This is a genomic window from Bartonella sp. AP258QHHD, assembly GCF_042196145.1.
Lineage (GTDB): Bacteria > Pseudomonadota > Alphaproteobacteria > Rhizobiales > Rhizobiaceae > Bartonella.
Map to the genome: position 1 here is coordinate 1 of NZ_JBHIPR010000043.1, position 105,242 is coordinate 105,242.

Consider the following 105,242-nt stretch of genomic DNA (forward strand, 5'->3'; position numbering starts at 1 on the left):
AAGAGAGTTATGTATATTCATTTTCTTATATTACTTATAGGCTTTGAAGGTTTCTCAAACCCTCAAAATACCTTCAAAAATATATCGTGGGTTGTGTTTATAGGTTGTATCTTGATATAGGTTGTTTATTAAAAAAATATATAAAGGGGGTCAAAAGGAATACTCAAAAACCTCAAAACTCATAACCACAATAGTCTTGATAACATTTCTTATGATTATAATCCCTTTCTTTTGAAAGGCTTTAAAGGATCATATGCTTTTTATAAAGCACGTCTTAATCATTCTCTAAATCATAAGTTTATCTATTCAAATGAACTGATAAAATTCATAAAAGGGATTTTAATAACGTAATCAGTTTTTACTTTCATACGCTTTTCATAAGACACGCGTTAATTACTCACTAAAATAATCTATTTTGTCAGTTCAATTTACTGACACATAACTGATAAGTTTTATTCAACTCACATCATTGGTTATCTTTAAAGATTGTACTCTTGATATGAGTTATGTTTTTAAAATACTAACCTATTGAAATATAAAGTTTTTAATTTTTACTCATTTAAAAAAATAATATAGGCTCTAAAAAGAACTGACAACACTGACACGGTCTATTAAAAGGGATTTTGCTAATCTTTATAATGATCAATCTCTTTTTAGATGTTTTCATAACAAGCAATAAATCGCAATTATCCTATTTATCAACTAGTTGTATAACATCATCTAAGGTATAAGTTTTCATGAATCTTCCCCTGCATACTCTTTAATTCTTTTGCAGAGAAATTCATAAAAATTACTCGCGTAATATTCGGAATCTTCAGATGTATACTTAAGATAGAGTGGGCATTCACCATCCCGAAACTGCGTATAATCAAAATAAAAGGTTTCACCAAAATCAGTTGTGCAGATAACAAGTTGTTTGGGAGCCGTAAAGCCATCTCTTCTATCGAGCAAATTTCGGTAAACAATATCACCAGCAGGAATACCTGCGAAGATTTCATAAATACTGAATATTTCTTCACCTCCAATTTCTCCTCCTCCATAATTTTTTAAAAAATTCTTATAGGAAGAGGTAAATTGTAAACCAAGAGTGTTCTCAGCTGTTTTAATCCGCACCTCATCAGGTGCATTATCTTGAGTACCAAAATTAATAACATGACTATGCATATCAACATATTGTGCAACATCTGATAAAGTATAACTTTTCATAAATTTTTCTCCATAAGTCACAGCGTGTTTTTACTCATAATGAGTGTTTCTAATGATCAATCTTTTTCTACTCTAGCCAATGGAATTGAGATGAGATTGATAAAATCATAAGAGATATGTTCTTGACGGAGCTCTTTTCTCATCTGTCTCTGTACAATCATCTCGCATTTACAATATATGATGGAATTAAAGGAGGTGATCATTAAAGTTTAGAGAGCACCTTTTAGGGATATTATTTCAATATTTGCAATAATTACTCTTTCTTTTTTCCTACTTAGGAATTTTTTTTGAAATCCAACAAATAACTTTTCTGATAAAATTTGTCTTTGGATTCATAGGAGCAACCAAACTCCTGCCTTGATAAAATGAGTAGAGAACCTCAACGAGAGGACTATCTTGTTGTTGTGTCATAGGATGTAACATAATAGGTCTAAAATCGACTCCAATAGGAGCTCTTCCTGATGCCATTCTTTCCAGATTTGTACCTGTTACTATCTGTCCTTTTTCTTTCCAAGAAGAAACTGTTTCAGGCTCAAACAGTTCATCTTCCTGATAAACTTTTTGACCTTTAAATTCCACAGGCTCAGCTGCCCCCATACTTTTTTTCTTTATCCATTTCATGATTCATAATCCCCTCGATTTTTTCAAAATAATCAATGTATTCTGTGTTCTAAATAGACTTAAATAAACTCTCCTTCCAAGAGCGAGGTTATTCCTCGCTAGAAAGCTCTGAGTGATTATCAAAATCTTTTGCTACCCGTTCAATCAAAGCGTAACTCACTTGCTTCACCTTTGCTACTTCTTTGGCTAAAGCTAATGCACGTTCAAGGTGGGTTTTGTTGATGCTCTCGTCAAAGCCTAGGTGATCACCTGCCGTAAAGCTTTGCTGATAAGATTGTAAGGTCTCAACATCGCCCAATAAAGCAAGAGCGCCAAGATGAAGTAAAGCATAATCCGTATCATTTGCTTTAGACGTAGTGCTTTTTTTCCAAGGAGCAGTGCCATAATCAGAGCGAAGTCTTTTAGAAAGGTCAATGTCTGTTACCGCCCATTCTAAAGCATCATCAAGCGCCTGTGTTAAACGATCCGTAGTGACTTCTGGTTCAAAGATTTCTAATCCCTTGGCTTCAAAATTAAGCTGTATATCTGGAATATCTTCCGTGTGGGTAGGATCAATGAATTTACAAGCAGCGGAAAGAATACCGGTACTAATCATAAAGGCGCTATCAAATTGCGGACAATCTTTGGCAACTTCGTCGTTATAAAGAATATCTACTTCACGATCAGCCAATTGATAGCTTGCCATATGGTCATTCTCATTGATTTTCTCGGTTAACCAGCCTAAGCTTTTTAAAAGTGCATGAGCACTTTCCATGGTAAGATGATCATCAGTGTCATCCGCTTCCTCTGTCGCCTCAACAGCAATAGTTTTGGAAGCAACAGATGCTGTTTGCGGATCCAAGCTTAAAATCGGAGCATTTTTAGGAAAACCTGCTCGATAACACCGTGCAAGCGTAAGAGCATTGTCGATTATGTACTTCGTGACACCCTTCACAAAACCTAAAGAATTTCCCTTTCTAAAATTCTCCTTGTAAGATTTGAGCTTTTCAACATCCCCAATAAGAATAAGCGCAATAAAATGGTGCATTATAAGATCATATTCACTGTTTGTTGGCAAAGCTGCATAATCATAAATGATTTGATTAATATTTTGCCGATCAGCCCACTTAAGAATATCCACACAGATTTGCTTTAGTTTGCCTTCTTCAACTTCAACACTAGAAACTGTATAAACTTCTTCTGCCTCTTTGAGAGCTATATATTGAGGATTCTCGGGAAAAACACCCCTATGAGCAGTGGAAAAGGCAAGTGTTGAAAGTGAAGCCTTGAATATAACGATCGGTGTTTTTCCTTTTGTATCAAGGCTGTACATTATATTAATGATACGGTCTTTGCTTATAAAATAGGCATTACGATTATAATTTTTGTCGCGATAGACTGTCCAGTTCATCATTTTTAATGTTTCAGAAACTGTATTAAGGAGAGCTAAAGATTGTACATCAATACGTGCATCCGCCGCCTTTCGCTCCTTTAAAACGCTCAGATGTTCTTCAGCAAATTGAACAGCGTGATTAACATATTTTTCCACATCATCGTCATCCAAATGTTCAGAAATCGTACCTGCTTTTACGGCATTTTGATAGGATTTCAAGACATCAATTTGACCTGTTAATGCTAAACAAGCCAAATGCCATGGGATATCGGGACAAGAGCTATATTTTTGAACAAGCGCTTTGCTTTCTATCGCTGCCTCTAAATCCTGAGCACGCGCCCATTGTATCACCCGCTCAGAAATTTTGATAAGCTCCTGCTCATTTAATGTCTCTAAACGAATATCAATTCCTTTATCAACACCACTAAAAACCCCTCCCTCAATCGTATTAAAAGACTGATAAATATTTGTAGCTGATATCTGCCTACATTTTCTACTATCGTGAATATAATGGCAAGCTACAGAAATATCTTCGTTGGAGATCCCTGCTTCAAGATGAACATTGTAATCATCATTTGGAAGACGTATAAAACCAAAATCAAATTGAATGAAGCGGTCGGGCAAAATCAGCCACATTTTTCCAGGTTCCATAACAAACCACCCTTGGGTTTTAAGAATGCGCGTTGCTGCTGTAAGACTCATCAAACGCTGTTTCGGTTTTTTGCGTGCTAAAATGTCATCCAATTCGTTATTTTTATACGCCTCAGCAAAAAAGATGACGCGCTCAACCTGTGTCATCTTTTCATAATCAGAAAACTCTGGTGTATATAATTGAGGTGTAGGTTTGTAATTCCTTAAAGCTTCGGTATCGCCGAGTAGAGCCTTTGCAACGAGAGAATGATTAGCAGCTTTTTCACGTAATTTTTTCTTAATATCTTGTGCTTGCGCCCAAGCTAACACTTTGTCTAAAGCTACCTTAACGTGGTTTTCAAAAAACTCCAGTGCTGTAACTCCAAAATTCTCTTCTGAAGAAATCAGCATAGCCTCATATTGAGGTTGAGATTCTTTACCGTTAGCATATTCACAGCCAAGACAATAAGCAGCAGTAGTAAGACTGACAGAAACCCACAATCTTCCGCTATCCCGTCCATAATCTATGACACCATAATGAATACGCACTATGCGATCGGGGAGGTGATAATAAGCAAACATATCACCCATTTCATCGCGATGGGGCTCCCAACCAACTTTTTTTAAAATCTCTGTTGCGTCTTTGGCTTGCATCGTCATTACCCCCCCCCAGCATGTTCCATAATTCTTTTACAGAGAAATTCATAGAAGTTACTTGCGTAATGCTCTGAATCTCCAGATGCAATTTCAACATAGAGTGGGCATTCACCATCCCAAAACTGAGAATAATCAAAATAAAATGTTTCACCAAAATCGGTTCTATTCACGGCAAGCTGATTTGGTTTTGCGAAACCATTTTTTATATCCGTCAAATGATAGAAAACAATATCACCAGCAGGACACTTATCAAAACTTGCGTTATAAATGCTAAAAATTTCATAACCTCCAATTTCTCCTCCTCCATAATTTTTTAAAAAACTTTTGTAGGACGAGGTGAATTGTAAACCAAGAGTTCTCTCAGCCTTTTCAATCAATATATCATCAGGTGCATCCTCTGCAGTGCCAAAGTCGATAACATCCGGATACTTATTAATTAATTGTGCAACATCAGCTAAGGTATAGGTTTTCATAAGTCCTTCCCCCCTAAAAGGGATTAACAATTCTTGCATTTTTTGAAAACAAAAAAGAATGACGGCTTTAACAGTGTATTTCAAAAGGAAACCGCCCGACAAAAAGCGTCATTCCAAATTAGCTATAATCCTTTTACAGAGAAATTCATAAAAATTACTTGCGTAATACTGGGGATCGCTAGGTGGAAACTTAAGATAGAGCGGACATTCACCATCCTGAAACTGAGAGTAATCAAAATAAAATGTCTCACCAAAATCAGTTCTACTCACAACAAGCTGCTGTGGTTTTGCTAAACCATTTTCTACATCCGTTATATGATAATAAACAATATCATCACTACGAGCAATTTCAAAATTTGTATTATAAACACTTAATATTTCCTCACCACAGATCTCCGCTCTTCCATAGTTTTTTAAAAAACTTTTGTAGGAGGTTGTGAATTGCAATTTAAGAATCCCCTCTGCTTTTTCAATTAGTACATCATCAACGGCTTCATCTGTAGAGCCAAAATCAACACTATCACTATATTTATCAACCAGTATGACAACATCATCTAAAGTATAAGTTTTCATAATTTGTTCTCCATAAATTGTTATTTTTTAGCTTCTATATTTTTCTTTTCATACCCTTTAGCACGTTCTTTCCAGTATTGCGTCCTCCATTTATCGAATAGGTCTCTGTCAATAGCTGATCCCATTGTATTCGGATTAATGTGAATAGCAGAATTATGTTTATTATGAAACGCATTTGTAACTTCTGCTATGGGACCATCATGAGTTTGCAGCATGTGGTGTAATTCAATAGGCTTATTATCGAAACCTATAGGTGCTCTTCCTGCTTTCATCCTTTCAATATTTGTACCTGTCACTTTTTTCTTGTTAACTGTCCACTCAGAAATTCTATTAGGATCAAACAAGTCATCTCTCTGATAGACTTTATTTATCTGAGTAATTTTTTCTTCTTTGTGATTTATTTCAAACCCAACCTCAATAGGTTTTGACCAGAACTTTCTCTCTTGCCCCAAATATTGAGTTGCAATAGCTTCATCGCTCATTTTTTCTAGCGATTGTGCGATTTCTTTTCCCACATGAGCAGTATTTACTTCAGAACTAGTTGCTCCTGTTATAGCCGCTTCTTCAGCTTTAGATGCAAATTTGATGATATCTTTTTCTACAAGCTTGTTCGCAAGCTTTACGCCTCCCTTGGCTGCTGAAACAGCACCGTCAGTAAGCACTGTAGAACCCACTATATAAGCCACATCTCCTAATGGTTTACCTAGCATTTCGCCAGATTCAGCACCAGCACTGAATGCTCCATCCCCCCCTTTCTCCATTGTTTCATGTATGTGATCTATATGCCCCCCAAAGGAATCCTTTATGTGATCTATACGCCCTCTAAAGGAATCCTTAACACCTCCCCAGAATTGACCAACTCCTTCCCAGAGTTGACCAGCACCTTCCCAGACATCATCAAATATATGCCCACTCGTGGCCCAAGCTTTTGCTGTTCCAACGCCTTGAAGGGCATTTTGATAGATCTCATCAACTGAACTGTTTCCTATTGCCGATCCTAATTCTTTAACGTCATGAGCTGTCTCAGATATTCCGTTTCCTATTGCTTTTACGGCACCAACAATCGTACCCTTCGCAAGACCTATCTCAAAAATCCTATCTTGCTCTTCATCAATCTCGAACCATTTTTCGTTAACATCTCTTCGACACTGATCATCAGGGCACTCTTCTAACTCTTTCTTCATCTGAGCGCGTTGTGCACTACCCAAAAAGTTATTTGCAGCGGCATTACCTGCGGCATCGGCGCCGGCATCAACATCGCCACCGGCAAGGGCAGCAGCAACGCCCCCAGCAGCCCGTGCGACATCAATGGTGTGGTCTCTAAAGTCAGCAAACTGCGCATCAATCTTTGCGTTTATACGCGCTTCCTCTTCCGGAGTTGGGGTGCGACCGTTTAGGTCCCCCATTTCCTCTTTCACAATGCCTTGCACCCACAATTGAAACTGGAGCATAGCAGTGGCTTCGCCCACAGCACCCCCCACAGCACCGGCTGTGCAAGCACCGCTCGCAACCGCGCCTTTTAAACAGCCAAGACCGGCATGGGCAACGATCTGTGTGACCGTGTCTATTTTGCCTTCTGCCTTGGCGGTACCGATTTCTTCTGCCAACGATTTGCCAACCGTATCAGACAGGGCGATGCGCAGATTGTTAAAAAAGTTCTTGTCAAGAGAGCCACCCTCAAGAGCCGTTTGCACGCCTGTGCCAATGGCGGCTTTGATCAGGTTCTTTTCCGCTTCACTGGCGATACGATCGACAAAAGGAGCGGTTTTAGGCAAAGATTGTCCAACACCTGCCATTTCCGTTATTTGGCTGGTTAAGCCTGCTGTCAACATCGACGAAACAATGCTGAGAACATTCTTTGAAGAGCCAAGCTCATGCAAAGCGCCGGCAATGTTGCCGCGATTATTGACAAGAGCCACAGCGCTTTTATTAATCAGCGCTTGGACACCTGCCTGTATCACCGCATTCATGGCGGTGCTCGAGCCAAGCCCCAATGCACCGGTAATGGCACTGGCAGCACCCAAGGCTGCTCCGCCCGTAACCGCGCCCCCGTGACAGCCAATGCCACGATAGCCGCACCGGCTTCTTTCAGCCCTTGGGCTTTATAATCCCAGTCTTTAAACTCAGCCTTAACTGCTAGCCAATCAACTTTCCTTACAAATCTTAATCAACCCAAAGTAATAGCCTGAAATAGCCGTGTGTCGTATGGAAAATTAAAAACAAAAACCGAATGAAGAAAATGCACTTGAGACTTGCATATGGCTTCACAGGTTTATTGCTGTAAAAGCTTCAAATGATGATATCTCTAATACTTTTCGCTTGTTCTCTTGTGGTAGCTTCCACATGCGAAAATATATGGACTATAATACCTCTTCTCAAGCTTATCAAACTGAACTCAAAGATATTTCCTTATTGATTTTGAAAGAGTCCTTAAAACGCATTTTGCAGAGCAACGTAGAAAGCATGTCTAAAAAAATCATTCCAAGAGCAACAGATTTTTCTAAGTATTGTGAAGAGATTGAAAAAGACCTTCTTTCACGCACCAAAACTCTTCATGAACTAATGATAGGAGAGTTTAAAATAGATTTCTAAAAAGTAGCAAAATAGTGAAAAGTGCTGATCATTTTTGGATTGGATATGCATTTAAAGAGTGATTAAAAAGTTTTTTTAATGTACAATATATTTCTAGAAGCTAAAATAGCTCTATAGTATCAAATTTATAAAGTAAATAAATCCATTAATACAAATTAAGGATTTTAGGATACGCGAATTTCAAAATATTTGTTTTTTAAAACATGAGTAGCCAGCATCAGCGCAACAAATGTTGCGGCAATTATGATTCCCTTTCGTGTACTTTTGAAATAACAGAGCTTTTCTTTAATCTGTATGAAAGGGTTGCCAGCGCGATGGGCTTTGTTGAAAGGTGGATTTGGGTATCAAAATGCAAGCAAGAGTTTGGGATTATGGAGCTCTGTGTTTAAAGCTATCATCAACTATAGATAAATCATAGACGAGGTTAACTAAAATATTAAAAGCAACTGGATGCAATAGAAGACATTGCTATTAAAAGAAAAGCAAATGCTAAAAAGACTAAAAGGTAGTTTGTGTTTTTATATCAGAAAATAATTTAAGAAATTGAGATCATAATTTTTTCACAGGAAATAAATATGTTTACAGATAAGAAGAGAAAAGCCTTGTTTGGCGTTATAATTTTTATATTTGTATGTTTTTTAGGAATAAGAAAAAATCTTGACTTTATTCAGGGTATTTTGACATTCGCGTCTATTTCTTTGGTGATCGTAACAACTGTTTTTGCAATTTTATGCAATTCTAATATCCCTTCTGAGTTGCAAAACAACCCACAATATAAATGCGGCAATACAACAGGTTGGAAGACATTAACATGTGAGTTACATCAGTATATGCACAGTCTCCTAAAGTTAATAATTTTAGCGCTTGTCGTTTTAATTTTCCCAAGTAGTTATAAAGAAACTGTTTCTTTGCCTGTCATTTCTAAGTACGTGGAGCACAAGTTTTCTTTTTCATTGGATACCGTACTTTGGTACTTAGATATTGCTCTTGGATATTCAAATATTATAATTTGGTACTTTTTTTAGTCTGTGTATTCTTCCTTATGTTGCGTACACGCAGTTTAATAAATATATCTATTTACACGCTACAGTGCTCTATTAAAGAGATACAGTAAAACTTACGATTTCATGCTTTAATTTTTCTTTTATATGACCTTCATTATACATACCATTATCATTTTTACTTGTTTTAATAGCAAATTTATGTTGAAAAGTTTCAGTATTAAAGATTATATCAAAATTATTATGTGTCTTTCCAACAAAACTTATGTTTTTAAATGCTGGATTTAATTTATATTTTTTAAAAAGATTCAAAAAATAATTCTTTAAATTATTTTTTTCTTTAAATTTGATACCCAAGTCAAGTTCCATTTCAGAATAATCATCCGTGGGAAATTCACCTAACAAAAGTTTAGCCATCTTTAGCAAGTTGTCTTCTGATTGCATTGCAAAAAAATCTAATTGTTTTGGTTGTGTATATTTCAGTTTTATTTCTTTAATTAAAAGCAATTTTTTTTCGAACTCTTCCTTACCAACAATATCAGGTGAGATATCAATCGTTTTCGGGGGAAAAGATTTTTTGTAGTGTAGCTGCAAGAATTTGTTTAACTCTTTATTTGAAGAAAAAAGAGTAAACTCTATAGGAATCAAAATTCCAAAATATTGCTTATTCTGTTCAACATATTTTCTAGGACGTGGGTTAGGAATATTCTGAAAGTCGTTTTCAGAATCAATCACTTCTGGGTTATAAGGACTATTTTCTCCCGTTAAAACATAAATCCAATAGCAGATCTTCGAGTTCACAGAAAACTTTTCAATTATTAAGGTAACACATTGATTATCACGGTTAAAACGGTATGTTCCTTCCTCTAAAAATTTATCAACACCATTTATATTGACTAATTCTGAGGCTGGATCTATTTTATATTTATAAGAAAGGAAGTTAAGGGTATTCATAAAGTTAACATAATTACAATGTCTATAGTCTTATCGGGTGGTAGATGTTGCCCAAGTTATCTTAGTGATTATGGGAAGATAGTGTATCCAAAATATATTCCGTCGTTTAGAATCGTTTAGCTGAAAATTAAAGCTATAAAATTTTAATTGCAAAAGCAATACGAGTTTTAGAGAACTCTGCAGTGAAAGCTGCTTAGATTTTTAGAATATGGGCCCCCCTTCTCGGCTTTTAAGTGGAGGAGAAATCAGTGCATTGAACGAAGCATGGCATCACGTAAAATGGCGTTAATCCGCTTTTGATATCCTTTCCCTTGACTTTTAAAGTCACGCGCTAGCACGTCTGAATCCACACGCACTGTTGTGACAGTTTTGGGTGGTTTATAGAATGGATTGCGAACGGCATTTTTCCAGAACACATCATTGAGTGACGGAATATCACTATGATCAATTGCACTGTCCGGCATTGCAGCCAGTTTATCAACTTCAACTCTCTGTTTATCTGTCAAAGGTGATAAGTTACCTACATCAATTTTATAACGAACTTTCTTCTTTATAACGTTTCTTTTCTTTCGAGTTGGCTCGTCGTGCTGAAATAATACGGATTACCTCTATGCCATCTTTATCGTCATGGACAGTATGCGCTACGAATATTAATAAAAAACCATCCATGAGCCATAAAGCTTGCTCACCATACTCTCGTTTTCAATACGGTCTTGTTTAACCATAGTGAATGGGGCTGCAAAAACACTTGCAGCTATTTCAAAACTTTACACGGTGCTTTCTAAGATTACTTTTTGTTTTAGCTTCATTCCATTCAAATCTCATTTTTATACCTTATATTAATACATTTACTTATATTAACACATTTATAAGGGTATTATATACATCAAGAGTTTTAGATGAACACTTAATTATCCATGTTTTTGTACAATTAATATAATAATAATTTAAAAATTAGTGATTAATTAACTAAAAATATTAAAAAAATAATAAATTATTCTAAGGCTTTATGCATATAATATGCAAATCGAATAAAACTTACAAGCATGTTGAATAAAATGATATTAATTGGCTATTTGGGAGCTGCTCCTGAAAGCAAAAATGAATTTTGGTGCCGAAACATTCAATTTTCGTATGGCTATCTCTGAGAGCTATGCAGATAAAAATACCAATAAAAAGTAGACAAAACAAAATGGTATTCCGTGGTGCTTTTTAAGCTACATACATTTGGCAAAATTTGTTCTTCAGTACAGAACTGCCCCTTTTTCCGAATGAATGAGAGGAACGGTTTTTTTAATGGTCAACGCTACAAAGGATGCAATCAGCACTTTCAAGAAACCACTAACCAAAAAACCTAATGAACTTATTAAAACTGTCAGCAAAGGGACCTGTGTCATATAAGCCACCCATGGTATTCCAAAAGAATAGACTATCCCAATGCCACCCACAGTATTTATCACAAATAATATTATAAAATTTAACCGGTGCCAAAATAATTCTACCATAAAGCCAATAAAAAATGCAGCAAATGGAAAACTAATCAGATAACCACTCGTAACTCCTGAAAAAACACTAATTCCACCACGACCACTAGGCAATAGAGGTAACCCAATCGCAATAAGAACAAGGAAAAGAAGTGATGCTAAAGCTCCCCTTTTCGCTCCAAGTATAGAGCCTGCTAACATCGGAGCCATAGACTGAGCTGTAATAGGGACGCCCAGCAAAAAAGGAAGATAAATAGGAGGAAAAAGACTCAAAACAGCGTAAATAGCGGCAAATAAAGCAATATAAACTAAATCTTTTGTATTCACTGAATTATTCCTTCACTAGGGAAAAGCTTTCGTTATTGTTGTACAATTAATAAAAAGTATCAGATTTATAAAAGTACACTTTAAATGCCTTAGATATAGAGAAAAATACTATAATAATTTATTTTAATAACATCACTTATATGAATCATATTAGATTCTACAGTGTTTAATTACATCATAAATTACTATAGTTAAATTCAATAATAGTGATATATGAATATTATATAATAACAATATAACAAAATAATACATTTATTTTAGTTATTATGCTTTGAATGAATGAGAGGAACAGATCTTTTAATCGCGAGTGCAATAAAGGATGCAATCAATACTTTTAAACAATCGCCTATCAAAAAAACTGATGAAGCCATTAAAACCTTCAGTAAAGAAACTTTGGTCATATAAGCTGTCCATGGAACACCAAAAGAATAAACTATCCCAATGCCACCAAAAGTATTTATTATAAATAATGTTATAAAATTTAACCGCTGCCAAAAAAACTCTACCATTAAACCAATAAAAAATGCGGCAAATGGAAAACCTATTAAATAACCACTTGCAATTCCTGAAAAGACACTGATTCCACCACGACCACCAGGCAACAGAGGCAATCCAATCGCAACAAGAACAAGAAAAAGGAGTGACGCTAAAGCACCCCTTTTTGCCCCAAGTATAGACCCTGCTAGCATCGGTCCCATCGATTGAGCCGTAATAGGTACCCCTAGAAGAAAAGGAAGATAAATAGAAGGGAAAAGGCCCAAAATAGCATAAATAGCGGCAAATAAAGCAATATAAACTAAATCTTTTGTATTCATTTGATTCTTCTTTTACTATAAAAACTTTTATTATTATGAGATGCTATATCAATAGTATCAGCATCATAAGAACGCGCGTCCAATGCTTCAGCCACTTCTGAAGCCATTCTTATGGTTCGTATAATTAAAGGTATCGCAAGAGCAACAATGTTAGTATTAAGTCCTCGTGCTTGCTGTGCTTCATGTACCTCATTAAACTTTTCACCCAAAAGAGGAATAAACCTGATCGCCATAGAGATAACCATACTCACTTTTGATGGATTTATACCAAAACAACGAAAGGGCTGGAGGCCTGCTTCAATTGCATCCACCATATCTGACACTTTTGTTGTGAATGAAATAACTGATGATAAAGAAAAGAGGATAACAAGACGTAATATGACCTCAACCCCCGTAAGCCAACCGCTAAAAATAGTTTGAAATACAAATAGAAGAACTAAAAGCAATCCCATCGATTTAAATTGCTTTATCACAGTTTTGAAAGGGATTTTGGCGACTCTATAGAATAAGATGACCAACAATAAAAATAAACCAAGAAGCGCTATGGAAGAAACCATTATTATAAAAGTTCCACAGGCCGTAAGAAATAATAACTTAACTCCAGGACTTAACCTATGAATAAATGTATCCCTCGGAATATATAAACCGATCATGACATTCTTCTTATATACTCCTTTATAGCAACAAAAGGTACATCATCAATTGCTATCTCCCCCTTATCAAAAACCAGCACTCTATCAAACTTTTTCAAAAACTCTAAATCATGCGATACAACTATTGCCGTTTGCGGTAATTCTTCTATCACTTGCGTAACGCGATGCTTATTTCGCAAATCAAGTAATGTCGTCGGCTCATCAAAAATAATGTAGTCTGGTTTCATTGCAACTACACTAGAAATAGCAACAAGTTGTTTTTGCCCACCACTTAATAAATGGACAGCGTGATTTCTGAAATCTTGAAGTTCATAGCGCTGTAAAATTTCATCTACACGCTCCTTAATTTCATCTTTATTAAGCTTTAAATTTTTGAGACCAAAGGATAAATCCTCTTCAACTAATGGTAAAACAATCTGATTATCGGGATTCTGAAAAACAAATCCAACTTTACGTTTTACTGCTTTTGCATCGCGTTTTGTATCAAGCCCATCAACGCTTACAAAACCATGAGATGGTAATTGGAGCCCATTAATAAGGCGAACAAATGTACTTTTTCCAGAACCATTCGCACCTATAATAGCAACTCGTCTTTCGGTAAGCTGTACAGTAATATTTCTTAAAACACACAAATCACCAAAAACTTGTGTTACCTTATCAAATTTTATAATCCCCAAGGTTTATTCCAATCAATCCCTTTTATTAGCTCTTCTTTCTCTATCGCTTCAGTTTATAACCTAAAAGTAATAACAAGCACCATAGAGGAATAATAATGACTGCCAAACTCATATCAGGCATCTGTACAGGAATATATGCTTCAAGAAAAGGCAAGCTTATTCCTATCATATCAAAAAGTCGAGTCATCAATCCATTTTTCCCAAAACCACTGACAAACATAATGCAAAATAATAAAACAAGAAAGCAGAGGCAAAGATAGTTAGCGTAAGGATATAAACCAAACGCATAAATAAAATCGCCCTTTCTGTTCTTATGGGCATTGCGAAATTTCAAATGAACAATAACAATAATAGCCCAAGTAATCACTGCTGCTGCAGTTGCAAGAGCCATGATCCGCATGAAACTATTATCAGGAACAAGAGCATTAACAACGACAATCAACGCCGTACATAATGAAGAAAAAAGGATAGCAATATAAGGAACACGAGCAGCACTCAGTTTACTAAAAATATGTGGTGCATTTTTTTGTACAGCTAAACTATAAAGCATACGGCCATTAGAATAAATGCCACTATTGTAAACAGAAATAGCAGCCATAATCACCACAAAATTCAAAATATGACCAGCAGCAGGAATTCCTATAGTCTCGAAAATTGTGACAAAAGGACTACCATTTTTTCCAATCATATTCCAAGGGCTGATTATCATAATAATGCTGATAGATCCAATATAAAAAATTATAATCCTCCACATAACTTGACGGATAGCCGCTGGAATTGTTTTTTGTGGATTAGATGCCTCTCCAGCAGCAATACCAATAAGCTCCGTTCCTCCAAAAGAAAACATTACTACAGAAGTTGCTAAAACAACCCCTACTGCTCCATAAGGGAAAAAACCACCATGGTCCCAAAGATAATGAATATTCGCTTGATTTTCCCCTAGTCCAGTGACAATGAGAAAAATTCCAAAAATAATCATACCAATAACAGCAGCCACTTTGATCAAAGCGCAAACAAATTCAAATTCTCCATAAAAACGAACATTAAACAAATTAACAAATGTAACAAATAAAAGAACAATGAAAGATGTCTTCCAATGATCAATCAAAATCCAATGATCAAGGTAAAACCCTATCACTGTAAGTTCAGCCATGCTCACAAGAATATAAAGAAACCAATAATTCCAACCTGTTATGAAACCAGCTAATCTCCCCCAATATTTATAAGCAAACAAACTAAATGCTCCTGAAGACGGTTCTTCTACTGACATTTCACCAAGCATTCGCATAATGAAATACATAATAAGCCCGCCGACAAGATAAGATAAAATAACTGAGGGACCAGCTAATTGAATTGCCTCGGTTGACCCATAAAAAAGTCCCGTCCCAATAACGCCACCCAAAGCAATCATTTGAATATGGCGATTTTGAAGGCTACGCTTCAATTCCTCGTGCTTTTTTTCAGACATCATGCCTCACTACTTTTGTTGAACTTAACCTCAACTTTTATTGAAAAATTAGGCACCTCTTTCAAAAAACACAAAACAAACGTAAACTTATTTTCTTATCATAATGCAACTCCTTATTTTTTTGTGCATTATACGTATGTCCCGTTGAAGTTTTAAGAAAAAATATGCTCCACCCTTTATTTAAATTAATGTCCTTCATTTTCGTTACACTAACCATTATAGCATTGGTCATTGATAACGCACACTCTGTAATCACATCACATTGGACAACAACCCCCTTTAATAAAATTTTAACAAACCTTCTGCAAACAGATATCTATCACCTTAATCAATCTCTATGCAAGGTAATGCCTGATTTTCTGTCCTCAATTTGCATTACTCTCACTTATTTACCCGCATGGTCTATCTTTGGTGCTTTAGCAATAGTATTTTGTATCTTAAATTACGAAAAACAAAAGCCTTTTCACAAAATATCATATACATATAACGAAGAGTACATTTGATCTTGAAAAAAACTTCTAGAGCTCTCTGTACTATAACATAATCGATGTCGCTTAAAACCCCTCACTCTATTAAAACAACTGAAGATCACTTGATCATCAGAAAAAATTAAAACGCTTCATTATAAATATAGGCGCTCACTTATGATTTCTATAGATAACAATAACATCACTTTATTTGTATCAATTAAAAAAAATTAGCGAATAAATCTACCTCCCACCTATAAGAAAACTCTGTACAGAAAAAACTTAAAATATTGCAGTTCATATATTTTTCTATGGCTGTTTCTTTAATACTCTACAAAAACTTTTCTTAATTTTCGTACTAGAAACCCCATATAAAAAACGTCTTCTAATATCAGCTCTCCTTATAAGATTGGAACTTATTAAAATTAATGAAGAAGCTTATAAAAATTATTCTACAAGTCTAACAAAATGCGTGAAATAAAAACTCCTCTGTAAATAATTGCAATTGTGATAAAAAATATTTCGCACCTTCTCCCTATTGAGAAAATGGTAAGATAACAGCTTCAGTAACACTCTAGTTCTTTTAAATCTGAAAATCGTCTCGCTAAAATATCAACTTTTTTAGATATCTCATCCAAACTTTTCCATTGATTAGTTACCTCTCGAGAAAGTTCCTCAATGAATTTTTCTTGGTAAGCTAGCTTCATTTCTAGTTCTATCAGCCGATCTTCATCCGACATGATTTTTACTCCCTCTTAAATAAAAAACGTGATTAATTTTATTAATCCTCCTCCCTTTTTCTTCCCATAAAAATGAGAAGTAACTTCTCAACTAATTCTACTCATCTATTTGCACATTATAAAAGGTTTAGGATGATCTTTATTTTCCCAATCACTCTATGCAACAAATTTCTTTCTTAAGAATCAGAAAATGTTTTTATCTTTACTAAGTTATCTTGACACCATTTTTCATCCTAAAGATCTACATTCCCAGCTTCTTAATTTAAGTGCTATCGTAAATTGAAAAGCATTTTATAGCATTAAGGTCAAAGAATACTTTCCTCTGACTTTTACATAATTCTCCTTCAAATTATTATCATATGTATAAATTATTGAAAAAATGCATTCTTGCTTTTATACGTACTTTTAGCTATTACCCTCAAATTAGTTTTGTCTCATTGACTTACAAACCTATGCCGCATTAGCTCAGTTGGTAGAGCACATCATTCGTAATGATGGGGTCGCTGGTTCGAATCCGGCATGCGGCACCATTTTATTTCTTAAACATATTGAAATATATATTTTTTTTTAATTAATTATCTGTTTGAAGACCACCTTCTAGGGTTTATACAATTTTATCTAATCTGTTGTTATTTGCTCCGTATTTTTCTCTGGAGTAAATGCTAAAATCTCTTTCTTTCTCCACCTCACTGCTCTCCCTAGCTTATATGGCTCCGGCCCCCCTCTGAAGCACCCAATTGCGAATCGTTGTTGTGGATATACTAAAAAGCTGTGCACACTCACGTATTGTTACATATCTATTGCCATCATCAAATATCATCTCATTGCCTTTTTATTTTTTATGTTATGTGAATGGGCTGGGATGCTAGGAGGAGAGAGCTTCCTATATTGTCAAGCAGCTTTTTGTCAAAATCTTTTGTGTCTCTTGTGCTATTGCCTCTAAAAAGATTTCAATAGCTTGATTGATTTGTTTAAGAGGCTGCTGGAAACGTAGCCAATACAACACCAGACAAAGATGATACCATTGGACCCGAACGCCCTACCAAATGCTTCATATGAAAAAGAAAATATATGAAACCGAACTAATTGTTCAAATTTATTACAGTACAATATTCTTAAAAAAACTATCAAATATCATTGGTCTATATATTGAATATGCTCCACTAATATATTGTTTCAGTTGGAAACAGACTGTAAGAGAGGAGAAATATCCATTATGTTTTTTATGTAACAGTTTATTTAAAATCCTTCATAAAGTTATTTTTTAATGAAATTAAGCAATTAGGGGAAAAAACAAAGAATGATTAAATTAACTATAGATTTTTTTATTAAATATGTATAACACGTTATGTATATGTTTCATTGATTCTAAGATAATTTTTAGATATATAATGTTAAATTATAATGTTTTTTTGTTTTTATAAAAAAATTCTGTGGTGCAATTTATGACTTTTGAAATTACTTAAAAATCAACACCTAATTATTTCATTAATTATTATGTCTCTTATTTTTTGTTAAAAATGCTTTTTGTCATTGGAATTATTGAAGTTTTTTCAAGTAAAGTTCTTCTAAATCATTCTGGATCAACTGTAAGAATTTGTGAGTGAAATCTATCTGATTATAAATGGAATTATTATAAAGTTATTGTCTTTAGATGGAGATCAATTGCTGCAAAATGAATAGTATTTAGCATAATCTTTATTCAAAAAAATGATATAGATCTTAAAATAATCCACTATGGATGTTTTGAATTTATTATGCCCTTTCGCTGTTCTGTTCTTAAAAATGAGTAGATGTAAGTTTTTAATTCATATCCTGCTTTGTGTAGTTTTTTATAGGTAAAAATAATGCGAAAAATATCAAAAGAAGGGCTTGTATTGATTAAGCAATTGGAAGGCTTGCGTTTATCAGCTTATGAAGATTCTGGTGGTGTCTGGACAATTGGTTATGGACATACAAGTGCTGCTGGTGCCCCAAGCGTTCACAAAGATATGCAAATTACGGAAAAAGAAGCTGAAAAAATCCTTTGTCAGGACTTGAGGGAGTATGAAGCTGTTGTTGAAAAAGCCGTTACCGTTCCTTTAAACGATGAACAATTCGCGGCATTAGTATCATTTTGCTATAATGTAGGAATCACAGCATTTCGTAGTTCTACACTTTTAAAAAAGCTTAATAAAGGTGAATATGAAGCGATACCAACCGAATTGCAAAAATGGACAAGAGTGGGAGGAAAACGTATCCAAGGTCTTGTCAATCGCCGAGCAACCGAAGCAGGATTGTGGGCAAAAGGAGCTCATGTTGCCCCCAATTATCATGTAGTAGAACCAGAAGGCGTAACAGGTATTTGCAAAGTAGAAGCTCTTGCACCAATCATAGGTTCTTTTTCAGGGCTTGGAGGTCTTTTTGCAGGAAATGGTCCTGTTCAATGGGTTCTAGCAGGCATTATGGTTTTAGCCGCTTGTACGGCTATGATATACATTGCTAAACGTTTTCAGGAACACCGTCTATGATTTTATGGATAAAAAAATATCTGACAATGACGTCAGCGCTCATAGCAGCTTTTCTTATAGCTTTAGTCAAAGCCTTTTTTCTTGGGAAAAAAGTTGAGAAGCAAAAGCAAACAAAAGAAGATTTCAAGATAGCGACAACACGGCTTGAGGTAGAAAATGAAATTAATAAGAAAAGTGATGCTGATGTGCGCACTAAGCTTTCTAGCTGGTTGCGCGACGAATGAACGAACTTCTTGTATTGGATGGCTGCCAATTTATTTGAATCGACAAGATATCAATGTCATTAGTCCAAATTTGGCGAGAGATATTTTAAAACATAACGAACAAGGTGAACGTTTATGTGGTTGGAGAGATAAACGGAAAATAAAGTGATAAAAATATAATTCCTCTGAAACATCAATCAATGAAAAGATTTGAAAGAGGTGGATACATTCAGATTAAAAGTAAAAGCACTTAAAGGATTAAAACACTCTGGTGGTCAATTAGATTTAATTAGAGTGACTGAGGTGTCTGAATTGAAACTAAAGGATTCAACAGATTATGTTTGTGTAAAATGATTGAGTCTATTGATGTATTCTAAGGGCATCTTTGTTATCCTATCAAAAGAAGATGAGAAAAGATTTTATGGATTGCACTACTATCGTCGTTCAAAGAACTGATCATACACAAAGGCTCTGTTTTCAACAAAAATAACATCTAGGGGCTGGCATGCTTGAAGAAAAGAAATCTACGGAGCTATATAATGAATAATGGTAAGGCTTTTATGTGATTTGTAAATGACGTTGCTTCAACTTCCTAATTATAATAATGGTGTTGACGATAAGGCAAATACTTTCGCACTGTATCTGCTTTTTCATGCTAAAGTGGCGGGAAAACATTGTGAATGATCTTGGCTTTTAATTTTTCTATAGGTAAATTCCCTATGTGGGAAATGACATGCAACTCCAGTCGAGAAAACCAACAACCATTTTTGCTTTTATTTTTTAACTTAGCTTTTTTACTTTCAAAAGTCGCCTAGCAATTTCTTGAAAAATATTGCTTTACTATTTTAAGATAATTTTTTTCTGAAATAAAATCCTTCTTTTAAAATATTACGGTAATATCTTGCAAACTCATGTACTGCTTTTAGAGAAAGTTTGTAATAAGACCGTGCCTTTCACGGCTTTTATTGTGATGTGTATAACGGAAAAATTAAGAGTGCGTATTATCTTTTCGAACATTCAACTACAATCTTATTTCATCACAATATTTATCTTGAGAAGATACTTTTAGAAAGATACTGATAATCTATAAATCGCTCTCCCCTAATTCACCTTCTCGCTCATCCTTCCATGCATTGCCTGTCCACCTTTTAAACCACCTTAAATTTTTGATATAAAATTTTTTCTTTAATTTTTATTTTTTATTGAATCATAAAAATGATATGTCTCAATCTCACCTCTATGCATCTTTATACGCTCTGATTCTTGTTTCTAAAGCCCAGATTGCCTACATATCGTACTGTTTTTATATTTAATGTATATTTTTAGATTTATTCCTAACTTGTTAGAAAAGTTGCTATATTTTGATAGAAATATCTTCTATCAGTTCACTTTTTTCAAAAGATTCTGAAAGGATTCTCAAAAAGTCTGTAAAGTTAAAGACTATTTAATACGTATTGTTTCTTTTTTAGAAATCAAAATTGGTGATGCCCCATTCCTTACCAGCAATTGTGTTATTTGCAGAGCAGTCTGTATAAGATGGTGTATAAAGTTAACTAAAGTTTTTTGAATTTCTAGCATATTGTTTAAAGACAAAAAACTCCCTCTTATTATGCAAGCAGCTTAGACATCGGCTGATAATCCTCCCGCTTATAAAAATCCTTTCTTTAATAACCTTCAAAACCACAATTAAAGTGGTGAAAGATAAAACAAGATTTTTAGGCGATCATAACGCACAATAAAATCAGACCAGTCTAAATGTTCAATGCTAACACCTGCTAAACAGTGGAAATAAGTTTTAGCACGCATTCAAATTGGAAGGGCTTAAGCCCCCCGCGCGCTACGATGGTTTTCTACTCTCATCGTACGATTTACATTCCCTCTAAAACTTAATCGCTGTAAATATAAAAATCTTGAAGCCCGTTCTAAATCCGTGAGAGTTTCTGGATCTTGCTGTATTAAACGTTGAAATTCCTCACAACTGCTCATCTGAAATGCTAACATTTTCATAAAAGGACGATAGTGGCGTTGTAACATCCCTAAAAAGTTTACGACATAACCTGAGAGATTATTGCTGATTTCAGGAGATAGAATCAATTTCTGCTCAAAGAAAATCTCACCCATACCAACAAAAAGGTTTAATGCTACATGCTATGAGGAATGTTCTCAAATAATTTTGATATTTTTTGATCAAATTTCTTTTGCCACCAATATCGGCAGCAACTGGTGTAGAATTAACAAAATTATAATTTTTTATCTTAAAATGTATCCATCATTTTTTACATTCTTTCATCTATCTTAGCCTTCTTTTCACAGCTTCAAATGATAAAAAGTAACTGCAATGTTAAGTCGTTTTGCATCGAACAAATTTCTCGCAAACTATCCCTATTGGCTAGATGACAATCCATCCTCTATTTAAAGAGAGAAAAACTTTTCTTTTTTATTCAGCGATAAAGTAAATATTATCCAATTACTTATGAGTAGTAATTCGATCAAATGGAAACTGTAATTCTTTCTACTCTAAGTAATCTTGTACCCATTTATATAGGTTTAGGAAAGCGTGTTGTTATAAATATTCATAAAAATGCTTCAAAAATTGATATCAGCAAAACTTCTGTTTAAAAAAGGAAAAGATGTTCTCTTACCTACTACTGAAGAAACTATTCAGATTTGTCTTGATGTTGCTGAAGAGCTTCAAAAAACATGAAGTTATCCCAACGCTTACAAGTGTGCCAACAATTCAACTTTGAGATAATAGATCAGTGAGTTATGCCAATCTCACCAATCTGTTGTTGTCTGTGAAGAGCATAGTATCAAAGGAGAAGCTTGGAGATGCAATTGTTAAATCGCTTATGGAACAAAACATTCTATGCCAATTTGTATCATTGCCCCCCCCCCATCCCCATCTGCAATAAAAACGAACTGGATATTTTAACAAGTTATAAAATCAATCGAGAACGCATAAATAGTGTTAGAAATGACATACTATACAAAAAATATTCAACTGCTTCCTAATATGCTCGTCAGTTCAAAAACATCATAAATCATTGAGAATACAAGAAAATAAGAAAGAAAAGCACATTAATTCACGCAGTTTTGCTCTCAGTAAACGAGCTTTTTTAAAGATAGTACGGATATTTTTTTCATTGCTTAAAAATGTACTCCATAAAAACAATATCATATCCATATAATATATTATCCAATGATAATTAATATAAATAATATATAGATTATAGAAATATTATCTATTAGATACATTTTTTATTATAATTATAGATTAAAATAAATACATATTGACATTTTTAATAATTTTATTTATATACTATAATTAATATTATTTATATTAAAATAAAACTAAATGGATTTTATAAATTTACGTTTTATGCCAATATGGAAAAGAAGTAATTAACATATTATATTTTAATGTTTTTTATATACAGGAGGGAAAAATGCTCACAGCATTATTTATAGCTATTTTTTCTATATCAACAGTTGTTTTACCTTTAATATCAGCGCTTGTTCCTTTTTATCCGTAGAATGAGCTTTTAATAAAGTAAATAAAATATGTATGCAATGTTATTATTGTTTTTTTTCGTGTTTATTATTATTAATACTTAATATTATTGTAGTTACTGAGTATTTTCTGTGATTTTATAGAGGAGCTTATTGATCTTTTCTATTTAACTTTAACTGTCAACATATTTTTTAAAATATATAATTATGCTCCTCTATAAAAAGACTTTCTTTTTCTGAAAGAAGTATAACATATTGCTTTCATTGCTTAAAAACATCTATATTTACTAAACTCTTGCGTGTAATATCTTTGATTGTCTGAGTACCAGTCAGTGTCATAGCTACCCGCATTTCATTGGCAAAAAGATCAAGGAGATGCATAACACCTTTCTTACCTGCTGCTGCAAGCGCATAAACAAAAGCACGGCCAATCATAACAGCATCCGCACCTTGTGCTATCATGCGTACAACATCAAGACCAGAACGAACACCTGAGTCCACTAAAATAGTCAAATAATCCTTTACAGCATCCGCAATTGCAGGCAACGCTCGTGTTGTTGATAATACACCATCAAGCTGACGTCCGCCGTGATTAGAAACAACAATACCATCCGCACCAAATTTTACTGCTTCTCGTGCATCTTCTGGATCAAGAATACCTTTCAAAATCATTTTTCCTTTCCAAAAATCGCGAATCCATTGTAAATCATGCCAACCAATTGATGGATCAAAATTTGCACCAAGCCAACCAACGTAATCATCCAATGCAATTTTCTTTTTGAGATAAGCAGAGACATTTCCAAGATCATGAGGGCGCCCCATAACACCAACGTTCCAAGCCCAATATGGATGAGTCAAAGCTTGTAAAAAACGACGTAAACCAGCATAAGGACCAGACATTCCCGAATGCGCATCACGATAACGTGCACCAGGAATTGGCATATCAACTGTAAAAACCAACGTGCGTACACCAGCCAACCAAGCCCGTTCTAGTGCATCACGCATGAAACCGCGATCTTTGAGAACATAAAGTTGAAACCAAAATGCACCTCCAACCGCTTCTTGCACTTCCGCAATAGGACAAACTGAAACAGAGGATAGAGTAAAAGGAATCCCTTTTGCCGCTGCGGCACGCGCTGCTTTTACCTCTCCACGACGTGCATACATGCCCGTTAGCCCAACAGGCGCAAGTACAATCGGTAAATCAAGTGTCTGATCAAAAAGCTTGATTGAAAGATCAACTTCACCAACTTGCCTTAGAATCCTTTGACGCAATGCAAGTGCTTGAAGATCTGTACAATTACGTCGCATCGTTTCTTCAGCATAAGCCCCACCATCAATATAGTGAAAAAGAAAGGGAGGAAGACGACGCTTTGCTGCCTTACGATAATCAAGTGTTGAAGAAATAATCATTGATGGCACCATTGTTCCTAAATGAAAAGAGAAAACATCCTAAAACGCATAAAAGCGAATCCATGTACCTACCTATTCGCTATTCTCCCAAAGCACTCTATTGAATAGATAGAAGCAACAGAGACTGCCACTTTCTAAAAAAACTAATTGATAAAAACAACGTCTTTATTGCTCTTATCCAAATTTAAAATCTCACAGTATGAAGTATCATTAATAACGTATCTACTCATATATTCTTCATGTGCAATTAAAATGTTATACTCTCTTTAAAGCAATCCCTCTTCGAAAGCGATTGCTCCGTAGCTTAATTAGTCATAATTTAAAGTCGCTTCTCCCTCCAAAGATCCTTACATTATCAGTTATTAAGAATATAGAGTGTCATTAAGTATAAATCATAATCTCCTCCAAAAGATGAAAAAATCCTTTATTAATACTGGAAATAAAGCTGTCGCATACATGCAGAAATCTTCTTATATCAATATTCAAAACTGAGATCTGTTACTTATTCATGAAAGTTTATAAAAATATATAGTGCCTAATTCATATAAAGCATAAAAACTTTTAATGTTCATACCAATAGAAACCTTCATATTTAATTGAATAATTTTCTAGCAATATTATATCTTGAGGCTATAAATGAGTTACTAAAATTAGAATAATGTTTATTGAAAATAATTGTTACTAAACTGGAGTGAAAACTTATTTATTAACTCTTAAGGATAATTTTTATGCGGAATAAAATATACTGGTTATTACACTCTAGAAAAATTGAGTCAATTGCAGCATCCAATCTCGCATATTTACTTTGAAAAGTGAGTAGCTACTGTTATGTTGAATTTTATTAACCTATTGATTTATTATAATAATAAATATGAATAACATATTGAATATAGTAAAATTCTTTCATTGTAAATTTTGTCACGATGAAATAATCAAAACTATTCTTTTGCACATCATAAATGGAGTTCGTATAGATAGAACCTCTTGAAAAAAGAAGTAAAAATGCCTCTCATACCCTCTCAAATGCAAGAGATGAGATAACCTTGGAAATTAAAAATAGAATGCATGACGCCAGTTTTGCGAAGCACAAAATTTTCTTTTATCTAAAATACGCTTTCTGCATACATGTTATCAAAATTCGTAGTTCCCAACTCATTTAAAATGCTTGGACAACTTTAAACCCTGTGCTTGATAATGTGATCCAACATCATGTCCATAAAGGGTTGATGGTCGATTAAGCATATGCTCATAGACCAAACGGCCAATAATTTGACCATGCTCTAAGATAAAAGGAACTTCATGGCTCCGCACTTCTAAAACCGCTCTTGCTCCTTTTCCACCCGCCTCCTTATGCCCAAATCCTGGATCAAAAAAGCCTGCATAATGCACCCTAAACTCGCCAACTAAAGGATCAAAAGGTGTCATTTCTGCGGCATAAAGCGGAGGCACATGAACAGACTCTCGTGAAACTAAAATGTAAAATTCATCAGGATCAAGAACCAACTCCCTTTGACCACGATCAAAAAGAGGTTCCCAAAAATCTAAAACGTGGGCAACGGCACGTTTATCAATATCAATAACACTTGTATGATGTTTACCACGATAACCTATAAGCCCGTTTTTGTCTCCCTTTAAATTAATGGAAAGACCAATACCACCAACACTAATATTAGGAAAATCATCCGATATCAGTGTTTCTTGCCTTTGCAAAGTGTGCAACTCTATTTCATTTAAATAACTTTGCCCTTTTCTAAACCGAAGCTGTGATAAATGTGAGCCTGTATGCACCAAAATTGGAAATGTGCGTGGACTAATTTCCAAATAAAGTGGACCATGATAACCAGCACAAATTTTATCAAACTCCTGAGCATTATCCGTAATGACACGTGTAAAAATATCTAATCGTCCTGTAGAACTTTTGGGATTGGCAACAGCAGATAAGAATTCTGGTAAAGCTAAACTTTCTAAAAGAGGAACAATATAAACACACCCCGTTTCCAAAACGGCTCCGTCTCGTAAATCAAACTCATGCAACTTTAACCGTTCAAGCTTATCCAAAACTTTTGTATCAGGTCCCGGCATAAAAGAAGCACGTATACGATAAGCTTTCTCCCCTAAACGAAGATCAAGGCTTGCTGGTTGTATTTGAGATCTATCAAATGGATACTGAGCCTTGAGAAAGTTATTCTCAATCAAAGCTTGTATATCACTATCTGCTAAAATACCGCTTATACGCGCCATATATATTGCCTTCCCTTTTTACATTGTTTCTTTTTTGACCTAGATGATAAACTGGTGCAAGCTATTTTAAAGTGATAAAAACTATTTTTATGTTTTTTCCAACCGACTTGTTAACATAAAATAAAATAGGAGGTATTGTAAAAATAATACCTCTCATGCTCTCTTATTCTTGAATGTCTCGCAAATGATGTTATCATAATTTTCTATAGAACCCTTAAGATTCCTGTTAGAATTTATTATGATTATACGCCATCTTAGCGAAAATATTATTAATCAAATCGCCGCCGGTGAAGTTATTGAACGACCAGCAAATGTTGTCAAAGAACTTGTTGAAAACGCTATTGATGCTGGTGCAACACGCATTGAAATTATTACAGCAAATGGTGGAAAAAATTTTATAAAGGTGAGTGATAATGGTTATGGAATTCCTGCAGATCAATTAACTTTAGCAGTTTCTCGCCATTGTACCTCAAAGATTACCGATGACGTACACAATATCTGCTTCCTTGGATTTAGAGGAGAAGCCCTCCCCTCTATTGGTTCTGTTGCTAAACTTAAACTCATTTCACGAACAAAAGATGCTGAGAGCGCTGCTGAAATTTCCGTTACTGCAGGAAAAATTGTAGGACCCAAACCAGCTGCTGCGAATCTTGGAACAATTGTTGAAGTTCGTGATCTTTTCTTTGTCACGCCGGCACGATTAAAATTTATGAAAACTGATCGGGCTGAAACAAATGCTATTAGCGATATGATTAAGCGAATTGCTATCGCATTTCCACATATCCGCTTTTCTCTTTCAGGACTAGACAGAACATCTATGGAATTGTCTGCTACAGAAAATAATATTCAAGGACAATTACAACGTATTACGCAGATTATGGGAAAAGAATTTGCCCCTAATAGCATTGCGCTGAATGCTGAACGCGAAGCGGTGCGCTTATCAGGTTTTGCCTGTTTGCCATCTTTCAACCGAAATAACAGCCTTCATCAATTTGCTTATGTTAATGGACGTCCCGTGCGTGATAAATTTCTATGGGGCGCTATCCGAGGCGCTTATGCTGATGTCATGACACGAGATCGTTATCCTGTCGCTATTCTTTTTATTGACCTCCCACCTGCTGAGGTAGATGTTAATGTTCACCCAGCCAAAGCTGATGTACGATTCCGTGATCCAGGATTAATTCGTGGTTTGATTGTTGGAGCTATTCGTGAAGCATTGCAGCAATCTGGTATTCGTCCTACTTCAACCCGTTCTGAAGCAATGCTTGCTGCATTTCAAACACAACAATCATTGGCACAACAACCATTAGGCAGTTTTAAGAACACGCACCAGTTCTCTTCTTACAGTTCACAACCTCATCATTTTACCAGCGCTCCAATGGTCCAAAAACCATTGGATAGTACTCACTCTTTTGATTTAAAAGAAGATGCCGCTCCTATTATGGAGGGCTTAAATACACCAAGTGGGGATGCATACATTCCAAGCACGACATCTTCATCAGAAGAGTTATCTTATCCATTAGGAGCGGCCAGAGCACAAATCCATAAAAACTATATTATCGCCCAAACACAAGATAGTTTGATCATTGTCGATCAGCATGCAGCTCACGAACGATTGGTTTATGAAGCACTCAAAAATGCACTTTATTCCAAACCACTTCCTTCACAGTTATTACTTATTCCTGAAATTGTAGAACTCTCTGAAGAGGATGCAACATGCCTTTTAACGCATAAAGATGCTTTGCAAAAATTTGGATTAGGAATAGAACCATTTGGACCAGGAGCAATTGTTGTGCGTGAAACACCTTCCATGTTAGGAGAGATCAATGTCCAAGCCCTTATTAAAGATCTCGCAGATGAGGCTGCTGAGTATGATACAACAAATAATTTAAAAGCAATGCTTGATTATGTTGCAGCAACGATGGCCTGTCACGGCTCAATACGGTCAGGGCGCCTTTTACGCCCCGAAGAAATGAACACACTATTACGACAAATGGAGGCAATACCTAATACAAGTACATGTAATCATGGACGCCCTACTTATATTGAACTCAAATTGGCAGATATAGAACGGCTTTTTGGCAGAAAATAAGCCCTTCATCATTTTTACAAGAAAAATATTTTAAAATTAACTCTCGACTTTATAATATATTTTATGGCACTTTTCTTGAATCTCTTGTATCAAGTAAAAAGGAGTTATAATGTTTCCCAATGGTGAACGCGAAGCAAAAATTCATTATTCTAATAATGGATATGACATTATAGAATATGGTACCTATACCATTTGTGCTGTTAGCGGGCAAAAAATCCCTATAGATGATTTAAAATATTGGAATCATCACCGCCAAGAAGCATATGCTAGTTGTGAAATCTCCTATCAGCGCGAACTTGAGTGCAACCCATATCTCAAGCAATTGTTAAAAACAAAAGAAAAATAACCCCTCAAAAGCTATAAATTTAGCCTTTGCCTTTTAGACAAGAAAATTCAAGGGAACGTTTTCTAAAGCGGGTTATGACCTCTTCAAGGACCATACGACAGAAGTTTTTTTGAACAAAATCGACATTCACATCAAAGATAATAAGATTTTTCAAATCTTTTTGCATGTGAATTGTCTGTATACGGGTATAATCTTTAGCTGTTGTTGCTAGCCATAAATTGTGCATTTTAGCCTTTTGTATAAGGCTTTTTAAATTTTTATCTGTGAAAAAATAGTGGTCTGGATATATATAAGTTTGCACCACATGACCAGACAATTCTTTAATAGATTTAAAAAATTTATCTGGATTGCCAATACCAGCAAATGCCAAAAATGATTTTCCTGAAACCTCATCAGAGGCACTGGCTTTAAGATGAGCACGATATAAAGGCTTTCCAGTACGCAAAACAAAAAAAGCGACATTATCAGGCGCATCGGAGTGACCAATCAATAAAACACTATCCATAAAAGAAAACTGCGTTTTTAATGGTACGCGCAAAGGTCCTGCTGGAAAGACAGCTCCATTACCAAAACCGCGCATCGCATCAACAACGAGTAACGCATAATCCATATAAAGACGGCGACTTTGAAATCCGTCATCCATTAAAATAAGATTACATCCCTCTTGTTTAAGCCGTTGTGCCGCTGCATAACGATTAGGTGATACAGCTACAAAAGCATGCCGTGCAAGTAAAAGTGCCTCATCTCCAACATCGCGTGCATTGTCATATTTTTCATTTACAAGATGTACCCCTTTAACTGATCCACCATAACCACGAGATATAATACCAGGTACGAAACCAAGTTCTTTAGCCACTTTTGTAAAAGCAATAACAACCGGCGTTTTACCCGCACCACCACATGTAAAATTTCCAATACACAAAACTGGCAGATCAATCACGGGAGGCTGTCTTGTCATAAAACGACTTGAAAAATAACCATACCCCCATGAAACTGGAGCTAACACAAAACGCAAAAAGCTTTTATTTTTCCACCAAAAACGAGGGGCGCTAATATGCATATCTACCCTGACGCTGACGTAAACCTGTTTGTATTACAAGGGGTTGTAAAAATGGATCTAAAATCTTTAATGTGCGCTCAAATGCACCTGCCATACCTGTTGCCACTTCATGAGCCTTATCAACCATTTCTTGCCGCAATGTTTCATTTGTTAAAAGCTTATACACCTGAATAGCAAGCTGTTTTGTATCTTGAACCATATATGCTGCATCACGCGTTAGAAATTGTTTGAACATCTCTTGAAAATTTGAAACATGAGGCCCTGTCAAAATAGCGGAACCAAGCAAAGCCAATTCCAATGGATTGTGTCCACCATTTCCACATAACGATTTACCAACGAAAGAAACTTTCGATAAGCGAAGAAAAAGTCCCATTTCTCCAATGGTATCTCCCCATAAAATATCGGTATTCATGTTTGGAACAGCATCTCTACTCCTACGAATAAAACTTAACCCCTTATTATCGCATTTTCTGATAAGATCTTCTGAACGTTCTGGATGACGAGGCACAATAATTGTTAATAAATCTGGCAAATAATTTTTAACAATTTTATGGACCTCAAAAGCAATCTCCTCTTCCCCTTCATGCGTTGAAACAGCTGCCCAAACTGGGCGATTGCCGATAGCATTACGATAACGTGCAAGCAATTCTTGATTTTCAACCAGAAAAACATCAGCCTTGAGATTACCAGAAAACGTAACAGATTTTACGCCAAGTGTATGGTAATAAGCTACATCTCTTTCATTTTGACCAATCGCCAAATCAATATCCTTAAAAATATGTTTGGCAAGAACACGTCGTTTTTGCCAAGCTTTAAAAGAACGTTCAGACATATGGGCATTAACCAAAATCTGCGGAATACGCATTTTTGCAAGTTCTTTAATACGAAGAGGCCAAATTTCTGATTCACAAATTAAGACGAGATCAGGCTTCCAATGACGAATAAAACGGCGCACTGCAAAATCTAAATCCAAAGGAGCATATTGATGAATCAACCTATTACCAAAATATTTTTTCACAAGAGTAGAAGATGTCACCGTCCCAGTTGTCATTAATACATTGATTTCCAATGATAAAATATAATTTATAAGTGGAACAAGTGCAAGTGTTTCTCCAACACTTGCTGCATGCAACCAAACTAACGAACCTTGGGGGCGTATATGAGAACTTTTACCTAAACGCTCTTTTTTGCGACACCACTCTTCTTTTCCACGAATAGCACGAAAGAACAAATAAAAAGGAATAACAGGACATAAGCAAAAACCAATCATTCGATAGCTTAAAAGAGCCGTATGTGCCTTTAATTCTACCATTTAAAATCACCTCATCCAGCTATTTTAAGATATCTATATACTTATTTTGTTAAAAAATTCATCAACACTATTGGTTGCATCCATATTTTTTAATATCATTCATATCTTAAATAAAAAAAGCTTAATCCATGAGAAAATTCAATACATATACACATTATTTAAATCTCTTTTAATTAAATTTTGTAACTTATATCGATTTTATCACTTCATTCTGCACCCTATAAAAAATCTTACTCAAAAATAACAAAACTACATTTCAGTCGATTATAATTTTTAAAATATAAATGATAAACCTATGACATAGATTGTATCAATTTTTTCAACTCACTGAATAAATACTTCTTATGATTTTAATGAGACTTTGAATTTTGCACGTTGGTATTTTAGAGAAAAAGCTTATTTTTACATATGTTAGGTATTGTCAATTTTTCAAAAAAATAACCCATATAGACATTACAACCTAATATAAATACAACAAATAAAATGTGTTTAAAAGAAAGCTCAATCTCTATTATTTCATTTCAATAAAATGAATATGTCAAACTAATCTTAAAAAACTTTTGAATAGTATAGAGTTCTCATTTTAAATTGTGATATAATCTCTTAAAGGTAATCCAGAAAAATCTAATCTTGTTTAATAGAGAATTTCTTAAAAGTCTTAAAGCAATTTAAATAAGAGTTTTCAAAATTTTAAATCCTCTCTTTTCAGGAGGTCGCAATGATATATTATTCCTTTTAAGATTGTATATAATCAACACAAAATGATTAACTTATAGATTGTAGTTTTAAATGAGTACTCAAGAAATCCTTATGAGGTAAGTTAACTTCATAAATCTATTCAGTTTCTCTAAGTTTCTAATTTTGGTAAAGTTTCTAACGACTTTCATGGTTTCTAAGCTTATAGTAATAACTCGTTGAAAAAATTCCAATAGATAAGTAACGAGTGCTAATAATCTCAACAGAGTAATAATTGCTATCATTAATAATGCTACTCTTTTTATTAATCTTAACGCATTAGTGTCTCATACCCCATTCAAAAGCAGAGTGACTATTCACAATATAATCATAAACTTCGAGTGATAGCTGTCATGATAATATTGCTGTTGTAAATAGGTTGATAGAAACTGTCTTGCATTTTTATTAAGCGTAAAGATGGTGGTGCAATAATGGATTTTATACCTTGCATGGACACTATTATGAAATGGGCTTGGGTGCTTTGGGAGATGTTTCTTAAAAAAACATATGAATTTTAAACAACAAGCATATTCTTTTTTACGGCATTCTATTTTACCCGAAGAACGTACCTATGAAAAGGACGACTAAACAAAAGCATGAAGCAATCTACAGGTTATAATGACCAAATATTCAAGCTTTATTCTGCATCGCCTAACTCAGCATCAAGAAACTGATGCAAATCTACAATGTAATAACGTTGTAATGCATTATCTACACTGCTTTGTGCTTTTGCCTGCCATGCTTCTTGAGCAGATTGATAATCTGAGAAAATACCAACCACATCTAACTCATCAGGATTCTTAAATTGATTACTGTTAAGATTTTTTAATTCCCCACCAAATACAAGATGTAAATATTGTTTTTTTTCTTTGGTTTCAGTCATATGTGCCTCCATATCATTTAGATTATCTTAGCGCGCTTTTACGTGATTAAACTAACTTTGTTTGACGAACAACATCTATCATATCTTGACAGCAATTATTTTTACCAGCAATTAAAAGTCCATACTGGTAAGGTTCAATTCCATAAGATAGTAAAGGGGCATCAAGCGATAAAAAACACCCTCCACACTCCTGCAAAATAAGATCAGCAGCGGCAATATCCCATTCATGACAATTTGGACGAACTAATACGATATCAATTTCATCTTGAGCAACAAGAACAATACGATAAGCAAGAGAAGGAAGATAATGGTAAAGACTGACTTGATTGAGAAAATCATCTGGTAATTTTTGTGCGAGCGATTTATCAAGTGAAATTTTATATTTTCGATGAACCTCAAAGGCTAAACGAGGAAGTTTTATCCCATTTAATGTTGCCCCTCCACCTGTTACAGCTGTATAAACATCTCCTTGAGCCGGACATTGTAGAACGCCCACAATAGGACGCCCATTCTCAATAATGGCAACCGAAATACACCAATAAGGATTGCCAGAAAGAAAACCACGCGTTCCATCAATAGGATCAACAACAAAAGAGCGCTCATAATAATCTTGTTCTTCTCGATTATCTTTTGTTTCTTCTGAAATCCATCCATAATTTGGACGAGCTCCAAGAAGCCTCTCTTTCAAGAAATGATCAACAGCAAAATCTGCTTCACTAACCGGGGAATTACCTTCTTTAATCCAGACATCCAACGTGCATCCAAAATACCGCATTGCTAAATCTCCTGCCTCTCGACAAACATCACGCAAAAGATTTAAATCAGAAGAATGATGCGTGTTATTTTCCTGCAAGTGTCATCCCTTCAATTAACAATGTTGGAGCAGCTGTACTATAACGCCGATCAATATCATTGGCAGGTGTTAAATGTGCTAACATATGAAGCAAATCAGAACCTAGCGTTACTTCACTTACCGGATAAGCAATTTCACCATTTTCAATCCAAAAACCGGAAGCCCCACGACTATACTGACCAGTAATAAAATCAATGCCATGACCGAATAATTCGGTCACATAAAATCCATTTCGCAAATCTTTTATCATATCGCAAGGTGATACTAAACCCGGTTCAATAGCAAAATTTGTACTGGTCGGCTGCACTAATGATGCCGAACGCATACCGTGTCCATTTGTTTTAAGTCCCAATTCACGTGCTGTAGATGATGAAAGAAGCCAATTTTTTAAAATACCATTTTCAATAATATTGAGTGTTTGCCCCTCTACCCCTTCTCCATCAAAAGGATGAGAAGCATTTCCACGTAATCGCAAAGGTTGATCGGTTACATTAACATTAGGCTTCATCACTTCCTTGCCTAGGAAATTCTGTAAAAGACTCGTTTTTCGAGCCACAGAGGCTCCATTGACCATAGATGCGATATGCCCTGCAATTCCACGAGCCGTACGCGGATTAAAAATAACATCAACGCTCCCAGTCGCCGCACGAACTGCACCCAAACGTCGAACAGCACCAAGCCCTGCATTCTTTCCCACAGTTTCTGCTGCCTCTAAATCAGAAAAATGTAAGGCTGTTGTATAATCATAATCCCGCTCCATCTGTGTTCCTTCACCTGCAAGAGCACTACAAGAACGTGAAAAACAACTTGAGCGATAGGCTCCACAAAAACCATCGCTGGTCACAAGAATAAACCCACTACGGCCATAAGCTGTTGCAGCGCCACCAGAATTGCTTACACCTTTAACATCAAGAGCTGCTGCCTCCGTTTTTAAAGCATCTTCTGTTAAAAAATGACTGCTGGGTACAAAATCATCAAAAAGATCAAGATCTTTAGGATACTTAACCAAACACTCTTTATCTGCCAAACCTTCAAATAAACTATCGGGAGAAGCTTTAGCCATCGCAACAGCACGTTCCGCAAGTTCTTGCGGATAAGATCCTAAATTAGCAGAAACACTTGCTACTTTTTTTCCAACAAAAACCCTTAGAGTAAAATCATTGCTCTCTGCTGCTTCTGTCGATTCGACTTTCCCAAAACGAACTGATACACTGGTAGAATGAGCATGAACAATAACAGCATCAGCAGCATCTGCCCCAGAACGCTTTGCTGCTTCAACCAGCGAAACAGCTTTCTCAATCTGGTTTTTGTCAGTCATTATAGACTCCCTAAAATATTTTATTATTTACATTGATAAGCATTCTGACAAATTTATACAAATCAGAATATAACTCTTGTGTATTGATTCATAAGATTATGCACATTCATGCATTCTTTTTCTTTTAATGCATTAAATCATTTCCCTTTTAGCTTCTTTATGAAAAAACGTAATATGCCGTAAAATCTCTTTAGTTTCAAGATTTCTCATGGGCCCTTATCATTTTAGGAGCCAAATCTCCACTGACAATCAAATCAACAGAACAATTGGCAATTAACAAAAGTCTTAGCTATAACACTTGAATTTAAGCCAAAATCCTCAAAAATTCGAAAAGCATAAAATGATCTAAATCACAGGTCTTCCTTCCTCTGGGTAGTAAAAAACTTATCTCATATCTTTCCTATAGCATTCTTTAATTTCCAAGCAAGAATCAAGAAAATACCTTATATTTGTATACACTTCTTTGCTTCTATAAACTCTCTCATAATGAGACGGCACTCTTGTAAATGAAACAAAACTTAAACAGAGTAAAAAATATTTCCTTCTATTATGGTTTCAACAAAATGAGCAGTCATAAACTTCTTTACCCTAATGGACGTAATATCATAAAGAACTCATTTTTATATTTAAAAGTAATCAAGAAATTATCTTGTAATCTTTCAATAAAATTAACAGTTTGATTTATACTTATAATTTATTGTTTTGTAATTTGTATAAAAAAGCCTAATATCATAAAATTCTCTCTGTTTCGAACCTATTCATGTTGAGTCAATCACAACTATTTGCGAGCAAATCATAAGTAAGGGGCCTATGAATGAAAACTATTTAAGAAGAAATCAAAATGCCTCTTATGAAGATTTTAAATGCAAAAAATATTGCAACATTAGAAACAGGCAAATATTATGACGATATGGACCTACATCATAAGAGAAGTAATGAACTTCTGAACCTTTCTCATTTTCAATGAAGAGAGCATCTTATAAGCTTTTATATATAAAAAAATTCAATGAATTTCATAAGATTTTTAGCGCAAAATTAATCCCGTAAGATGCTTTGACACGATTTCAACAGCTAACTAAAACCAAATCATAGCTCATCAATTTGCTATATACTCATAACTGATTTCATTCTAACAAGGCTAAGAGTTCTGCACCTTTTTTAAGGTATTAACTTCTTTATAAATGCACCCCCTTACAAAATGCTTTTGTTTTCAGTAAGAGCACGTCTGCTCATTTCAATCATTGCATCGCGAAGATGTAACTTAATTTTTGACCCAATAATCATTCCAAAGAAAGGAGAAAATAAACCAGACATGGTTACAGTATGACGAATTTTGTTATTTGAAGAACCCGATTTTGTTGAACAAATATATTCATGATTAAAACTCATACGTGTAAAAGGAAGTTTAGCATAATCAGAAAAACAAACATTTTTTATAACTTTATCAAGTGTAAAAGTTACTGTAGGTCCCTTTTTAGGTTTCATGCGTCCTATAGCGCCTTCTTTGAAAGGACCAGAAAGTTCTACCCACTCAAGTTCACTATCCCAGCAAGGCCATGATGCCACATCTTCCCATATAGCCCAAATTTGCTCAGCACTTGCTTCTGTACTAATCTCTTCACTATATATCCAATTAAACACGATAATCTCCCCTTTTTTACAAATTACTTATCTTTAGTGATAAAGAATAATATAAAAAAGTATCCTTAAAGCTGCACAACGATAAGATACTTAATACTCTCAGATTTACTTAATATGTAATGACTAACTCAACAAGCGATATTACTAAACTAAACACACAAGTATTCAGGATAAATGAACAATATTTTCAATACTAAACAAAATATCTTTTTTAAGTTTAGACAATAGCAAAAATAGAAGTTACGCATCATATAAGATATCAATGCAGACTGCATAGCTTAAAGCTTTCAACTGCTGATGAAATGTGATGATTAAGGTATGGCAGAAAGAAATTAGATAAAAAAGATCATAACTATTATCGAGGAATATATATCCTATTGGAGAAAAAACATCCTTCTGTATTAAAGCTAATAAAAATTCATCAATTCCTTTAACATTAGAATCTTTTATTGATTTTCTGCTTAACCTTTTAAAAACCATATAAAATGAAGAAAACTGTGAAAAAGCATTTTTTCATCCTATCGGATAAAAACAAGAACTTTCTCAAGATGTAAGCGATCGTAATTTATAGAGACGTATTGCTGTCTCACCATAAAAACGCTCATCGTCTAGATAAAAGACGTCAGGTAAATAAATCATTGTATCTTTCTTTTCTTCAAGTATGAAGAGTGTATCAGCTTTTGCCCACCCTCCTCGCAAAGCTTCTACAAAAGCACGTTCACCTAAACAACGGCTATAGGGAGGATCAGCGCAGATAACATCAAATGGCAGCATTGTGCCAATATTGCCAAGTTTGGTCGCATCACGACGCAAAATCCGTCCTATCGACTGTAATTCAAAGGCTTCTATATTTTTTTGAAGCAACCCACGCCCCTCAACCGAGTTTTCAACAAAAACAGCCGCCTTTGCTCCACGCGAAAGTGCTTCGATGCCTAAAGCACCAGTACCAGCAAAAAGATCAAGAATGCGTTTATTGGTCCAAAACTCTTCTTCACGGCTAGAAAGAATATTAAAAAGGCTTTCACGTGTACGATCACTCGTTGGGCGAATCGACTGATTAACAGGCGAAAACAAAACACGCCCAGCAAATTTACCGCCTATGATCCGCACGTGGACCTCCAAATCGCTTCGAAGTTTTTGCACCGTCCCTATGTGGTTTAGATTTTTTCATAGCACCACCAAACGATTTTACCTTTTTCTTTCTCTCAAAAGAATGCTCATCATGACCACCTTTTATCATTTTCTCTTTATCCTTTAAAAAGCGATCTTTCTTACCAAAGGGATGCGTCTCGTCATAAGATATTTTGCCATGTTTTTGAACAAAACTTTCCCTCTTCTCTTTGTATGACGGATTTTCTTTTAGTTTTTCCTTGCCTCGATGAAAGGACTTTCTACCATCCAAATCGCTCTTATGATCATGCGATTTCTCCTCACTATAGGAAGGCTTTCTACGTGCACTTTGCGGACGTGCACCAGGAGCCATCCAAACATTAGCACGGCGAGAACGCGGTAGAAAACGCTCTGCTTTTCCTTCTTCACTTTTCTCCTTCTTTACATTCTCATGAGACTTTGTACTTAATCGTGCGCGACTATGTTCAACAGAACCATCTCTTGGTCGGCGTCGTATCGCCCTTTCACTTGAGAAAACCCAACCATCATTTGCAACAGAAAGATCTTTCTGGCTTTGCTTTTCTGCAACAACTGCAGAATTTGAAAATGGCTTAAGAATAGGAGCATCAAAATCTGCATTGGCTTGCATAATTAAACGCTCCCCCAACTGATCTCGTAACATCCGCCCTTTTAACTCTTGCACGGCTCCTTCTTCTAAATCAGAGAGATGAAATGGACCATAAGATACACGTATTAATCGATTAACTGATAATCCCAATGCCCCTAAAACATTCTTTATTTCACGATTTTTTCCTTCTCGCAAAGCGACAGAAAGCCATACATTCGACCCTTGTTCGCGTTCAATTGATGCTTCAATCGAACCATAAAAAATACCATTAATCGCAATACCATTTTTAAGGTTATCCAACGCGCTCTGCTTGACTCTTCCATGAGCACGGACACGATATTTGCGGACCCACCCCGTTACAGGAAGCTCTAATACACGCGCTAAGCCACCATCATTGGTTAAAAGCAAAAGCCCTTCCGTGTTAATGTCAAGCCTTCCAACAGAAAGAACACGCGGCATTCCTTTTGGTAAATTACTAAAGACTGTAGGTCTGCCTTCAGGATCACGGTTCGTGGTGACAAGACCTGCTGGCTTATGGTAAAGCCATAAACGCGTTCGTTCTATAGGAGGTAAAGGTTTGCCATCAACTTTAATAACATCAGAGCGGCTAACATTAAAAGCAGGCGTTGTCACGACTTTACCATTCACAGAAATACGACCTGCAACAATCATCATTTCTGCATCTCGACGCGAAGCAATACCAGCACGCGCTAACCTTTTAGCAATTCGTTCACTCTCATTATTTTCATTCATTTGCGTTTCAAACCAATCTTTGCAAGTATGTTCAGAAAATTATTCACATGCACCATACCGCTTATCCTGAAAAAGGAAGTAGCATAATCATTTATCATTTTCTATCCTTTAACGACAATAATGTATCTGTCGACTTGCAAGTTTGTTTTAAACTCTTTAAAAAATAGAGGTATTCTTTTCATTATAAAAGCGTAATAAATTATTCATTCCATAGCATTCCTTATCGAGATAACCTTTAGATTTTCTATACCTTCAGTAGAAAGAATATTATGACTTTGACGCCCATGGAAATAGCCCTTTTAGAAGCGCAAGAGGCTGCAAAAAAAGATGAAGTTCCCGTAGGTGCTGTCATTACACGTGGAAAAGCTATCATTGCACGCGCTGGTAACTTTATAAAATCTGCATATGACCCTACAGGACACGCAGAAATACGCGCAATCCGTATGGCTTGCGAAACATTGCAAAACGAAAGGCTTCCTGATTGCGATCTTTATGTAACACTTGAACCTTGTGCTATGTGTGCCGCTGCCATTTCATTTGCACGCATACGACGTCTCTATTATGCAACAAATGATCCCAAAGGAGGTGCTATAGAAAATGGCCCACGTTTTTATCAGCAACCAACCTGCCATCACAAACCTGAGATTTATTCTGGTTTCAAGGAAAAAGAAGCAGCTCAATTACTTAAAGACTTTTTTGTACAAAAGCGATACTAAAAATAATTCTTCTTCCATAACTTTCACTCTTTAAAAACTATCCTACTTCTCAAAAAAGACTGTTAATTCTTCTGATATATATATATATATAGCAAAAGCTATTTCGAAGCATTTTTTCTCTCTTTTAATTCTGCATATTGTTTCTATTAGATGGTACATTCATTCAAAAGAATAATTCATTATTTTGTATATAAAATATAAAGTCCAAAATATCGTAGATATGCTCTCATTTCAAATTACATTGAAACAGTAAAAATCACTTTCTTGCACATCATAAGCGGAATTATCGTCTGGATAAAGAACGTTTTAGAAAAGACTAAAAATGTCTCTTATGAAAGCTCTCAAATGCAAAAATTATCGCAACATTGGAGTCTGTAAAATAAAATGATGGTATCCACTTTCTCCTTCCTAAGCATAAAGTATTGGAGCACAATAGATTTTACGTTATACTAGCCACATGAGCAATGTTGTAAAATGAGCTTGAGAAATGTTTCGTGTTAAGGAAACGCATAAGGAATCTCTCGATGCTGTTGTCATATTGCTATTTCATGAGAATACCCCCCTCCTACAGCAGCATTATAACTGCGCGCGAATGAGAGCTTGGTATCATAAGTAATTGGAAAAATACTTTACTTTAAATGTTTTGTCTTTTCCCTATCGACCAATAGGTGCGGTTTTTGCCGGTTGGCGATAACTTAAAGGTGGTTCAGTGAGATAGCGACGGTATTTTGAACTTCCAACTTGTGCTCTCTGACGACGTAAATATTCCTGTCGTTGCTTCGCATTCAACTGTGAAGGATTTTCTGAACCAACGCCATTAACTGACGATCCTTTGTGAGGAAAAGGAGTATTTCCTTGATGCTTCTTCGATGCTGCCATTTCATTGACAGATCTATCTTGTTGTGGTACCGGCAAAAATCTGCGTGAACTAGGGCTTGGTATTACAAGTTTTGGATGAGGTTTCATAACAATCTGGCTGCTGTTATTTGTTGGTGTTAATGAAGTGATATTAGCAACATCTTCAAAAAACTGTATTGAAACTGGTTTATTGGTACCATAGGTAGGAGCGGATAAATTGCATCCCGTTAAAACAAAGCACATCCCTAAAATTCCTATTGGAAATATTTTTATTTCACGTTTTCTCACTGCCTATTCCATTTCCTAGGTGTATGGCTGATTAATATTCCCGTTATTTATGAGAGAACGGTCCATACACAAATTTCCCCCCTGCAGATAAAACAACGGAATTTTTTTCGTACCACAAAAAACTATATTCATCAATATGAGAAATTTACTTGCATTTCTTTCCTTTGATCTAAAACTTTAAATCTTGCCAAGAATCTGCAATTCCCGCAAAGCAGCTGCATCACGAGCAGATACATCCGGATAAGCTGGATCACTTCCAACATCTTGTGTATAACGCCATGATCGAGCACATTTTTTTCCTAATGCCTTCTCTGGATATACACCAACACCTTCAACATCATTCAAAGTAAAAGCATCAGAAGGTATCGTGTCCTGCGTAATTGTGAGCGCACTGGTAATACAGATCTCCGCCATATCCACATTTTCTAATGCCTCTCGTAAAACCAGATTGGAAATAAAAACAATAGGCGCAGCTTCCAAAGAGGATCCAATACGCTTATTAGCACGTTCAAGCTCTAAAGCACCTGTCACAACTTTACGGACCTGCCGAATTTTTTTCCAACGCTCAGCCAAAGATTGGTTTTGCCATTCTTCTGGTACAGAGCGAAATTGTTCCAAATGCACCGATTGGCTTCCTGGATAACGCTCTAACCAAGCTTCTTCCATAGTAAAAGGTAACATTGGAGCAAGCCATGTGACCATACGCTCAAAAATCTCACGGACAACCTGCAAGGAGGCCTTGCGTTTTTTTGATGAAGGCGCATCACAATAAAGAGAATCCTTGCGGATATCAAAATAAAATGCCGATAACTCAATGATTGAAAAATCCAATAATGCACGCATAATCTTTTTAAAATCAAATTCATCGTAAGCGCGATTAATCAACTGATCAAGTTCAAAAAGCCTATGCAATATAAATTTTTCAAGATCCGGCAGTGCACCATAAGATACTTCTTCTCCATCATCATGTGCTAAAGTTCCTAGCATCCAACGAATTGCATTGCGTAGTTTACGATATGAATCCACATTTGTTTGAAGTATTTTTTTGCCTAAACGCTGATCTTCCCAATAATCGGCTGTCATAACCCAGAGACGAAAAATATCAGCTCCAGATGTTTTAATGATTTCTTGCGGAACAACCGTATTGCCTAAAGATTTAGACATTTTCTTACCATTCTCATCCAAAGTAAAACCGTGTGTGATCACGGACTTATAGGGAGAACAAGCACGCGTACCACAGCTTTCCAAAAGAGAAGATTGGAACCATCCGCGATGCTGATCTGAACCTTCAAAATAAACATCAGCAGGCCATTTCAAATCAGCCCGATCTTCTAACACAAAGCTATGGCTGGCTCCAGAATCAAACCAAACATCCAAAATATCATAAACCTGTACCCAAGGCTCATGTGCACGCTCACCTAAAAAACGTTCACGTGCTCCTTCAGCAAACCATGCATCTGCCCCTTCTGCTTCAAAAGCCCGTAAAATACGCTCGTTCACACCTTCATCTTTTAGAATAACACCATCCTCATTTGCAAAAATACAAATAGGAACACCCCAAGAACGCTGACGAGAAAGAACCCAATCAGGACGATCTTCTATCATAGAAGCTAGGCGGTTTTGTCCAGAAGATGGCACAAAACGCGTTTTTGAAACAGCTTCCAAAGCCCGACTACGTAAAGTTGAACCATCCCCAAAATCTTTATCCATTGAAATAAACCATTGCGGTGTATTGCGAAAAATAACGGGTTTTTTTGAACGCCAACTATGGGGATAGGAATGCTTTAAACGCCCCCGTGCAAACAATCGATCTGCTTTAATTAAAGCATTAATGACCTCTTTATTGGCATCACCCATTTTTCCATTATCATCAATAACACGTGCAGGTCCTCCTTCACGATCTGGTCCTAAACCTGGAACATCTTTCGTATAGAACCCTGCATCATCAACAGGAAACGGTATAGATGAATCAATCCCCGCTTGCTCCAGTAAGGACTTATAATCATTCCAAATTTCAAAGTCCTCACGCCCATGGCTTGGTGCTGTATGGACAAAACCTGTACCAGCACTCTCTGTTACGTGCGAACCATCAAGCAATGGAATTTTATAATTATACCCTCCAGCTAAACCTTTGAGTGGATGAGAAAGAACAAGAGCTTTCAACTCTTCAGAAGAAATAACACGCAAATGCTTCAAAACAAGTTTGGCTTTTTCTCCACAACTCATCGCTAAAGCGTCTGCAAAGAGAAGCTTTTCTCCCACTTGAGGACCAAAATCATTTTCAGCACTTTCAACTTCGTAAATACTATAAGAAATTTGCGAAGAATAACTCACTGCACGATTGCTTGGAATCGTCCACGGTGTTGTTGTCCAAATGACGACATGAGCACCATATAAATCATCAGAATTTGCTTCAAAAACAGGAAACTTAACCCAAAGCACCTCTGATTCATGATCATGATATTCAATCTCAGCCTCTGCCAAAGCCGTACGTTCCACAACAGACCACATCACTGGCTTGGAACCACGATAAATCTGATCTGACATAGCAAATTTTATCAATTCACTGGCAATGCGTGCTTCTGCATGAAAAGCCATTGTAGTATAAGGCGTGTTAAAATCTCCCACAACACCAAGGCGTTTAAATTCTTCACTTTGAATAGTTACCCAATGCTGTGCAAATTCACGGCATTCTTGACGAAACTCGTTAAGAGGTACCTCATCCTTATTTTTTCCTTGTGCTCGATATTTTTCTTCAATTTTCCATTCAATTGGAAGCCCATGGCAATCCCAACCAGGTACATAATTTGCATTAAAACCGCGCATTTGGAATGAACGAACAACCACATCCTTTAGAACTTTATTTAAAGCATGCCCGATATGAATATGACCATTTGCATAAGGCGGACCATCATGAAGAATATAAAATGGACGATCTTTTGCTTGTTGACGCAATTGCGCATAAAGCCCCATATTTTCCCAACGCGCCATCAATTCAAGCTCTTTTTGCGGAAGCCCTGCACGCATAGGAAAATTTGTCTGTGGGAGATAAAGAGTTTTTGAATAATCTATTGTTTCATTTTTCACAGCCATTGTGAAATATCCCTGTCCACTTTTACGATTTCATTTTTGCATAACTTCCCTGAACCCTGCAACTCTGGTTTTTATCTATAGGGAAAGCCGAGCTTATCATTCGTATTAAGCAGCGATCAGGAAAATATATCATCACACTCTATGGGCTTTATCATGAAATTCACAAGAAAAGAAACCAAAAAGTGATCTTAAAAAAAAATAAAGGCTCCACTGACAGTGGAGCCTCTTAGAAATTTACTCTTTAAAAAATTAGAATTTATAAGCTACACCAACACGGAAATCATTGGTTTTGTAGTTAACTTCAAGTTTTTCCTTTGCAAATTTCTTTTTACCAAAATCAGAGTAACGATATTCTGCACGTACAATCACATTATCTAGAAGCGAGAAATCAACGCCACCACCAAGTGTGTAACCAATCATGGTTTTTGTTTCATCAGCTAAGTTCTTAGAAGAAACGACTCTTCCATCCTCATCCTTAACAGATATTGATACAGTGTCTTGGAATTGCCCATAAGCAATACCACCAGCAAGATAAGGCATAAAGCGATCAGCAGCAAAACCAATACGTACCCGTGTAGCACCACCCCAATTTTGTTTGAAAGTATGACTTAAAGTTTCAACTGCATCCTCTTGATCAAGACCAAGTTCAGAAGCCATCTTTTTTATTTGTTCTATACCATATACACTGGAAGCGTTCTTATCCACCGCTTGTGTACTTTGTGCACCGTGTCCAGACATATTCTGTCCACCATGAGAACGAGAAGCATGTGGATTAGTACCATTCGGATGAGCACCAGAGCTATGCCCACCTGCATGAGGTGCACCATGTGCATTAGCATTTCCACTACTATGGGAAGAACTATGATGACCTCCCTGTTGGGCTCCGCTTATTCCATTAGAAACTTTTGTCTCTGAACCATTGGATGATCCTGATCTCGCGAGTACAAGTGATGAACTCGGTACTGTTTTTTCTGCTGCTGATGGTTGTGATACAGGTTGTACCAGTGTAGGTGCTTTTACTGCTGGCTGACTTGCGCCTGATACTGTTGATGAGGTAGAAGACGCGGTTTTTATAGCAACTGGTTTTTCAGACACTGTTCCTTCACTTGCCCTTCCCCCTGATAACTGACCTCCTATAGCTGATCTTGCCAATGAGAGCGATGCTGACCGCTCTGGTGTTCTACCCCCTGCGTCGGGGGAGGAAGATTTAGATGCAACTGACTGTGATCGACTTACCACACCTACCGATGTCCCTCCTGTATTTGATCTTCCCAATGAAGACGATGGCAATTGCACTAATCTAACCGTCTGTCTAGAGGAGGCTGATTGTGCTACTGGCGATGCAGCTGGTGTTTGTGATGATATTGTTGAAACTCCTGGATTTTTTACCTCCACAGCCACTGTTTGTGTTGCATTAACATTGCTAGAATCTCCAGTTGTTGCTGCTTGATTTGATTGTGCTGCTCCTGCTCGTGACGGTTGAATTGCAGTTACTGGTTTAGCTGGTGCTTGACTGGATCGCGTTCCAGCAGATTTTTCTGAAGCGGATACTGCTGTTAGAGTCCCTCCTGTTGTAGCTCCTGCACCTGCAGTTCCTGAGGCAATTCTTTGTGTTTCTTCTGATGTTGCTGCTTGTGGTGCTTGAGGTGCTTGAGGTGTTTGTAGGCTTGCGGATCTGCGGGATCTTACGACTGCATTTTCTACTGTAGCGTTATCAGCTGCACCTATGGTAATGGTCTTTGTGTGTTTTTTTCCAGATACCATTAAATCCGTATCGATACCAAAAATAAAGTTGTCACCGAGATCAATATTAGAACCTGCATAAAAACCACCTGCAAAACCTGAAAGTTTAGGAGAGAACTCTTTATCCAGTGGTAAACTCTTTTCTTGACCAACAAGAGCCATATCAGCTTTGCTCGAAAAACCACCAGCTTGGACACCTAAATAAAGACCTGTCCATGAAAAAGTAGGTGCAACAATGGTAGAAGCAGTCGATGATGCTGGCTGATGAGGAATCATAACATCAGCAGCTAGTGCTGTAGACGCTGAAATTAAAGAAAAAATAGACGCTGTTATTAAACGTTTTGTATTCATAAAATCTCTCCAAATATCCAAAATGAAATTCATATAGAGCATCTTTTCTGAAATATCTGTAGCAAAAATGACACACTCACAAAAAAATAAAGAATTTTTGCAAATAAGGCTTCTTAAACTTTTAATTCTGCATTCAATAAGAATTTGTAAACTAAATCACACTAAAATTATGTGTATTAAAGTTGGATTCATTTTCATTAAAGTTTCGCATAACTGTTAATGATAATATTCTTTATAAATTTCTTTTACCAAAATCTAAATAACAGTATTTTGCATACAATAAACTATTATCTGTTATTGCAAAATCAATACCAGCGCAAACAGTGAAATCAAATATTGCCTTTTTTAAAACCAAGCGCCATCAAAGTTTCATCTATTTACCAGCATGATCTACTTTTAGTACTTTAGCAATAGTATTTTGTATCTAAAATTCAGAAAAACAAAGAAATTATTCAAACACTCGCAAAAAAACTTTTAGATTCTTTGCATAAACATCTTCATCCTGCTACATCACATTGATTTATAAAGATAACTTATTGTTTTCATGTTGAATGAAAAAACTAATTCTGTAGGATTCTATCATTTAAAATCTGTTCCATGTTGTATTAATTAAAATCACTTGCTTGCACGTTACAAGCGAAATTTTCGTAAGGACGGACAAGGCTTTCTCTGCTGAAGCAAGACCTAAGGTTTGCATTCAAGTTGTTCTGAATGCTTTTTACAATAAGGGCTATTTAAGCGTCTCTCAATACTTCGCTGAGGCATGACAGCACCTGGACGACAAATGGGAAGGTTGTCTGATTTATGATTTCCACACCAGCCTCCCCCCACATCATATTTATAGCGAAATCCTGCTTGAAGCATGCAAGCATCAATGGTTGCATTTGCATTGTAGCTGAGCTTTCTGCTTTCTGGATCCTTATCATAAGGAGTTGGCATACCACATTCTAATAATGCTTTTGCTACCTCTGTAAAATCTGCTCCTGGCTTCTCCCATGCCCCTATAGAAGATGAGGGAGTTTTAGTAAACTGGCACCCAGCTATACTCAATAGAGTTATCGCACTTAATAATTTTAAGGTTTGTTTCATTTTTTGCTCCATGAATTAATTGAATCAATTTGTATACGGTGAGATGAACCATAATCATGTCTACATGCTCGATCCGCATTTGCATAACAAACATGAGGGCTGGGATAACTAAATAGTACTTTCTTTGCCTCTTTAACTGCGTTACTACCAAAGGGTCTCTGGTAAAAAGTAGCGGGATTTCCACCAAATACTACACCAACAAAATCATCTGTATGGTTTTCCAAGCCGACAGTGGTTTGCTTGCCATCCTTTAAGACATATAACGTATCTGCCATGTCTTGAGTATTATAAGCTGGACCAAAGAAATTAACCATTGTTTCCTTTGCTATACCGAGAACACCATGCTTTACTAAATTATATGATCCATTTCCTGCTGTTATGGTACCACGACTATGGGCATCATCATGCAATCCTGTATTGCCATAAAGATACATTATATCCTGGAATTTCTTGGTTGAATTGGTCAATCCAAAAAAAAATCTACCTTCCAGAAACTTCTGAAAAATCGCTATCCCTACTTCCACTTCCCAGTCTTCAGCTTCTGGGAAGTATGTAAAATAAAGGGGACCATGATCATTGTCAGCAAACTGGACAGTATAACGCGCAGCATCATCTGGTGAGGTAAAATACCATTGTAAAACATATGAACCTTGCCATCAGAACCTTTTTGTAAATGTTTTTCTTCTTCTGGTGTTAAATAGTGATACAGAGGTATTTTTCTTCCATAGCTGTCTTTTATATAGTTTCCATTTTTATCTGTTGCATAGAGGACATTGCCATTTTCATCATGCTCAACCTCACCCTCAGGATATTTTTTGACATAGGCGATTTTATAAATTTTATCAAAGTATCCCAATCCTTCATCCGATAAATCATTGATCATATCTACGCGATTATGCACTACCCCCTCAAGCGGTGCGACATCTAGCTGTCCTACTGCTTGGTGGGCTGCTGCGGTGTTACGGTTGAGAGAGCCAATGATTTGTCCAGCATCTTGCCCCATCGCCGTCTGTCCAGTTATATCAGTAAGGATGATACTCCCATCACTGATAGCAGATTTGGTTTCCCCTTCTGCTCCATCCTTGGCTTTGCCGTGATTTAAAACATTTTTGGCAATGTTCTTTATCGTGTCATTCCCAGAAAGACTAAACCCTTGGCTGCTGGCTTGAGCATGCGCACTGTTGCTGATATCACTGGTGCTAATGCTTCCTGTGGTCAGGCTGTTTTTTCTGCCGAGGCTGTGCTTTCAATAATACCTCCGGTCAAAGTTGTTTTATCTTTAACAGTGATATCAAAACCGCCATCACCAGCTTTAACCCCTGTTTGCTCCACAACGCTGTGATAATCACTGGAGGATTTATCCTTTTGGAAAGAGGCGCTCATAGAGCCCCCACCTATTTACTAAGGAAATAAACGTGTGTAACATCAAACATATTATCATACAGCCTGCTAAAGATGAGAGCTTTTGTTTTTTACCATTGGCTATGAAAGAAAATCCTTTGAGGACTATTTCAATCAACTTATCAAAAATAATATTAAACTTTTGTATGATATTCGTAAAAATCCAATAAGCAGAAAATACGGATTTTCAAAAAGACAATTAGAGAAAGTTGTAAACAACATTGATATTGAATATATGGCATATGCCTGAACTTGGAATTGCCTCTGAAAAACGAAGAAATTTGAAAACACAAAAGATTATGATCGCCTTTTTGAAGATTATCAAAATACAACTCTCAAGGATAATTCTTGTGCAATAAACAAATTATATCAAATTTTTTTAAACAAAAAGCGCGTTGCAATCACCTGTTTTGAAGCTAATGTATGCATGTGTCATAGAGGACAACTCGCATTAGCTCTCATTCCGTTGCCTGATTGGAAATATGAAATTAAGCACATCTAAAAAAATAAATTTGCATATTTTTAAAAAATGGGAGTGCCCATATGCCTCCCAGCCCCCTACCCATTCCTAATAACTTTTAAGTGATGCATGATTCACGCTACGGGTGAATTCTGCGCAAATCAAGGAAAAGAAATATGAACTGACTAATGAAACAATTGAGGTTGGTGGATACATTACACTTTACTGCATCCGTGATTTGAGAGACTTTGGAGATGTAAAGGCAGGTGATCTTGGCGCTTTTATACAAAAAGAAGACAATCTAAGTCATGATGGCAATTGCTGAATAAGTGATGATGCAAAAGTCTATGGTTATGCCAAAGTTTTTGGGGATGCACAAGTTTTCGGTGGTACATTTATTAGTGGAAAAGCTAAAATTTATGACAGTCCATTGATTTCCATCAGAGCAAATATACGCTGGCTATTAAACAAGCGCAAAATGGCATCTCCAAGAAAATAAACAGACTTACAAAAGGCTCTTTCGATTGGTTATTGCATCAGTATTTACAAAGCATGCAATGGCATAATCAATTAGAATCTACTAAAAAGTTAAATATCGAATTCTGAACAATGTTTCTAAAAATATTGCTGATCGTGCACATAAAAGCATAGAAAAACACCACATCCTTGACGCCGTAGACAGAAGGCGAGCTACTCTCGCAGCGGCAAAATATTTTTTGACCTCTTTAAACGATCTCTTTAATTGGGCGGTTGATAATGCCCTTTTAAATAGAAATCCTGCCTTTAATATAAAAGCACCAAAATCTTTAAACAGTGGGGGATTACTGCCATGGCTAGAAGAGGACATAGACAAATATTATCACCATTGGTCACATGGTACACATGAACGCGTCTGGATTGATGTTCTTCTTTATACAGGCTTGCGTCGTGGTGATGCCGTTCGTATCGGCTGGAAAGACGTCAAAGATAATATCATTTATCTCAAAACAGAAAAGAGCCAATTTAAAACAGATGTTTTTCTTCCTATTTTACCAGAACTAGAGGAAACCCTTAAAATTGGTCCCATAGGTAATGAAACATTTATTTGTGGTAAAGGTGGAAATAAGCTTGTCAAAGAAAGTTTTGGCAACCTCTTTCGTGAAGCATGTAATGCGGCGGGTATTAAAAAATCAGCGCACCGATTGCGAAAATTAGCAGCAAAACGTGCTGCCAATGCTGGTGCTACGGTTTCGCAAATGAAAGCGCTTTTTGGCTGGACAGAAGATAAAATGGCATCTCTTTATACCAAAACAGCCGATAGAAAACGACTTGCAACAGAAGCAATCAAAAAGCTACAAAAAAGTTAGAGCAATGGGCGGCAGCTAAAAAAACAAACCAAAGCACCATCAAAATTATTAACGAAATCAAAGCGGCGTTTGAGGTGTATCAAAAACAAGAAGAGAAATAGGTGGTTGTGCCTGTTGCTTTGTTTGCCATAAATTATAGTTTGTTTGCATATCCAACCAAAATTTTGCTTTACTAAAACCAGCTAATTCTAATTTAATAGCAAGCTCGGTACTTATAGAAGCATGTCCGTTAATCACTCTTGATAAAGAAGCTCTTGTCATATGGAGATGATCAGCTAATTTTTGTATTGTTATCCCCATTTCTTCTAAGAAAGCTACTTTCAGAACTTCACTCGGATGTGCGGGGTTATGCGTCATTTTTTTCATTCCTCTCATCAATGGTAATCTTGATAATCAACAAGCTCCACATCTGTTCCTATAAAGCGAAAAGTAACACGCCAATTTCCATTCATCCATATAGAATAGTACCCTGTAAGTTCACCTTTAAGAGGGTGTATTTTAAAGGCAGGCGCTCTCAACATTTCAGGCGTAGTAGCACTTGTTAAAGCCGTTAAGATAACGCATAATTTTTTAAGTGATCTGGTCAAATAGCTTTTGTGGAACCTGTTGTATAAAATAATTTTAAGCCCTTATATTTAAAACTCACAATTGCCATTACCGCCCCTTGTCGTATATCATTGCTATACGGTTAATAACAAATAAGAGTTAAGCCCATGTTAGAAATATCTGATTCTATATCTGGAAAAATAGATAGGAATAAGTGATAAAAAGCTTCAAAAAGGTTAGGGATAGACACTCAAAAAACATAATAGAATCAATGAATTATAAAACCCTTTACTCTTGTAGTAAATCACTGATTTTAATTACCTTTTTTACACTCTTTTAGTGGTGCAAAACTATAACGATGTAATCCTATAACTGGTCCATATTTATCAAGAGCTGTACGATGCGCTAGCGTTGCATAACCTACATGCTTCTCTAAACCATACCCTTTATAAACTTGTCCTGTACATTCCATCATCCGATCACGCGTTACTTTCGCAATAATAGATGCGGCTGCAATTGAAACTGAACGCTGATCGCCCTTAATCAATGCCATTGCAGGACAGGACAACTCAGAAGGAATATCACGCCCATCAACAAGGACATAGTGGGCTGGAATGGCTAATCCTATAATACAGCGACGCATTGCTTCTAACGTTGCTTTTCTAATATTAGATTGATCAATTGTACGAGCACAAAGACTGGCGACTGAAACCGCTAATGCACTTTGCAAAATTTCATGATAAAGTCTATTTCGTTGGAAAAAAGAAAGTTTTTTTGAATCATTTAACCCATTAGGAATACGATCTCTATCCAAGATAACGGCTGCTGTTACCACAGGTCCAGCGAGAGGCCCCCGTCCTACTTCATCAACACCTGCTATATGAAAAAAACCCTGTTTTTGCAAATCCAATTCGCACGAAAAATTTGGTTGAAGCGGCAAATTAAACATCTTTGATACATCACAAATACAACAAACATACATCTATTTCTGTAGCCTGATCATTTTTTGCAAGCATTACAGTTTTAAATGGCTCTTCAAACATTCCACGAATTCTTGCACAAAAAATAAAAAAACACATTTCTTTGGTTACCCTCTTTTATTATGTATAATAAAATCATGATAAAATAAAAGCTTTTATATTTATTTATCAAATATTTCCTAAAGTCATGATAGGTTTTACAAACCAATTTGGGTACATTGATTTGATAAAAAGAGCTGCTTGTTGCGCCGTTTGTTTATTTTTAAAAATGCCAAAGCAAGTTGCTCCCGTTCCAGACATACGGGAAAAAAGAGCCCCACATTCATCTAATATAGATAACACTTCAGCTAACTGAGGTGCTATTTTTAATGCAGGAGAAAAAAGATCATTACGCGTTTCTTGTAAAACTTCAACTAATGAATCAACACTCTTTAAAGCGTCTGTATTAATTTTTAAAGAAGGATTATGACGCTTCTCTAACGCTTTAAAAACAGCTTGTGTTGAAATCTCTTGTCCATGATTAACCAATACCATTGCTAATGAACAAGCTTCTTTTAGTCGTATCATCTCTTGACCAATTCCTTTAACCAAAAGCGGCTGCTGATACTCTAATGCACAAAGGCACATGGGAACATCAGCACCAAGAACTAAGCTCATTTTTGCTAATTCTTCGTAAGAGCAATCAAGATTCCACTGCCGACGCAACATGCTGATAACCCCAGCTGCATCACCTGAGCCACCACCAATGCCTGAAGCAACAGGTAATGTTTTTACAAGCCGAAAAAAAGCAGGTTGAGCACATTCCGGAAAAGTCTTATGCATAAAGTCCCTTGCGCGAATAACCAAATTGTCTAAATGAGAAACAAGCCCTTTTGCAAACGACCCCGTCAAAACAAACTGATTATTTTCACAAGGTGCATAGTGTAGACAATCACCGCTAAGACTAAAATAAACCAAACTCTCTATTAAATGATACCCGTCAGCACGTTGCCCTACAACATGTAGAGCTAAATTCAATTTAATAGGTGTAAATAAATAGGAATGTCTTTGGAACGAAGTTTGTACATTTGATATCATATGACGTAATATTCACTTACATAGGGTTCTTTTAAAAATTTCCCCCTTTTACCCATACTTTTAGCACGAGCCCTATAAACAGCTTGGAATATTCTTAATCGTTTTCTAAAAAACAATAAATATAAAGAGTTCTCATACAAAATAAACGACATGTTCTCATTCGTATCATTTCAAGCCTTTTTTCTTCTAGTATCTGTTTTTAGATAAAAATCTCTCTGGCTTGAATGATCCTTTCCATCACAAACCATAACGCTGCCAAAGAGCTCGCTCTTCTGCTGCCATCAATGCACTATCAACGACTGTATAGACCGTATGTGCCGTCACTCCTGAAGGCGTTTTAGGTCCTAAAAAACTTTTTGGAGGCATAATAAGTCGAAGTTTTGCATCATTACCAAAGCGCTCCTTAATAACAGAACGTACATCATTCAATCCATCAACCAGACCAAGCCCAACGCTTTGTTTTCCACTCCAAAACATTCCTGTAAAGAGATTCGAATCATCTGATAATTTTTCAGCACGCCGTTCTTTAACCAAATCGATAAAAGTTTGATGCACTTCAAGTTGGAGAGATTTCAAATGCTCAATATCCGCCTTTTTTTCTGGCTGAAATGGATCTAATGTAACTTTGTTCTTTCCTGCTGTGTATACACGCCGTTCGATACCAATTTTCTTCAAAAGTTCCGGAAAACCAAAGGAAGCTGAAACCACTCCAATGGAACCAACAATTGAAGAAGGATCTGCAAAAATTTCATCCCCTGCACAAGCAATCATATAACCACCAGATGCTGCAATATCTTCAATAAACACAAGAACCTTTTTATTTTTTTCTTCTGCCAAGTCACGAATGCGCTTGAAGATAAAACGCGATTGTACAGGTGAACCACCAGGAGAATTAATAATAAGTGCAACAACCGGTGACTTTTTGTGTGCGAAAGCCTTCTCTAAAAGATTTGCACACCTACTGAGGGAAAGGGTACGAGATATAGATGCTGATGAATCCATAATTGCTCCTTGAAGGCGCACCACAGGAATTTCAAGTTTATCGGAAGAAAAACGGCGTGGAATAAAACTTTTAATAAAATCCATCAAAACAAAATCTCCTTATAAATTAAGAACAATTAAATAGGCAAGGACAACAAAAAGGAAGAACGCGATACCATCCAAAAACGCCAATCAATCCCCACATTACAACCAGAAATATAATTTCATCCAAAGTCAAACCTCCCTAACAACAAAGTGTAGACTTTAAATAATAAACTAAAAAACACAAGATACTATTAGAAAAGTTCCCACAAGCTTATATATCCATTATTAATTGCATCAACTCGGGGTGAAAAAGTATGGTCATTACCTTCATGTATAACCAATGCCGGTAAAATAGATAAAGCTGCTCTGCTTCCTCGTTTTGCGTAAAATAAAAGACGAATTGCTGCTGTCTTTGCACGTGCATGCACAGGAACGATACAAATACCACCAAAGCGCCCTTCTAAAGCACGCAAAATATCTACTAGTGATTGTGGTCGTGCAATGAGCCCTAAGTATCCACCTGGCTTGACAATCGCTGCTGCACTCCGCAACCAATTATCAAACATCGCTTCAGGCATAACATGTGCTTCAGATTTTTGTTGATCAGGTGTCTTGCGATCAGTGGGATTATTAAAAGGTGGATTCATAATCGCAAAATCAAAGCTATTATCTATCAAACCTGCTTTTATACGGGCATTCCCTTTGAAGGTAACATCTGCTTCTAGCAAACAAATTCGGCTAGCAAATTGTTTATTTTGTTTTAGCATAAGCGTTTTTTGAGCATAAGATATCATAAAAGCCGAACGTTCAACTAAGGTAACATGAACTTTCAGACAACGCGAAGCAACAGCTAACCCTGCAGCTCCAGCACCAGCACCTAAATCAACAACCTTGCCCTTTAAATCACTTGGAACCAAACTAGCTAATAACATCGCATCCATTCCAGAACGATGACCATATTTATGGGGTTGAACCAAATAAAATTTCCCGCGGTGAAAACTGTCAATTGTTTCACCACTCTGATTCGCTGCTTTATCCATTTAAAAGCCTAATGCTCACCTTTATAAACTGCATTTTTGCCATTCAGCTGCTATTTTAAATTTTTTATTATTTTATAACAATAAGATTACACTCGCTAAAGAACATTTCTTGCCAATAACATTCCAAGCTAACACTTTTAAACGACATCAAAAGCTTGAGTCAAAACCAAACCCCCTTTATGCTAATGAATAAAGTAAATTTTATATATGTCCATTGCAATACTCTAGGAGTAAACACATTGAGTGCAGCTATCAAACCAAAACAAATAAGAAATAATCAAATTTCTCTTCAACCTCTTGTCAATCTTACTCAAAAAGATATGGATTGCGTAAATCAATTTATTCTCTCTATGGCAAAATCAGAGGTTGAGATGATCCCTGAAATTTCTAACCATCTTATTTCATCAGGTGGAAAGCGATTACGCCCAATGATTACGCTCGCTTCTGCTCATATGTTCGGTTATCAAAGTGACGGGCATATAAAACTCGCAACAGCTGTTGAATTTATGCATACAGCAACATTGCTACACGATGATGTGATTGACGAAAGTAATTTACGACGTGGAAAATCTACAGCACGGATGATTTGGGGGAATCAAGCAAGTGTACTTGTTGGTGATTTCCTATTGGGCCAGGCCTTTAAAATGATGGTCGATGTCGGTTCCATAGAAGCGCTCTCTGTCCTAGCCAACGCTGCTGCAATTATTGCTGAAGGAGAAGTTATGCAACTTTCTGCCGCAAAAAATATAAAAACCAGCCCTTCAGAATATCTCAAAATCATCGATGCAAAAACAGCAGCACTTTTTTCAGCAGCCGCTGAAGTAGGACCCATTATTGCTGGCTATGGAAATAAAGAGCGTTCTTCATTACGTGAATATGGAACATCCTTAGGTTTAGCTTTCCAATTAATTGATGATGCACTTGACTATAGCGGTAGTGCTCAAAACTTAGGAAAAAATATAGGGGATGATTTTAGAGAAGGAAAAATCACAATGCCTGTTATTCTCGCATATGAGCGTGGGAATATGGTAGAAAAAGATTTCTGGAAAAAAGCGCTTGAAGATGGCAATAATAATGATGAATCCTTCGCACACGCGCAACACTTAATGGAAAAGTATGATAGTATCACAGATACAATAGAACAAGCACGCATCTATGGAAAATATGCAATTGATGCTCTTGTTCCCATGAATGAAAATCTTGCTTATAATGCTCTCGTTGAGACTGTTGAATTTTGTATTGCGCGCGTAAACTGAATTCTTTGCAAGAATCGCAGTATTTCTCAACAAAGTAATGAGATATGATCTATAAACAACACCATCAATTGATTATCTTGAAAAGGATTAGCTCCATGTGCTCTGCAACGGTATCTCGACTTTTTGCCCTCTTTATCGTGGGTATCATGCTGATGCCATCCCTCACCTACAGTAAAATAAGTGCAGCAACTCATACAAGCTCATTTACAGGTGCTTATTTAGCTGGACGGGTTGCAAATCATGAAAATAAAACAGAACTTGCTATCAATTATTTTAAACAAGCACTGGTTTATCAACCTGATAACATTGAAACACAAAAAGAGCTCCTTGAAGCTATGCTCTCGGTCGGAAACTTTAAAGAAGCTGTCCAACAAGCCCAAAAACTCAAAGAGAACGATGTTATAACTCCCTTTGTTTCCTTAACTTTGTCAGTAGAAAGTCTCATCAAAAAAGATTATAAGAATGCCAAGGCTCTTCTGAAATTAAAGGAACTTCCTACGTCCAATAATCCAATACCTGAACTCATCGGCGCTTGGATTACATTTGGATCTGGACAAAAATCTCAGGCAATCGATGATCTTAAAAAACTCAAAGGTCCTGTCTGGTATGATCTTTTTATATCTTATCATCTAGCACTTATGAGCGACCTTGCAGAACGGCCAAAGGATGCAAAAAAATATTTCATTAAAGCACTGAGTAACAAACAGGGAACTCTTATCGCTCCTAATACTTATGAGCGTATTATCATAGCCTATGCCTCATTCCAATTGCGCCATAATATGCGCAACCAAGCTCTTCAAACAATCCAGCATGGCGAACAAATGTTGTCAGGTCGAGAAGTCCTTAAAAACTTTCAAGAAAAAATTGAAAAAAATTCTTTCTTAGAGAGAGTTATTAAAACACCTCAACAAGGAGCAGCCGAGGTATTATATAATTTTGGAACAGCCCTCAACTACAAAAACTCAGGGCGAATTGCACGTATTTTTAAGCAATTATCTTTCGCCTTATACCCTCAAAATGACGCAACACTGTTTCAGCTCGCACACATTTCTGCTAAATTGAACGATCCACATCAAGCAATTAAACTTTATCGCGCTTTATCCCCTAAATCTCCTTATTATAAAGATGGACAACTTCATCTTGCATTCCTTCTTGCCAATAACAACAATTACAAAGAAGCAATAAAATTACTCACATTGTTAAATAAAAAATTTCCCAATGATCGTAATATTTTGATAACGCTCGTTGCTTTTTATATGCAGGACAATAAATTTCTTGAGGCCATTAAAACTCTAGACTACGCTATTACAAAGATAAAAAACTTTCAGCAGGACGATTGGAAACTCTTTTATCAGCGTGGTATTGCTTTTGAACGTTTAAAGCAATGGCCAAAAGCAGAACTTGACTTGCGAAAATCACTTGAATTTTTCCCAAATCAACCGCAGGTTCTTAATTATTTAGCCTATTCCCTTGTGGAACGTGGTGAGAAGCTTGAAGAATCGCTCCGTATGCTACAAAAAGCCTCTGCTTTACAAGCTCACAACAGTCATATTCTCGATTCTTTAGGGTGGGCTTATTATAAACTAAAAGAATATAATAAAGCAGTGCAAATATTAGAAAATGCTGTCAGATTACAACCTGAGGACCCAACACTAAATGATCATTTAGGGGATGCCTATTGGAAAGTTGGGCGTAAACGTGAAGCAATCTTTCAATGGAACCACGCAATTGACGGAAAACCAGAAAATTCTGAACAAATTCAAGAAAAGTTGAAATTTGGTTTGCAATAAACGATGCTTAACCATAAACCACATGAAATAATAAATAGAGAAACTAAAATTACTTTGTTTTTTGTTTAGTTCAATATAAAGAGTATAAAGCGTGAAACTGCCTGAACATCTTAACCCCAAACGTTCTTTTCAGGGACTAATATTAACTTTGCAAAATTATTGGGCACACTATGGGTGTGCAATTTTGCAACCTTACGATATGGAAGTCGGAGCTGGGACTTTTCATCCAGCAACAACATTACGCTCTCTAGGACCACGCCCTTGGAAAGTTGCTTATGTCCAACCCTCTCGACGTCCAACAGATGGCCGATATGGTAAGAATCCAAATCGTTTACAACACTATTATCAATTCCAAGTGCTTCTCAAACCCTCTCCGCTCAATCTACAAGAACTTTATATAAAGTCGCTACAAGCTATCGGGCTTGATACAAAACTGCATGATATTCGCTTTGTTGAAGATGATTGGGAAAGTCCCACTCTTGGTGCTTGGGGGCTTGGATGGGAATGTTGGTGCGATGGAATGGAAGTCTCTCAATTTACTTATTTTCAACAAGTGTGCGGCATTGAATGCGCTCCAGTTTCAGGGGAACTCACATACGGTCTTGAGCGTCTAGCGATGTATATCCAAGGGGTTGATAACGTCTATGACCTTAACTTTAATGGTTTCGAGGGAGAAAACAAAATAAGTTATAGAGATATTTTTTTACAGGCAGAACAGGAATACTCATATTATAACTTCGAATTTGCTGATACAAAACTGCTCCATCAGCACTTTATCGATGCAGAACGCGAATGCAGCGCACTTCTTGATGCTGGAAAACCAAATAAAGAAAATGTATTCCATCGCTGTGTTTTTCCTGCCTATGATCAATGTATTAAAGCGAGCCATATCTTTAATCTTTTGCAAGCACGTGGCGTTATTTCTGTAACCGAACGACAAAATTACATTCTTCGCGTTCGTAATCTCGCGCGCCGTTGTGGGGAAGCCTTCTTACTCACAGAAGCTGGACAAATATATACTGGAGAAGCCTAATGTCTGATCTTCTTCTTGAACTTTTCAGTGAAGAAATCCCCGCACGTATGCAACGAAAAGCTGCTGCTGATCTTAAGAAATCTGTTACAGATCAACTTGTGAATGCTGGATTGATCTATGAAGCTGCTCGTGAATATTGGACACCTCGTCGGCTAACATTGGACATACGCGGACTTTCCACACGCTCCAAAGATGTCCATGAAGAACGCAAAGGTCCCAGTATAAAATCACCACAGCATGTAATTGATGGTTTTCTACGTGCAACAGGATTAAATGATGTTTCTGAAGCGCATATTGGACATGATGATAAAAAAGGTCATTTTTATATTGCTAAAATTGTTAAAAAAGGTCGAGCTGCAGAAGAAATTATTGCCGATATTTTACCGGATATTATCCGCAACTTTCCGTGGCCGAAATCTATGCGTTGGGGAAAAGATTCAGCACAAAGTGGTACTTTGAAGTGGATTAGACCTTTACAAAACATTCTTTGCATCTTCGGACCAGAAATTGGTGAAACACATGTTATTCCGTTTACAATTGGTTCTCTTAAAAGCAATAATTTAACTTATGGTCATCGTTTCTTAAGTGATGGAGAGCCATTTCAAGTGCGCCGCTTTGATGACTATGTTACTCAACTTGAAACCCATAAAGTCATTCTGGATGCCGAAAGACGAAAGAATATTATTTTAGCTGATGCCCAAAATCTCTGCTTTGCAAACGGTTTAGAACTGGTTCAAGATAATCCCCTCCTAGAAGAAGTTGCTGGTCTTGTTGAATGGCCTGTTATCCTGATGGGTGATTTTGACAAATCATTCCTTGATATTCCTCCAGAAATTATTCGCTTGACTATTCGAGCCAATCAAAAATGTTTTGTCACCCGCAAACAAGGAGAAAAAGTAAAACTTTCTCATCATTTTATTCTCGTTTCTAATATTCTTGCAAATGATGAAGGCAAAGAAATTTCGAAAGGAAATAGTAAGGTTGTCCGTGCCCGTCTTTCTGATGCACTTCATTTTTGGCAAACCGATCAGCATGATTTGCCTGATCTTCAACAATTGGAATCTTCTATAAAAAAATTTGAGCTTGATATAAAAAAACCTCTCGATCAAAGAATGGCGCGACTTGATCATTTGAATGTAACCTTTCATGCTAAATTAGGTACACAAGGTAAAAGAGTAGAACGCATTGCTACACTCGCACAAGAAATTGCCCCTTTGATACAAACAGATCCTCTTTTAGCAAAACGTGCAGCCATCCTTGCAAAAGCTGATTTGCAAACAGAAATTGTCGGAGAATTTCCTGAACTACAAGGTGTTATGGGGCAAAAATACGCCCTTCTTCAAGGGGAAGATCCTCGCGTAGCTGTAGCAATCGAAGACCATTATAAACCTCAAGGACCAACAGATCGTCTTCCACAAGAACCACTTGCTATAACCGTTATGCTCGCCGACAAAATTGACATGCTCGTTGGCTTTTGGCTCATTAATGAAAAACCAACGGGCTCAAAAGATCCCTATGCGTTAAGACGAGCAGCATTGGGAATTATTAGGCTTGTACTTTCGCGAGATTGGAAAATCAATCTTATGCCGCTGTTCCAGTTAGCAACGAATCTTTTCTTACAACAAAAAAATAAATATGAAATCTCTCAAAGAGAAAATTCACAATTGCAGAATCTGCTTCCAGAAAAAACAGAATATATTTTATCAGATCTGTTATTCTTTTTTCATGACCGTTTGAAAATCTATCTAAAAGAGGAAGGCGCTCGTTACGATGCCCTTGAAGCCGTTTTAAATAAAGATTCTGATGATTTTTTATTGGTTGCACGTCGTGTCGAATCGCTTATCGCTTTCATCAATACCCACGATGGAATGAACTTTGTAGCCTCTGTAAAACGTACTGCCAATATTCTTGAAAATGAATTTCAAAAAAGCACAACAATAGCGAATGAAATTAATCCTGAGCTCTTTGTCGAGAAAGAAGAAAAGCAGCTCTATCATGCAATCTGTGAAGTAGAAAGAAAGGTTCTTGCTCCCATCAATGCAACAAATTTATCATTTGCACTCAGTGTGCTAGCGCCACTTGGAAAATTGATTGATATATTTTTTGAAAAAGTATTGGTGAATGATAAAAAAACTGATGTTCGTGCTAACCGTCTTGCTCTTCTCAAACGCACTCACATTGTTACACAATCGGTTGCAGACTTCTCAAAACTTGTCATTTAAAATCAAAATACCCTATTAACTGATAAAAACAATGAAGATAATTTTTTCTTTTTTATGACTTTTATTAATTAATATTGAGAAAATTATGCAACCAAAGAGACTGTTCTTTATCTCTCAAATATCATTAATTAAGATATGTTTTCATTTTGATAAATGATTCTTTCTCAAGAGACTCTTTGATAAGTTCATCTGCCTTGTTAGAATCTATTTCCCTTGCAATAAGGGTACCTGCTGTAGAAATTGCCAAATCAATCGCCGATGAAGAAACCATGCGTATTGCATCCGCTTCTGCTTGGGCAATTTTTTGTTCTGCCAATTTATTGCGGTTTTTTACATATTCTTCTGCTTTTGCACGGGCCTCAGCAATAACGGATTCAACTTCATGCTTTGCTGCTGCAATAATTTCTTGCGCATCTTTTTCTGCTTCTGCATGTTTGCGTTGATATTCAGCCAATATTTCCTGTGCCTCTTCACGAAGACGCAGAGCCTCATCCAGTTCATCTTTGATACGTTTCGCGCGCGCATCAAGATGGTGTATAACCCTCTGTGGAATTTGGAAATAGACTAAAAGAGCCAAAAAAAGAACTAACCCAACAAATGCCCAAAAAGTATCAGTCATCTTTGTCTTCCTCAATAATCCGCAGTTTTAACAACTGAACGAACAGCCTCTTTGCTGATATCAACGTCAATCAATTTTTTCACAATTTCAAGAGCTACTTCTTCAGCGATAGAACCAACATTTTGCATCGCTTTATCCCGAATTTTTGCTATCTGTTTTTCAGCATCTGCGAGTTTTTTCTCTAAACTCTCTTCAATTTCTTTCCGTTCAAGCTCTGCCTTTTCTTTTAATTCTTCACTAGCTACCTGCGCTATAGCCTGCGCGTTCAAACGCGCTTCTGCTAATTTCCGCTCATAAGTTTCAACAACAATGTCTGCTTCTTGCTTCATGCGCATTGCCTGATCTAAATCAGATGCGATTCGATCTCGCCGTGTTTCAATAACACCGCCAATACGTGGTACAATTACACGGGAGATAAAAAGATAAAACAGTCCGAAAGAAATTGCCAACCAGAAAAAATGCGAACCAAAATGCACAAAATCAAAAGGCGGAAACACACGATTTGCATGCTCTGCCACCTTTTTAATATGTTCTATCGACGTTTCAGTGTTCTGTGCATAAGCGCTTGAAACAAACATCTTCTTTCATCCTTTAAATAGCTTATTAAAGCCCTCTATAACCGATGATAACTGACAAACATCTCTCTGGCATCTCTCTGGTTAAGAGCCTAAAAGGGTAAATCTTTCCTCATGCAAGAACAGATATACCCTTTTGATAATGATTAAACCCCAAAAAGAAGTAATAAAGCAATGAGCAATGAAAAAATTCCCAAAGCTTCTGTTACAGCAAAACCAAAGACGAGACGTCCAAACTGACTATCTGCTGCTGATGGATTTCGTAATGCACCAGAAAGATAGCTACCAAAAATATTACCAAGTCCTAAAGCTGTTCCAGCCATACCAAAGCAAGCAAGACCAGCGCCAATATATTTTGCTGCAAGCACCATTTCCATGTTATTCTCCTTTAAAGCGAAATTGCATTATTCGACGGAAAACCGCCAGTTCTATTAATGTCCTGGATGAATTGCATCATTAAGATACATACAAGTTAAAACCGTAAAGACGTAAGCCTGAAGAAATGCGACCAAAAACTCAAGAGCAGTAATTGCTACAGTCATAATAAGCGGTAAAATCGAACCACCCACACCTACAATTCCTACCCCAATCATTGAAACAACAAACCCAGAAAACACTTTAAGCGTAATATGACCAGCAAGCATATTCGCAAAAAGACGAAGAGAAAGACTAATTGGACGGGAGAGAAAAGAAATAACCTCAATCATTGTCACCAGAGGTAAAACCACAACAGGAACTCCACTGGGAACGAACAGTTTCAAAAAACTGACCCCATGCTTATAAAAGCCATAACCAATCACCGTCAAAATTACCACCATTGCTAACGAAAACGTGATCATGATTTGAGACGTAACCGTATAAAAATAAGGAAAGAGACCAATAAAGTTAGCAACCAAAATAAAAGTAAACAGAGAAAAAACTAAAGGAAAAAACTGCATTCCCTGCACACCAGATGATTCCCGCAGAGTCGATGCTACAAATTCATATGCCATTTCCGAAAGAGACTGCATCCGCGTTGGAACCAATCCACGACTCGATGATGAAATAAAGAGAAAAATAGAAGTTACAACAACCGTGAGAACTGTAAACAATGATACATTTGTAAACGATAAATCCATATTTCCTATGGAAATCTTAATCAGCCTTAAAACCTCAAACTGATGAATAGGATCTGGAGCGTGCGCTGTCACTTCAACCTCATTTATCGGACCTCTCATTGGCCCCTTTATTTTGTTTATCTTGGCGCAATACGCCTTTTTTTCCTAATTGACTGGAGGAAACATACCCCACAGACCGAAGAATACTCAATACACCAGCAGCAAATCCAAAGAAGAGAAAAAATACCAATCCCCAAGGCCATGAACCTGCTAACTTATCAAACCCCAACCCCAAAACAATACCAACTATAATACTTGCCAGAAACTCACTGGAAAGCTTAATTGCACCTGCCATCCTTCCTTGTGATTTTTCCCGCTTATTCCTATGCTCCCGCTTCTTTAATGCTTGCTTGCGCACTAAAGCTACGCTTAAGTTCCTACTACGACATTCCAAATCCTCTGAATGAAGACACTCTCCTTGCTTTTCCTCTTCAGCCTCCTTACGGCTCATAACGGGTTTCTCGCCCATCGCCATCATTGGCTCCTTAATTAAAAAGCAACGTAAGAATACATTTCATAAAACCGTGTGCATCATATTGTTCCCGAATTTATTCGTCAAGATACTAAAAGAAATCTATCACAAGTTATCGTATAAATTTTATTGCAGAAATAACGTATTTTTCAATTTACATGCTTTCTTAAAAAGATATTCCAAGCACCTAAACCGATTTCACGACAGCACCCGTGAATGTATAACGAAAAGTTCACGTGAATAATATAAAACTCATAGAACAACCATTTTTACACTTAACAAAAGGTGTAAACCAATACCATCTTATTTTCCGACTCCCAATGTTATATCAGTCCTAGTTTTGAAAGAGAACATAGAAAGCTAAAAACAGTATGAGAGCGTTGGTTTTCTCCTTTTATTCGAATAAACTTGCACTTTTTATTTTATGAAAATGAAATAATCAATGGTTTCTATATGATCCTATTCGCAAAGTATTTTACATCCGCCATTACAGGCCTCATCACGAAATGAGCTTGAGGGTATTAAGAGAAGGTCCTTTAAATACAAGATATTAATAAATCCAAAATTTCAAATAGATTAAGCCAATAGAACACAATAAAATTTAAATACGATTACCATACTACTTTATACAATTTTAATCCACTTTTATGAATTTCGCTCTTTACAATTGAATATCCGTAGATTCAGCAAATATTTTTGCTTTTTATTCAGACAAACTATCGTAAGCAAAAGCGCTTATTCATAAGCTTTATTTTTATGAAACGATAATCTAATGCTGCTTTTCAAACAAGCATCATAATTACATTCCCCTACCCTCATATTGCATCTATTCTTGCACTTTAATGACCCATTAAGAGGATTATGTACTCTTTCTTAAATACTCCCTATTAAACTCTTCTCATGAAATGATTATCAATAAAATTAAAACTTTAGCAAATAAAACTTTTTCTTTTATGAAAAGAAAGATCATTGAAAAAACTTATTTTTAAGATTCTTAAGTATAGATTTCATTCACTTAAAAAATTAAAGAGTTATCATTTCTTCTTAGAACGTGTCGCAAAAGGATTATCAGAGGCTCGTAATGATATGCGAATGGGTATACCAGACATATCAAATGTTTCACGTAACCCATTGACAAGATAACGCAAATACGACTGAGGCATACTTTTGGGGCGCGAGCAGGAAATCATAAATCCAGGAGGACGTGTCTTAACCTGTGTGATGTATTTAACCTTAAGTCGACGTCCAGAAACCGCAGGAGGTGGATGATGTGCCACAACAGTTCCAAGCCATTGGTTCAATTTAGCCGTCGAAATGCGACGATTCCATACACGGTGCATCATCATGACATTTTCCATCAGTTTATCAATCCCTTGACCATATTGTCCTGATAAAGGAATAGCTCTCAAACCACGAACTTGAGGAAGAAATCGCGCACATTTTTCATGCAAATCAATCAATGTGGTCTGACTGTTTTCAATAAGGTCCCACTTATTGAAAGCAATAACTGGAACACGCCCTTCACGAATCACAAGATCAGCAATTTGTAAATCCTGCTTTTCAAAAGGTATCGTTGCATCAAAAACAATGACCACCACTTCTGCAAAACGAATAGCACGCAAAGTATCTGCAACAGATAGTTTTTCTAATTTTTCTTGAATTCTCGACTTTCGACGTAAACCTGCAGTATCAAAAAGTTTAATATGACGACCACGCCATTCCCAATCTACAGAAATAGAATCACGCGTGAGTCCTGCTTCTGGTCCTGTTAACAATCGCTCTTGTTTCAACATACTATTGATAAGAGTGGATTTTCCTGTATTGGGACGCCCCGCAATTGCAATCCTAATGGGCTTACTTTCATCGTAAATAAGCTCTTCTTCTTCCAAATCCTTTACATCATCACCAACAGATGCAGGTTGTATCATTCTATCTTCTTCTTTGTTGTTGCCAAAAACATGCTCTGACCCAACAGCATCTATAATTGCATCACGCAGATCACTAAGTCCCAAACCATGTTCAGCCGATATTGGGCATGGCTCTCCCAAACCTAATGACCACGCCTCATACTCTCCTCCTGTTGCCGCTCTTGACTCAGACTTATTGGCAACAAGCACAATTGGCTTTCCTGATTTGCGAACCAATGAAGAAAAATTTAAATCACTTGGTGTTATTCCGCTCTTTGCATCAAATACAAATAAAATAAGATCCGCTTCATCAATTGCAACTTTTGTATGAGAACGCATACGCCCCTCAAGTGTATGATCACCTGCTTCTTCCAGCCCAGCCGTATCAATCACATCAAAACGTAGATCTTGAAGTTTTGCCGCATGAATACGCCGATCACGTGTTACACCAGGCTTATCATCAACCAAAGCCAATTTTTGCCCAACCAAACGATTAAATAGTGTTGACTTCCCAACATTGGGACGACCAACGATAGCAATGGTAAGGCTCATCGATTTATTCCTTATTTGCCTTGCCCTCAGCTTGTATAAGCTCAAGCATCATTCGAGCCCGATCTGTTATTTTTAAACCCAAAGAACCTTCTTCAGAAATTTTCTTAAAATAATAAACCGCCTCATCCATTTTATCCGCCTTATAAGCAGCTAAGCCTAAAGCTTCTCTTGCAGACATACGCATAGGATCGGTATCACTTGCCATATCTTTGATGCGCTTTTCAACATCAGCTAATGTCCCTGTATCAACCAGAATATAAGCCGCCCGAATTTTTGCAACTTTCTGCAAAATCTGCGGTGCTTTCTCATCCGCTGCAACAGAATCAAAGATCTCCACTGACTTAATAATATCACCTTTCTCCATGAGTAAAGAAGCCTCACGTAAACGAGCAAGAAAAGGATACCCCCCAAAATGAGAGGTTTTAACAGTTTCTAATTGCTTTATCGCTTTATCAAAATCACGTGTATCCGCAAGATCAAGACTCTTTACAAATGCATCACCAATATAACCAGCTTTCTTTATTTGTGTATGATGATAAACTTGATAAGCAACTATCATGAATATAAAAAGAACAGCCGCTCCAATAATTGAAAAACCATACCGTCTCCAAAAAGCAAGCGCCTTTTCCTGACGAAATTCTGCATTCACTTCAGCAATAAAACTATCATACGACATATATCATACCTTGAAAAAAGTTACTTCAGCTGTGCTTTTACGCATAAATGGATAAAGATGGTAGCCCTAATTAACTAAAAATCTTTAAATTGCTCGTTTATTTATTTTAAATCAACATGTAGCCAATTCAATCAGATTTTTGCAACAGTCTTAATCGAAAATGATGTAAGCACCCTGTTTGTTCACATTACAGCTTTTACATATTATGAAAAATTCACTGCCTTAATATTTATCATGATTGCCTATCATCTCAAGCGAACTTTCTCTCCATTATATAGAGGAATAATCTTTTAAAGTCTTCAACCGCAATCGTTGGTTGTATTGGATTATACAATTATAATAGAAAAACCAATTCTTGAAAAAACTTGAATAAACAGTAAATTTCCATGAATATCTACTAAAACCAAATAGATAAATTTTTATCTGTATCAAAAATACCGAAGCGCCATGATTACAGTGTGGTATAATTCCAAATCTTCAGTTAAAGCTCTTTATATAAAGTATATCCCTTCAACTTATCTTCATACGATTAACAACCTTTTATAATTGATTCTTAAAGTTTCTAAAAATATCCTATTGTAAAGGCCAAACCCACATAAGCATTGGAACAGCAATAATAACGATCAACACCGCCAATGGAGCACCTAAACGTGGATAATCACTAAAACGATATCCTCCTGGCGCCATCACGAGCATATTACTTTGATGTCCAATAGGTGTAAGAAACTCACAGCCCGCACCAATTGCAACAGCCATCAAAAAAGCTTCAGGCTTATAATGAAGGGAATGAGCAAAACTTGACGCAATTGGTGCTACCATCATCACTGTTGCTGCATTATTCAAAAATGGCGTAACCAACATAGCTGTCACCAACATAAGCGCTAAAGCACCGGATGGCGGGAAAAATATTGCCAATTGGCTCAGCCATTGACCAATGAGATCCGTACATCCTGTTTTCTCTAACGCTTCACTCACTGGAATAAGAGCCGCTAATAGCACTAATATTGAGCCATCTAATGCCTGATACAGATCACGCGCGGGCAAAACACGAAAGATCACCATTGCAGCAGCAGCAGAAAAGAAAGAAAAAGCAACTGGAACAATATGAAAAGCTGTAAAAATAATTGCTATAAATAAAACAGCTAAAGAGATGAAACCATGTCGTAAATTTCCAAACACAATATTTCGTTTTGCTAGGGGCAAGCATTTCAATTCTCTTAATAAATTTGGAATAACTGCATCCTGTCCTTGCAAAACAATCACATCTCCAAGATGGAAAATAATATCATCAAGTCTTCCCCGCACCCTTTCATGTTGACGACTTAACGCAAGCAAATTTACATTATAGCGATCAAATAAGGAAAACTCTTTCGCACTAATACCGATAAGAGGTGAATTATGGGTAATGACTGCTTCAATAATATCAATATCACTGTCCTTATCACCTGCAACAATAGTTCGCCCCTTAGAAAACTCTAAACGAGCAGAATTCATCACGCTATCTAACCCTGTATGTGATCCTTCCAGCAAAATAATATCATTTTCAGACAAAACAAAATCTGGTAATGGTGAAATAGATACTTTGTTTCTGATGATTTGAATCACCATAACATCACCACTTGATGGCTTAACCAAATCAACAATATTTTTTCCCACAATCGGTGAATTTATTGGAATATGTACTTCTGCAACATAATTACGAATATCAATGGCATCATCAAATGATACACCAGAACGCACACGCACAGGCAAAAGCCAATAAAAACAGACCAAATATACAACACCAGCCGTCGCAACAACCGCACCAACTGGTGTAAAATCAAACATAGTAAAAGGTGTTCCTACTAAACGTTCTTGCATCGCTGAAATAACAACATTGGGAGATGTTCCTATCTGTGTCATAAGCCCCCCCAACAAAGAACCAAAGGCCATGGGCATCAAAAAGACAGAAGGAGAAACCTGAGAACGACGTGCAAACTGAAAAGCTATCGGAAGCATAATCGCCAAAGCACCAATGTTTTTAACAAACATTGATAATACGACAACAGAAAGAACCAAAAACGCTAATTGAAGACGCACCGATTTCACGTCTGGCCATATCCGTTGAATAATAAATTCCATTATACCAGAGCGAGATACAGCCGTACTGACAACAAACACACTCCCCACGATAATAACGATATCATTACTAAAACCGCTAAAAGCTTCCTTCGGACTGACAAGACCAAGGGCACAAGCTATTAATAAAGTACAAATAGCAACAAGATCATAACGAAATCGATCCCAAATAAAAACAACCATCATGAGACCAATGATCGAAAAAGCCATTATTTGATTTTCTGTCATAACACTTACCTCTCCCCATTAAATTATAATGAACAAGAACATATTTTTTATGTTTTAAATATTCCTATAAACAGCAGCAAGATAAAAGCAGACATCGAAATATTTTAGGATAATTTTAAAGTGATAAAAAATTATGATGCGCATAAACTTGCCTCTCCTTATTATGCGTGCTTTTCTATAAAGTGCTGAACCCAAAGAAAATTGATAAAAGTTGATAAAGCTATATTGCAAAAAAGATGAGAATAACTCTAATATAGAGAGTAGATAATTGTTGAAACTGGTACACGCTATATTTAAACCTTTGTCGTTGCTTAAAAGAATTTATCTTCACTCTCAATTCAAAGAGTGATAAAAATGAAAGAAGAAAGAATGGTCAATCTTAATAGTGGGTATCAAAGTAACCTCAGATATTGGCTCACTTGCATTATTGGATTTGTTGCTATCTTGGCAATTATAATTGTTGGTGGATTTTATATTGCAAAACCCTATCTTGACAGTTTTGTAAGAAAAGAAATAGCCCGTCATTCCATAAAAGCCGAAACATCTGAAGTAAGCATTCTAGGTAAAATCAATTTGAAGAATGTGACAATACCTGTTCCAGCTGGTACATCACTTAAAATTGGTGCCATTTCTGCCCGTCCTCCTCTTTCCTTTATTCCCGGAACGTTTACATTTTATAATGTTGATTTAAAGTATAATAATATTCATGTGCAAATTCCCCAAATTTCTCTTCGGAATGTATCCTTAAAAGAAAAAGATAGAACGATAACATCACGTCTTTTACAATCAATGATGCGTATTGAGCTTTCCTCAATTATTGCTCCCAATATACAACTTTCTATAGAAAATAAAAATAACCGAACAGAAACGGTTGAAATCAAGAATTTCCAGCTTTCTGATTTTAGAAATAACCATATCCATTCAGTTAGTATCAAAAATATGGATCTTAAAACGGTCGTAGCAAATGGTGCCAAACAGATGCAACTTATGGCTAAAAGTAATACAATAAAAGCCCATGATATCGACATCAACTATGCCTACTCTATCATTTTTGGAAAAAACAATGCTCTCAATCAAGGTAAAACCGTTACTGGCCCCATTTCTTTGAATAATATAAGTGTCGATATTTTTGAAGAAGCAGAAAAAAACAGCTCTTTCTTCCTTGGGCAGTTTAAAACATCTGGTTTAAAGATGAAACCGCTTGAGCAAACTCCTGAAAAATTAATCAAAGCTTATCTTAATGCAAGAAAAGAGAATAATAAAATCGCTGAAAAAGTAGCACAAAATGGTCTTCTTCTAAACATACTGCTCGCCATTACCTCAGCGGATGCCAAAGTTGATAATATCACCGTTGATATACCGCAGTTGAAAGCAACGCTCGAATCATTCCAATTCAAACCAAGTTTGTGGAAACAACCTATCCCTAAAAAGCTTTTTCTTTCTCTCAATAACCTTTCCGTTTTACCTAAAAAAATGAATGAAAAAGACTTAGAGTTCTTCAAAAATCTGAACTTTGAGCGCTTTAATGTTTCAGGAAAAATTGATATTTCTTACGATGAAAAAAACCGTATGCTCTTTCTTGATACAATGTCTTTCAATATGAAAAACGTTGGATCTGGGAACATCTCGGCTAAGGTTATTGATGTTGATGAAAAGCTTTTTTCTGGTCAGAAAAATATAATGATTGCTGCGTCTCAAGACCTTGGCATCAATGAAATTGATATACAATATACGGATGCAGGTTTCATTGATAAGCTTTTTTCTTATCTTGCGCAAAATCTTAATGACAGCCAACATGATCTAAAAAAGGAACTTTATGACGATTTCTATCTAATGATGACGCAGACCCCAAAAATTCTGCTAAAAAATCATGACGAAGCAGAAAAAATTTCAAAATCCTTAGGAGAATTTGCTAAAAATCCACAAACATTGATCGTTAAAATTAAAGCAAAAGATAATAAAGGTCTCGCAATAGTTGATCTCGAATCTGCTCTACAAAATGATCTATCTAAGGCTTTAAGCAAAGTACATCTCACTATTAAAAATGAAGCGTCGCGTTAAACATTTTGTGCTTTAAACATGATGATCTTGTCTATAAATTAAGAACTTTATTCCTCTTTTTTCTTTTGTATGATACAGAAGGTATCATACAAAGTCATTTATACAGAGAGTATAGAATCTAAAATTGACGATGCTTGGAGTTGTTCATGTCTGATTTATCTTCAAATCGCCTGCCTAATCGCGCTTCTCGTGTCACTAATCAAGCGCTTTCTGCTATCGAGCGTTTTCTCCATATTGAAGCTCTTAGTGGTGTTGTTCTTTTATTAGCTGCTGCTTCTGCACTTATTTTTGCCAATTCTAAATATGCTGCTTTCTATGAATCTTTTTGGCATACACCTCTTGGCTTTAATTTGGGTCATTTCACTCTTTCATGGGATTTACATTTCTGGGTTAATGATGCCCTTATGACTATTTTCTTTCTCGTCGCAGGAATGGAAATTCGACGCGAAATTCATGAAGGGGCTCTTGCCGATTTTAAACAAGCAATCTTACCAATTGTTGCTGCAATAGGGGGCGTTTGTGTTCCTGCAATTATTTACTTTATCTTCAATTTTAACGAGGGACATATCCGCGGTTGGGCTGTGCCAACAGCAACAGATATTGCCTTTGCTCTAGGTATTCTTGCTCTTCTAGGGAAAAAAATTCCCTCTAATCTTCATATTATTCTTCTATCATTAGCAATTATTGACGATATTATCGCTGTTCTTATTATTGCTTTTTTCTACTCAACAAACATTGATCCTAGCGGTTTAATGATTGCAGGAGCGGGTATTGCTTTGGTACTATTTTTTCAGTGGATCGGGCTTGCATCAGCATGGCTTTACATTTTACCTGGTGCAATCATTTGGTGGGGTTTAATGGTAACAGGCGTTCACCCATCGCTTGCTGGCGTAATCTTAGGGATGATGACTCCCGTTCTTCCTACCCGTACTCTTGTAGCGCCACTCACCATGCTCAGTAACGCTATGCAAATTCTTCAAGAAAAAAATACAAAAACAGATCTGCATCATATTTCAACAGCATTGAAAAAGATGCGCAAAGGACAACGGGCCATGATCGCCCCAGTAACACGTGTTCAAAAAGCATTGCATCCATGGGTTGCATACGGTATCATGCCAGTTTTTGCCTTCGCAAATGCAGGAGTAAGTTTTGCAAACTTTGATCTTTCTTCTGACAAATCATTCTTGATTGTTTTGGGTGTTGTCATTGGTCTTTTCATCGGTAAGCCTCTTGGTATTATCACTGCCAGTTATATAGCTGTAAAATCAGGGCTATGCCGCCTCCCCCCTCATATGACCTGGACAGGCGTTTTACTCATTGGTTTTTTAGCAGGAATTGGCTTTACAATGTCTATTTTTGTTTCAATGCTCGCTTTTAAAGATATTATTCTGCTTGATGCGGCAAAAATTGGGGTCCTTTGTGGCTCAGGTTTATCTGCCCTTATCGGTCTGGGATATGGATTTATTTATATTAAGCGCAATAAAGGAATTTCTCATAGTTCCTAACAAACTAACTAAAAATACATTTTTATGCAGAACTTTTAAAAAGCGATTTCGCTCATTTGTTGGGTTCGGACGATATTTAATGTAAAAGCTGTTGTCTCGCCTCATCTTTACACTTATGAAGGAGGAAACTAACATCATCATACTATTTACGAGCCTCTAATGTTACAACACCTTTGACTCTTAAGAAGACTTATAAGAGATATTTTTATTCCTTTCTTCAATATTCTTTTACTCATGCACCGGCTCCACTCATGGTGTGCACAAAAATGATTTTAATTGTTTCAATATGAAAGGCTTCGTGGTTTCAGAAAAGCTGCCTTTCGTCGGGACTATTATTCACTATAAAGAAAAAATTAATTATTATAAATCAATATCTTATGTTTAATCATACGAAACAGATAAGAATAAGCAAAATTCAATAATCAGTTAAGTAATTCCATGGTTTATTTTTTTCCAATAAACTACCCTCCTCGTTACTGATTTTATTGCGGTATTCTAAATAACTTTAATTTTTATCTTCTTAAAAGCACATTATTTTTGGATAAAAAATATTTGATTTATCATTATAAATCTTGAATGGAGTCTAGATATCGTATGATTTCCTCATTTCAAATCTGTACATGATGAATCAATCAAGACTATTCTCTTACACGTCACAAGCCGAGGAGAAGTATGGATTATTTGAAGAAAGAAATAAGAATGCTTCATCATATCCATATAAGCGCTGTTCAACAGGAAAACTAAAAATTAAATGATGACGACCAGCTGACACCTTTGATCTAAGTAAAGGAGATGGTGGTCCCCAATAAACTTTACGTTAGCCATCCACAGGCGCCATAATGTGGGGGGGGGCGCCCCCTTGGGGAGAGAGATATTTCTTCAAAACAAGCGCGTAAATTGGCACTATAATAGCGTTTTGTTTTACGTGAAAGGCATATAGATTTAAATAACGCAAATAAACAAAAACGTGAACCAATGTGTAATATCCATTATTTAAAAGATATTGCTGTCAATACCTTTGAAAATTGTAAAGCAGAATTAAAAGGAAGTTGTAAAATGGAAGTTGGTTTTCACTTTTATGGCTTCATCTCACCCAATTAGGTTTTATCTCCATTTCAGAAATTACCCCACCAGGTATACGCAACATCCTTATTCCTATCTGGCATACAAAAACAGGAGTTGCTCGTAGGCCCCTTATCCGTCTCAATATACCATCAAATATGCATCTGCACTGACATTAGATATTGATACAGGTAACAAAAAACAAAAGATTTATTTGGAATAACAACGTCATAACATCACTACTAGATTGACAATGGAGTGGAAAAATATTCCCGTTTTTTATCATCGACACATCGCTTGTCTCACTCCATGAAAGAATTAAACTTGAAGCATGCTTCCACAGGGAGCACTCTAGTTTACGTAATTAACTCGCGGGAAAAAAGAAAATCCTAGTCATTTAGACTATTCTAAAACATATGATTGGTGGAAAAATAGAGCATATATATCGTTGTTCTCCCCTTTTTCCGCTCTTATTTGATATTTATTTTCTTTTTGTTTAAAGAGCACGCTCTATATTTCTTGATATCATAAAATACTCTTCATAGATAATTTAAAAAGCAATATTTCCGAGACTTTCAAATTGTACAACGCCACATAAAATACAAGAAGGGTAAAATAATATGGCTATATTTCTCACAAGAAGAGTTTTGCTTACAAAGACCACCATTTGCAAAATATGTAAACATGATAAGAAACTAGCACAATATACTGCAAAAACGAAAGAATGTATTTCATGTGTGATTGGCAGTATGACACAGAAAATACTTATAATAGAGTAGTTAAGGGAAGAAAGTTAACCTAAAGAACATATGGAGGTATCAAAAACTTTGAAAATCTTAATCATAATTCAAAAAAGAGAAATAGACATGAAAAAAATTTAAGTAATAAAATCATAAAAGAAACACACTGTAACATTATCATTATTTTATGAAAAGTACTTCTGAAGAAGCTATAAACGCATAAGACATGGTAATTTTATAACTTATAGTGCAACATAAATATTATCTATAGAGATATATTTTTTATTGCCTCGTAATACGGAAAAAATTAAATTTTCAAGATATACATAAAGTCATAAACAATCATTTGATGACAAACTAAACATCTCTAGAAAATACATCATCAATTCTATTTTGGTAATTCCGTCACTAATCCAATGAGCTCCCATTTCTCTAAGATTTATAATATTAAATCTGTATTCACGAGGCTGTCCCTCATGTAACATGCATTCTTTGAATAAACGCAGTGCATTGTTCCTTAGTTCTATTAAGGCTTATCGTAAAGTCTTCTCCATCTCACTCTATAGGCTCTAAAACGTTTATAGACGGCATATTTTATATCCCTTCTTAAACAGTTTTTTACCCAAACATCTTTCTCTTGTAATGTATAAGTGACCATTTTAAATTCATCATGAACAAGTTTAAAATGAGAGAGTCCTGCTGTATTAAATATTCCATTTAAGTTAAAATATAAATATCCTTAACAAAAATTATTAATATATATTAAAGCTTTACGTTATTGAAACTCTGTTGAAACTAAAAAATACTTATCCCTTATCAAGTGCATAAACAGCATGTAATGTTCTAACCGCAAGTTCAGTGTAAGCACTATCAATCAAAATAGAAATTTTAATTTCTGAGGTCGTAATTGCTTGAATGTTAATACCCTTTTCAGCCAAAGCCTTAAATGCTGTAGCGGCAACACCTGCATGGCTACGCATTCCAATACCAATCACAGATACCTTGGCGAGATCGCTTTCAAACTGGAGAACATCAAATCCAATTTCTTTGCGATTCTTTTCAAGAAGTGTAACGGCTTTTTCTACATCTGATGATGGTACAGTAAAAGTCATATCAGTTTTTGAGCCATCTTCAGAAATATTTTGCACAATCATATCAACATTAATGCTTTCTTCAGCCAAGGGACCAAAAATTGCTGCCGAAATCCCTGGACGATCGGCAAGCCGACGAAGGGAAATTTGTGCTTCATCCTTAGCAAAAGCAATACCAGTAACATTTTGTTGTTCCACAATTTCATCCTCATCGCAAATAAGTGTTCCAGAAGAACTCATTGGATCCTCCATGCCTAACGCATCAGGATCCTCAAAACTTGAACGCACAAAGGTACGAACCTTATGAACCATTGCCAATTCAACAGAACGAACCTGTAAAACCTTTGCACCAAGAGAAGCCATTTCTAGCATTTCTTCAAAAGCTACTTTTGGTAAACGACGCGCTTTCGGCTCTATACGTGGATCCGTTGTATAAACACCATCCACATCCGTATAAATATCACAGCGATCAGCTTGTACAGCAGCGGCTATAGCAACAGCACTTGTATCTGATCCCCCACGCCCTAAGGTAGAAATCCGGTTATCCGGAGATAACCCCTGAAAACCAGCAATAACGGCAACCTGACCTTCCTGAAAACACTCGATTAAAAAAGATCCATCAATATTAGTAATACGTGCACGGCCATGCGCATTGTCTGTATGAATAGGAATTTGCCAACCAAGCCATGAACGTGCATTCACCCCCATTTCTTGAAGTGTCAAAGCCAACAAACCTGACGTAACCTGTTCACCAGAAGCAACCACAACATCATATTCACGAGCATCTCTATGCATAGAGGAAGCATCACTTGTCCACTGAACAAGTTCATTCGTTTTACCAGCCATCGCAGATACGACAACGGCAACCTCATTGCCTGCATCAACCTCTCTTTTGACATGCCTTGCAACATTATGAATACATTCAATGTTTGCTACAGACGTTCCACCAAATTTCATGACAATGCGCGCCATTAATAACACTCTTACCTTTACATCTCTTATCTCAAACAGTAATGAGAATTAGATGCTGTATCAACTAACCATTTTCTCGACATAGCGAATATCTATCATTTGTGCAAGTTTCATTATGATTATATTAATTTCTCTTGACTTTGTATAAAATCTACTTGACCTGATCATTAAAAATAAAGGAAGGCAACATGATCGATGAAACACAAACAACTATTGATCAAAGTGAAATTGATCATTTTTCACGTATTGCTACAGAATGGTGGAATCCACAAGGAAAATTTCGACCTCTTCACCAATTTAACCCAACACGCCTTGCTTACATCAGAGAAAAAATCTGTTTAGAGTTTAATCGTGACCCTTCTTCACTTACGCCCTTTCACAATTTGAAAATTCTTGATATTGGCTGTGGAGGAGGCTTGTTATCTGAACCAATGGCACGTCTTGGTGCTATAGTTGTAGGCGTTGATGCTGCACAAACAAATATTGAAGTCGCAAAAACCCATGCAGCTCAAAATGATCTTTCCATTGATTACCGCACGACGACAGCAGAAGTACTTGCCAATGAAGGAGAAAAATTTGATATCATCCTTAATATGGAAGTTGTTGAACATGTCGCTGACGTTAATCTCTTCATAGAAGCTACAGCAAAAATGCTGAAACCACAAGGGGTGATGTTTGTCTCAACACTCAACCGCACATGGAAAGCATGGGGGCTTGCTATTGTAGGCGCTGAATATATTCTACGTTGGCTTCCTAAAGGAACCCATGATTATAAAAAATTCCTAAAACCTCTAGAACTTAAAAATTTCTTATCAAAAAACGCTCTGACTGTCATTGATGAGATAGGTATTACTTATAACCCATTAAACGACAGCTGGAATCGCTCAAAAGACATGGGCGTTAACTATCTCCTTCTTGCAAAACGGTCTTAAGAATATGTAATTTACAAATATCATATGCCTTGTAATAAAGAATTGAGCTTTCCCTCAGCCTCTAAAGCATAAAGATCATCACAACCGCCAACGTGATAATCACCTATGAAAATTTGTGGAAATGTATTACGTCCATTTGCACGCTGTACCATTTCTTGGCGAAGGGATGTGGAAGCATCAATATCTGTATACTTTACGCCTTTTTTATTAAGCAAATCACGTGCTTTTGTACAATAAGGACAGTTAGGGCGTGTATAAATTATTACCTCTTTCATAGTATTATCCTCCAATATTTTTTAATAATATTCATTTTAAATTCCTCTTAAGAAGAGGGAAAAATAGAATCTTCTTTGAGAACACGCGAAAATGTTAGCACATCAACCTGTCGTGCACCTGCATCTTTTAATGCAGCAGCTGCTGCTGTAACTGTTGCACCCGTTGTAAATACATCATCAATCAGCAAAACAGAACATCCTTTGAGATATTTTTTAACTTTATGCGAAACCTTAAAAGCATTTTTTACGTTAAGTTTTCTCTCTCTCGAAGAAAGACTAACCTGCGGACGGGTATGCCGACAACGAACAAGCCAACTCGGTTTTAAAAGCTTTTTTTGTGATGCTGCAATGTAACGTGCAAGCTCAGCAGATTGATTATAACGCCTCTCCCAAAAACGACGAAAATGCAATGGAATGGGAATAATAACATCACAATCATCAATAACCTCGCGTCCAGCAAACATCATCCAATTGGCCATAAATGATGCCAATTCTATATGATCACCATATTTTAAGCGCGTTACTAAAGTTCGTGCAAGCCCTTTATGAACAATGACTGAGCGAACACGTGAAAAAGGATGGGAATTACGGAGTGCTTCACCACTAAGAAAACCATCCCCCATATCACAAACAAAAGGAGTCCCCATAACAGGACAATAAGGTTTTGTGATAAATTGAAGATCTTTCCAACATTCGGAGCAAATCGTACCATAAGTAAAAACATTTTGCTTACATCCAGGACAAATTGGTGGATAAAGCATCGTTTTCAAGCGTTCAACGAACTTACTTAGTATATCTCCGCTATTTAACGCCGCTTCTCGAAAATACAACATTATAAATTTAGGCTTTTACAAGTTTCCCTCAGAACAAAAGTTCCTTTGTATTTCCTCAATTTATAATTTTAATTCCTTTAAAAACTCTTACCTTCTATAAATTTATTTTCTTTCATATTATAAACTTGACAGAGCTTGCACAAATAATGAACCTTTTTAAAATATATTCTTTCATAGATCGAAAGTGTTCTACAATATGTCGCATCCTTTAATTTTTGATCATAACCGCATTGAACAATTCCGAAAACGTGCCTTTCAAAAAGCAAAAAAAGGATGTGACTTTTTACTCTCTCACATGGCAGAAGATCTCTATAAACGCCTTAGCACTGTTGATCGCCTCTTTACATTAGCTCTCGATTTACACAGCCATACAGACCTTGCTGCGCAAGCTTTAATGAAATCTGGAAAAGTTTGTTCCATAGAACGCATTGAGACCGATACGCTTTATCAAAGCCATGATAAAAAATTTCATTTACGTCATCGAGAATTTCTTGATTTACCTCAAAGTTACTGTGACCTTATTGTTTCACTTCTTTCATTACAATTGACCAATGATACCCCTGGTGTTCTAAGCCAGATAAAAAATACTCTTAAACCAGATGGCTTATTTCTTGCTGTTATGGCAGGAGCTGGTACATTAAGAGAATTGCGCGAAAGCCTGCTGCAAGCTGAAAGTGAAATTTATGATGGAGCAAGCCCTAGAATCTACCCTTTTGCCGACATTCGTGATGCAGGCGCTCTTTTACAGCGTATTGGCTTTGCCCTGCCTGTAGCAGACGTTGAAGATATCACAATACGTTATAATACAATGTTTGACCTTATGCACGATCTTAAAGCTATGGGAATGCAAAATGCACTCATCAATCGTTCACGACGCCCTGTATCCAAACGTTTTTTTCTCCGCGCAGCTGAAATCTATGCACAACGATTTAGTGATCCTGATGGACGTATTCGTGCACATTTTTCTTTCATCTGGCTCTCTGGTTGGGCTCCTCATCCCAATCAACAAAAACCGCTACAACCTGGTTCAGCGCAAATATCTCTTACAGATGTTTTACAGCCCCAAAAAATATAATCTAAAATTATTTTTTAAAAATACTTTTATCTGTTGTCCGTAATATTTGACTGGTGACCGTTCCAGCTATCATTGAATCGCTCACGTTTAGAGCAGTCCGTCCCATATCAATTAGCGGTTCAATAGAGATAAGTACAGCAACCAAAGTAACAGGAAGCCCCATAATTGGTAACACAATCAATGCAGCGAAAATAGCACCTCCCCCCACACCAGCAACACCAATAGAACTCAACGTTACAACACCAATAAGCGTAGCAATCCAAGTAGGATCAAGAGGATTAATACCCATAGAGGGTGCAATCATGGTCGCAAGCATCGCTGGATAAAGACCAGCACAACCATTTTGTCCAATTGTTGCCCCAAAAGAAGCTGCAAAACTCGCAATGGATTGTGGTACACCTATCCACTGTGTTTGCGCTTCAATATTCAAAGGAATACTTGCAGCACTTGAACGACTGCTAAAAGCAAATGTTAAAACTGGTAAAACCTTTTTGAAAAAACGAAAGGGATTAATCCCAGAAATACCAAGCAATACACCATGAATTCCAAAAATTAAAATAATACCGACATAAGAGGCAATGATAAAAACCAGTAAATTTAAAATATCTGTAATACGCGATATTGCTCCTACTTTCGTCATAAGTGCAAAAATACCATAAGGCGTCAAAGCAATCACAATACGGACTAACCGCATAATCCAAGCTTGTGCCACTTGAATAAATAAAAGCGCTTTTTCTCCTTTTTCTGGCTCATCTTTCTTTAAAAGAAGAACCGATGCACCTAAAAATGACGCAAAAATCACAACACTAATAATTGACGTACGTTTAGCTCCACTCAACTCAGCAAATGGATTTTTAGGAATCATAGACAAAATCATCTTTGGTATATTCATATCTCCAAGTTTAGAAATATGACCTTCAAGAAGAGCAGAAACATTTTGCCCTTCATGCACCAAACCATCGGTTGTTAATCCAAAAAAATTAACCACAAGCACACCAACCAATGCTGAAAGAGCCGTTGTAAAAAGCAATATTGAAATTGTTATTATACTCATCTTTCCAACAGCATAAACAGAATGTAAATGAGCAACTGCTGAAACGATAGAGATAAAAACCAATGGCATAACAATCATTTGCAACAATAAAATATAGCCCTCACCGACAATGTTAAACCATTCAACGGATTTCAATAAAGTGCTTTCACCCTCTCCATAAATAAACTGCAAAACACTTCCAAAAATCAAGCCAAGGATAAGCCATAGCATAACACGTAGTGAAAGACTCCATTGCATTTTCTTACTTTGAGAAACCAACAATAAAAAAATAACAAATAGAAATAAATTGACGAAAAAATTAAATGTCATTGTCTATGCTCACTATTATTATGGTTGACATAAATAATCTGCATAATTCAAAATCAATGCATGATATTTAAAATTAACCTATAAAGCTTACAAGGCTTTTACAAAATCATTATTTTTTTAATTTATAGATTAAAAGAGAATTTTTTATCTACTAATAACTGTTTAAAGAAAATAAATAAAATTATTTTCTTATTATTTAAATTTTCACTCTCATAAAATAGTTAAAAAAGAGAAATATAAGCAGCATTCATTGCATCTTAATACTGAATAATTCCAGCATATCTTATCCTATAAATCTCCTTACCTCTCTCTTTTTCTATTTGAACTGAAGCGAGCTTTCCAAGCAAGGATGAATTAACAATCGAACATTCATGATTTTTCTAGAAAATACACCAACAAGCTACTTCTGCTCATTTTATGGACTGCACTCTCAATAGCTTTGATCAGCACTTCAAATATAATTATTTTATTGAAAATACTTTTTATATATTCTTTCTTTGCTCTCAATGAAAGCTTTTTTATTTTTCAAAACTCTTTTTATAGTCATAAAAAGTCTTTGAAATACAACATGTTGATTTATAATCATAATTTACTGTTTTGCATATTAAATGAGAGTCCCGAATAACGTAAGATTCTCTCATTTCAAACCTGTTTATCTTGAATCAATCAAAATCATTTGCTTGCACGTCACAAGCAGGGCTGGCGTATGAGTAAAAATGTATAAGAAAGGAGTAGAAAGACCTCTTATGAAACATCTTAATGCAAGAGCTGCCGCAACATTGGAGGGCGGAGCTTGAGCAGAAAATATAAATAATATGATTGCTTTTTATAATAGCGCAGTAAAACGTTTTAACGATACCTATTCATATACTGATCGAACAACACGTGCACGTGCTATAGATAATTTTGTCACTTTAGATATAAAAAAGATAAGTTGGAGTTATAATGTTACGCAATAACTAATAAGAGGAAAGGTTTTTGAATTTGAAGAGGCATGCCTCATTCAGAGTTCATATCATCCTTTTACGCAACAGTGGTTTTATTATAATCGGAATCTCAACGATGGAATTTACCAAATACCTCGTATAGTCCTGATAGAACAAAAAGTTGAAAATAGGATGATACAAATTACAGGCATAGGAGCACGAAGCGTTTTTTCTGTATTGATTGCTAAGAATTTGCCTAATCTAGATGCAATAGATACAGGTCAATGCTTTCCACGGTATCTTTATAAAAACGTTGAATCTCTGTAACTGTTCATGATGAAAAACAATCCCTTTTGTTTGCAAATTCAATAAAGGAAAGAAAAACATCTGGTTTACAGAGGCGTGATGCCATTACGGATGAAGGACGAGCACATTTTAAAGCTGCTTATCCTAGTGGAGCATAACAAAGACGATTACAAATTTCTAGATAATGAAAACAATGGAAAAGACTGAGGATATATGATTACAATGAGAGGCTTTAAGCCTACAAATATTATAAATTTTATGAATAGTACAGTTTAAAGCATTAAAAGCAGTCTTACAGTAGATTTACAATGTATGGGGATAATTAATTGCCTATAATAAGTTGCGCTCATACTGATAAAGATTATTCTGCTATAGAAATGTTGTGCTTTTTTGAATTTTTGTGCGTATTCAAACACTCATTCGTTACAAGCTCAATCTCTTTATCTCGTGCCTCTTTATCAAGAATAATAGTATTTTAATATAATACCCCTTTGCATACAAATAGTTATTTCTTATCTATGAATAGCTTATAATTTCATATAACTCTATGAAGATAATATTTTTTATTTATCAATATTTAATGATGTAATTAACACATTCATTATATATAATAATCTTTATTTCTATCTATTTACATAATATATTTCTTTTTTTTATAAAAATAAAATTGAGTTATACATACATAGATCTATCGGTATTTTTTCTACTGTCTTTTTAGCGCACTGAAAGATTGATATCATAATTTTTGTATAATAAAATGCTCTTTCATATAAGCATTGTATATTGAATTATAATAATTGACTATTAACCGCAAATTATATTTTTTTATCCCTTTTAAAAGTGAAAAATATTATTTTCAGACCTATTCATAAGTAGATGAGCCAAGTGAATAAAAAATGTTTGATAATAAGCTTTATCTCTTATGAACTATCTTTAGTACAAAGGGACAACATTACGATTACGGAAATATCGTGATATTATTGGGTATAAAAATCACACTGCCCAAGAGATTTTTGTATTGTATCCTTTCCGTTATGAGAAATGTTAAAAGCAAGGTAGGATATGCTCTCTAGAGAAATGAGTGAATGAACCACCACGGTGATATGCATTTTTAAAAAAGTAGGAAGTATCTTTGCTTCAAATTTAATAGGCACATTCTAAAAATAAAGGTTCTACCGACTCATTCCAAATAGAATAGTAATGGGACAAAAATTTTTCAGCATCTGTTTGTCCCATTGCAACAACCTCTTCTAGAGGATTAAGAAAATTTGTTTCATCAAAACCATTCGTATCATACTGTTTGCGATTTTTTAAGCCTTTGCGAGCAATAGCGAGAGCTTGACGTGCTAACTCTAAAAGAATAGTTTGACGAAAAGGAGTTCTTAACCCTTCTTTAGGAACGCGTTGGCGCAACTCTAAAACTTCTTCAAAACACCAATCTTTTGTCAAAGCCTCTGCCTCATTAAGTGCTTCCCTATCATAAAGAAGCCCAACCCAAAAAGCCGACAACGCACAAATGCGCTTCCAAGAACCACAATCAGCTCCCCTCATTTCTAAAAATCTTTTTAAGCGGACTTCAGGAAATAACGTTGATAAGTGATTAATCCAATCTCCCATGTTTGGAATTGAATTTGCAACTTGTCCTTTTAATGCTCCATTCATAAACTGACGAAACGTTATGTGTGTACAATCATAATAACGACCATCCCGCACAACAAAATACATTGGAACATCAAGGGCCCATTCAACATAATCAGCAAAACCAAAACGCTCAGAAAATACAAAGGGCAGAACGCCTGTCCTCTGATTATCCGTATTACGCCAAATTTCAGAACGCCACGATAAAAAGCCATTTGGGCGCCCTTCTGTAAAGGGCGAACTTGCAAATAATGCCGTTGCAATGGACTGTAACTTCATGGATACTTGCATTTTTCGCCGCATATCACTTTCAGATGAAAAATCAAGATTAACCTGAACTGTTGATGTGCGATACATCATATTAAGACCATTATACCCCACTTTAGGCATATAATCAGTCATAATCTGATAACGTGATTTAGGCATTCGCGGCGTTTCAGCTAAAGTCCACTTTGGACTAGCTCCAAGACCTAAAAAACCTATACCTAATGGTTCTGCAATTTTTTTGAGAAGAGTTAAATGCTCCATCAACTCGTAATATGTATGGCTTACTGATTTTAATGGTGCACCAGATAATTCAAATTGTCCCCCAGGTTCCAAAGAAATGGCTCCCTGATCAACTGATCCTACGAGCCCAATAATATTCTCTTCATCTAAAATAGGTTTCCATCCTAAGGCGCTTTGCATCCTCTCTAAAAGCGCTCGGATTCCCCTCTCTCCTTCATAAGGAACAGGGTGAAAACCATCTCTATAAAACGGAAATTTTTCATGTTCTGTACCAATGCGCCAATCATCTTCTGCTTTATACCCCCCTTGGAAATAGCTAACCAAAGAATCTAAGTTATAAATTTCACTTTCATCAGTTATATCAAGCGCCATAACTTACCGTATCCTATAATTGGTATCATCATCTTAAATAAATTGTTTAGAATGATTTTACAGATTTCTCAATCCATTGCCCAATCCCCCACGGTAGCATTAAGAAGAGCCAAAGCAGCAACAGCGGCAGTATCAGCGCGTAAAATACGCGGACCTAGTGATATTGGAAACACAAAAGGATGTTTTTTTAAAAAGCTCCGCTCTTCTTCACTAAAGCCACCTTCCGGTCCAATAAGAATACCAGGTGTTGTAACGTCACGCTTTTTAAAAGAAGGTAATGGATTATGCAATTTATGCTCTTCATCACAAAAGAATAAAGGCTGTGTCTCATCCCACTGTGCTAAAAGTTCTGCTAATGATAGAGCCGATACGCATTTAGGAAGAGATAAAATTCCACACTGTTCAGAAGCTTCAATAACATTGGCTTCCATACGCGCCATATTGATACGCGTAGCCTGCGTATGATGCGTTATAACAGGCTGCAAAATCGATACCCCCATTTCAACAGCTTTCTGCACCATATAATCCAACCGCGCATTTTTGAGTGGAGCAAAGCAATAAATAAGATTGGAATGCGTCGTTTGTAATCTTTCTTGATGGATAAGCTGAACCACAACAAATTTTTTCTTAACAGTGATAAGTTTAGCAAGCCACTCACCATCCTGTCCATTAAAAAGTAAAATTTCTGCTCCTTCTTTCATACGCAAAACATGCATAAGATAAGAAGCTTGTGCCCCCTCTATCTTTATTTCTTCATTCAAAGCCAATGTCTGCCGGATAAATAATCTTTTAAGTTTATAATTTATGCGCATAAAAATTTTGCCAATGCTCACTATCGTCATCGAGAAAATGAAGAAAAATATATAGCAAAAAGAAAAAATTATATCTATAGAACTATAATATATTAAAGAATTATAGAGTTTTTTTAGCTTTATGAGATAATAATAGGAACTTATAGATCCTTAAGTGATTCTGCTTTCATAAAAGTTTAAATAATGCACCATTCATCTTTGCATTCAGTCATTGATGCATCCGTGGAGGAAAAATATGTCTGCTAAAAAAGCTACAATTATTACGATTACAACCCTCTTAGCCTTTATTTTGATTACAGTGGGAATTGGTTCTGTTGGAGCCGACGGGAAGCATACAATTACCAAAGATGGCTATGGTATTTCTTCTGCGATTCAATAAGCACTGGCCAACATCCTCCTTAAAATTTTAATGTTTTTTAGCAATTTTTATAAGATTAGCACCGATATTATGAATCTCTTGTATTTGAAAGATTCCATAAGAAGGTTTTTTATTCCTCTCTTCAGTCATTTATCTATACCAACCTCACTTATTATGACGGTGAGGATGGTTTTTACTGCTTCACGACGAACGGATTTAAAATGAGAGAATCTTCCGATAATGGGAGCTCTGATTTAAATTTAAAAGACAATTTTAAGTTGCAAAAAGACGAATTACCATTATAGGATAGAATATTATACAGATGAAAAACGATACTCAATCTGCGTTAATATCTTTTGTAACCCAAAAATCGCCATGATTTTGTCCTTTAGAGCTTAGAGAAAATGTAAAAGGCCATGCAAGGCTATTAGCAAGACATTGGACATCTTTACATAAAGTTTCTGATCTATAGTTTTTGCGTAGTTGTGCCTGTAATATCAGTTCATTTTCCTTCCCTTGCGCAATAGCAGTTGCAATGATTCCTTGAATGGATAAGCTCAAGTCTGCTGTACGCATTAATGACTCTGTTACCTTCATCATACCTTCTGAAAAGCTTGTCTGAATATCCCAGTGATCAAATGTTGTTGAAAAAGTATCATTATTCATTAAAAGAAATTGTTGTTTATTTGAAAGTCTTGTTTGTAATTCATTCAGATCATACCCTAATAGCCGACCAGAAGACATCTTCAGTGTTAACTCACCCTGCATTTTCGTAAAAATTTCTGGCCAAGAATCAGCAAGTGTTCGTACCGTTGCAGTAAAATTCGTTTTGCTTTGTATAAATGGAATAAATCCCAAGATTTCTAAAGTCTCCTGCATATCAATAGAAGCACCTGAAATATTTCCTCCAATACGCACTTTCTGTCCAGCTGAAGTAACTTCAATATTACTTTGCACAGATCCACCAAAAATATTCGCATGTCCAAGATCAAAAATACCATGACCATCTCTTATTTGTATTGCAGCAGCTAAATTTGTGAGTGAAATATTTCCTATTTTAGCTTGTGGCGCAGAAAGTCGTATATCCACGCCAATACAATCAAAAGTTCTCATGTCAAAGCAGGCATTTTTCTTTTTACCTGAAAAAAACATTGAACCCAAGAGGCTAAGGTCTAGATTATCAAAGGCTAAAGAGCCCATGACATTTGGTACATAATCTTGAAAATCGAGTTTTAAAGCTCCTCGCGCATTGGCTTTCCCCATCGTAAATGTAACATTGTTCATTTGGATATGCATTGGCTGCGCTAAAAAATGAGATTCCCATACAATGGGTATTTTTAATTTATGTCCCCAAAACTGATTTCCACCAACCCAAGACAATGTCTGATTCCATCCAGGAGAACGCATTGACACTTTTCCGTCAAAAATATAATATTCAGATAATCGAGCCTTTCCTGTAAAAGTTATTCCCCCACGTACAGAATTGAGACTTGCCCTAATATGACTTTTGCCTCCAGCAAGAAGCAGTAATGCTTGAGAAGCATCAAGTGATAATTTTGTAAACTCTCCGCGCCAACGCGCATCTGCACGTAACCGTACTTCCTGAGTTGATTCCGGCCAATCTAAAGTTGCATTTAATCCTGTTATTTTTTCTGCTACTCCTGAAAAACTATCGTGATACACAAGAACACCATTTTTAATGACAATCCGTCCAAAAGGTTGTTTTAAAAGGTGCTCTATCTCTGGATGCTCAGGATTATGTTTTAATATTTCACGCGTATTACGTATTGCCACCCCTAATGCACCTTGTGAGCGAGAAAACCGATCAAAAAAATCTGCTATTGTTTTAACAGGCTTTTCCATAACAAATTGAGGACGCATAATCCGCGTCTCTGAAAAAGAAATATGTCCCCAAAGAAGATCGACGACAGAAAGATCAACTTCTATTGATTCAGCTTCCATTAATGGCGCAACATCATCCATTTTTGATGTTAAAGTAACGCCAGAAAGAAATGCTTTAGGATAAGGAAAAAGATGTAACCGCGGTGGATCACGCAATTGCACATTGTAACCCGTCCATGCACTTAAATCCTGCGCTAAACGAATACGAATCGCATCTGTAGAAATAAGATAAGGTAAAACGAGAATCCCCACTCCAAATAAAAAGATAATTGTAATAAAAACTCCGCTCAAAAATTTTATTATTCTGATGCGCACATTATCCCTCTATACTTATCCCCCTATAACAGATTAAAAACAAACTTAAATGATCATAAAAAGTTTTTATAATCCTATAATTCACTATATCCACTTTGTATCTTCATTATTTTTGTTCTTTATCCAAAATTTATTCAAACAGCAATGTTGCTGCTTCTTTATAAAGCAATTATTTAAAAGTCTTCAAAACTATAAATCCACAACATTATAAAACCATTCTTACTGTTCTCATATGAATATTGCTATAAAACTCTATCGTATTATTAGAAAATGCTTTACAAAAGAAAACAAACAGCCTTACCGAAAGGATCTCTGAATGAATAATATTATCGACGGAAAAAAACTTGCTGAAGAGATTATTGTGAAAGTTAAGGCCGAAACAGCAAAGCTCCGCCATCACTATAATATACAACCTAGTATCGCTGTTATTATCGTTGGAGATGATCCTGCAAGTCAAGTATATGTCACCTCAAAAAATAAAAAAGCCGAAGAATGTGGGTTTCTTTCAATCAAACATGTCGTTTCCAAAGAAACGCAAGAAAAAGAACTCCTTCAACTTATTGCAACATTAAATTCTGATCCCAAAATTCATGGTATTTTGGTACAGCTGCCTCTCCCTGCTCATATGAATACAAATCGCATAACACAAGCCGTTGCTTTCCAAAAAGATGTTGATGGTTTTCATTATATTAATGTAGGAAAACTCGCGGCAAATGCACTTGAAGATGCAATTATTCCCTGCACTCCAGCTGGTGCCATGATGATGATTGAACAACACTGTGGACGAGATTTATCTGGACTTGATGCTGTCGTTGTTGGACGCTCTAATATTGTTGGAAAACCTATGGCTGCCCTTTTAACAGCAGCCAATGCCACTGTGACAATTGCCCATAGTCGTACCCGTGACCTTGATGATGTGTGTCGAAGCGCTGATATTCTAGTAGCAGCTGTAGGCCGCCCACAAATGATTAAAAAAGACTGGATAAAAGATGGTGCAATTGTTATTGATGTCGGTATTAACCGCGTTGCTGCACCAGAAAAAGGTATAGGGAAAACACGTCTTGTTGGTGATGTCGATTTTGAAAACGTAAAAGAAAAAGCTGCTGCGATCACCCCTGTTCCAGGAGGCGTTGGACCAATGACAATTGCCATGCTTATGGTTAATACACTCAAAGCCGCCGCGCGATCACACAATCTGCCGATACCAAAATTCTAAAAATTGTAACAATTCCTTGTATATGGTTTCATTGTATATGATTCAGCTTATTTATTTTTGCATTTTTCATGTCATAAAAACAGATGCCCCTTGATCTGCACGATTAACGGATTGACGAAAAACATGAAAAAGTTCGCGTCCAACACCATGTTCGTTTTTTGAAAGATCCGGAGGTATGATTTTTCGCGCGTTAAATTTTGCTAAATCCTCCAAAAGAGTTAATTTACCCTCATGAGCATCAAGAAAAACAATATCACCATCCTGCAAACGTGCAATGGGGCCATTATCCACTGCTTCTGGTGTCACATGGAGAGCAGCAGGAATTTTTCCTGACGCTCCTGACATACGCCCATCGGTTATCAATGCTACCTTTTGACCGCGATCTTGTAAAACGCCTAAAATGGTTGTTAATTTATGAAGCTCTGGCATACCATTGGCTTTTGGTCCTTGATAGCGAATGACAGCGATAAAGTCTTTATTATGCAACACTCCAGATTTAAAAGATTTTTGTAGTTCCTCTTGATCATTAAAAACAAAGACTGGTGCTTTAATCTGCCAATACTCTGGTTTAACAGAGGAAACTTTTATAATAGCTGTTCCCAAATCTCCTGATAAAACACGAAGACCACCATCAAGCTGAAATGGCTTTCTCCACCCCGCTAACACCTTATGATCACCACTTTCCTTAAGAGCCGCTTCACGCACCACATGACCATCAGCAGAAAGCTTTGCTTCAATTGCATAAGCATTGAGATCTTTACCAAAAACCGTAGAAACATCTTCATGTACCAAACCTGCCTCGATAAGCTCGCGAATAATAAATCCCATTCCCCCCGCAGCGTAAAAATGATTAATATCTGCTAAACCGTTAGGATAAATGCGCGCTAAAAGAGGCACAACGGATGAAATTTCTGCAATATCATGCCATGTCAATTTAATACCGCAAACAGCAGCCATAGCAATCAAATGAATCGCATGATTGGTAGAACCTCCTGTTGCATTTAATCCTACAATGGCATTCACAAAAGAACGCTCATCAATGATCATTCCAAGTGGACTATAATGATCACCAAGATCTGTCATTTCAAGTACACGTTTCGTAGCTTCTTTTGTTAAAGCATCACGCAACGGTGTATTCGCATTAATAAAAGAAGCTCCAGGCATATGAAGCCCCATCATCTCCAGTATCACCTGATTAGAGTTAGCTGTTCCATAAAATGTACATGTTCCTGGCCCATGATAAGAACGTGCTTCCGATGCTAGAAGTGTTTGGCGATCTATTTTATTTTCCGCGTAAAGTTGACGTATCTTTGCTTTTTCATCATTACCTTGACCACTTGTCATAGGACCAGCAGCTATAAAAATTCCTGGTAAATGACCAAATGTTAGGGCACCAATCAATAAACCTGGCACAATTTTATCACACACCCCAAGATACAATGCTGCATCAAAGACATCGTGTGATAAGCTTATAGCTGTTGCCATTGCAATTACTTCACGCGAAAAAAGGGAAAGCTCCATCCCCGCATTTCCCTGCGTAACACCATCGCACATCGCGGGAACACCACCTGCAACCTGTGCAACACCACCAACCGTACGGGCCGACTCTTTAATTAAGTGAGGAAATTTTTCAAAAGGTTGATGTGCTGAAAGTATATCATTATATGCCGTGATAATGCCAATATTCCCAACGATATTTCCCTTCAAACGCTCTTTATCTATTGCACCACAAGCAGCAAAGCCATGAGCCTGATTGGCGCATCCTAAAAAACTCCGTTTGGGGCGATGAACTTGTGCTTTCGCAATACGATCTAAGTAAATTTCTCGTGTTGATCGAGAACGTTCATAAATCCTTCGTGTAACGGTAGCAATTGTCTTGGAAAGTGCCATATTTCTCTCCCCCTTTCATTGTTTCTTCCCCTCATTCATTGAGAGAGATTACGTTTTATTCACCTTGTGTCGCATATTTTGATTCACTTATTTCATTTTCTGCAGGCGACCAATAAACCTGAACGAGATGAGGGGAATTACGCAAAATTGCCCGAATAGGCATTTCTGTTTCAGCCCCATCTTGACAAGCTTCCTCAAAACAATCGCGTTTCTGAAAACCCTCGAAATGGAGAATAATGCAACGAGATTGCATAATAACTGGCAAAGTTAGTGAGAGTCTTGGCTCAACAGCACTCTTAGCATGAAGGGGTAAAACAAGTGCTTGTGTTCGTAAATCAAGCGCTTGCTTTAAACGATCAGCATCAGGAAAAAAAGAAGCCGTATGTCCATCCTCCCCCATTCCTAAAACAACAACATCAAAGGGTTTAGGCAAAGTATTAACACGACTCGCCGCTGAAAAAGCAGCAAGTTCAGCAGTAATTGCTTTATGATAAAGCCCTACAAAACGTGCTTTTGCGGCAAAATTTTGTAACAAATGACACCGTACCATATGTTCATTTGAACGTTCATCGTGTGTAGGGACAAAACGTTCATCGACCAAAGTGATAATGATCTTTTGCCAATCAATATCTGCTTTTGACAAATAATGAAAAAACAATTCTGGTGTTTTACCACCAGACACCGCTAAAACTGCTCTCTTGCGCTCAAGAACAGATACACTAAGCTCTGCGGCTACTCGATCTGCTAATGCCAAAGCTAAAGTCTGAGGGGTTTCAAAGTCTAAACGATCAATATTCATTCTATACATACTTATTGCTCTAAACTAAATTGTTCCATATACGTCCATCACGTTCCATGAGGCTCATCGAAGCAGACGGACCCCACGAACCAGCGTTATAACTGTGAACAGGCTGTTTTATTGCTTCCCATCCCTCAATGATTGGATCAATCCAACGCCAAGCAGCCTCAACTTCATCACGACGCATAAACAGTGTTTGATCTCCACGAATAACATCCATTAATAAACGTTCATAAGCATCAGGATTACGTTCAGAAAATGCGGAAGCAAAACTCATGTCTAATGGAATGTGACGAAACCGCATACCGCCATAACTTGGATCCTTAATCATCAACCATTGTTTTACACCTTCATCAGGTTGGAGACGAATTACAAGCCGATTAGAAAAAATTTCATCTAAATCCACATTAAAAATATTATGAGGAATAGGTTTAAAAACCACAACAATTTCAGACATTCGCGTGAACATGCGCTTACCTGTTCGTAAATAAAAAGGCGTATTAGCCCAACGCCAGTTATCAATCTTAACCTTAAGTGCTACAAATGTTTCACTCTTACTCACTCTTCCTAGATCATCAAAATAAGACTCTACCGATATACCATTTGATAGACCAGAAAGATACTGCCCACGTACAGTATGCTGCCCTACATTATGGACATCAAGCGGTGTTAAAGAATGTAAAACTTTAAGTTTTTCATCGCGCACAGCATTAGCACTGTTGGTAAATGGTATTTCCATCGCAACCAAACAAAGTAACTGTAGCATATGGTTTTGAACCATATCGCGTAGAGCACCAGTGCTTTCATAGTATTCTGTACGCCCCTCTAACCCTAAAGATTCAGCAACGGTTATTTGAACATGATCAATATAATTGGAGTTCCATAGCGGTTCATAAAGTGTATTAACAAACCGCAATGCCATTAAATTTTGAACAGTTTCCTTCCCAAGATAATGATCAATGCGAAAGATCTGCTCTTCATTAAAGGCGCTTGCAAATACATCATTAAGTGAAATAGCTGTTTTTACATCGCAACCAATTGGTTTTTCAATGATAATCCGTGTTTGTGCTGTCACCAAATTATTTTTTCCCAACTTCATCGCAATATCAGCAAAAAGTGACGAACCAACAGCCAAATAAAAAGCTCGAATATCTGCTGAATCTTGTGACAGAAGGAGGGCTAAATCCTTCCACCCTCGATTTGAGGTAACATCAACAGAAACATAGCTTAAACGTGCAAGAAAACGATTGAGTTCTGTTGAATTGAGATCTTTTGGATGGATATGTTTTTCTAAAGAAATGCGAACAAAATTTTGATATTCTTCACAACTTAAGAAAGTGCGCGAAACCCCAATAATACGTGTTGGCTCACTGAATTGCCCAGCACACTGACAATGATACAAAGCCGGCAAAAGCTTGCGCAACGCCAGATCACCATTGCCACCAAAAACAATACAATCAAAGGAAGAAACTGGAATAATTTTACGCACCATGAACTTGTTTATTTTTCTATTCGATTATGAAATCCCATATCACTTATAAAAGCTTTCATCATTAAAGCAGACAGATACTAAATAAGCCATTAATTTTCTTCATTTCAAGCAATGTTTACATTAAAGGCGATCCAATAAAGAAAACCAACGCATTGCTAAAAATATAAGCGGATAACGCAAAACGCGTCCCCCCGGAAAAGATGAAATCTTTAAGTCTTGGAAATAGGAAAAACGTTCATATTTTCCAGTTAACCATTCTGCGTATAATTTTCCCACGAAAGGAGCCAGCATAACGCCATGCCCTGAATAACCACCACAATAAGTTATCCTTGAGAAAAGTTGGCGAACATAGGGCATGCGTTCAACTGTGATGGCAACCGTTGCTCCCCACCGATGGCTTAAATTGATAGAATGTAATTGAGGATAAATTTCAACAATTTGCCGTTTTATACGTTCATCTAAATTTAGAGGATGCTTATTATCATAACTTTCTACACCACCAAATAAGAGACGATTATCAATGCTTTTGCGAAAATAGCGAACCATAAAACGGGAATCATCAACCGATTCCCCCCCTATAAGAATTGAACTATGCTTTGGTAATGGGTCCGTTGCTCCAATATAAGAGCGAATAGAAACAATATTTTTCTCAATAAAACGCTCCAGACCAAGTTTATACCCATTTGTTGCAAGTAAAACATGCTCTGCTGTTACACTGCCTTTTTCTGTTATTACTTTCCAATGTGCTCCCTTGCGCCTTATGGTCGTTACTTGTGACTTCTCATAAAGCTTAGCACCAGCATCTTGTGCTCTTTTTGCCAACCCAATAATCAATTTTAAGGGATTTATATGACCGGTATCCGCATCATAAATACCACCACAATAAAAAGTTGATCCAAGTCGCTCAAATGTTTCAGCCTTATCCATAAAAGTAAGCGCGTGATAGCCATAACGCTGCATCGCCTCAATATGCCGTTGATAAGAGAGAAGCTCACGCCTTTTATGAGTTACAGAAAGCTGTCCTCCTATCAAATCACACGGACAATTAGGCATTGCGCATAAAGCTAAAATATCTCTTTTAGCTTCTTCTGCCAAATCAAACAGAGCCTTACTCCGCTCAAAACCATACTTTTTTTCTAATGTTTCTACCCATTGCCGTTGCCCTGTTCCCAGCTGTCCACCATTGCGCCCTGAAGCACCATCACCAAAACGTGATGCTTCAAATAAAACAACATCTACTCCAGCCTTGGCTAAATGATAAGCAGCCGAAAGACCCGTAAATCCGCCTCCAATAATGACCACATCACACTGTCTGTTTTCACAAAAAGAAGGATACGATGGACGTTCTCTTAAAGCATCTTCATACCAAGAAATTCCTGGAGAAATTGAATTATAATCAATCATCGTCATAAAATTTAAACATTCAGCAGGAGATATTCACGCTCCCACGGACTGATTACTTCCATAAAAGTTTCAAACTCTTGGCGTTTGATTGCAGCATAAGTACTGACAAACACATCCCCTAAAATAGCACGTATCACTGTATCTTGTTCAAACAAATTGACTGCCTCAATGAGTCCACGCGGCAACTCAATATTATCAGCGTTTACATTATTTGTCGCTGGCTCATCCGGCTCAATTTTTTGTTGCAAACCAATAAGACCACACGCTAAAGAAGCTGCAAGAGCTAAATAAGGATTCGCATCTGATGAAGGAAGTCTATTCTCAACACGTCGCGCTTGAGGAGCAGAACGGGGAACTCGAAAAGCTGTAGTACGATTATCATATCCCCATCGCAAATTAACAGGAGCCGAATTATCAGGGACAAGACGTCGATAAGAATTCACATAAGGTGCAAGCATCACAAGTACCCCTGGCATATGTTTTTGCAATCCACCAATAAAATGGCGAAAACAGATACTTTCTTCACCATTTTCCTGTGTAAAAATATTCATACCGGTTTTCTTATCAACAACCGATTGGTGAATATGCATAGCAGAACCCGGCTGCCCTTGAATGGGTTTTGCCATAAAAGTTGCATACATATTATGTTTTAGTGCTGCTTCACGAATTGTTCGTTTAAACATAAAAACTTGATCCGCTAACTCAATAGGATCACCATGACGTAAATTAATTTCAAACTGACCTGCTCCTTCTTCATGAATGAGGGTATCAATTTCCAATCCTTGTGCCTCTGAAAATTGATAAATATCATCAATCAAATCATCAAATTCATTAACACCAGCAATGGAGTACCCCTGTCCACCACCAATTGAACGCCCAGAACGACCAACCGGTGGAACTAACGGATAATCAGGATCGGGATTTTTTTGTACCAAATAAAACTCAATTTCTGGTGAAACAACAGGGCTTAAACCCATTTTTGTGTAAAAGTGAACCACCGTTCGTAAAACATTGCGTGGTGTGTAATCTACAACCTGACCATTTTGATACACAAGATCACAAATCACCTGTGCCGTAGGAGCATCTTCCCATGGAACAATGCTTAACGTAGAAAGATCAGGCTCAAGGCGTAAATCACCATCTGCTTTAGGATATTCAAAACCATGACCATCTTCCGGATAATCCCCTGAAATTGTTGCCATAAAAACTGCTGAAGGCAATGCCAATGATGTTTCCGATGTAAATTTTTTAGAAAGCATCATCTTGCCCCGTGGTACCCCTGCTTGATCAGGCGTAATACATTCAATATCCTCTACCTTACGGAAAGCAAGCCATTGTGAAACTTGTTCCCAATTGTGCACACCACGTAAACTTTTGAGAAAACGAGAAACAGGTTTAAAATTCTTACTTTTCGTTTGTTTACCATTTTTTACATCCATAACATACCAACTTTAAAAACAATCAAGTCCTATTCTTATTGTATCAGCCCATGCATAAACGACACGAAAAAAAATTATCAACTGATATTTTTGAAGAATACTATAAGATCCATCAAGGTAAAAGAACTTTGCGCTCAAAAAGCTATCCTATCATCATAGTGAAAAAATTGATATTGCACGCGATACATCGGTGCGAACCTTCTCCTTATATAAAACAGCGAGAAATACCATATTGTACGTAACCTAATTCCGATTCAAATAATCATATATAAGCAAACATTGGCGAGAATAATAAAGGCGAGATATTTAATTTCCTTTTGGTTGTAGCAATGCTTAATTAAAAGAAAAGAAACTTTTCTTTTAATATGAAGCAAGTTTTGTAACTCTATTGTTATCCACGTAGAAGTAAACACCCTAGGATGGTGAATAGCCTTTACAGCTGTGCTTACAAATACTCACCCCGCCGTAATATGCGTAAATGTATTTTCAGGATAAGACATACGCTCAGCATTTCCAATATGAAACTTAACCATCGCCTGCATAATAGAGCTATCAACCTTGTTCTGAGCGGATGGTACAAACTCTGCACTTATATCAATTTCCACCGCTTGACATTGCTCTTCGCACACAATATTTAGAGCTGAGAATCCAGTAGAGCATACCAAATCCAATAGATAGGAATTTTTGCTAATTGCGCCATGCGGGATCCAACATCTGATAGTCTCCAGCCCACTAGGAGATGTGTTGTTTATATCTAAAAAGCCAAAAAATCAGGATATGAGAACACAATAATATCAATTTCCTTTGAACTAACGTCCTTTATCGTCGGTCTTCCACCATCGTAAAATCTATTTTGTATCAGTTTCTTTCACATACTTTGACTTATGATCTCGTGATACTGTGCAGATTGAGTACACATCCCCAGAGCCCAGATTATAATTAAGTTCGTACCATTCTGCTCTTTTATAGAGCTAATATTTGAAAATAAATAACCATAATCTTCAGATATAATACGCCTAGATTCAATAATTACCGTAAGCTTATGTAAATCACAACCCAATTGTGACAATGCCTCATAAATTTTACGAGAGTATTCATCATTGACCGTCACGGCATCGCAGAACGCTGTGGAAGTCGGATATCCCCGCCTAAACTGATAAAACTTTTTTGATCCTTCAATGCGTAAATATCCTTTCCAGCCTTAGTTAAGGTGGATACTATTAACTCAGTCGAATTCAAATTAGAGCCCACATGAAAAGGCGCCCCATTAAGCCTAATCCTATTGGATTCTAGCAAAGATAATGCGGCACGTAACTCCGCCGCAGTCATACCAAAACGCGATCTATCCCTGTTTGCCAGTACATGGCACAATCTCAATGAGATTTTAGGTAGTATATCAAAATGGCGTGCAAGAGTGATGATGTCATGTAATTCGATAATATTATCACACTGGATATTTATATGTTTTCTAATAGGATAACTCTATCTCTTCTCGAAGTTTTACAGGGATATTAAAAAATGTATCTCTACCTTTAAAACCATCTTTTTGCGCTAATGATATCTCATAACCAGACGCAAATTCCAAGTCCCAGCAACATAACAATGATGCCCCGCACGTCCATTAAAATACCCTGCTTTTTCTCGCCCTAGGCATCCATAGCCCGACCACGTAAAACAGGATACCAATTGCAATATCAGACCATAAGGCTGCAAGAGAAAGTTCTTTTATATTTTTATCTTTACATTGCCTCTTAAACAAGCTCATCTGTTCATATAATGAGTTATATGTATAATACATATAACTTCTACAAAAGGAGGATTCATTATGTTCCGTGAAAATCTTTGGTAATACACTCGGATAATTGGATCACCAGTCGCCCGTCAATAATATAGTGCGCGTTAAGAAATTGGGGGAGATAAGCTATGCAACTCGTGGATCATCCTTTTGTGAAATTCGATCAACTCAAGCTGATTTACAACTTCACATATCCGTTATTTCGCACTATTTCAAATGAATTTTACGATTACCTAGACTTTAATAAACTAGCGCACAGTAAGCAGATTCCACAAGCGCATACTATTTCTCTTTATTTGCATATTCCCTTTTGTGAAACCATCTGTTCCTTCTGTCCCTTTCAGAAAGGGGCCTACAAGCACGTTAAGCAAATCGAATCTTATATGTCAGCGCTTACCACAGAGATCAGAAACAAAGGAAATTTCATTCGCTCGCTTAGAGGGCCCATCCGCAGCATCTATATAGGGGGCGGCACACCGTCGCTTTTGTCTGCAGATAATATCCGCCACATCGGAAAAGTATTGCATGCCGAATTTGAGCTCTCTTCCTTAACTGAGCTTACACTGGAAAGCGAACCGAAGAGCGTTACACGTGATAAACTTTATGCTGCCCGTGAGATCGGCGTTAACCGGATCAGCTTCGGTATACAGAGTTTCATTGAGCGTTTCCGATCATTGTTTAACCTCACCTCAACACGTGAACAAATCAACAATACCGTAGCTTGGTCACAAGAGATAATTGGACATGTCGGTTTAGACCTACTATATGGCATGCACAGCCAGCAAGCCGAAGAACTATTATACGATTTGAAGCAAGCCAGCAACCTCTATGCAATTAACAATCTGGCTATCACGTCGCAACTGCATAAGTCTTACGCACAAAAAGGGCTAAAGCCATCCAGCCTACAGCATCGACAGATGCTTCGCTTATTTAGCGACATCGTTATGCGCAGCTGCGGCTATGCGCCGTGTAATGGGCATTCCTATATCAAAATTGCCAATAACACTCCTCTAACGCTCGCTAAAACGAGTTCAGCTAATTATTTCCGCTATCACAAATATTTGCATGGTTATCATGACGATTATGTGGTTGGCTTCGGGGCGTCAGCAATGTCGATTCTCGGCTCACTCGTCACACGAGCCAATCCCAGTCGAAGCGGATACATTACCGACATACAACTTAAAGGCAAATCCAAAGTATACTACAATTGGGTATCAGCAGAGCAACAAGCCTCCAAGGCTTTGTGTATGAGGCTACCTTATAACGGTTATGCCAAAAAAGAAAGAATTGACTGGACCGCACTCCCCTCTTTCGTATACAATAACCTACAACAGCTCATAGGTGCAGGTCTCATCGCAGAAAGTGATAACAATCTCCAGCTGACTCAGCGTGGTTGGCAATGGTATTCCAACCTTATGTATTTTCTTCTACCTCAGGCAGATAGGAATATCTTGGACGGCTATGTCGCAAACATGCTGAATACAACCGCCGTACTTGATGGAACAGTGGAAACCTGTGTGGCATCTTAAGGAGAACAGAATGTTCACGCTTTTTTCCAACAAGAACATACGCTATTTTTGCCTAACCGTTAGTCTGCTCGCCTTACTCAGCGGTGCTTTGCGCACTGCCATCCCGCTATTAGCAAGACAATCTGGATATGGCGTAGTCGGAGTAAGTTGGGCGCAAGGTCTCTTCTCATTAGCGTGGCCAATTTTCGGCATCCTTGCAGGCGTTTTACTTGATCGCTGCGACAAAATAAAACTTGCCACCTCAGCTCTCTTCATCTTCATGCTACTGCATATTGTCCTGTTCATACTACTTATGATACAGATTACTCCAGCCGAACAAATTTTCTTCTATGCAACCATTGCTGGATTCATCGTCGTTTCTGCCGAAGCTTATATAATGACGATTCCACCACTTATCATGGAGGGAGAGCGATTGATGACCTTCTACTCTATTGTCTTGTTTTTAGATTTCGGGGTCTCCTATTTTCTTGCCCCTGTCATAACAAGCAGCATTTTAGCGCATAGCACCCTGCTATTTCTCGGCCTTTTAATCGTGCTTTTTATCGCATTGATTTTTACCGCTCGCCGTGCTGTTCCGACATCGCCAGCACTTGATAAAGAAAACATCACTTTCCGTTATATCATTGCCGGCTTTCGTTTCATTTTTTCAAATCGGCATCTTACCTCCCTTACATTACTCACATTCTTTCTATCGGTGGTATTTGGAGCATTCCTAACCTCATTCATCTTCTTCGTTACCGACAGTCGGTATCTGGGCCTACATAGCAGCCAATATGGCGTGATGTTTGCGGCCTACGCGCTTGGAACAATGGCAGGCGCCCTATTTGCACCGCGTATACGCTATGCACCGGTGCGCCTAGCTGTTCTCACTGACGGTTTAGGAACGGTTGTCTTGCTGCTGATTCCAGCCTTTTCAAAAAGTGCTGTCGTCGTATGGGGCGTCACCTTTATCGCTGGCGTTGGAGCAAGCTTATGGTTTATTGGTGTTACCGCCTTCAGGCAGCGCCTCACACCAAAGCAACTTCTCGGGCGAGCTAATTCTGCTTTTCGAGTGATAGGCTATGCTGGAACGCCGGTCGGAAGCTTTTTGGTCGGCGTCCTTGGTTCTTTTATATCATTGCAGTTTGCTGCCACCTTTATCGCTGGACTACTATTGGTGGCTATCGCGATAACGCTTCCATTTCTTTGGCAGGCTGATCATATAAACACCCCCAACCCTGCCACGAGGTAACAGCTGCTTTTAAAAAAAGACACGGTCAAAAAAGGCACACATACCCTATTACGCAATCGATTGATTTATTCTTTGGACGAGAAAATTATCACCATAATGGCTGATAGAGCCAGCGGCACTATAGAAGCAGCCAAACAAACGCTAAAGACAAAACAGCCCCTTTACGTTGCATTGGGCGATGATCCAACGCCTATATGAAGGATGCAGAGAGCTTATAGCGTACGGAGCGCGATTCTTAACTAAAAACTCCGCCCTAGCAATACCCCCTTATACTCCATCCATCACTCGCTGGACATCAAATACCTCACCCCTTTACTGCTCCTCAAAATACATTTTGCTTCACTTACGCGCCGTATTCTTCCTTTGTAATTAAAAGAGCATCCCTCCTTTCCTCATTTAGGATCTCTGCCTACACAATGCAGCAACAGATGCGACCATATATGCAATCACGCCTTAGAACCTGCATAGTAGAAAGCTTAGTTCGAGAGATTCATAAAGCCTATATCCCAATAAATTTTCCACCCAATCCACCTTTTAAAAGGGCGGCTTTATATAAACCGTTAGAGCAAGCTATGAAATCCTTAGGTGTATTAGAAATAATTGACGGTTTTTACCTCAGACCAATGTTGATTGACTTTTACTCGTGCATATACGCAAGCGGTGCTACTCTTTTCTTAGATAGAAAGGACATAATCGTTACCATCTGACCTATTATTGTTTGAAAATAAAGAAAAAGTATCAGTGCAACTGATGATATTGAAGAGCTATCTCATTATGTAGCTGTACTTAATTACGGCATTGGGAAGCTAGTCACGTAATCACCCCCTTCTGCGCGCGCCTTCTGCATGATATTCATAAGATTTTATTACGCGGTAAACGCGGTACGTCCAAAAGCCTTGGCGAATTTCGCAAAGCACAAAATTAGCTTGGTGGTACACAACTAAAGACAGCGTCATTCGTGCCGCCCACTCTTACCACAGCCCCCACTCTCTCTACCACCATCCCCCCCGCTTAGAATCGCGCCAACTCATCACCAGTGCCTCGTTAAACACCACACCAGTCTCAAGGGCGGTAAAATGCGCCTTGCCGCATTTAATCTTCAGCATTTCTTTAAGGCGCAAATCAAAATCGCTATTCGTTCCTTTTGTTTCCAGTACAAAATAAAGCTTTTGTTCGCCATCCCTCTCTAAAAAAACCGCCCAATCAGACGTATAAGAACCAATGGGAATGGTTATTTTAAAACTTCTTGGCAGTTTAAAAAACAATCTTACATCAGAGTCATTATCGAGATTTTGCGCAAACTCTTTCTCAATACGGCTCTCACAAATCACATGATCATAAACACTTTTCTCATTGACCACCGCCGGCCATATGATAGCCTTTTCCGACCTAATTTTACAGATGTGGGATCAATCTTATTATGATGCGCACATCCAGAGATTATTTTATCCTCTGCATTAGAACCAAAAACATGAACAATACGCAGAGGCTTCGGTAAGAAGGCCAACCGCTCAATCTCAATCTACACGAAAATGCATGTGCAGGCGAATGCCCCCCATAATATGCAATATTTCAAGCCCGTCCATAGTGGTACCCCTTTTAAAAATTGTGCCTATGGCTTATAATAATCTCCAAAATATACATTTAGCCCTTGTCTGAAATAACTCAATTTTGGATTGATGAGAACGAAAACGCGCTGCGATAATCACGTTGTTCAGCCCTCATGACCGGCAAAAGGGCGCCAATATTCCTGTACCACCAACGACTAACTAACGGTATTTCTTATCATTTTTGACCATATCCTCCACCCTTATTATTTTAAAATTTATACATTTCATCAACAAGATGTGCGCAGCAAGCCCGTACATCTTCGCTGTTCAGTCTCCATGTACGGCCTGCGTTCTCAGACACAAAATCATCTTTAGCCGAAGCAACTTGATATTGCAGAGCTTGTCTATAAAGCGTATGCACAACTGGTACCCCATAAACATCGTATAGTATATAAAAAACACAATAAAGTCAATATGTTGTTTGCAATTATTTTATAAGAATCTACTTAAGAATCCATACTTTTATACGTGATTCATTTGACCATTTTTTATATAAGATTGCCATGTATGAATAGACCATAAAAAGCAAATCATAATGTAAATATTATAACGCATGTAAACGTTCATATGAAATGAAAAGCCGATATCATTCATAACAGTTCATAAATTTTATGATACGTTTTTATCACAGCACAAATCACATTGTTTTAAATTTAGTCGTTTGAAAATATCGATAACATACGTTTAAAGATCACATCTTGTTTTAAAGATTGGATTGTTAATCACATAAAAGAGCAAATTAACATTCGCCAAAATTGGCGAGCGCAAAATAGAGAGCTGTCATAACAGCATCATCATAACACCGAACATTTTAAAGATTGCATAAAAGGATTTAAAGACAAGATCGATTTTATAACCACGGTATTTTTTTACCGAGGTAGGAAATAAAGGTCATGAAATTCAAAATGCTATATCTTATGAAATGAAAAGCCTTTTAATGAATAGATTGCAGGCTAGTCTTTAAGAATGGAACTATTCGCTTCCACAAAAAAATGGAGGCAAATAATGCCATGGCAGTAGAATAACTATCTACTTTAGATTTGGTACTAAAAACATTTTAAAAGTTATAGTTTAAAAATACGAAACCAAATGAGCTCTTTCCAAATTTGGGGGCAGCTATTAAGACAAAGATAAGCAAACAAACTTCAAAACCATTGTAACATCATAAGGTATGGGTTTTTACTTAATTTTGAGTCAAAAGCTGTAATGTTTAAAGAATGCTCTATTCTAAGATAATGCCTCCAAAAATGGACCGGCTAATATTTAAAGAAATTAGGTTTTAATGAAAAGTACAAATACGCTTATGAGAACCTCTTTAAATGCACGTTTAAACGTTTGAAACATAAGATGAGATCTTTATAAGAAACGTTAAAACGTTTTTTTATAACAGTTATAACTTAGTTATCATTTGCTCTTAAAAACGTTTCATTTATGAGAAAACTAAGATTTAGCTTTCACAGCAGAGCAAAATCTTAAAAACCTTACACTTTATAAAAGCGTTTGTTTATTTATCTTATGAAAAGCTGCTTTTAAAAACCAACGCTTCCAAATGTAAAAAGAACGTTTTTTGCAGATATTTATTGAATATGCATTTGCTTTTGATTGGATTGTTAAAGCTACCGAGCATTTTGATTTGTTTGATACGTTTGATAGCCATAACAAGCGTTTTATAGGCTCTCTCATTCAAATGAGTGATTAAAGATCATACGCACATTTACGTTTCTTTTGATAAGTTTTCATATCTCTAATAGAGCGCTTGCAATATGATACGTTTTGTATATATGCATTCATTACTCCATTGTGGATGATTCATTTTAATCAATAAGAAACGCTATTTGAAAGCCGCGTCATATCA

The 105,242-nt window shown here is 36.6% G+C and carries 82 protein-coding genes, 1 tRNA gene and 6 pseudogenes; 25 read left to right on the plus strand and 64 right to left on the minus strand.

The annotated features are described in order from the left end of the window. Positions 1–735: 735 nt before the first annotated feature. From ACFIMM_RS04050 to ACFIMM_RS04075, 6 genes and pseudogenes are all read right to left on the minus strand, one after another. A complete protein-coding gene (locus ACFIMM_RS04050; RefSeq protein ID WP_375675818.1) occupies positions 736–1,206 on the minus strand; it encodes an SMI1/KNR4 family protein in 471 nt (156 codons plus the stop codon). A gap of 270 nt (positions 1,207–1,476) precedes the next feature. Then, positions 1,477–1,827, minus strand: coding sequence for an HNH/ENDO VII family nuclease (locus ACFIMM_RS04055; protein WP_375682566.1), 351 nt, complete (start codon positions 1,825–1,827; stop codon positions 1,477–1,479). A gap of 88 nt (positions 1,828–1,915) precedes the next feature. Beyond that, positions 1,916–4,483 (minus strand): DUF6990 domain-containing protein, encoded by a 2,568-nt coding sequence (locus ACFIMM_RS04060; protein ID WP_375682565.1) that lies wholly within the window; start codon positions 4,481–4,483, stop codon positions 1,916–1,918. A gap of 5 nt (positions 4,484–4,488) precedes the next feature. Further along, entirely contained in the window at positions 4,489–4,959 is a 471-nt protein-coding gene (locus tag ACFIMM_RS04065; protein ID WP_375682564.1) for an SMI1/KNR4 family protein, read from the minus strand. 108 nt (positions 4,960–5,067) lie between these two features. Continuing rightward, a complete protein-coding gene (locus ACFIMM_RS04070; RefSeq protein ID WP_375672298.1) occupies positions 5,068–5,532 on the minus strand; it encodes an SMI1/KNR4 family protein in 465 nt (154 codons plus the stop codon). A gap of 20 nt (positions 5,533–5,552) precedes the next feature. Then, positions 5,553–7,687 (minus strand): annotated as a pseudogene (locus tag ACFIMM_RS04075) (DUF637 domain-containing protein); the annotation flags it as partial. Between the two features lie 188 nt (positions 7,688–7,875). Here ACFIMM_RS04075 and ACFIMM_RS04080 point away from each other — a divergent pair. Continuing rightward, complete coding sequence (locus ACFIMM_RS04080) at positions 7,876–8,124, plus strand: hypothetical protein (RefSeq protein ID WP_375631044.1); 249 nt, start codon at positions 7,876–7,878, stop codon at positions 8,122–8,124. Between the two features lie 575 nt (positions 8,125–8,699). Continuing rightward, positions 8,700–9,238 (plus strand): annotated as a pseudogene (locus tag ACFIMM_RS04085) (hypothetical protein). Here the strand turns inward: ACFIMM_RS04085 and ACFIMM_RS04090 are convergent. From ACFIMM_RS04090 to ACFIMM_RS04125, 8 genes are all read right to left on the minus strand, one after another. Continuing rightward, a complete protein-coding gene (locus tag ACFIMM_RS04090; protein ID WP_375665149.1) occupies positions 9,222–10,079 on the minus strand; it encodes a hypothetical protein in 858 nt (285 codons plus the stop codon). The pseudogene ACFIMM_RS04085 and the gene ACFIMM_RS04090 sit on opposite strands and share 17 nt — an antisense overlap. A 245-nt stretch (positions 10,080–10,324) precedes the next feature. After that, positions 10,325–10,633, minus strand: coding sequence for a BrnA antitoxin family protein (locus tag ACFIMM_RS04095; RefSeq protein ID WP_375613812.1), 309 nt, complete (start codon positions 10,631–10,633; stop codon positions 10,325–10,327). A 690-nt stretch (positions 10,634–11,323) separates the two neighbouring features. After that, positions 11,324–11,890, minus strand: coding sequence for a biotin transporter BioY (locus ACFIMM_RS04100; RefSeq protein WP_375629706.1), 567 nt, complete (start codon positions 11,888–11,890; stop codon positions 11,324–11,326). A gap of 257 nt (positions 11,891–12,147) precedes the next feature. Then, on the minus strand, positions 12,148–12,705 hold the full coding sequence (locus ACFIMM_RS04105; RefSeq protein ID WP_375629709.1) for a biotin transporter BioY: 558 nt from the start codon (positions 12,703–12,705) through the stop codon (positions 12,148–12,150). After that, positions 12,702–13,358, minus strand: a complete 657-nt coding sequence (locus ACFIMM_RS04110; protein WP_375613809.1) for an energy-coupling factor transporter transmembrane component T family protein — start codon at positions 13,356–13,358, stop codon at positions 12,702–12,704. The genes ACFIMM_RS04105 and ACFIMM_RS04110 overlap by 4 nt, the downstream gene beginning before the upstream one ends. Further along, a complete protein-coding gene (locus tag ACFIMM_RS04115; protein ID WP_375613810.1) occupies positions 13,355–14,035 on the minus strand; it encodes an energy-coupling factor ABC transporter ATP-binding protein in 681 nt (226 codons plus the stop codon). Before ACFIMM_RS04115 ends, ACFIMM_RS04110 begins: the two co-directional genes overlap by 4 nt. A gap of 40 nt (positions 14,036–14,075) precedes the next feature. Further along, positions 14,076–15,503, minus strand: a complete 1,428-nt coding sequence (locus tag ACFIMM_RS04120) for an amino acid permease (RefSeq protein WP_375682569.1) — start codon at positions 15,501–15,503, stop codon at positions 14,076–14,078. 1,030 nt (positions 15,504–16,533) lie between these two features. After that, the gene (locus tag ACFIMM_RS04125; RefSeq protein ID WP_375612388.1) at positions 16,534–16,710 is read right to left on the minus strand and encodes a SlyX family protein; all 177 of its coding nucleotides are present in this window, start codon (positions 16,708–16,710) and stop codon (positions 16,534–16,536) included. A gap of 454 nt (positions 16,711–17,164) precedes the next feature. On the opposite strand from ACFIMM_RS04125, the gene ACFIMM_RS04130 reads away from it, so the two are divergent. After that, a tRNA-Thr gene (locus ACFIMM_RS04130) sits at positions 17,165–17,240 on the plus strand. 88 nt (positions 17,241–17,328) lie between these two features. Here ACFIMM_RS04130 and ACFIMM_RS04135 read toward each other — a convergent pair. Then, positions 17,329–17,530 (minus strand): annotated as a pseudogene (locus tag ACFIMM_RS04135) (helix-turn-helix transcriptional regulator). Between the two features lie 1,027 nt (positions 17,531–18,557). Here ACFIMM_RS04135 and ACFIMM_RS04140 point away from each other — a divergent pair. Both ACFIMM_RS04140 and ACFIMM_RS04145 read left to right on the plus strand, forming a co-directional pair. Then, positions 18,558–19,220, plus strand: coding sequence for a lysozyme (locus tag ACFIMM_RS04140; RefSeq protein WP_375612387.1), 663 nt, complete (start codon positions 18,558–18,560; stop codon positions 19,218–19,220). Beyond that, positions 19,217–19,444: a hypothetical protein gene (locus ACFIMM_RS04145; RefSeq protein WP_375618608.1), complete on the plus strand. Its 228-nt coding sequence runs from the start codon at positions 19,217–19,219 to the stop codon at positions 19,442–19,444. Before ACFIMM_RS04140 ends, ACFIMM_RS04145 begins: the two co-directional genes overlap by 4 nt. 1,800 nt (positions 19,445–21,244) lie before the next feature. On the opposite strand, the gene ACFIMM_RS04150 is transcribed toward ACFIMM_RS04145, so the two are convergent. From ACFIMM_RS04150 to ACFIMM_RS04160, 3 genes are all read right to left on the minus strand, one after another. Beyond that, complete coding sequence (locus ACFIMM_RS04150; protein WP_375638585.1) at positions 21,245–21,517, minus strand: hypothetical protein; 273 nt, start codon at positions 21,515–21,517, stop codon at positions 21,245–21,247. Between the two features lie 1,677 nt (positions 21,518–23,194). Continuing rightward, positions 23,195–24,346 carry an FMN-dependent L-lactate dehydrogenase LldD gene (lldD, locus tag ACFIMM_RS04155; protein ID WP_375632491.1) on the minus strand — a complete coding sequence of 384 codons (1,152 nt, stop codon included), beginning with the start codon at positions 24,344–24,346 and terminating at the stop codon, positions 23,195–23,197. Positions 24,347–25,498: 1,152 nt separating this feature from the next. Then, entirely contained in the window at positions 25,499–26,587 is a 1,089-nt protein-coding gene (locus ACFIMM_RS04160; RefSeq protein ID WP_375613513.1) for a 2'-deoxycytidine 5'-triphosphate deaminase, read from the minus strand. 238 nt (positions 26,588–26,825) lie between these two features. Here ACFIMM_RS04160 and mutL point away from each other — a divergent pair, with 238 nt between their 5' ends. Then, positions 26,826–28,679 (plus strand): DNA mismatch repair endonuclease MutL, encoded by a 1,854-nt coding sequence (gene mutL, locus ACFIMM_RS04165; protein WP_375638583.1) that lies wholly within the window; start codon positions 26,826–26,828, stop codon positions 28,677–28,679. A 109-nt stretch (positions 28,680–28,788) separates the two neighbouring features. Next, the gene (locus ACFIMM_RS04170) at positions 28,789–29,025 is read left to right on the plus strand and encodes a DUF2093 domain-containing protein (protein ID WP_375608064.1); all 237 of its coding nucleotides are present in this window, start codon (positions 28,789–28,791) and stop codon (positions 29,023–29,025) included. A 19-nt stretch (positions 29,026–29,044) separates the two neighbouring features. Here ACFIMM_RS04170 and lpxK read toward each other — a convergent pair whose 3' ends face one another. From lpxK to ACFIMM_RS04210, 8 genes are all read right to left on the minus strand, one after another. Further along, positions 29,045–30,085 carry a tetraacyldisaccharide 4'-kinase gene (gene lpxK / locus ACFIMM_RS04175; protein WP_375638582.1) on the minus strand — a complete coding sequence of 347 codons (1,041 nt, stop codon included), beginning with the start codon at positions 30,083–30,085 and terminating at the stop codon, positions 29,045–29,047. After that, positions 30,075–31,397 carry a lipid IV(A) 3-deoxy-D-manno-octulosonic acid transferase gene (gene waaA / locus ACFIMM_RS04180; RefSeq protein WP_375638580.1) on the minus strand — a complete coding sequence of 441 codons (1,323 nt, stop codon included), beginning with the start codon at positions 31,395–31,397 and terminating at the stop codon, positions 30,075–30,077. Before waaA ends, lpxK begins: the two co-directional genes overlap by 11 nt. A gap of 1,372 nt (positions 31,398–32,769) precedes the next feature. Then, positions 32,770–33,015 carry a DUF4170 domain-containing protein gene (locus ACFIMM_RS04185; RefSeq protein ID WP_375612377.1) on the minus strand — a complete coding sequence of 82 codons (246 nt, stop codon included), beginning with the start codon at positions 33,013–33,015 and terminating at the stop codon, positions 32,770–32,772. Between the two features lie 46 nt (positions 33,016–33,061). Continuing rightward, positions 33,062–33,868: a 3'(2'),5'-bisphosphate nucleotidase CysQ gene (locus ACFIMM_RS04190; protein WP_375682563.1), complete on the minus strand. Its 807-nt coding sequence runs from the start codon at positions 33,866–33,868 to the stop codon at positions 33,062–33,064. Further along, positions 33,855–35,186 (minus strand): TldD/PmbA family protein, encoded by a 1,332-nt coding sequence (locus ACFIMM_RS04195; protein ID WP_375612375.1) that lies wholly within the window; start codon positions 35,184–35,186, stop codon positions 33,855–33,857. Before ACFIMM_RS04195 ends, ACFIMM_RS04190 begins: the two co-directional genes overlap by 14 nt. 1,191 nt (positions 35,187–36,377) lie before the next feature. Continuing rightward, positions 36,378–36,827, minus strand: coding sequence for a hypothetical protein (locus ACFIMM_RS04200; protein WP_375629733.1), 450 nt, complete (start codon positions 36,825–36,827; stop codon positions 36,378–36,380). A gap of 543 nt (positions 36,828–37,370) precedes the next feature. After that, positions 37,371–37,937 (minus strand): 16S rRNA (guanine(966)-N(2))-methyltransferase RsmD, encoded by a 567-nt coding sequence (gene rsmD, locus ACFIMM_RS04205; protein WP_375612106.1) that lies wholly within the window; start codon positions 37,935–37,937, stop codon positions 37,371–37,373. Further along, positions 37,918–39,318 (minus strand): pseudouridine synthase, encoded by a 1,401-nt coding sequence (locus ACFIMM_RS04210; RefSeq protein ID WP_375612105.1) that lies wholly within the window; start codon positions 39,316–39,318, stop codon positions 37,918–37,920. Before ACFIMM_RS04210 ends, rsmD begins: the two co-directional genes overlap by 20 nt. A gap of 269 nt (positions 39,319–39,587) precedes the next feature. Between ACFIMM_RS04210 and ACFIMM_RS04215 the strand changes: the two genes are divergently transcribed. Further along, positions 39,588–40,034 (plus strand): nucleoside deaminase, encoded by a 447-nt coding sequence (locus ACFIMM_RS04215; RefSeq protein ID WP_273790416.1) that lies wholly within the window; start codon positions 39,588–39,590, stop codon positions 40,032–40,034. Positions 40,035–40,688: 654 nt separating this feature from the next. Here the strand turns inward: ACFIMM_RS04215 and ACFIMM_RS04220 are convergent. From ACFIMM_RS04220 to ACFIMM_RS04250, 7 genes are all read right to left on the minus strand, one after another. After that, complete coding sequence (locus ACFIMM_RS04220) at positions 40,689–41,180, minus strand: hypothetical protein (RefSeq protein ID WP_375612104.1); 492 nt, start codon at positions 41,178–41,180, stop codon at positions 40,689–40,691. A 177-nt stretch (positions 41,181–41,357) separates the two neighbouring features. Then, entirely contained in the window at positions 41,358–44,273 is a 2,916-nt protein-coding gene (gene ileS / locus ACFIMM_RS04225) for an isoleucine--tRNA ligase (RefSeq protein WP_375629739.1), read from the minus strand. Positions 44,274–44,522: 249 nt separating this feature from the next. Beyond that, positions 44,523–46,367 carry an outer membrane beta-barrel protein gene (locus ACFIMM_RS04230; protein WP_375682562.1) on the minus strand — a complete coding sequence of 615 codons (1,845 nt, stop codon included), beginning with the start codon at positions 46,365–46,367 and terminating at the stop codon, positions 44,523–44,525. A gap of 684 nt (positions 46,368–47,051) precedes the next feature. Beyond that, positions 47,052–47,456, minus strand: coding sequence for a hypothetical protein (locus tag ACFIMM_RS04235; RefSeq protein WP_375682561.1), 405 nt, complete (start codon positions 47,454–47,456; stop codon positions 47,052–47,054). After that, on the minus strand, positions 47,453–47,890 hold the full coding sequence (locus ACFIMM_RS04240; protein ID WP_375682560.1) for a hypothetical protein: 438 nt from the start codon (positions 47,888–47,890) through the stop codon (positions 47,453–47,455). Before ACFIMM_RS04240 ends, ACFIMM_RS04235 begins: the two co-directional genes overlap by 4 nt. 80 nt (positions 47,891–47,970) lie before the next feature. Beyond that, positions 47,971–48,459 (minus strand): hypothetical protein, encoded by a 489-nt coding sequence (locus tag ACFIMM_RS04245; RefSeq protein ID WP_375629748.1) that lies wholly within the window; start codon positions 48,457–48,459, stop codon positions 47,971–47,973. Positions 48,460–48,671: 212 nt separating this feature from the next. After that, complete coding sequence (locus ACFIMM_RS04250) at positions 48,672–48,839, minus strand: hypothetical protein (RefSeq protein WP_375629751.1); 168 nt, start codon at positions 48,837–48,839, stop codon at positions 48,672–48,674. Positions 48,840–48,999: 160 nt separating this feature from the next. On the opposite strand from ACFIMM_RS04250, the pseudogene ACFIMM_RS04255 reads away from it, so the two are divergent. The 3 genes and pseudogenes from ACFIMM_RS04255 to ACFIMM_RS04265 form a co-directional block, all read left to right on the plus strand. Further along, positions 49,000–49,359, plus strand: a pseudogene (locus tag ACFIMM_RS04255) (DUF488 family protein). A gap of 103 nt (positions 49,360–49,462) precedes the next feature. Beyond that, positions 49,463–49,642: a hypothetical protein gene (locus tag ACFIMM_RS04260; protein ID WP_375613526.1), complete on the plus strand. Its 180-nt coding sequence runs from the start codon at positions 49,463–49,465 to the stop codon at positions 49,640–49,642. Positions 49,643–49,767: 125 nt separating this feature from the next. Next, positions 49,768–50,663 (plus strand): annotated as a pseudogene (locus ACFIMM_RS04265) (tyrosine-type recombinase/integrase); the annotation flags it as partial. Between the two features lie 57 nt (positions 50,664–50,720). On the opposite strand, the gene ACFIMM_RS04270 reads toward ACFIMM_RS04265, so the two are convergent. From ACFIMM_RS04270 to ACFIMM_RS04295, 6 genes and pseudogenes are all read right to left on the minus strand, one after another. Next, positions 50,721–51,020, minus strand: a complete 300-nt coding sequence (locus tag ACFIMM_RS04270) for a HigA family addiction module antitoxin (protein WP_375629753.1) — start codon at positions 51,018–51,020, stop codon at positions 50,721–50,723. A 17-nt stretch (positions 51,021–51,037) separates the two neighbouring features. Then, positions 51,038–51,318, minus strand: a pseudogene (locus ACFIMM_RS04275) (type II toxin-antitoxin system RelE/ParE family toxin). A 204-nt stretch (positions 51,319–51,522) separates the two neighbouring features. Further along, positions 51,523–52,158 (minus strand): ribonuclease HII, encoded by a 636-nt coding sequence (locus tag ACFIMM_RS04280; RefSeq protein ID WP_375629754.1) that lies wholly within the window; start codon positions 52,156–52,158, stop codon positions 51,523–51,525. A gap of 199 nt (positions 52,159–52,357) precedes the next feature. Next, positions 52,358–53,266 carry a 4-(cytidine 5'-diphospho)-2-C-methyl-D-erythritol kinase gene (locus ACFIMM_RS04285; protein WP_375629755.1) on the minus strand — a complete coding sequence of 303 codons (909 nt, stop codon included), beginning with the start codon at positions 53,264–53,266 and terminating at the stop codon, positions 52,358–52,360. A 237-nt stretch (positions 53,267–53,503) separates the two neighbouring features. Next, entirely contained in the window at positions 53,504–54,352 is an 849-nt protein-coding gene (locus ACFIMM_RS04290; protein ID WP_375612095.1) for a S49 family peptidase, read from the minus strand. 191 nt (positions 54,353–54,543) lie between these two features. Further along, on the minus strand, positions 54,544–55,332 hold the full coding sequence (locus ACFIMM_RS04295; protein ID WP_375629758.1) for a tRNA1(Val) (adenine(37)-N6)-methyltransferase: 789 nt from the start codon (positions 55,330–55,332) through the stop codon (positions 54,544–54,546). Between the two features lie 179 nt (positions 55,333–55,511). On the opposite strand from ACFIMM_RS04295, the gene ACFIMM_RS04300 reads away from it, so the two are divergent. The 4 genes from ACFIMM_RS04300 (at position 55,512) to glyS (ending at position 61,633) form a co-directional block, all read left to right on the plus strand. Beyond that, positions 55,512–56,588: a polyprenyl synthetase family protein gene (locus ACFIMM_RS04300; RefSeq protein WP_375629760.1), complete on the plus strand. Its 1,077-nt coding sequence runs from the start codon at positions 55,512–55,514 to the stop codon at positions 56,586–56,588. Positions 56,589–56,683: 95 nt separating this feature from the next. Then, positions 56,684–58,378 carry a tetratricopeptide repeat protein gene (locus ACFIMM_RS04305; protein ID WP_375612092.1) on the plus strand — a complete coding sequence of 565 codons (1,695 nt, stop codon included), beginning with the start codon at positions 56,684–56,686 and terminating at the stop codon, positions 58,376–58,378. A 91-nt stretch (positions 58,379–58,469) separates the two neighbouring features. Then, on the plus strand, positions 58,470–59,411 hold the full coding sequence (locus tag ACFIMM_RS04310) for a glycine--tRNA ligase subunit alpha (protein ID WP_375682559.1): 942 nt from the start codon (positions 58,470–58,472) through the stop codon (positions 59,409–59,411). Then, entirely contained in the window at positions 59,411–61,633 is a 2,223-nt protein-coding gene (gene glyS, locus ACFIMM_RS04315; protein ID WP_375638042.1) for a glycine--tRNA ligase subunit beta, read from the plus strand. Before ACFIMM_RS04310 ends, glyS begins: the two co-directional genes overlap by 1 nt. A 124-nt stretch (positions 61,634–61,757) precedes the next feature. Here glyS and ACFIMM_RS04320 read toward each other — a convergent pair whose 3' ends face one another. The 8 genes from ACFIMM_RS04320 to ACFIMM_RS04355 form a co-directional block, all read right to left on the minus strand. Continuing rightward, positions 61,758–62,252 carry a F0F1 ATP synthase subunit B gene (locus tag ACFIMM_RS04320; RefSeq protein WP_375638039.1) on the minus strand — a complete coding sequence of 165 codons (495 nt, stop codon included), beginning with the start codon at positions 62,250–62,252 and terminating at the stop codon, positions 61,758–61,760. An 11-nt stretch (positions 62,253–62,263) separates the two neighbouring features. Further along, on the minus strand, positions 62,264–62,830 hold the full coding sequence (locus tag ACFIMM_RS04325) for a F0F1 ATP synthase subunit B (RefSeq protein WP_273790398.1): 567 nt from the start codon (positions 62,828–62,830) through the stop codon (positions 62,264–62,266). A 143-nt stretch (positions 62,831–62,973) separates the two neighbouring features. Beyond that, on the minus strand, positions 62,974–63,204 hold the full coding sequence (locus tag ACFIMM_RS04330; RefSeq protein ID WP_005773968.1) for a F0F1 ATP synthase subunit C: 231 nt from the start codon (positions 63,202–63,204) through the stop codon (positions 62,974–62,976). A 54-nt stretch (positions 63,205–63,258) separates the two neighbouring features. Further along, on the minus strand, positions 63,259–64,017 hold the full coding sequence (locus ACFIMM_RS04335) for a F0F1 ATP synthase subunit A (protein WP_375612111.1): 759 nt from the start codon (positions 64,015–64,017) through the stop codon (positions 63,259–63,261). A gap of 7 nt (positions 64,018–64,024) precedes the next feature. After that, the gene (locus ACFIMM_RS04340; RefSeq protein ID WP_375612110.1) at positions 64,025–64,459 is read right to left on the minus strand and encodes an AtpZ/AtpI family protein; all 435 of its coding nucleotides are present in this window, start codon (positions 64,457–64,459) and stop codon (positions 64,025–64,027) included. Between the two features lie 1,031 nt (positions 64,460–65,490). Then, positions 65,491–66,915 (minus strand): ribosome biogenesis GTPase Der, encoded by a 1,425-nt coding sequence (der, locus tag ACFIMM_RS04345; protein WP_375682558.1) that lies wholly within the window; start codon positions 66,913–66,915, stop codon positions 65,491–65,493. 4 nt (positions 66,916–66,919) lie between these two features. Next, positions 66,920–67,591 (minus strand): tetratricopeptide repeat protein, encoded by a 672-nt coding sequence (locus ACFIMM_RS04350; protein WP_375612087.1) that lies wholly within the window; start codon positions 67,589–67,591, stop codon positions 66,920–66,922. 573 nt (positions 67,592–68,164) lie between these two features. Beyond that, positions 68,165–69,937, minus strand: a complete 1,773-nt coding sequence (locus ACFIMM_RS04355; RefSeq protein ID WP_375682557.1) for an SLC13 family permease — start codon at positions 69,935–69,937, stop codon at positions 68,165–68,167. Between the two features lie 354 nt (positions 69,938–70,291). Here ACFIMM_RS04355 and ACFIMM_RS04360 point away from each other — a divergent pair, with 354 nt between their 5' ends. Beyond that, positions 70,292–71,998, plus strand: coding sequence for a hypothetical protein (locus tag ACFIMM_RS04360; protein WP_375692635.1), 1,707 nt, complete (start codon positions 70,292–70,294; stop codon positions 71,996–71,998). 146 nt (positions 71,999–72,144) lie between these two features. Next, complete coding sequence (gene nhaA, locus ACFIMM_RS04365) at positions 72,145–73,503, plus strand: Na+/H+ antiporter NhaA (protein WP_375618444.1); 1,359 nt, start codon at positions 72,145–72,147, stop codon at positions 73,501–73,503. Between the two features lie 2,608 nt (positions 73,504–76,111). Here the strand turns inward: nhaA and ACFIMM_RS04370 are convergent. Continuing rightward, on the minus strand, positions 76,112–77,368 hold the full coding sequence (locus tag ACFIMM_RS04370; RefSeq protein ID WP_375612083.1) for an aspartate kinase: 1,257 nt from the start codon (positions 77,366–77,368) through the stop codon (positions 76,112–76,114). A gap of 188 nt (positions 77,369–77,556) precedes the next feature. On the opposite strand from ACFIMM_RS04370, the gene ubiG reads away from it, so the two are divergent. Further along, positions 77,557–78,300 carry a bifunctional 2-polyprenyl-6-hydroxyphenol methylase/3-demethylubiquinol 3-O-methyltransferase UbiG gene (gene ubiG, locus ACFIMM_RS04375; RefSeq protein WP_375638029.1) on the plus strand — a complete coding sequence of 248 codons (744 nt, stop codon included), beginning with the start codon at positions 77,557–77,559 and terminating at the stop codon, positions 78,298–78,300. A 20-nt stretch (positions 78,301–78,320) separates the two neighbouring features. On the opposite strand, the gene grxC is transcribed toward ubiG, so the two are convergent. Both grxC and ACFIMM_RS04385 read right to left on the minus strand, forming a co-directional pair. Further along, on the minus strand, positions 78,321–78,575 hold the full coding sequence (gene grxC / locus ACFIMM_RS04380) for a glutaredoxin 3 (protein ID WP_375612081.1): 255 nt from the start codon (positions 78,573–78,575) through the stop codon (positions 78,321–78,323). Positions 78,576–78,622: 47 nt separating this feature from the next. Continuing rightward, the gene (locus tag ACFIMM_RS04385; protein WP_375621100.1) at positions 78,623–79,408 is read right to left on the minus strand and encodes a ComF family protein; all 786 of its coding nucleotides are present in this window, start codon (positions 79,406–79,408) and stop codon (positions 78,623–78,625) included. A gap of 196 nt (positions 79,409–79,604) precedes the next feature. On the opposite strand from ACFIMM_RS04385, the gene ACFIMM_RS04390 reads away from it, so the two are divergent. Further along, positions 79,605–80,483, plus strand: a complete 879-nt coding sequence (locus tag ACFIMM_RS04390) for a methyltransferase (protein ID WP_375638027.1) — start codon at positions 79,605–79,607, stop codon at positions 80,481–80,483. A gap of 7 nt (positions 80,484–80,490) precedes the next feature. Here ACFIMM_RS04390 and ACFIMM_RS04395 read toward each other — a convergent pair whose 3' ends face one another. Then, complete coding sequence (locus ACFIMM_RS04395; RefSeq protein ID WP_375612078.1) at positions 80,491–81,846, minus strand: L-cystine transporter; 1,356 nt, start codon at positions 81,844–81,846, stop codon at positions 80,491–80,493. Between the two features lie 1,001 nt (positions 81,847–82,847). On the opposite strand from ACFIMM_RS04395, the gene ACFIMM_RS04400 reads away from it, so the two are divergent. Continuing rightward, entirely contained in the window at positions 82,848–83,099 is a 252-nt protein-coding gene (locus ACFIMM_RS04400; protein WP_375692636.1) for a type ISP restriction/modification enzyme, read from the plus strand. A gap of 1,122 nt (positions 83,100–84,221) precedes the next feature. Here ACFIMM_RS04400 and ACFIMM_RS04405 read toward each other — a convergent pair. Beyond that, on the minus strand, positions 84,222–85,595 hold the full coding sequence (locus tag ACFIMM_RS04405) for a glutamate--cysteine ligase (protein WP_375612076.1): 1,374 nt from the start codon (positions 85,593–85,595) through the stop codon (positions 84,222–84,224). A 68-nt stretch (positions 85,596–85,663) separates the two neighbouring features. Further along, the gene (locus ACFIMM_RS04410) at positions 85,664–86,407 is read right to left on the minus strand and encodes a 16S rRNA (uracil(1498)-N(3))-methyltransferase (protein ID WP_375612075.1); all 744 of its coding nucleotides are present in this window, start codon (positions 86,405–86,407) and stop codon (positions 85,664–85,666) included. Between the two features lie 235 nt (positions 86,408–86,642). Between ACFIMM_RS04410 and ACFIMM_RS04415 the strand changes: the two genes are divergently transcribed. Then, positions 86,643–86,786 carry a hypothetical protein gene (locus tag ACFIMM_RS04415; protein ID WP_273790383.1) on the plus strand — a complete coding sequence of 48 codons (144 nt, stop codon included), beginning with the start codon at positions 86,643–86,645 and terminating at the stop codon, positions 86,784–86,786. A gap of 315 nt (positions 86,787–87,101) precedes the next feature. On the opposite strand, the gene ACFIMM_RS04420 is transcribed toward ACFIMM_RS04415, so the two are convergent. Then, positions 87,102–88,982, minus strand: coding sequence for an AsmA family protein (locus tag ACFIMM_RS04420; RefSeq protein WP_375638023.1), 1,881 nt, complete (start codon positions 88,980–88,982; stop codon positions 87,102–87,104). A 316-nt stretch (positions 88,983–89,298) separates the two neighbouring features. On the opposite strand from ACFIMM_RS04420, the gene folD reads away from it, so the two are divergent. Next, complete coding sequence (gene folD / locus ACFIMM_RS04425) at positions 89,299–90,198, plus strand: bifunctional methylenetetrahydrofolate dehydrogenase/methenyltetrahydrofolate cyclohydrolase FolD (RefSeq protein WP_375629801.1); 900 nt, start codon at positions 89,299–89,301, stop codon at positions 90,196–90,198. A 66-nt stretch (positions 90,199–90,264) separates the two neighbouring features. Here the strand turns inward: folD and edd are convergent, their stop codons facing one another. From edd to ACFIMM_RS04465, 8 genes are all read right to left on the minus strand, one after another. Then, positions 90,265–92,088 (minus strand): phosphogluconate dehydratase, encoded by a 1,824-nt coding sequence (gene edd / locus ACFIMM_RS04430; protein WP_375682556.1) that lies wholly within the window; start codon positions 92,086–92,088, stop codon positions 90,265–90,267. A gap of 55 nt (positions 92,089–92,143) precedes the next feature. After that, positions 92,144–92,896 (minus strand): 6-phosphogluconolactonase, encoded by a 753-nt coding sequence (gene pgl, locus ACFIMM_RS04435; protein ID WP_375616357.1) that lies wholly within the window; start codon positions 92,894–92,896, stop codon positions 92,144–92,146. Between the two features lie 10 nt (positions 92,897–92,906). Further along, positions 92,907–94,379 (minus strand): glucose-6-phosphate dehydrogenase, encoded by a 1,473-nt coding sequence (zwf, locus tag ACFIMM_RS04440; protein ID WP_375616358.1) that lies wholly within the window; start codon positions 94,377–94,379, stop codon positions 92,907–92,909. Between the two features lie 120 nt (positions 94,380–94,499). Beyond that, positions 94,500–95,783, minus strand: a complete 1,284-nt coding sequence (locus ACFIMM_RS04445) for an NAD(P)/FAD-dependent oxidoreductase (protein ID WP_375682568.1) — start codon at positions 95,781–95,783, stop codon at positions 94,500–94,502. A gap of 11 nt (positions 95,784–95,794) precedes the next feature. Next, entirely contained in the window at positions 95,795–97,222 is a 1,428-nt protein-coding gene (locus ACFIMM_RS04450; protein WP_273790377.1) for a glutamine synthetase family protein, read from the minus strand. 455 nt (positions 97,223–97,677) lie between these two features. Further along, positions 97,678–97,974, minus strand: coding sequence for a class I SAM-dependent methyltransferase (locus ACFIMM_RS04455; protein WP_375629834.1), 297 nt, complete (start codon positions 97,972–97,974; stop codon positions 97,678–97,680). Positions 97,975–98,329: 355 nt separating this feature from the next. Beyond that, positions 98,330–98,695, minus strand: a complete 366-nt coding sequence (locus tag ACFIMM_RS04460; RefSeq protein ID WP_375629837.1) for a hypothetical protein — start codon at positions 98,693–98,695, stop codon at positions 98,330–98,332. Between the two features lie 78 nt (positions 98,696–98,773). Beyond that, on the minus strand, positions 98,774–98,935 hold the full coding sequence (locus ACFIMM_RS04465; RefSeq protein ID WP_375629811.1) for a hypothetical protein: 162 nt from the start codon (positions 98,933–98,935) through the stop codon (positions 98,774–98,776). 210 nt (positions 98,936–99,145) lie between these two features. Here ACFIMM_RS04465 and ACFIMM_RS04470 point away from each other — a divergent pair, with 210 nt between their 5' ends. Continuing rightward, entirely contained in the window at positions 99,146–100,546 is a 1,401-nt protein-coding gene (locus tag ACFIMM_RS04470) for a coproporphyrinogen-III oxidase family protein (protein ID WP_375682555.1), read from the plus strand. 10 nt (positions 100,547–100,556) lie between these two features. Beyond that, positions 100,557–101,777, plus strand: a complete 1,221-nt coding sequence (locus ACFIMM_RS04475; RefSeq protein ID WP_375682554.1) for an MFS transporter — start codon at positions 100,557–100,559, stop codon at positions 101,775–101,777. Positions 101,778–102,769: 992 nt separating this feature from the next. Here ACFIMM_RS04475 and ACFIMM_RS04480 read toward each other — a convergent pair. Together ACFIMM_RS04480 and ACFIMM_RS04485 are read right to left on the minus strand one after the other, a co-directional pair. Continuing rightward, positions 102,770–103,138 carry a hypothetical protein gene (locus ACFIMM_RS04480; protein WP_375682553.1) on the minus strand — a complete coding sequence of 123 codons (369 nt, stop codon included), beginning with the start codon at positions 103,136–103,138 and terminating at the stop codon, positions 102,770–102,772. A 457-nt stretch (positions 103,139–103,595) separates the two neighbouring features. Beyond that, a complete protein-coding gene (locus tag ACFIMM_RS04485; protein ID WP_375613550.1) occupies positions 103,596–103,748 on the minus strand; it encodes a hypothetical protein in 153 nt (50 codons plus the stop codon). 1,206 nt (positions 103,749–104,954) lie between these two features. On the opposite strand from ACFIMM_RS04485, the gene ACFIMM_RS04490 reads away from it, so the two are divergent. Beyond that, positions 104,955–105,086, plus strand: a complete 132-nt coding sequence (locus ACFIMM_RS04490; protein WP_375631686.1) for a hypothetical protein — start codon at positions 104,955–104,957, stop codon at positions 105,084–105,086. The last annotated feature ends 156 nt before the right edge of the window (positions 105,087–105,242 follow it).

What these genes read in the sequence shown, in the direction of transcription:
- ACFIMM_RS04050 (WP_375675818.1), bottom strand. Translation starts at nt 1,206, where the DNA reads ATGAAAAGTTATACTTTATCAGATGTTGCACAATATGTTGATATGCAT.
- ACFIMM_RS04055 (WP_375682566.1), bottom strand. Translation starts at nt 1,827, where the DNA reads ATGAAATGGATAAAGAAAAAAAGTATGGGGGCAGCTGAGCCTGTGGAA.
- ACFIMM_RS04060 (WP_375682565.1), bottom strand. Translation starts at nt 4,483, where the DNA reads ATGCAAGCCAAAGACGCAACAGAGATTTTAAAAAAAGTTGGTTGGGAG.
- ACFIMM_RS04065 (WP_375682564.1), bottom strand. Translation starts at nt 4,959, where the DNA reads ATGAAAACCTATACCTTAGCTGATGTTGCACAATTAATTAATAAGTAT.
- ACFIMM_RS04070 (WP_375672298.1), bottom strand. Translation starts at nt 5,532, where the DNA reads ATGAAAACTTATACTTTAGATGATGTTGTCATACTGGTTGATAAATAT.
- ACFIMM_RS04080 (WP_375631044.1), top strand. Translation starts at nt 7,876, where the DNA reads ATGCGAAAATATATGGACTATAATACCTCTTCTCAAGCTTATCAAACT.
- ACFIMM_RS04090 (WP_375665149.1), bottom strand. Translation starts at nt 10,079, where the DNA reads ATGAATACCCTTAACTTCCTTTCTTATAAATATAAAATAGATCCAGCC.
- ACFIMM_RS04105 (WP_375629709.1), bottom strand. Translation starts at nt 12,705, where the DNA reads ATGAATACAAAAGATTTAGTTTATATTGCTTTATTTGCCGCTATTTAT.
- ACFIMM_RS04110 (WP_375613809.1), bottom strand. Translation starts at nt 13,358, where the DNA reads ATGATCGGTTTATATATTCCGAGGGATACATTTATTCATAGGTTAAGT.
- ACFIMM_RS04120 (WP_375682569.1), bottom strand. Translation starts at nt 15,503, where the DNA reads ATGTCTGAAAAAAAGCACGAGGAATTGAAGCGTAGCCTTCAAAATCGC.
- ACFIMM_RS04125 (WP_375612388.1), bottom strand. Translation starts at nt 16,710, where the DNA reads ATGTCGGATGAAGATCGGCTGATAGAACTAGAAATGAAGCTAGCTTAC.
- ACFIMM_RS04140 (WP_375612387.1), top strand. Translation starts at nt 18,558, where the DNA reads ATGCGAAAAATATCAAAAGAAGGGCTTGTATTGATTAAGCAATTGGAA.
- ACFIMM_RS04145 (WP_375618608.1), top strand. Translation starts at nt 19,217, where the DNA reads ATGATTTTATGGATAAAAAAATATCTGACAATGACGTCAGCGCTCATA.
- lldD (WP_375632491.1), bottom strand. Translation starts at nt 24,346, where the DNA reads ATGATTATTTCTTCAACACTTGATTATCGTAAGGCAGCAAAGCGTCGT.
- ACFIMM_RS04160 (WP_375613513.1), bottom strand. Translation starts at nt 26,587, where the DNA reads ATGGCGCGTATAAGCGGTATTTTAGCAGATAGTGATATACAAGCTTTG.
- mutL (WP_375638583.1), top strand. Translation starts at nt 26,826, where the DNA reads ATGATTATACGCCATCTTAGCGAAAATATTATTAATCAAATCGCCGCC.
- ACFIMM_RS04170 (WP_375608064.1), top strand. Translation starts at nt 28,789, where the DNA reads ATGTTTCCCAATGGTGAACGCGAAGCAAAAATTCATTATTCTAATAAT.
- lpxK (WP_375638582.1), bottom strand. Translation starts at nt 30,085, where the DNA reads ATGCATATTAGCGCCCCTCGTTTTTGGTGGAAAAATAAAAGCTTTTTG.
- waaA (WP_375638580.1), bottom strand. Translation starts at nt 31,397, where the DNA reads ATGGTAGAATTAAAGGCACATACGGCTCTTTTAAGCTATCGAATGATT.
- ACFIMM_RS04185 (WP_375612377.1), bottom strand. Translation starts at nt 33,015, where the DNA reads ATGACTGAAACCAAAGAAAAAAAACAATATTTACATCTTGTATTTGGT.
- ACFIMM_RS04195 (WP_375612375.1), bottom strand. Translation starts at nt 35,186, where the DNA reads ATGACTGACAAAAACCAGATTGAGAAAGCTGTTTCGCTGGTTGAAGCA.
- ACFIMM_RS04210 (WP_375612105.1), bottom strand. Translation starts at nt 39,318, where the DNA reads ATGAATGAAAATAATGAGAGTGAACGAATTGCTAAAAGGTTAGCGCGT.
- ACFIMM_RS04215 (WP_273790416.1), top strand. Translation starts at nt 39,588, where the DNA reads ATGACTTTGACGCCCATGGAAATAGCCCTTTTAGAAGCGCAAGAGGCT.
- ileS (WP_375629739.1), bottom strand. Translation starts at nt 44,273, where the DNA reads ATGGCTGTGAAAAATGAAACAATAGATTATTCAAAAACTCTTTATCTC.
- ACFIMM_RS04230 (WP_375682562.1), bottom strand. Translation starts at nt 46,367, where the DNA reads ATGAATACAAAACGTTTAATAACAGCGTCTATTTTTTCTTTAATTTCA.
- ACFIMM_RS04235 (WP_375682561.1), bottom strand. Translation starts at nt 47,456, where the DNA reads ATGAAACAAACCTTAAAATTATTAAGTGCGATAACTCTATTGAGTATA.
- ACFIMM_RS04240 (WP_375682560.1), bottom strand. Translation starts at nt 47,890, where the DNA reads ATGTATCTTTATGGCAATACAGGATTGCATGATGATGCCCATAGTCGT.
- ACFIMM_RS04245 (WP_375629748.1), bottom strand. Translation starts at nt 48,459, where the DNA reads ATGGGGCAAGATGCTGGACAAATCATTGGCTCTCTCAACCGTAACACC.
- ACFIMM_RS04250 (WP_375629751.1), bottom strand. Translation starts at nt 48,839, where the DNA reads ATGAGCGCCTCTTTCCAAAAGGATAAATCCTCCAGTGATTATCACAGC.
- ACFIMM_RS04270 (WP_375629753.1), bottom strand. Translation starts at nt 51,020, where the DNA reads ATGACGCATAACCCCGCACATCCGAGTGAAGTTCTGAAAGTAGCTTTC.
- ACFIMM_RS04280 (WP_375629754.1), bottom strand. Translation starts at nt 52,158, where the DNA reads ATGTTTAATTTGCCGCTTCAACCAAATTTTTCGTGCGAATTGGATTTG.
- ACFIMM_RS04285 (WP_375629755.1), bottom strand. Translation starts at nt 53,266, where the DNA reads ATGATATCAAATGTACAAACTTCGTTCCAAAGACATTCCTATTTATTT.
- ACFIMM_RS04290 (WP_375612095.1), bottom strand. Translation starts at nt 54,352, where the DNA reads ATGGATTTTATTAAAAGTTTTATTCCACGCCGTTTTTCTTCCGATAAA.
- ACFIMM_RS04295 (WP_375629758.1), bottom strand. Translation starts at nt 55,332, where the DNA reads ATGGATAAAGCAGCGAATCAGAGTGGTGAAACAATTGACAGTTTTCAC.
- ACFIMM_RS04300 (WP_375629760.1), top strand. Translation starts at nt 55,512, where the DNA reads ATGCTAATGAATAAAGTAAATTTTATATATGTCCATTGCAATACTCTA.
- ACFIMM_RS04305 (WP_375612092.1), top strand. Translation starts at nt 56,684, where the DNA reads ATGTGCTCTGCAACGGTATCTCGACTTTTTGCCCTCTTTATCGTGGGT.
- glyS (WP_375638042.1), top strand. Translation starts at nt 59,411, where the DNA reads ATGTCTGATCTTCTTCTTGAACTTTTCAGTGAAGAAATCCCCGCACGT.
- ACFIMM_RS04320 (WP_375638039.1), bottom strand. Translation starts at nt 62,252, where the DNA reads ATGACTGATACTTTTTGGGCATTTGTTGGGTTAGTTCTTTTTTTGGCT.
- ACFIMM_RS04325 (WP_273790398.1), bottom strand. Translation starts at nt 62,830, where the DNA reads ATGTTTGTTTCAAGCGCTTATGCACAGAACACTGAAACGTCGATAGAA.
- ACFIMM_RS04330 (WP_005773968.1), bottom strand. Translation starts at nt 63,204, where the DNA reads ATGGAAATGGTGCTTGCAGCAAAATATATTGGCGCTGGTCTTGCTTGC.
- ACFIMM_RS04340 (WP_375612110.1), bottom strand. Translation starts at nt 64,459, where the DNA reads ATGGCGATGGGCGAGAAACCCGTTATGAGCCGTAAGGAGGCTGAAGAG.
- der (WP_375682558.1), bottom strand. Translation starts at nt 66,915, where the DNA reads ATGAGCCTTACCATTGCTATCGTTGGTCGTCCCAATGTTGGGAAGTCA.
- ACFIMM_RS04350 (WP_375612087.1), bottom strand. Translation starts at nt 67,591, where the DNA reads ATGTCGTATGATAGTTTTATTGCTGAAGTGAATGCAGAATTTCGTCAG.
- ACFIMM_RS04355 (WP_375682557.1), bottom strand. Translation starts at nt 69,937, where the DNA reads ATGACAGAAAATCAAATAATGGCTTTTTCGATCATTGGTCTCATGATG.
- ACFIMM_RS04360 (WP_375692635.1), top strand. Translation starts at nt 70,292, where the DNA reads ATGAAAGAAGAAAGAATGGTCAATCTTAATAGTGGGTATCAAAGTAAC.
- nhaA (WP_375618444.1), top strand. Translation starts at nt 72,145, where the DNA reads ATGTCTGATTTATCTTCAAATCGCCTGCCTAATCGCGCTTCTCGTGTC.
- ACFIMM_RS04370 (WP_375612083.1), bottom strand. Translation starts at nt 77,368, where the DNA reads ATGGCGCGCATTGTCATGAAATTTGGTGGAACGTCTGTAGCAAACATT.
- ubiG (WP_375638029.1), top strand. Translation starts at nt 77,557, where the DNA reads ATGATCGATGAAACACAAACAACTATTGATCAAAGTGAAATTGATCAT.
- grxC (WP_375612081.1), bottom strand. Translation starts at nt 78,575, where the DNA reads ATGAAAGAGGTAATAATTTATACACGCCCTAACTGTCCTTATTGTACA.
- ACFIMM_RS04385 (WP_375621100.1), bottom strand. Translation starts at nt 79,408, where the DNA reads ATGTTGTATTTTCGAGAAGCGGCGTTAAATAGCGGAGATATACTAAGT.
- ACFIMM_RS04390 (WP_375638027.1), top strand. Translation starts at nt 79,605, where the DNA reads ATGTCGCATCCTTTAATTTTTGATCATAACCGCATTGAACAATTCCGA.
- ACFIMM_RS04395 (WP_375612078.1), bottom strand. Translation starts at nt 81,846, where the DNA reads ATGACATTTAATTTTTTCGTCAATTTATTTCTATTTGTTATTTTTTTA.
- ACFIMM_RS04405 (WP_375612076.1), bottom strand. Translation starts at nt 85,595, where the DNA reads ATGGCGCTTGATATAACTGATGAAAGTGAAATTTATAACTTAGATTCT.
- ACFIMM_RS04410 (WP_375612075.1), bottom strand. Translation starts at nt 86,407, where the DNA reads ATGCGCATAAATTATAAACTTAAAAGATTATTTATCCGGCAGACATTG.
- ACFIMM_RS04415 (WP_273790383.1), top strand. Translation starts at nt 86,643, where the DNA reads ATGTCTGCTAAAAAAGCTACAATTATTACGATTACAACCCTCTTAGCC.
- folD (WP_375629801.1), top strand. Translation starts at nt 89,299, where the DNA reads ATGAATAATATTATCGACGGAAAAAAACTTGCTGAAGAGATTATTGTG.
- edd (WP_375682556.1), bottom strand. Translation starts at nt 92,088, where the DNA reads ATGGCACTTTCCAAGACAATTGCTACCGTTACACGAAGGATTTATGAA.
- pgl (WP_375616357.1), bottom strand. Translation starts at nt 92,896, where the DNA reads ATGTATAGAATGAATATTGATCGTTTAGACTTTGAAACCCCTCAGACT.
- zwf (WP_375616358.1), bottom strand. Translation starts at nt 94,379, where the DNA reads ATGGTGCGTAAAATTATTCCAGTTTCTTCCTTTGATTGTATTGTTTTT.
- ACFIMM_RS04445 (WP_375682568.1), bottom strand. Translation starts at nt 95,783, where the DNA reads ATGATTGATTATAATTCAATTTCTCCAGGAATTTCTTGGTATGAAGAT.
- ACFIMM_RS04450 (WP_273790377.1), bottom strand. Translation starts at nt 97,222, where the DNA reads ATGGATGTAAAAAATGGTAAACAAACGAAAAGTAAGAATTTTAAACCT.
- ACFIMM_RS04470 (WP_375682555.1), top strand. Translation starts at nt 99,146, where the DNA reads ATGCAACTCGTGGATCATCCTTTTGTGAAATTCGATCAACTCAAGCTG.
- ACFIMM_RS04475 (WP_375682554.1), top strand. Translation starts at nt 100,557, where the DNA reads ATGTTCACGCTTTTTTCCAACAAGAACATACGCTATTTTTGCCTAACC.